Here is a 110,463-nt window from a genome sequence, read left to right as displayed (position 1 = left end):
CGACCAGCATCCCAAGAGGCGACGACTGTCGCATCTCTAACCGGCTCATGTGTCGCATCTCTAAAATGCCGCTACACACAAATGTCGCATAATCTATCTTATGGAACTTACGCGACGGCAAGATGGCTGTGGTTCTCCCCCAGTCCGCAAAAAGCAATGTTCGCAGATCAGGCAGCCACTCATCGGTGCCATCGGTAAGTTCGCACCTGCGCGGGTAAGCCAACATAGAGCAAATTTACCGGCAAATCCTGCCTGCTGGTAGGTTCTGGACGGTCGTAAGAAATATCGAGGCGCCAAGATGCCGGACTTGCTGGTTGAAACTTCCAGCAAGTCACTCGTGCCTTGACCCCGACCTCTGTGCCTCCATCGCCAGGCAAGGAGACTGCCAGGACGATCCCTACTCCAGGCCGAGCTTCTGCCTTCGCCTTGTCGCCCAGGCGGTGATCAGCTGGTCGGCGGTCAGGCCCATGAAGGCGACGCAGAGGCCGAGCACCAGGCCTTTGCCGGCATCGTTGAAGGTCAGCGCCCGGAAGATCTCCTGGCCGATGTCCTTGGTGCCGATGAAGGCGGCGATGATGACCATGAACAGCGCGAACATGATGGTCTGGTTGATGCCAAGCATGATCTCGGGGAAAGCGAGCGGCATGCGGATGTTCCACAAAAGCTGACGTCTCGTGCAGCCTGACGTGATGCCGGCCTCGACGATTTCGGATGGCACGTTGCGCAGTCCGAAGATGGTGTAGCGAACGATCGGGATCATCGCATAGATGATGATGGCCGAAATCGCAGCGACATCGCCGACCTTGAACAGCATGATGACAGGGATCAGGTAGATGAACGATGGGAAGGTCTGGAAGGTGTCGCACAACAGCCTGACGATGCCGGTGCGACGCTCGGTGCGCGATGCCCAGATGCCGATCGGCAGACCGATCAGGACACAGATCACGACGGCGACCGTCACCATATAGGCGGTGATCAGCGACCGCTCCCAATAGCCGGCGAAGGCGATGAACAGCACGAAGCCCGAAACTGTCAGCGCAAGGCGCAGGCCGCCGAGCGACCAGCCGGCTGCTGCGACAAGCGCCACCATCGCCGTCCATGGAATGCTCTGGAACAGGTCACGCACAGGGATCAGCACGTAGAGCAGCATCGCGTTGCGCAGATATTGTAGCGGTTCGTAGAAGGTCACCGTGACCCAGCCGACGAGCGCGTCCCAGAACGGTGCTGTGCTGAGCGTGAGGCTGGATGGCCAGGCTTGCGCATAGGGCGTGACGAGCGAAAGCACGAGCGAACCAAAGATGACCAAAGCCGCGGCGGACAGAAACGGGAAGCGCTGCAGGAATGTGGAATCGGCCACCACATGCGATGGCTCTTTATGGGCTGCCGCCCGGCTCAACTGGTCGAGCGTGATCGCCATCAGGACGATCGCCACGCCGCTTTCCAGTGCCTGTCCGATCTTGAGTGCCTGCAGCCGAAACAGCAGATCGTGGCCGAGGCCCCTGGCCCCGACGAAGGATGCAATCACCACCATCGCCAGGCACTGCATGATGACCTGGTTGACGCCAACCAGCAGCGCTTGCCTGGCTGCGGGAATTTCGACCATCCACAACGTCTGGAAGCGGTTGCAACCGGCCATTTTGCCGGCTTCGCGGATTTCTTCGGCAACCCCTTTCAGGCCAAGAATGGTAAGCCTTGCCATGGGCGGAATGGCGAAGATGACGGTGGCGATGGCGCCGGCCTTGTGACCGACGCCGATGAAGACGGCGATCGGGATCAGATAGGAAAAATGCGGCAGCGACTGCAACACGTTGAGCAGCGGCACGACCATCGCCTCGAACCAGGGCTTCTTGACCGCCATGATGCCGATCGCCAAGCCGATGAAACCGGCGATCGGTGCCGCGACAAGCACCACAGACAGCGTGATCATCGACAGTTCCCATTTGCCGAAGATCGCCATATAGGCAACGCAGCCCGCGGCCAGCGCGCCAAGCCGCCAATCCCTGAGATACCAGCCCAGTACGCCCGACAAGCCAGCGATCATGACCCACGGCATCGCGGGCACACCGATTTGCGGGAAACCGGCGACCAGCAGGCCTTCGACGAAGGCCAGCGGCCAGGTGATGAGTTCGGCAATCCAGCGCGTCAGGTCCTTGAACGAGAACAGCCCAAACATCGCGTCGTCTCGCATGTGCTCGACCAGCGTATTTGCCCAGTCGACGAATGGGACGGTCCAGGCCTTGGGCACCTGCACCGCCCATTCGGGAAGCAGCGAGGCGGCCAACATCAGGACGATGAAGGGCACCACGATGAGCAGCGGCTTGGACATGCCGGCAAGGGTCTTGGGTTGCTTCATCTCTTCTGGGCGGGTCAGCGTCGTTGTGGTCATGCGCACTGTTCCCTGCCGTAGAGCGCGTCGATCAGGCTGTCGCGGCTCAGCGTGCCGACCAATGTGCCACCGTCGTCGATGACATCGACGGGGCGCTCGGACAAAAGCACCTGGCGGGCGACGCTTGCCAAAAGCGCCTGCGCCTGGACGGCAGCCGCGTCAGGGGTGCGCGACGATGCGGGTGCCATGACGGCGCGCACAGACAACAGGCGGTCATGGGCGACGTTGCGGGTGAATTCGGCGACGTAAGGGGTCGCCGGACAGGTCACGAGTTCTTCCGCCGTGCCAAGTTGTTCAACGACACCATCCTTCATGATGGCGATCCTGTCGGCAACGCGGATCGCCTCGTCGAAGTCATGGGTGATGAAGACGATGGTCTTGTTGAGCACCTGCTGGAGGCGCAGGAACTCGTCCTGCATCTCGCGGCGGATCAACGGGTCGAGTGCCGAAAACGGCTCGTCGAGGAACCAGACGTCGGGACCCACGGCAAGCGAGCGGGCAATGCCGACACGCTGTTGCTGGCCGCCCGAGAGTTCGCGCGGATAGTAGCCCTCGCGCCCCTTCAAGCCGACGAGCTCGATCACTTCGCGTGCGCGCGCTTCGCGCTTGTGCCGGTCGGTGCCCCTGACCTGGAGCGGGAAGGCGACATTGTCGAGCACTGTGCGATGCGGCAGCAGGGCGAAGTGCTGGAACACCATGCCCATCTTGTGGCGCCTGAGATCGATCAGTTCGCGTTCGGATGCTGCAAGAATGTCCCGGCCTTCGAACATCACCTCGCCGGCCGTCGGCTCGATGAGACGGGCAAGGCAACGCAGCAAGGTTGACTTGCCGGAACCCGACAGGCCCATGACGACGAGAATTTCGCCGGGCATCACCTCGAAGGAGACGTCACGGACGGCTGGGATGTAGCCCTCGGCCCTGATGGTTTCGATCGAAGGGTTGCCGCCGTGGCGGTGCAGGAAGCTGGCCGGGTCGGAGCCATAGAGCTTCCAAAGATTGCGGCATGCGATTTTTGCTTCGGTCATGTCGAGTTTGCCTCTCGCCAAAGTGGCCGATGGGTGCGCGCGGCGAGGTGACGCCTGCATTGTGCAAGCGTCACGACACCACAACACGACTTTTCGACGCAGGACTTAGCTGGCCGAACCCAGCCAGGTCTTCCAACGCGCCTCGTTGTCAGCCAGCCATTTGTCGGCGGCCTGCTCGGGCTCCATGTTGTCGATGTCGGCCAGCTTGGCCTGGACAGCGATGTCCATGTTGGTGAAGTTGATCTTCTGCAGGATCGAATAGGCCTTGGGCCACTTGGTGGGGAATTCCTTCCAGGCGGCGATCTTCAGATAGCCGTCTTTCGGATTGCCGCAGTCGTAGCTCAATTCCTTGTTGGTGCCCCAGGACGGATCGTCCTTGCATTTGGGGTCGAAGGCCGGGAACTCGACGAACTTGCCGTCATAAAGCGCTTCGACGAAGTTCGGCGTCCAGTTGAACAGGACGATCGGTTCCTTGCGCTTGACGGCGGAATCGAGTTCCGCCCACAGTGCCGCGGACGAGCCGGCGTTGACGACTTCGAAGTTCATGCCAAGCGCCTCGACGCGTTCGGCGTCGTGCTTGAGCCAGTCGACCGGACCACCGAGAAACCGGCCCTTGGGCGCGGTCTCAGCCGTGGAGAACTTGTCGGCGCAGGCATTCAACGCCTCCCAAGCTGGCAATCCGGGGCAGACTTCTTCGACATAGGTGGGGTACCACCACTCTTCGCGCGTCTTGGCATCGTGGGTGGCGGCATCGACGACACAGCCCTCCTTGAGCACCTTTTGGAACGCAACGCCAAAGGCGCCTTCCCAAACTTCGTGCACCAGGCTGACGTCGCCTTCGCAAAGTGCTGTGTAGACGACCTGGCTGTCGGCGGAGACATATTCGACCTTGGCGCCGCCCTTTTCGAGCAGCTTGCCGACGATATGGGCGCCGACGATCTGGCTCGACCAGTTATGGGTCGGGATTTTGATGGCGTCTGTGGAATCGTCGGCGAAAGCCGTGCCAGCCGCGAAGGCCAGGATCGTGGCCATGGCTGCAGACTTCGTGAACTTGCTCATTGAAGCTCCCATTGTTTTGTGTTGCGATCGTTCCCGTGGAGTTTCGGATGTTGGCTCTATAGGCCTGTTCCTTTTCCGCTCCAGCCCCGCAAACATAGCGGTGAGAAGTGAACCGGTGTCGGGAGGGGTGTAAAAGTCGTGGTCTGACTTGTGAAAAGATGTTAATCGGGAATGGGAGGACAAGATGGTATGCGGGTTCAACATCACATCGTGATCGTGGAGGATGACCTGGTCACGCGGGCAAAACTTGCCGGCTACTTCCTGGCCGAGGGCTACAAGGTCAGCGAAGCGGGCGACGGCGAGCAGATGCGCACCATCATGGACCGGCATCCGGCCGACCTGCTGATGATCGACATCAATCTGCCTGGCGAGGATGGGCTCAAGCTTACCCGCGAGCAGCGCGAACGCTCCGACGTGGGCATCATTTTGGTCACCGGAAGAACCGATACAGTCGATCGCATCGTTGGTCTCGAAATCGGCGCCGACGACTACGTGACCAAGCCGGTCGAGCATCGCGAACTGCTCGCTCGCGTGAAAGGCCTGCTGCGCCGGGTCGGCAAGGGCCGGCAACCTGCCGTCACTGCAAGCTCACGCCATTTCTACGGCTGGACGCTCGAAGTGTCGCGCCGCACGTTGCAGGCGGCCGACGGTATTTTCGTCGAGCTGACAGGGGCCGAGTTCAAGCTTCTGTCGGTGTTGACCGCCAACCCCGGTCAGGTGCTGTCGCGCGAGCGCCTGCTGCACGAGATATCGCGGCGCGAATGGGACGCCAGCGACCGCACCGTCGATGTGCTGGTGCGACGACTACGCCAGAAGCTGAACGACAATCCGCGCGCTCCGCGCATCATCGTCACCGCCCATGGCGAAGGTTATTTCTTCGCACCCGATGCGAACCAGGCGGTTCGGGGAGCTGCCAGCTTCTAGTCTCCCCTGCCCTTGTGCCACCTCAGGCCGATTGCGCCGGGGCGCTCTCCAGCATCTTTTCCCATTGCCGCGTGCCCTCGGCAAAGGCTGCCTCGCACGCGTTGACCATGCGCCGCAGTTCGGCAAGGGACGCTGCGGCTGACGCGGTTTCGAGCGCCTCGGCAGACTTCAGCAAGCGCGGAAAGCCGAGTGAACCGGCAGAGCTCCGTGTCGCGTGGGCGAGGTCCCTGAGCGCTTCGCGATCGCTGGTTCTCAAGGCGTCATGCATCGCGCGAAAGCGCTTGGGCAGACTGTCATGGGCGATGCGATGCAGCCGCCGAACCGTCTCGGAGCCGAGTGCATCGAGATCAGCCTGGCAGGCCGCAATGTCCAGTGCCGCGACCGCTGCCTTGGTCGGACCTGCCCGATCGGCGAGTGTGGCAATCGCATCGAGCAGGTGCTCATGCACGATCGGTTTTGCAACGAAGGCATCGACGCCTGAATCGAGATAGCGGTCGACATCGGTCTTGAACACATGGGCCGACATCGCAACGACCGGCAGGCCGGGCGATGAAAGCTCGGCCCGTATCCGTTTCATCGTCTCGATCCCGTCGATGCCGGGCAGACTGACATCCATCACCACGACGTCTGGCTTGAAGTCGGCAATCGCTTCGAGGGCGAGATAGCCTGAGCTCACGGCCTTCACATGGTGACCTGCCTGGGACAGCAAGGTGGTGGAGACCAGCCGCGTCGCATCGTCGTCCTCGACCACCAGGATGTTGCGCGGCATCGTGGCAGGCGCGCGCGTACGGCGACGTTTTTCGGCAGCAAGGTTTGCGCCGACGGCTTTGTCCAGCGGCAATTCGAGCGTGAAAACGCTGCCCTTGCCCGGCTGCGGATCAACCACGAGATCGGCTCCCATCAGGCGGGCAAATTCGCGGCTGATGGCCAGGCCCAATCCGGTGCCACCAAACCGGCGGGTGATTGTCGCATCCATCTGGGTGAAGGCCTGGAAGATGTCCTCCTGACGTTCCGGCGAGATGCCGATGCCGGTGTCCGAAACCACAAGGCGCACGGTCTGCGCCCGCTTGGCGTCGGCTGCGAGCTTGGCCTCGACCAGCACCTGGCCGTGCTCGGTGAACTTGATTGCGTTGCTGACAAGGTTGAACAGGATCTGGCGTATCTTGCCGGCGTCGGCGGTAAAGGCGGGCGCAAGTTTCGGGTCGATTTCCAGCCTGAGATCGAGGCTCTTTTCCGTGGCCATGGGCCGCATGAAGGCGACCACCCCGGTGACAAGCTTCGATAGATCGAAGTCTATTTTTTCGATGGCGATATTGCCCGACTCGACCTTGGAGTAGTCGAGGATGGCGTTCAAAATGCCGAGCAGCGCTTCGCCGGAATTCGCCGCAACCGAAAGATGCTCGCGCTGTTTGGGACCGAGCCTGGTGTCGGCCAGCAGCCGCATCATGCCCAGCATGCCGGTCATCGGCGTTCGTATCTCGTGGCTCATGGTGGCGAGAAAGGCCGACTTGGCGCTGCTGGCCTGTTCGGCCCTGGTTCGCGCCTCGCCATGGTCGATCGCCTCCTGGCGCAGCCGCGTATTGACCTGCCTGATCTGCTCGGTCTGTTCTTCGACCAGTTGCTGCAGTTCTTCGCGGTGCCGCCTGAGTTCGTCGGTGATGCGCTCGCGCTCCTGCTCTAGCTCCAGCCGCCGCCGCGATTCATCACGGAACTGGTTGACCGCCACCGCCATGGTGCGCAGTTCGTCGTCGCCGGTGTCGGTGACCGTGACGTCGAGATCGCCAGCGGTCAGCCGCTGCATGGCGCGCGACAGTCCGCTCAAACGCCGGACAAGGTTGCGCTCGACATACAGCCAGACGATCGCACCCGAAACCAGAACGGCGCCGATCAAGGTGACGATGAGCACGATGACACCGATGCGAACCGCATCGTCGGCGCGGTTCGCTGTGGTTTTGGCGAACTCGTCGGAGCGATCGAGGATGTCCCTCGCAACCTGGTTCTGCGTCACGGCCAGGTCGCGATTGGCCTGGGCCATGGCGTCGAGATTGCCAGCCAGGTCGATGACGTGCTGGCGGCGGCCGAAGATCGATCCCGACACCGGCGCATCACCTGTGGCGGCTTCGATGGCGCCGAAGAACTCCATGCCCTGCTTGCGTCGCACCGGATCGTCGATGCTGAGGATGCGGCGCCGGATGACCTTCACATGATCCTGGAAGATGCCGCTGATCTCGCTGATCTCAGCCGTTGATTCAGCCCGGCTCAACCGGTTGATCAACAGGCTTACCTGCGCGCTGCGGTGGCGCAGTTCGTACATGCGCTCCATCAGATAGATGTCGTGCTCGATCAGCCTGTCTATGGCGCTGTAGGCATCTTCGCGGCGCTGCGGATCGCCGATCAGCCCGTAGAGATTGGCCGTCACCGCCGAGGCGCCGGCCGAGGCGTTGGAGATCAATGTTTCCGACAGCAGCAAGATTGATTGCGCGGCCGCGGCGGTGGCCTCGGCGCCGTCGCGATAGGCCTTGTCCTCTTCCAGCCGCTGACGGACCAGCTCGTTGTTCTGCTTGAGGTTGGCGAGCATCTTTTCGACCGAGCCGGCGAATTCCTCGACCAGCTTGGGATCGATCGACAGGCGCCTGACCTCGGCCAGCGACTTGACGATCTCCTGCGACAGCGTCGAAAGTTTCGTCTGTTCGGCCAGCAGCTCGTCGCGCGAGCGCACGGCGGCAAGTGCCGGGGCGGTGGCGACCAGCTTGGCACTCAGCTCGGCCGTGTGCTGGGTCGCGGCCACCGCAGGCAGCGCCTGGGCATTCACCACGGCCTGGGCGGCGGCGATGTTGCGCAGGATCAGCCAGCTGGCGATGCCGGACGACAGAGACAAACCAGTGATGCACAAGAAGGCGAGGAACAACCTTCCGCCGATGCCGAACCTATGAAGCATGGCTCATATAACCATGGTTTGCACTGCCAACGTAAGCTGTCTAGCGTAAGCGGATGAAATCCCAAGCACGTCGTCATCGCTGGAGCTTCCTTGCCGTTGGATTTCTGGCGCTTGGCGCGACCTATCCTGCCGGGGCGGAAGAAGGTCCGGTCAGCTGGAGGCTGAACGCCTGGGACCCGCCATTCGACTATTCCCGGCCGCCGACGGCAATCGACTACCAGCCGGTTGCCAAGGCCGCCAAACCCTGGCGGATTTGCGCTGCCTATCCGCATCTGAAGGACTCCTACTGGGTCAGCGTCAATTACGGCATGGTCGAACAGGCGCGTTCGGCAGGCGTGAAACTGACGGTCGTGGAAGCTGGCGGCTATCCCAATCTCGACCGGCAGATCGAACAGATCCGGACCTGCAGCGCCACTGCCGACGCGCTCATCGTTGGCACGGTTTCTTATGAAGGGCTGACGCCGACAATCAAGGAAATCGCCCGCCGCATCCCGGTCATTGCCACGGTCAATGACATCGACGACGTCGGAATCACGGCGAAGTCCGGCGTCTCCTGGGAAGAGATGGGTCAATCGATCGGCGCCTATCTCGCCCGCCTGCATCCGGCAGGGACCATGCCGGTCAAGGTGGCGTGGTTTCCCGGGCCCAAGGGTGCGGGCTGGGTCAAGTTCGTTGAAGCAGGATTTCAGCGGGCGCTGAAACAGAGCTCCGCCGAGATCGCCGCCGTCAAATGGGGCGACACCGGGCTCGAGATCCAGCTGCTGCTGATCGAGGAACTGCTCGAGACCCAGCCCGATATCGACTACATCGTCGGCAGCGCGCCGACCGCCGACGCCGCCGTCAGTATCCTCAGGGCGCAGGGCCGGGCGAACCACATCCAGATCCTGGCCGACTACTTCACCCATGGCACGTTCCGGGAAATCAACCGGGGCAAGGTTGTGGCGGCCCCCACGGACTCGCCGCCGCTGCAAGGCCGCATCGCCATCGACCAGGCAATCCGGGCGATCGAAGGCACGCTGCGCTATCGCCATGTCGGCCCGCCGCTGCAAGTGATCGACCGGACCAATATTCAGTCGCTCGACCTGGAGCGGAGCCTGGCACCTGCCTGGTTCAAGCCGACCTTCGAGGTCCAGTGAGGCGGCGTGCCGCCCTCCGGTCACAACTTTTCACATAACGCTTGCTGATTTTTACTTATCTCGGCGGACTGGTTCACAGCCGGCAAGTAGTCTGTCGCGATGATCTGCCTCGGGCAGGTTGCTGCATGGAGGCAGTGATGGCTGTGACGGACGCTTCATATCCCGGCGTGACCGCTGGTCCGCCGCGCCCGAGCCTGATCCTGCAGCCTGGGCTGCTTGTGCCGGGCATGGAGCGCTATCACGTGCCCGGCTTGGGTGCGGTACTGTTTGAGGTCGAGGCCGGCGACAAGGTCACCATCCGCAATGCCGAAGGCGGCCAGGCTTGCGAGCTTGTGGCGTTCGACAAGTCCGGCCGCGCCGATCCCGGCATTCTGGGGGCGCGCACCAATAGCGATGCGGCGGGGCTGAAGGCCCTGCTTTTGAGCGGCGACGACAGCCTGCGGGCCTTCCGCGTCGGCCTTGAACGCCGCAAGCTCGAGCTTGGCCGCACTGAGGCGGTGCGTGTCTTCGACGGCGCGACACCGGCCGGGGTGGAAGAGAGTTTTACCGTTGCCCGCGACGGCACACTGGTGGTTGCTGCCCCCGCAGCGCCGATGGCGATCGACAGCCATGACACGGCGACACCTCTGGTGGTGATGGTCAAGCGCGCGACGATCCGTCCCGCTGGCCGCTCCGACCTGCCCGATCCGCTCGCCGATCCGGTGCTCGATCTCAGGGTCAAGTCGAAGACGGCGGAGTCGTTTTTCGTCAAGGCAGGCGACTACATCCAGATCATCGACGTCGATGGCCGCCAATGCACCGACTTCCAGTGCTTTTCGGCCCGCAAGCTCGACAAGGGCCGCGATCTCGCACTCGATGTCACCGCCACCCGCTCGCTGATGGGCCATGCCTATCCGATGCCCGGGCTGCACGCGAAGTATTACGATCAGGATTTCGAGCCGCTGGTCGAGGTGATCCAGGACACCTGCGGCCGCCACGACGCCTTCGCGCTCGCCTGCTACGCCAAATATTACGACGACATCGGTTATCCCGGCCACATCAACTGCTCGGAGAATTTCAACGGCGCGCTCGCCGATAAGGGCGTCAGTGCCCGCGCCGGCTGGATGGCGGTCAATTTCTTCTTCAACACCGGCATCGACGCCCATGGCGTGATGTTTTCCGACGAGCCCTGGTCCAGGCCCGGTGACTATGTCCTTCTCAGGGCGCTGACCGACATCGTTTGCGTCTCGTCCGCCTGTCCCGACGACACCACCCCGGCCAATGGCTGGAACCTCAGCGACATCCACGTCCGGACCTATTCCAGCCAGCACAAATTCGCGCGCGCCATCGCCAGACGCACGACCCCGGAGGCCGAAGCCAAAATGACCCGTGAGACCGCCTTCCATTCAAGCTTTGCCAGGCACACCCGCAACTTCATCGAATACAAGGGCTTCTGGCTGCCGCAGGACTTCGCCAAGGAGGGCCCGATCGAGGAATATTGGGCCTGCCGCCAAAAGGCGGTGGTGATGGATCTCTCCGCACTGCGCAAGTTCGAGGTGACGGGACCGGATGCCGAAGCGCTGCTGCAATACACGCTGACCCGCGACGTCAAGAAGCTTGGTGTCGGCCAGGTCGTCTACACCGCCATGTGCTACGAGCATGGCGGCATGATCGACGACGGCACGCTGCTCAGGTTGGGCAAGGACAATTTCCGCTGGATCTGCGGCGACGACTATTCCGGCGTCTGGTTGCGCGAGGTTGCCGAAAAGCTCGGCCTCAAGGTGCTGGTGCGCTCGTCGACCGACCAGATGCACAACATCGCGGTGCAAGGTCCCAACAGCCGCGATCTCCTCAAGGAGATTATCTGGACCCCGCCGCACCAGCCGGCACTGTCGGAGCTGGAATGGTTCCGCTTCACCATCGGCCGCATCGGCGATGCGCAGGGCGTGCCGATCGTTGTCTCGCGCACGGGCTACACCGGCGAGCTCGGCTACGAGGTCTGGTGCCATCCGCGTGATGCCGAAGCCGTCTTCGACGCGGTCTGGGCCGCCGGCCAGCCGCATGGCTTGAAGCCGATGGGTTTTGCCGCACTCGACATGGTGCGCATCGAGGCCGGGCTGATCTTTGCCAATTACGAGTTTTCCGACCAGACCGACCCGTTCGAGGCCGGCATCGGCTTCACCGTGCCGCTCAAGACCAAGACCGACGATTTCATCGGCCGCGAAGCGCTGATCCGGCGCAAGGACAACCCGATCCACAAGCTGGTCGGGCTCGACATCGACGGTAACGTCGCCGTCGGCCATGGCGACTGCGTCCATATCGGCCGCGCCCAGATCGGCGTCGTCACCTCGTCGATGCGCTCGCCGGTGCTGGGCAAGAACATCGCCCTTGCCCGCATCGATGCGACGCATGCTAATGTCGGCACCGAGGTCGAGATCGGCAAGCTCGATGGCCAGCAAAAACGCCTGCCGGCGCGCATCGTTGCCTTCGCCCACTACGATCCGAAGAAGGAAAAGCCGAGGTCATAAGGGAGGACGGACCCAAAGGGCGAGTGGGCGTCGCAAACGCCCTCACCGCCTTTTGCATAGGACTTGAGTGACGAGATAGGCGATCGGGCCAGTCAGCTCTTCAAAATGACCTCGGTTTTTTCGAACTTCGTCACGTCGATCAGCCCCTTGTCCGAGATGCGCAATTCCGGAATCACGACGAGCGCCAGCAGCGAGTGCTGCATATAGGCGTTGTTGAGCTCGCAGCCGCATGCGCGCATCGCCTCGACCAGCCTGCCGGCCTTCACGGCGACCACTTCGGCCCGCTCGTCCGACATCAGGCCGGCGACCGGCAGCTCGACCAGCGCAAGCTCATTGCCCTCGCTGATCATCACAATACCCCCGCCGACCTCCTGCAGCCGGTTGGCGGCCTTGGCCATGTCGGCCTTGTTGGTGCCGACGACGATGATGTGATGGCTGTCATGCGCGACGGTGGAGGCCATGGCGCAATCCCTAGTGTAGCCGAAGCCCGAGACGAAGGCGTTGACCACCTCGCCCGTCGCCCGATGGCGTTCGACCAGCGCGATCTGGCAGACGTCGTTGGCGCGGTCCATGCCAACGATGCCATGCTCGACCGCTAGGTGCCGCACCAGCGCCTTGGTCGGCGCCTGGTTTTCGACAACGCCGATGACCCGCACCTTCACTTCGGAAGCCTCGGGCGCGGCAATGTCGAAATCCGACGCCCCGAGCTTCTTGCCCAGCTTCACTGTGTTCTTGGCGCTGTCGGGATATGCATAGGCCGGCAAATCGGCGGTAAGCATACCGTCCTTGGCCAACAGCTTGCCGCGCGCGAAGACCATCTCGATCGGCAGCGCGGCCAGGTCCGAGGTGATGACGAGGTCGGCGCGCCGGCCCGGCGCGATCGAACCCAGTTCGCGTTCCATGCCGAAATGCTGGGCGGTGTTCAGCGTCGCCATCTGGATCGCGGTGATAGGCTTAAGACCCTGCGCGATGGCGTGGCGGACCACCCTGTTCATATGCCCGTCATTGACAAGCGTACCGGAGTGGCTGTCGTCGGTGCAGAGAATGAAATTGCGCGGGTCGATGCCACGTTCGGTGATCGCCTTGACCTGTGCCGCGACATCGTACCAGGCCGAGCCCAAGCGCAGCATCGCGCGCATGCCTTGGCGGACACGGGCAATGGCGTCTTCGACTGTCGTGCCCTCATGGTCGTCGGCGGGACCGCCCGCGACATAGGCGTGGAAGGCACGGCCGAGATCGGGCGAGGCATAATGGCCGCCGACCGTCAGGCGCGCTGATTGCGTCGCAGCGATTTCGGCCACCATCTTTGGGTCGTTGGCCGCGACACCGGGAAAATTCATCATTTCGCCAAGGCCAATGATGTTCGGCCAGGCCAGCGCCTCCCTGACATCGTCGGCGCTGAGCTGCGCGCCTGCCGTCTCCAGTCCCGGCGCGCTCGGCACGCAACTCGGCACCTGCACCAGGACGTTGATCGGCAGGCTTTGCGCCTCCTCGTTCATCAGCCGCACGCCAAACAGGCCAAGCACATTGGCGATCTCGTGCGGATCGATGAACATGGTGGTGGTGCCGTGTGGGATGACGGCGCGGGCGAACTCGGTCACCGTGACCAGACCGCTTTCGACATGCATGTGGCCGTCGCACAGGCCCGGCACGAGATAGCGGCCTTCGGCGTCCACGACTGTGGTTTGCTCCCCGATCGCATGGCCGGCATCGGGTCCGACATAGGCGAAGCGCCCGGCCGAAATCGCGACATCCGTGTGCGGCACGATCTCGCCGGAATAGACGTTGACCCATTTGCCGTTGCGGATCACCAGATCGGCTGATGTCCGCCCCATCGCCACATCGACAAGTCGCGGAGCGGATTCAGACCAAGGCAGAAGCATGTGAAGTATGTCCTTTGAGTACGCAGCGTGTGGCGGGCGCCGGAGCGCCCGCCATGGGGGCTACTGGATCTGTGCGACGAGGGCAGCCGCCAGCAGTGCGACGAACCACATGATCGGCTTCACCTCGCCGGCCTTGCCGACGACCAGCTTGAGCAGCACATAGGCGATGATCGCCAGCGACAGGCCAAGCGTGATCGAGAATGTCAGCGGGATCAGCACGATGGCGAGAAAGGCCGGAATGGCCTCCTCGGCGTCCGACCAGCGGATCCGGCCCATCGGCTCCGACATGAACAGCCCGGTCAGGATGAGCACCGGTGCCGTGGCGATGGCCGGCACCAGCGACAGCAGCGGCGACAGGAACAGGAAAGGCAAAAACAGCAGGCCAGCGACGAGCGCGACGAGGCCCGAGCGTCCGCCCTGCGCGATGCCAGCGCCCGATTCCAGATAGACGGTTGCGGGGCTGGTGCCGAGCGGCGCGGAGATCAGTGCCGCGACGGCATCGACATGCATCGATTCCTTGATGTTGCGCGGCATGCCGTCTTCGTCCTTGAGGTTGGCGGCTTCCGCCAGCCCGAGGAAGGTCGACAGCGCTTCGACGAAATTGGTGAACAAGAACACGAAGATGAAGGGGATGTAGGCGACCTGCAGCGCGCCGAGCAGGTCAACCTGCCAGACGAAGCTGAAGTCGGGCGCAGCCGACAGGCCGCTCCAGTTGACCAGCGTCGTCACGTCGGGCGTATCAGGCGAAAACGCGCTGCCATTGCCCCACCAGCGGCCGATCGGGATCGAAATCAGCGTCGTCAGGATCATGCCGGCCATCATCGCGCCCGGCACGCGCCGGACGACAAGTCCCACCGTCGCGATGAACCCGGCAATGAAGGTCAGCGTGACGGGGTTGAAGGTCGTCAGGCCGACGATGGTGTCGGGGTTGGAGACGATGAACTTGGCATTGACCAGACCGATCAGGGCGATGAACAGGCCGATGCCGCATGCAATGCCATAGCGCAGGTCTGTCGGGATTGCCTCGATGACGGCACTTCTGAGATTGAGCACCGCCATGATCGTGAACAGCACGCCGGCCCACAACACGCAGCCCAGGGCGATTTCCAGCGGCACCTTGGCGCCGATCACCATGGTGTAGGCAAACAGCGCGTTGATGCCCATGCCCGGCGCGACGAGGATCGGGCTGCGTGCATAAAGCCCCATCGCGCAGCTGCCGATGAAGCTGACCAGCACGGTGGCCGTGACGCCCGCCGAAAACGGGATGCCGGCATGGGCAAGGATCGAGGGATTGACGACGATGACATAGGACGCGGCCAGGAACGTCGTCAGGCCGGCCAGGATCTCGGTCCGCATGGTGGAGCCGAGTTTGGTGAATTGGAAATGGCGGTCGAGGACGGAATGCAGCCAGGATGGCTGCACGCCCGCTCTCGCCGGAATCTGCGCTTGGTAGTTCATGTGTTCCTCCCCTTATTGTTTGGTTCCGACGCGGCCGATTTGCCAAAGCCGGGCAGCGTTCCTCACTCCGCTGCCACGGCCCTCCCCTGATCGAGGATCGGCGACGTCACCGTCAGGTTGACGCAGTCGATCACGCCCAAATCGGTGATGGCGTAGTCGGGAATCGCCGTGATCTGAAGCACGAACATGTACATGAACGGCCAGGGCAGATCGCATCCGAGACGGCGCGCCGCGTCGTCCAACCTGCCTTCGATGGCGGCCATCTCCTGCGGTTCGATGTCGGAGACGATGCCGCCGATGGGAAGGTGGAGAAATTCGAGGATTTCTCCGTCCTTCACCACCACCTGCCCGCCATTGTTGGCGATGAGATGGTTGATGGCGACCGTCATGTCTTCGGGACTGGTACCGACGCAGATGATGTTGTTGTCGTCGGGTGCGGTCGAGCTTGCCATGGCGCCTGCCTTGAGGCCGAAGCCCGAAGTGAAGGCCACCGGCCTATGCTGCGTCTTGCCATAGCGCTCGACAACCGTGACGTACTGGATGTTCTGGTCGAGATCGGCGAGCACCCGGCCATTGCGAACCGGAAGCGTCACCTCGCGCTTTGTGCGGACGAAAACCTTTTCGGGAGTGACTGCGATCGCCATGGCGCGCGCGGTGTTTCCCTCACCCTCGTAGGGAACGGCAATGTCGTTCACGGAGATCGGGGCGACCTTGATCGAGCGCAGCAGCGCTTCGCTGCGTGGCGGCGGCGACAGCTCGACCGCCATCTTGCCGTCTCGTGCCGCGACAGCGCCGTTGGCGATCACCGCTTCGATGCGGAATTCGCGCAGATCGTTGACGATCAGAATGTCCGCCGAGCGGCCGGGCGAAATCGATCCGACCTTCTCGTCGATCCTCAGCGCATCGGCGCCGTTGATCGTCGCCATCTGGATCGCCGCCATCGGCGAGATGCCCATCGCGATCGCCATGCGCACCATGTTGTCGAGATGGCCGCGGACGAGGATGTCGCTCGCAACAACGTCATCGGTACAGAAGCTGATGCGGCGCAGGGCCTTCACGCCCATCTCGGTGACGATGCGCAGATTGTCGGACAGGAAGTGCGAGATCGATGATTCGCGCACCACCACATGCATACCGGCGCGCAGCTTCTCCAGCATCTCCTCGGGCGAATAGCTTTCATGGTCGGCGCGCACGCGCGCCTGCTGGTAGCCGTTGAGTCGTGCGCCGCGCGTCATCGGGCAGCAGCCGAGCACCGGAAGCCGGCTCTTTTCGGCGATTTCGAGCGCAGCCAGCACATCGGGGTCTTCTTCCTGGATGAACTCGCGCACAGTCTCCCAGATGCCGACGCATTCCGGCCAGTGATGGGTCGCGGCATGGTCGGCCGGTCCGAAATAGTGGCCGACGGTCGAACGTGGCATGGTGTAGGGCGTCTTGCAGGGCGCGCCCCAGAACACCTTCAGCGGCGTCTGCTTGGCTTCATCGAGGAACTCACGCGCCGCCGTGGGACCGCCAACCACGATGATCTGGTCGAGCCCGGTGACGATCGAGGTCGTGCCGAGCGGCACCACGGCCTTGGCGAAGCTGGTGATCGACAGTTTGGAGCATTCGACATGAAGGTGGCCGTCGATCATGCCTGGGCAGAGATATTTGCCGGTGGCATCGACGATCTCGGTGTCGGGACCGATATGATCGGAGATATCGCCGACAGCGATGATGCGGTTGCCGTAGACGGCGATGTCGGCCTGGTAGATTTCCTCGGACACGACGTTGACCAGCCTGCCGCCACGAACGGCCAATGTCGCCTTGGCTTCCCGCCCCGACGCCGCACGTATGAATTCCCTGATATCAGTCAAACGAACCTCCCTGGTTGATGGGAGTATTTCGAGCCGACGTCGTTTACACAATTGGCCGAACCAGGCTATTTCTTGGACAGATCATCCAATGGATTGGACGAATATGGACCTCTCGGTCATCGATTGTTTCGTGAAGGTCGCAGATGCCCGCTCGATATCGGCGGCATCGCGGCTTCATCGGCTGCCCAAATCGACGCTGAGCCATCGCATCAGGCAGCTGGAAGACGAGTTCGGCATGGAGCTCTTCGTCCGGGAAGGCCACCATCTCCACGTCACCGATGCCGGCTCGGAGCTTCTCCGCCATGCCCGGCGGATCCAGGCAAGCTGCGAGGACGCAGCGACCGCGCTTGCGGAAATGCGCCAGGAGGTGGCCGGCACGCTGCGCGTCGGCTCGACCGGCGAGTTCGGCACGACCATCACCTCTGAACTGCTTTATGCCTTCCGCCAGCAATATCCGCAGGTCAATCTCGATGTCGTCTTCCTGACCTCCAGGCAGCCCTTCTCGGATGTCACGGAACAAGCCCTCGACGGCATCTTCCATTGGGGCGAGCCTTCCGATGTCGACTACATCAGCCGGCGCCTGTCGACGGCGTCTTATGGCCTCTACGCCAGCCCTGATTATCTCGCCCGCCACGGAACGCCTGAAACGACCGACGAACTGAGCGCGCATCGCGGGTTGATCTTCCGCCAGCCGACCCGGTCGCAATCCTGGTATCTGGCGCAGAACGGGCGAAACGAGGTCGACATCCTGCCGGCAGCCAATTGCACCGCCAATGACTATTGGACGCTCAAATATTTTGCCGTCGCCGGTGAAGGCCTGGCCTATCTGCCCGGTTTCTTCGTTGAGACCGAGTGCGAGAACGGCATCCTCGTTCCGGTCTTGCCGCAATGGCGGTCGCCGGAAACCGCGATCAACCTGATCTACTCGCGCCGTCGCCACGTCTCCCGCCGCTTCAAGGCGTTCGTCGAATTCTGCATCGAATTCTACCGTGGACGCGAAGGTCGACGCATTCCCCGCTATTACGTCGAGAAGGTTGGATAAAACGCGGCGAGATGAGGCGCGATCCGAGGCGGCCCCAACTCATGGTGGCGTGGAAAGCCGCGACGGGGTCGAGTGGGTGAGCTTTGCGGCCGGCGCCCTTTTTCGGCCGGCGTCCGCCAATGAGCGATCGCCCGCCGTGCTGATCAACCATACGCCGGCGAGGATCAGGGCGCTTCCAATGAGCTGGAGTGGCGAAATCGGTTCGCTGAAGAAGGTCCAGCTCGCCGCCAGAATGAGGATGTAGCTGAAGGCCGTCAGAGGAAACGCCTTGGAGAGTTCCAGCTCGGTCAGCACCTGCATCCAGATCACAAAACAAACGGCCTCGACCACGATGGCGGCGATCATCCATGGCGATGTCACTGTTTGCTGGAGCCATGTCCAACCGGTGCCACTGACCTGTCCCGCCGCCAGCTTGATGAATATCTGGGCAAGCGCGTTGAGCAGGGGAATTGCCAGCCACATGAGGCGGCCACTTTTCATGTCGACTGTCCCTTGGGGGCCTCGACGGCAAACAAGGGCGAGATGAGCCGCAGCAGCCATTGGACGGCAACGTTGCGGTGCTTGAAATACATCCTGTTGACGGTGAGCTGGCTGCCGAGCCTGAGCTTGTCCCCGTAATATGCCTGGCCGCTTTGAAAACGAGACATTCCCTGATCCAGGCAATAGCGCAGATTGTTGAACCAGCTCAGATAATAAAGGTTGTGTTTGCGCCCTTCGGTGGCGTCCATGCAGAAGAACTTGTCGATCAGCGTATTGTCATTGCGCACGAGGATGTTCGCCGCCAGCAATGTCTCCCCGGCATAATAGAAGAGGCAAAGTGATTTGCCCGGCATGTTGTCGAGGACGCCGGTGAAATAGCCTGGAGTCAGCTCTTCGAACTGCCATTCGCTGCGGTTTCTCGTTTCGTTGTAAAGGGTCATGACACGCGGCAGCAGGTCGGCGAAATCCGTGCGCATCTCGGTCCTGATGTTTTGGGACGATTTCAGCTTCCGGCGCATGTCCTTGCGCGTGCCTGCCGAGAGGCGCGCCAGGTAATCATCCATCGAAGAGAAATCGACATCGAGCCAGGCGGTGGGAAGGCCGGCGGTTGCCGCGTAGCCATGGCTTTCGAATACGCTCTGGAGCGCCGCGCCCTGGCTTTCGGGAAAGTCCTTTATGCCTCGCAACGAACAGCGCTGGCTGTCGGCATAGCGTTCAAATCCGGCCAGAAGTGCCGCCAGCAAGGTTGGCCTGCGTTCCACCGGCACGCCGGGGTGAAATCCGGGCACGCCGGCTTCGGTGCATGGCGATCCCAGACAGGCAAGTTTCAAGGTGAGGAAGCCCGGGAAATAGCGCCTTGTCAGCTGGACGGCCCGGCGCATAGCACCGTCGCCGACAGTCGTTTCGAGTTGATATTCGGTGAGGAAGATCGGCATCGCCGCGATCATCCGCCCGGCTTCATAAAGCGCCACGTAACGCCAGACAAAGCCCGCGATGCCAGCGTCCTCGACGGCCAGCAGGTAGTCATATCCCTCGACCTCACCCGGAAAACAGGCATCCCAGGCCTCCCTGCCGATGGCGCGTATCGACGTGGCGATGCATGTCTGCGGCGTCGCGTCAGCCGGTGTCATGGCGAGCAGGCCGGCAGGCGCCTTGTCAGAAACGAGCTGCAGCATCATTCGCCTCGAAATAATGCGCCGTATGTTCGGCAACCTGGCGGTGCTGACGATCGATATGGATCATATGATAGCTGTCATCGATCCAGACCAGCTTGTTCGGTGCGCCGATATGGTTGCTGATGAAGCGCGCATTTACCGGGCTGCTCAGATCATCTTCCGTCGCATGCAGGATGAGCGTGGGGGTGCGCATATGCGGCAGCTGCTTTTTCAGCGCCCTGCCCAGCCGGTTCATCTCGACCAATCCCTTGCCGGGAAAGCGCTCGATCACACCTTCGGCGGACATCGCCTCCATCATGCCGCGCAGCCGGCCGTCCTTGATGCCGAGGGACGGCGTTTCAGCGAAACTCAACCGGTCAAGGAACGGCACCCATGCCAGCCAGCCAATGTAGCGCGACAGCATGGAATGGTAGGCTGGAACGTTCCAGCCGTCATAGAGAAAGCACGGCGAGTAGATCGCCGCGGCCTTGATCGTACCGGGCCTTTGGTGCGCGGCGAGCAATCCCAGCTTGCCGCCGGCGCAGATGCCCGCGGCGAAAACTTCGTCGGTGCATTCCGACATTTGTCCGACTGCCCGGTGCACGGTTGCAAGCCAATCCTGCCATGACGTGGCGCACAGCGCCTGAACACCCCTGCCGTGTCCGGCCAGGAGCGGCGCATAGACAGTGTAGCCCCGGCGGTTGAGCTGTCGTCCCAACAGACGCATCTCCGCCGGCGCGCCGGTCATGCCATGGATGAGCACGATGCCCTTGCCGTTGGTGCCCTGGATGAAAAACTCGAGCGGATCAGCGAGTTGCATTCAGATCCTCCAGGTCCTGGTTCTCCTTGGCCATGAAACCGAGAGCGTGACAGGTGCTGATGACATGCACGCCTGCCTCATCTTGTTCGTTCTTGATCTGCTCGTGAAAATCCCGCAGCTTCGTCCAGTGGGTGCGCGGGCGATAGTGATGTTCGGCGTGATAGCCGTTGCCGAACCACAGCCAGTTGTAGAAGCGGTTGTGGCTGCTGACGCCCCAGGCAATCGGCGTTTCCGGGTCGCCGTGGAAATGTTCGTAATAGCCGTTGAGCGACGACAGGCAGTTGCCGAGATAATAGAACGGAACGAGGAAAAGCACGGCGCGCCAGTCATAAGCGAGCGCGACCGCGACCGTTCCGATAAAGGCGCAAAGCTCGAAGCGCCCCCATTTCGCATCGAACGGCCTAGTCCGTGCGATGGCATTGTGGATGTCGCCGAGATCGTCGCGAAAGAAGCTCAAAAACGTATAGCTCCAGACATTTTCCGGCTCGCCGTTTTTGCCATAGCGGTAGATCGACAAAAGGTCGGTCGTCTCGCCGGAGGCGTTGGGCCTGTCGCTGTTGCCTGAGTGGTGGCGCATGTGAATCCAGTGATAGTAGCTTTGCGAAAAGCCGATCGTGATCGACTCCAGCAGGGAGAAGGCATAGTTCAGCGGCCGCGCCGCAAAGTAGGGCGTGTGAATGAAGTTGTGGGAGATGCTGTTGATGTTCCACGAGATGGAAACCGCGTAGACGCATCCCAGCAACGCCGAGAGCCACAGCGGCCGGCTTGAGAAGCCGACAATGAGATAGGCATTGAAAAGAAGATGGGCGAAGGCGGCCAGAACAGGCACGGCATCCCGTCTCGTATGCGCAAAGAGTTTCATAGTCCTGTCGCTCCCACACAGACGACGCCGGCCGTGATCAGGCACACGCCGGCGGCATGACGGACGTTGATGTTTTCTTTGAAGAAGACCGCGCCAGCGATCACCATGGCGACATAGCTGAACGCCATGAGCGGAAACGCGATGGACAGCGGGACGTGTTCGAGCACGACCATCCATCCCAGCAATTCCACCAGCCAGAACGCCATGCCGGCCCACGTTATCGGCTTGAGCAGTGTCTGCGCGAAGGAGGCAGCGCCGTTCGCCGCCTGCTTGAAGCAAACCTCGCGCCCCATCTCGGTGAGAACGCAAAAACAGATAAGCGCCAGCATCGGCATGGTCAGCACGCCGCTCATTGCATCGCCTCCGACAGGGCTTCAAGCAGCCGGTGATTGACGGCGCTGTTGATGCTCGTTGTGCTCTGTGGATCAGGCGACCGGCGAGGCTGGTCGATCAGGGTTTCCAAATATTTGGAAACAACCGTCCACGCGCCGCCGGCATGGGTCGGAACCGAATAGTCGCCGATAACGTCGGCGCCGATGATGCGATGATGCTGGCTGATGGCGGCGATCAACGACAGCAGATAAGGCAGCCGCATGCTGCCCTGGTCCCAGTTCGTGACGGCATGGTCACGAACCAGAACATCCTTGTCGATCGTCAGGTAAACGTTGTCGGTTTTGATCCGCGACAACAGATACTCGACGAAATTTTCTTCGCCCGCCGCAGCGATGGTGTTCCACTGTATGGAGCCGGGCACCTGGCTGTGGCTCGAACCGGAACCATAATTCTTCTTCACCCGGCTTGGCGCGTGATCATAGGGATAGAGTTCGAGCACACCCTGGCTCAGGAGCGACAGGTTCGCGCCTTTCCATTCCGGCAGACGCAGATCGCTGCTGCAGACACCAACGGTGATGACCTTGTCGACCTGTGCGTTGTGCGCAGCGCGATTGATCCACGATCCGCAATGCACCCCGCCATTGAAATGGACCCAGTCGGGGTGATTGTCGAAGTGAATCACGGTGGCCGGCTTTTGTTCATTTTGCAGCGCCGCTTCCAGAAGAAGCGAGGTTACATGATGAAAGTCTCCCGACCCCATGAAACAGAGGCGTGCGCCCTGCCTTCCGCGCGGCATCTCCTTCGATAGCTTGGCGCGGAATGCCTCCATGTCGTGCTGCTTGCTCCACAGCCGGAGCGTCGGACCATCGTTTCCGGCCTGGATCTCCCGAGCGCCCGCTTTCAGGCACGAGCGAATGAAGTCCGGTTGCAACTCCAGCGCATCATCGAGATGAAGAAGAAGGAGTTGCATCGGTCTATCTCGATGCCGCCCGCACGAACAGCTGATCGAGCAACGTCAAGGCGAGATCGATTTCCTCGCGCGTGATCAACAGGTTGGGCGCAAGCGTGATGACGTTCTTGTGGTAGCCGCCGACATCCAGCACCAGGCCGTATTTGTTGGCGCCGACGCGAAGATCGCCCTTCATGCCTTCGTCGCACATCCAGTCCAATGTTGCCTTGTCGGGCGTGAAGCCGTCCTGCTGGCAAACCTCCAGGCGAAGCGCCAGGCCCAGGCCGTCGACGTCGCCGATGACCTTGTGACGGGCCTGCAACTGCTTGAGGCCGTCGAGGAAATAGGCGCCCTTGTCCATGATCGACGCGCCGAAATCCTCTTCTTCGAGCATCTTGAGCGCTTCGAGCGCGACCGCTGTTCCCATCGGGTTGCTGGCGAAGGTGGAATGGGTCGAGCCGGGGGGAAAGATACCCGGATTGATCATCTCTTCCCTGGCCCAGATGCCGGAAAGCGGATTGAGGCCGTTGGTGATCGCCTTGCCGAACACCAGGACGTCGGGGTTGACGCCAAAATGTTCGATCGCCCACATCTTGCCGGTGCGGTAGACGCCCATCTGGATTTCATCGACGACCAGAAGGATGCCGTGCTGATCCAGCACATGCTTCAATTCCTTGAAGAAGTTCATCGGCGGGATGACATAGCCGCCGGTGCCCTGGATCGCCTCGACATAGAAGGCCGCGAATTCGGCCTTGCCTGCCTTTGGGTCCCACACGCCATTGTATTCGCTCTCGAAAAGGCGGGCGAATTTCTGGACGCACTGATGGCCGTATTCTTCCTTGCTCATCCCCTTGGGGCCACGGAAGTGATAGGGAAATTCGACAAACTGCGCCCGGTCGGAGAAGTGGCCGTAGCGGCGGCGGTAGCGATAGCTCGACGTGATCGCTGACGCGCCGAGCGTGCGTCCGTGATAGCCGCCTTCAAAGGCGAACATCAGGCTTTTCCCGCCGGTATAGTTGCGCACCAGCTTCAGCGAATCCTCAACCGCCTGCGACCCGCCGACGTTGAAATGCACGCGCCCCTTCATGCCGAACTTCTTTTCGGCATCCTGCGCGATGCGTGTTGCGAGTTCGACCTTCTCGCGGTGCAGATATTGCGACGCCACTTGCGGCAAGGTGTCGAGCTGGCGATGCGCGGCGGCGTTGAGGCGCGGATTGCGGTAACCGAAATTGACCGCCGAATACCACATCTGAAGATCGAGGAACGGCGTTCCGTGGCTGTCGTAGAGATAGGAACCTTCGCAAGCTTCAAAGAAGCTCGGTTCGGCTGCGTAGTGGACCGTATCGCCGTGGGAGCAGTAGATGCTCTCCAGCCGGCGCAGTTCGCTTTCCGAGCGCGGCAGCGGGGAAACCAACTCAGACTCTTTGATTGCAAGATTTACGTTCATGAAGCCTCTCGTTTGCTGTCTTATGCGGTGGCATAGAGGGGGGCGTCGGCCACCCTGTCTTGAAAGTACGGAACGCTGCTGTTCAGGCTGGTGATGACATCGCCGAAATCCCGATAGCCAAGGAATGGGATGTTGCGGTCCGCGCAGTAGGTGGCCAGTTGCCCCTTGGCGAAGACCAGTTCGGGCTTGTCGGAAACACAGAAATCGGAGCGGCCGTCGCCGACATAGATGCGCTGGCCTTGCGTGGTCAGCGACCGGCATTTGCACACCCCGGCCGTCGCCACGCAGCGCTGGTCGGCATAGGGCGAAAACAGTCCGTAAGTCGCCTCGCCGCCATGGCCGCCAACAACCAGTCTGTTGGCGATGATCGGCAGGTGGTCGAGGCCGTGCTTGCTCAGGATGCGCTTGATGAAGTGATCGACGCCGTCGCTGACGATGGTGACCGGCGCGCCATGGGCGGCGCAGAAATCGACGAAGGCGGAAAAGAACGGGTCGATGGAGATGCCGTCAAGGACATCGTCAAGTTCCGCCGGCGTCGCCCGGATCAAGGAGATCTGGCGCCGCATGCATTCGCTCGATCCGATCTGACCGTCCTGCCACCATCGCTCGATGGCCTCCCATTGCGGATCGGCCAGCCGGGACAGGACAAAGTCGGTCGCATCTTCGACCGAGATGGTTCCGTCGAAATCGCAGTACACATGCATGGAGAATGCCCCCGAGGAATCGTCGAGGGGGTTCTAGCAACCGTGGCTGAGTGCAAAATTATGCGGCGATGAGGCGAAACTGAAATCGGAACATCGCGTCTTCGATCAACTACGCGATCTGGGCCCCAGGCAAGGTCACATCTACGCGCAAGCCCACCCCGGAGGACGGGACATTCAAGGCGATGCTTGCGGTGAGGCGCTCGACGATATCCGAAACGATGGCCAGCCCAAGCCCCGCCCCTTCCGCTTCAGGCGTATTCACGCGGTAGAAGCGCTGGAACACGGCCTCGTGGTGCTGCGCGGGGATGCCGGGTCCGCTGTCGCTGATGGAAAGCGTCCAATCGTGCTCGTCAGGGGAAATCGAAACCCTGATCTTGCCCCCTTCGGGCGTGTATTTGATCGCATTGTCGATCAGATTGCCGATCAGCAGACGAAGCAGCGGTTCATCGGCCTTGACCTCCGCCTGTTCATCGCCCTCAAGCGAGACGTCGTGTCGCTTGAGCGTGATGATCGCTCCCAACTCGGCGATGACCGAAGCGGTAACGTTGTAGAGATTGACCGCTTTCAGCTGGATCGGCTGATGGCTGATGCGCGCGGCGCGAAGCATCTGCTCGATCAGATGCATCGCCTTGTCATTGCTGGCAACCAGGTCGCCGAGAATTGCTTGCCGCTCCGGCTCTGAGTCGGCATTGCGCAGCATCTGCAGCAACAGCTTCAGTCCGGCATGCGGTGTTCGCAATTGATGCGCCGCATGATCGGCGAAACGCCGCTCCGCCGTCAGCGAATGGTCGAGCTTGTTCAAAAGCTGGTTGAGCGATCTGCCCAGTGGGGACAGGTCACGCGGCAAGGTGTCGATCGGGATGACGGAAAGATCTTCCGGCGAGCGGCTGCGTATCTGGCGCACGAGCCCGTGGATGGAACTCAAGCCATTGTTGATGCCGTACCATATGAGCAAGGCGATGACCGGGACGAGAATAAGCAATGGAAAGAACAGGTTGAGCATGATGTTCAATACAAGCGTATCGCGCAGCGCCCGTTTCTCCCCCACCTCCACGATGATGCCGGCATTCGGGATTGGAAGGGAATAGACGCGCCATGCCTCTTTTTCGTAGGTCATGTCGGAGAAGCCCGCCCGTTGCACGGGAACGCTCGCCGGGAAGGCCGTGCTGGAAAAAATGAGGATCTGACCGTCCTTCCACGTGCGGAACATGTGGGCTTCGGCGTAGTCGTCGGCGTCCTCGTTCATCGCCAGCTGATTGCCCATTGCCAGATCTATGTCGCTGATCTGCTTGGGCTTCTGATGGTCAGGGTTCTCTATCCGCCGCTCCAGCAACGTCCAAAGCACATTCGCATCGTTGATCAGCTGGGCATCATAGATGTTGTTGATTTCGCGTGTCGCACTGTGAAACGCGAACGCGCCGATGATGGCGATGGCGACGAGGATCGTCGGTGTTATCCGGAAGAAGAGCTTCCAGGTCAGCGTCGAACGGGTCATGGCTCGACCATATATCCAACGCCCCGGATGGATCGGATGAAATCGGCGCCGAGCTTCTTGCGCAGATTGTAGATGATCACTTCGGTCGTGTTGCTTTCGACAGTGGTGTCGGCGCTGTAAAGCGCATATTCGATGTTGCTCTTGGTGACGTATTTGCCCGCCCGCTCCATAAGCAGCTTGAGCAGCTGGAACTCCTTGGCCGTCATCGTGATCTGGCCATCGGCGCCACGCACTACCATGGCAGCCGGGTCTATCGATATGGCACCGCTTTTGAGAATGATGTCGGTGCGCCCGTCCCGCCGCCGCGTCAGCGCGCGCAGCCGCGCCAGCAATTCATCGAGATCGAACGGCTTCGCCAGATAGTCGTCGGCGCCGCTGTCGAGCCCTTCGACCTTTTGAAGCGGTGTATCGAGGGCCGTCAGAAGCAGGATTGGAACGGTGTTTTTGCTCCGCCGCGCCGAACGGACAACCTCTATCCCGCTGATTTTCGGCAGGTTCACGTCGAGCACGACAATGTCGAAGCTCAAATCTTCAAGCGCAGCTATGGCCGCCTCGCCATCCTGCACCCAATCGATGCCATAAGCGTGTTTTTCCAAAGCCTTCTTCAGCGAAGACCCGAGGATGACATCATCCTCGACCAGCAGCAGGCGCATGGCTTGCCTTACCTTTCTTTTGAAGTGCATTGGCGCAAAGCACCGCCGTCATGCCCCACAATGAACGGCATCTCGGTTTTTTTGCGGGCAGACCGACAAATTTTCAGGCCACAGGCTGCTCAGAAGCCGATCTGGAACGACCGCGTGAAGATGAAGCCTAGCGAATTCTGGTTGGGCGAACCCGTGGAGGTGACGACAGGACTATCAGCGGCATCGCCAACCAGGCGGTCGAACTTGTCGTAGACCTGCACGCTCATATTGTCGGTGAGTTGGTAGGTTGCGCCAAACACCAGGCCGACAGATTTGAAGCCGCCGCTGGGATCAAATGGCGCCAGGCTTCCGCTGCTGGCTTCCAACGGTGATATGCCGAAGCTGTTTCGCATGTAATTCGTATCGGCCAGCGATACGCGTGGACCTGCCGACAGAACGAGCTTGGGGCCGAGGGGCTGAAACACATCGGCGCCGAAGTCAGCGACAAATCCGTCGCTCGCGCGCAGGCCTTGTCGCGCTTCGACGCGCAGCCGGAACCGGTCGGCGACCGGCCAGTATTGCGCGAAAGCACCGGCGTCGACGCTCCAGCTGATGTCATGCGTTCCCGCAAGGGCGGGGTCGTCGGATGGCGAGCGATTGCCGCGAATGCCGGCAACCGGACCCAGCTCGATGCCGCCCAGCTCGACCAGCGAGAAGTCGATATTGTCGTCGGGGGCGCTGAGACCTGCCGGCTCGCCGACACGGCGAATGTCGAAAGAGGGAACGAAACTGAAACCGTCGCGCCTGGCGCCTTCATAAGACGGACCATATTCGGCACCGCCGCCAAGTGTCACGATCCACCCGGTCGCAGGCGTTGCGGCGCCGATTGTGGGCGCGTCGCTGGTGTTGCTCTGGGCCAGAGCCGGAGCGGTCAGCAACAGGCTGCAAAGCGCCCCTTTTGCAAAGGTCGAAAGGCGAATACCGGAGGGAACCGCCCGCGATCCGTGAGCCGGTTGTTGCATGCTGGATGTTTGTTTTCCGCGCCTTCGGCTGCAATAGATGGCTAACATCGGGGCTGTCTCGTTGAGCGGTATCGAGCATTATTTCAATGACGGAAACATACTCGTTCTTTTCGGTAACTGAATGCCATAATCAGCGCATGCAAAAACGGCAGCACCGCCATCAGAATTTCGTTCGCGACAGGCGCCCGAACTGAAGACTGACTTGGCACAAGAACTTGACGGTTGCCTTGCCAGAAACATACGGAATTGTAAGTATAACGCACTTACGTCGAGTTGTCGCCATTCCCGGCCCGACGCGGCTGTGCTGCGGCTCTTAGCCCTGGTTACTTCGTATTGCCCACGCGAATGACGCGTTTGCCGAAATTCTCGCCCCTCAGCAGGCCGATAAACGCCTGCGGGGCCTGTTCGAGCCCGTCGATGATTTCTTCGCGATAGAGAATCTTTCCGTCTTCGACCCAGGCTCCCATCTCCTTGGCGAACTCGGGATAGAGGTGGCCGAAATCGTTGAAGATGATGAAGCCGCGAATGGTGATCTGCTTGCGCAGAAGCTGGCCCAGCAGCCAGTTCATCCGATCCGGACCGTCGGGCAGGCTTGTGGCATTATACTGCGAGACAAGACCGCAGAGAGGAATGCGCGCGCCTCTGTTGAGCAATGGCAGCACCGCGTCGAAGACCTTGCCACCGACATTTTCGAAATAGACGTCGATGCCTTCGGGTGCTGCGGCTTTCAATTGTCGGGCAAAATCCTCGGATTTGTGGTCGATACAGGCGTCAAATCCAAGCGTTTCCACAGCGTAGGTGCATTTTTCAGCACCACCGGCAATGCCGACAACACGGCAGCCCAAAAGCTTGCCGATCTGACCCACAGTGGCCCCAACTGGACCGGTCGCTGCGGCGACCGCGATCGTTTCGCCCTTCTTGGGTGCCCCGATCTGCTTGAGCCCGGCCCAGGCGGTGAACCCGGGCATTCCCATGATGCCGAGCGCCCATGAGGGATGCTTGGGCGCACGCCCCAAAGGCACGACGCCAGTGCCATCCGACAGCGCATAGTCCTGCCAGCCATTGAAGCTGAGCACCCAGTCGCCTTTGTTGAAACCTTTCAGTTTCGATGCAACGACCTGGGCGACGGTGCCCCCGACCATGACGCCGCCGATCTCGACTGAGGCGGCGTAGGACGGAGCATCGCTCATGCGGCCGCGCATATAGGGATCCAGCGACAGGAACTCGGTGCGCAGCAGCATCTGGCCATCCTGCGGTTCAGGCACATCCTCCGACACCAGCTTCAGGGTGTTTTCGGTCGGCTCTCCCTTGGGACGTTCGGCGAGCAAGAAGCGGCGGTTCTTCGTGTCGGTCTGTGCCATGATGTTCTTCCTGTTTGTTATGGAAGTGAGCTAGTTTTCCTGGGTTCGCCGGTTCATTGCCGAGACGATCTGGGTCGTGAGACCTTGGTAGTCGCCGTCGAAATGATGATCGCCCGCGACCTTCAACTTCTCCACAGCGGCAAGGCTCGGGTCGTTGCAAGCGGACTCCGTTTCATCCGCGCCATAGACGCACAGCACACGATCCTGCGGCAATGCCGCAATGGCCTGCGCCACATCGCGGTCGCCGCCGAGACCCAGCCAGTTCTCCATCGTCACCTGGAAAGGCGTCGTCTTTTCGGTGCCGAGAAGGCCGATGAAATCGATACGGCTGCGAATCTCGTCAGGCAGGTGCGGCCAGGCAAAGGGCGTGACATCGGCGCCGAAGGAATAGCCGAGCAGCGCCACCGGCAGCTTGCCGGAGGGATCGGCGTCACGGATGATCGACGCCATGTCTTTTGCAACGCGATCAGGCTGACGCACCGACCAGAAATAGCGCAGCGAATCCACGCCGACAACCTGGATGCCTTGCGCCGCAAGCTGTTCGCCGACACTTTTGTCGATATCTCGCCAGCCACCGTCACCGGAATAAAAGAGCGCGAGGCGTGTCGGGGTCCCCACCGTCGGGATATCGACCATCGGCAGAGACTTGTCGCCGGCGTCAGTGGCAGCGATTTCGGCAACCGCATCGACGGCAAGCGACTGCCGCTCCTCCGCTGTCGCTGCGGTTTTTGTCTCAAGGCGGAAGCTGCCGGCTGAAGCGCTCGCGGCTGCTGCTGCCATCGTCGGCGCATCTGCCATGATCATCACCCCAGGAGAGGGCAAAGGCGCGTTGAGCGCGTAGCTGAAGCCGCCGCCGGCCACAGCCGCCGGCTCCGCGCCCTTGCATACCGGCACCGCGGTCTTCAGCGCTTCGGCGGGGTCGATCGACACGGCACCCGCCAAGGTCGCGGCCGGCGCGTCAGCAAGTGCGGCATAAGCAAGTGTTGCGCCTTCGCCGACGCCGAGAACCACGGGATGGAGATAATGATGGCTGTCGAGCAGGCGCTGGGCTTCCTTGGACAGGCCTTCAAGATCGGAACCGAGATAGATGCACTCGCCCGGGTCGGTGTCGAGAAGCGGCCGCCAGGCATCGAGATCGACCGACAGCACCGCGATATCGCGGCGCTCCAGGTCGCGGGCAAGCTTGGCAGCACGGCCATCGTGGTCGTCGGCCGCAGAAACCACGATCGCCAGTCCTTGCACCTTCCCCGCCGGCGGCTGCATGGGCACACTGTTCAACCGGCCGTAGCTGACGCTGATGGTCGGCGGCAGATAGCCGGCCTCACGCCGGATTTGCGGCCAGAACCACACAGCGGCGGCGGCACAGCCAAGGGCGGCAATGCCAGTAAGGATCAAACGCTTCTTCACGCGAAAACTCCGCTCGAGATGAACATCCGCCGCCTATTTGCGCTTGCCGACGAAAGGGCGGCCGCTGATCAAGGTGGTGACGTCGAGAAGTGCCCTGGGGGTATCAAGTGCCGGTGGGCAGATGAGATAGTTGGCGGTCCACACCGGATCGAACTTGTCCTTGAAGGCGCGCAGGCCGTCGAAGCGATAGAGGTTCTGGCCCTTGTGGTACATCAGCGAACCGAAACGGTTCCAGCGCGAGGCAACACGATGGTCGGTCAGCCCGGACAAGGGCGCGACCCCGAGATTGAACCAGCGATAGCCCTCGGCCTTCACCACCATCATGATCTTGGTGAACAGCGCGTCCATCATGACCTTGCAGTCGTCCTGCCGGTAGCGCATCAGATCGACCGCGACCTCGTTGCGCTCGCCGCTCCGCCACAAATTGGCGAAAGCAACGATACGACCGCCGCGCTTCAGCACGGCGACGTCGAATTGGCTTAGATACTCGGCATCGAAAAAGCCGAGCGAGAAGCGTTTTTCGCTGCCGGATTTCAGCCGCAGCCATTCGTCAGAGACCGCCCGCAACTGATCCATGATGCCAGGCACGTCCGCCTTCGCAATGATCTCGAAGGTCAGGCCGTCCTTCTCCGCGCGGCGCTCGGCATAACGCAGCGGCTGACGCTTGGCGCCTTCAAGCGTGAATTCGGCGAGATCGACGCGCGCCACCTCGCCAAGCTTCAAGGCGACCAGGCCCATGTCGAGGAACATCGGCAGGCGCTGCGGGCCGACTTCGTAGAACACTGTGCGCAAGCCCGAGCGGTCGGCCAGTTCGTGGAAGTCCCATGCCAGCGCGGTCACCGCTTCTTCGGTGCCAATGGGCTCGCCCATCGAGATCAGGCTGCCGCCCGAGCGCTGGTACATGACGAAGCCTTCGCCGTCGGCGGCGACAAGGAAACGCTTGTCGCCGAGCAGGGCAAGTGCTGCCGCCGTCGAGGGGGCTTCCGCGACCAGTGCCGGCACGCTTTCGGGCACTCTTCCCAGTGGCGCGAGCGTCAGCACGCGGCGGTTGATCAGCGTGTCGGCAAGCGCGACGAGAAGCAGTGTGACAAGGACCACGCTGGCGCGCAGCATGCGAGGGGCATCACCGTCGAAGGCGAACTCCCACCACAGCTGGCTGCTGTATTCGACATGGCGGAAGGCAAAAAAGCCGAGCCACAAGCAGGCGCAGATCGTCGTGCCGACACTGGCCAGCCAGCCCCAGGAGAGATGCAGGTCACTGCTGAGGGGGCGCCGGTAGAAGGAGTCGCGGAAGACAAACAGTGTCAACGTCATGAGCGACAGCACCAGTGCTTCTTCCCAGTCGAGACCCTTGGCCAGGGAAAAGAGGGCGCCGCTGATGAACAGCATCATCGCCGCAAGCCAGGCGCGCCGCAGCCTTTTGACAAGACCACGGGCAACGATCAGCAACGCCACCGCAACGAAGCTCGCGCCGAGATGGGACATTTCAACGAAGGGCAGCGGGATGAATTCGGACAGTGTGTCGATGCGGTCGGCGAGACTTGGCGTCAGCGCCGAAATCAGGATGACCATCGCGCCGAAGAAGGCGATGCCAGCCGAAAGCGGCGGAATCAGCGGCTCGAGCAGCAGCGAGGCGGCACCGACAGGACCGGCCAGGCGGTGACGGTGGCGGTGGATTTCGGAAACGACCAGGCCGAGCACCGCAACGGCAAAAGGCAGCAACGTGTAGACGATGCGGTAGACGACCAATCCAGCAAGCGCTTCGGAATTGTTGCCCAGACCGAGGCCGGCGATGATTGTCGCTTCAAAGGCGCCGACGCCGCCGGGCGCATGGCTGACGATGCCGAGGATGACGGCAACGACGTAGACGAGGATAAAGGCCGAGAAACTGCCCACACTGCCCGCCGGAAGCAGCACATAGAGGCAGGCGGCGGCGGCAGCCAGATCGATAAGCCCGGCTGCGATCTGTACCAGCGCGCCTTGCGAGGACGGCAGCCTGAGCGAAATCCGGCCGAACCCCAGGGTTCGCTCGCCACGCGACAGCCACACGACGAGTGCTGCGATGCCAAGCAGGACGGCGAGGCCGATGGCGAGATCCAGTTCGGGCCCGAGTGTTGCGAGCCATGGGATCTGGCCCGGTTCGGCGACCATCGCCAGCGCGGCCATGATGGCGAAGGCAAACCAGATCGCAAACCACGACGTGCCGACGATGCGGCCGATATCCGCAAGTTCGATGCCCTGGGCGGCATAGACGCGGTAGCGCAGCGCACCGCCCGTCAGCAGCGAAAAGCCGAGCGCGTTGGAGATCGCGTAGCCTGCGGCACCCGCCAGCACGGACACGCGACGCGGGATGCGGCCAGGGGCAATCGTTTCGACGGCGACGACGTCATAAAACGCGACGGCAGCGAAGCTGATGACCGTGAACAGGATCGCCAGCAGCAGCGGCCCTATGGGGAAGTTGCGCAGATCATCCTGAATTGCCGCAAACGATATCGCATTGATGTGCTGGCTCAGCACCCAAAATGCGAAGATCGCCACGGCGACGCCGGCAAGCGGCAGGGCGACGGCCGATCGGCGTTGCCAGGAGAACAGCTTGCCGCGTTCTGGCTGGATGTCGAGATATTCGTTGGTAGGCTTGTCCATGCGGTCGCCATTCAGTTCGCTGCGCAAAAGGCGTCGGCGAGGCGCGAAGAAGCGACGCGATAAGGGCAATTATGCGGCGGATTTCCTGCTGGAATCTATCGCCAAGCTTAACTTTTTGTCATGTTCCGATGGCGAGGTACTGGCGAATGCGTCGCAACCCCCACGATGTTTGCAATTTTATTCGTGTCGTGGAAGAATTTTCTAAAAATATTTCGAATTCATCTTTACAGTGGCAAAATCAAAATTCCGGGCCTGTTTATCTTCGCATGATTTCTCGAAAAAATATCGCGCGCCTCTTTTTTGAATACTTCTCTGCAACGTCGAATTATTTTTAGCACTCCTGTTATTCGAGTGCCAATAGGTGTACACAAGGAATGCGGTCCCCTACGCGCCGACTGCAGAAAGAATCTCGATGAAATTCCGGCCACTTCACGACCGCGTCGTTATCCGACGCGCCGAAGGCGATCTCAAATCCAAAGGCGGCATCATCATTCCCGACAATGCCAAGGAAAAGCCGCAGCAAGGCGAAGTGGTTGCCGTGGGCCCGGGCTCTCGCGACGAAAGCGGCAAGCTGATCCCGCTCGACGTCAAGGCCGGCGACACCGTGCTGTTCGGCAAATGGTCGGGCACCGAGGTCAAGATCGACGGCGCGGATCTCCTGATCATGAAGGAGACCGACATCATGGGCATCGTAGACAACAGCGAAGCGGCCAAAAAAGCAGCCTGATCCGGCCCTGCAGCCTCAAGAACGAACTGGACGAAAAATCATGTCTGCCAAGGAAATCAAATTCTCCACCGATGCCCGCGACCGCATGCTGCGTGGCGTCGAACTCCTCAACAACGCCGTCAAGGTGACGCTCGGCCCGAAAGGCCGCAATGTGATCATCGATCGCGCCTATGGCGCGCCGCGCATCACCAAGGACGGCGTCACCGTCGCCAAGGAGATCGAGCTTTCAGACAAGTTCGAGAACATGGGCGCGCAGATGGTGCGCGAAGTGGCCTCCAAGACCAACGATCTTGCCGGCGACGGCACCACCACCGCTACCGTGCTCGCCGCTTCCATCCTGCGTGAGGGCGCCAAGCTGGTCGCCGCCGGCATGAACCCGATGGATCTCAAGCGCGGCATCGACATTGCGGTCGCGGCCGTGGTCAAGGACATCCAGGCGCGCTCCAAGAAGGTCGAGTCGTCGGACGAGATCGCCCAGGTCGGCACGATCGCCGCCAATGGCGACGCCACCGTCGGCGACATGATCGCCAAGGCGATGGAAAAGGTCGGCAATGAAGGCGTCATCACCGTCGAGGAGGCCAAGACCGCCGAGACCGAACTCGACGTTGTTGAAGGTATGCAGTTCGACCGCGGCTATCTCAGCCCCTACTTTGTCACCAACACCGAAAAGATGCGCGCCGAGCTGGAAGACCCCTACATCCTCATCCACGAGAAGAGGCTCGGCAATCTCCAGGCGATGCTGCCGATCCTCGAAGCCGTGGTGCAAAGCGGCAAGCCGCTGCTCATCATCTCCGAAGACGTCGAAGGCGAGGCACTGGCAACGCTTGTCGTCAACAAGCTGCGTGGCGGCCTGAAGGTTGCCGCCGTCAAGGCGCCGGGCTTCGGTGACCGCCGCAAGGCGATGCTGGAAGACATCGCGGTCCTGACCGCCGGCCAGATGATCTCGGAGGATCTCGGCATCAAGCTCGAAAATGTCACCATCGACATGCTTGGCCGGGCAAAGCGCGTGCTCATCGACAAGGACACGACCACGATCATCGACGGCTCCGGCGACAAGGCCGCCATCGCGGCGCGTGTCGCGCAGCTGAAGATGCAGATCGAAGAAACCACCTCGGACTACGACAAGGAAAAACTGCAGGAACGCCTGGCGAAGCTCGCCGGCGGCGTTGCGGTCATCCGCGTCGGCGGCGCGACCGAGACCGAGGTCAAGGAAAAGAAGGACCGCATCGACGATGCGCTGAACGCCACCCGGGCTGCCGTTGAAGAAGGCATCGTTGCCGGCGGCGGCGTGGCGCTGCTGCGCGCCAAGACCGTACTGAAAACGCTTGTCGGCGCCAATGCCGACGTGACCGCCGGCATTTCGATCGTGCTCAAGGCGCTCGAGGCGCCGATCCGGCAGATCGCCGAGAACGCCGGTGTCGAAGGCTCCGTCGTCGTCGGCAAACTGGTGGACAGCGATGATGCCGATCTGGGCTTCAATGCGCAGACCGAAACCTATGTCGACATGATCAAGGCCGGCATCGTCGATCCGGCCAAGGTCGTGCGTACGGCCCTGCAGGACGCCGGCTCGATTGCGGCCCTTTTGATCACCGCCGAAGCCATGATCGCCGACATTCCGGCGAAGGAAGCATCCAACGGCAACCCCGCCGGCATGGGTTACTGAGCTACGCCTGAACCATCTGGCCGCCATGCGGCTGGATGGTCACTCCCCACCATCAACAAGGAGCGTTTCCATGGCCATGCACACCAACCAGAAGCAGTCCGTCGCCGCACGATGGGAGAACTATCAGCCGTCCAAATCCACGCTCGTGTGGACATGCGTCGGCACGGCCATCGCCACCATGATCATCGGCTTCAGCTGGGGCGGCTGGGTCACCGGCGGCACCTCGCGGACGCTTGCGACGACGGCCGGCGATGTGGCGCGCGGTCAACTCGCCTCGACAATATGCGTCGAGCGGTTCAATGCGGCACCCGATGCAGCGGCAAAGCTGACCGAATTGAAGGCCAAGTCCGTCGGCTACGACAGACAGAAGTTCGTCGAGGCCGGCGGCTGGGCAACCATGCCAGGAGAAACCGCTCCTGACCGGCGCGCCTCGACCGGCTGCGCCACCGCACTCGCGACCTAAGTCGTTCCAACCCGCGCCGGAACTGTCAGCTCCGGCGCGCGTGTCTTGATTTCCAGTGCCGCGTATGACCGTCGCGCCAACACGCCGACGGTCTGCTTTTCCTCTCCAACGACATGCTGCCGCCGCCTGGAAACACTCCGGCGGGCGTCTCGGCTTCAGCAGAGAAGGATTTCGACAATGATCAAATTCTCAAAGAAGAACGACCCATTGCCGGTAGACAGCAATGAAAACCGCTTCGACTTCATCCGCAGGGCGGCAGCCGAGAAACACAGAAAAATCAAGAGCGACGACGACCGCCACGATCAGCAGGCGCTCGAAGACGACGGGCCGGAACAAGCTTGAAGCCTTCGCGTCGGGTGTCGCGAGTCGTGACAGCGGCACCTGGCCGGTGGGGCTCGCAAATCCAGTCGAGCAGCGGCCGAACGCGATGATCATAGGCTACGTCGCGGTAATGCCTGCGGACGGAAAGGACATTCTAAGGCAGGCGCCTTTCGAGGGAATATCGATGGCCGCGACATGGCCATCGTGGAGATGCATGATTTCCTGCACCAGATTGAGCCCTAATCCGGCACCGCGACCATCCGGTCGCAAGCGGTTGAAAGGTTCAAAAATCTGCGCGCGTTCCTCGGCCGGAATGCCGTTGCCTTCGTCACAAACATCGATGAAGCCGGCGGAACCGACCCGAACCGTGATTGTACCGAGCCGCCCGCCATGGTCGATGGCGTTCTGCACGAGATTGGTGAGCGCCCTTTCGAGCGACGTCTGGTCGCCCATGATCAGGATTTCGTCCCGTTCAGGCTCAAACGACATCTCGTAACCGGCATCGAGTGCCAGCGGACCCAGGTCAAAAACAACCTGCTTGGCCATGCCAACCAGATTTACGGGCAAGAAATGGTTCGGCTTTTGATCAAGGCGCTGAAGATCGAGAAGTTGCCCGGCCAGAGTCGTGAGCCGAGCGGCATCTTCCAGCAAGCTTCTCTTGTCGGCTCCAGGCGGAAGCGCTGCCACGCGCGCATTCAATATGGCGATCGGCGTGCGCAGCTCATGTGCTGCCTGGGCGAGAAAATGCTGATGGCGCGCATATCCTGCATCGAGGCGTTGGAGGGCATCATTGACCGCGCTGACAAGCGGGCCGATTTCGGCTGGCACATCGTTCACCGGCAGTTGCACGCCGCGCTTGTCAAATTCGATGCGGGTCGCTTGCGCCACGGCTCGGTCCAAACCTGTTAGTGCCCGACGCACGACAAGCGGGGTGGCAATCAAGGTCGCGAGCCCCATCAGCATGATGGCCGGCAAGATCACCGACAAGAACCCACCAGACACGCCCATTGCAAGTCGACGAAAGGACATCCGCCCTTGCGTGCCTGTCAAAATTTGAACATCGCCAGCAGCGGTAGCAATCCACTTGATGACAGCATCGGGCTTTCCACGCATTCCAAGCTGCTGCCCCAGCCGTGCGTCGTTCAGCCGGTCGAGCATTCCGACGACGGGCGCAAATTCCTGAGGGATACTGCCCTCCGACAAACGATGCCCTTGCTTGTCGCGAATGACGAACCACAGGTCGGGAACCTCCTGATGCAGGCGAGCAAGCTCAGCCGTCGGCTGGAGGGCCAAGCCGCCAGCCGGTTCCCGCACCACCGCGTCCGCCAGGACATCGAGACTACCCCCCTCATAGTCATCGACGAGATAGCCGGTGCTCCAGAACGCCCCGACGATCAAAAGCAGGAACGCGGCGATCATGCCGGCCTGAAGCGTCACCATCCTGCTGACGAGCAGCCATTTCAGGGAACGCATCACGATGTCTCGCGCAAGAGATAGCCGACACCGCGAATGCCACTGATCGTGACACCTGCATCGGTGTCGGCGAGCTTGCGGCGTGCCCTGGAGATATGCGTATCGAGTGCGTTCGACTCGATATCGTCATTCATGCCAAAGACGGCTTCCATCAGCGTCTCGCGCAGCACCATGCGCCCCATCCGCCGCATCAATGCCTCAAGCACGAGCAGCTCCCGGCGCGGCATTCGCAGATGCGCGCCTTCCACATGGGCTTCACGATGGGTGAAATCGAAAGACAGACGGCCGATGGAAACGATGTCGGGTTGCAGATTGACCGGACGGCGCATGATCGCCCTGAGCCGCGCCAGCAACTCCTCAAAGGCAAACGGCTTGCCGAGATAATCGTCGGCGCCACTGTCGAGGCCGGCAACCCGGTCGATCAGGTCACCCTTTGCCGTCAGCACCAGCACCGGCACCTTGTTGCCGGCAGCACGCAGCGACTTGACCAGCGAAAGGCCGTCGCCATCGGGCAATCGACGGTCGAGTACGACCACGTCGTAAATGTCGCGATCAAGGGCAGCCTCCGCCTCTGACAGGCTTGCGACGTCGTCGACAACCATGTCGTGGCGGACCAGCCCGCTGCGCAGAACGCCGACCATGGCCGGCTCGTCTTCCACCAACAGCACGCGCATTCAGTCAGCTCCGTTGCTCGCTCGCATGGTTTAGCCGGGCGCTAGCGCGGCTGCATTGAGAAAACCTTGCAAGCAAGCTGTCGCGACAGGTTTTCGGATCATCCCGGCAACATCCTCCCGCATTTTTCGATCAACATTTGCGTGACAGGTTTTCTCAATCCGGGCGTGTGAGTTCTCAGCTCCTCAACCGGATAGGACGAAACCAATGCCCTTCAATTGCACCGGCCTCGCGGCCGAACGACGATTCACGCCTGCAGTTTGTGCTTCAACATCGGGTGGGCGGCATGTCGATTGCTGATATCCCCTCATTTTTTCTCGCATGGCTTCGCAATCCGCGCAGCATCGCAGCCGTGACCCCGTCAGGTGCCAAGGTTGCGGCGCTGATGACGCAGGACATCGACGCAGCAACCGGCCCGGTCATCGAATTGGGGCCAGGCACCGGGTCCTTCACCTATTCCCTTCTCAAGCGCGGCGTACGCGAGAAAGACCTGACGCTTGTCGAGTTCAGCGCGGATTTTGTGCGGCTCTTGAAGGAGCGTTTTCCGCGAGCCCGCGTCCTCAGGATGGATGCAATGCAGATGGGCGATGTAGGGCTGTTTGAAAGAGCCTCGGTTGGCGCAGTCGTAAGCGGCCTGGGCTTTCGCGCCATGCAGCCGCACCAGGTCATGTCGATCCTGAGCGGGGCTTTCAAATATATGCGGCCCGACGGCGCTTTCTATCAGATCACCTACGGCCCGCGCTGCCCGGTTCCGGAATCTGTCCTGGACCACCTGGGCCTCGATGCCGCGCGTATTGGCCGGACGCTGTGGAATATTCCGCCAGCATCTGTCTACCGGATTGCGAGATCCAATGGCTGCTCCTGAATTTACGATGGAGATGCCAGGCGCTGTCACCTTGCTGCTGAGCTTCGGGCTTGTCGGCATTGGCGGTCTTGCCATCGTCGAGAAATTCGTCCCGCTCTTTCCATCCTACATACTGCTGATGCTCTTGGGCCTGACTGTGCCGGACACTCCGGCACTTGCGCTCACCGTTGCAGCCACGACGCTGGGATCGGTGATCGGCGGGCTCGGCTGGTATGCAATCGGCCGGTTGCTTGGGCCGAAAAGGGCGCGCTCGGCAGTCGCACATTTTGGAGGATACGTGCTTTTACGGCTTCCCCTGTATGACCGGCTGACAAGTGCCTATCGCCGCAATCATTTCTGGGTGACGCTTTCCGGCCAGATCATTCCGGCGGTGCGGATTTATCTGGCCTTGCCAGCTGGTGCCCTCAAGCTCGACGCCAGAACCTTCCTGGCGGCGACATCGCTTGGCTGCCTGATGTGGAATGCGCCCTTCCTATGTCTTGGATACGCCTTGCGGGGCAGCGGCAGCGATCTGGCCCAGACAGGCTTTTGGACGGCCATCGCCATTATCACGGTCGAAGGCGCGGTGCTGTTGGCCGTTCGATTCCGGAAAACGCGATATGAAGGTGGAAGCCTCTGATACAGCCTCAGATCGCCTTGGTCAGGACGCCGTCGCCGACAAGCCGTTCCTTCAGCATGGCGATGAACATCAGCATCGGCCTGGACAACGGCGCGTCGCGCAGCGTGGCGATGCCGTAATCACTCCATAACGGCGGTGAGAACGGGCGCATGACGACGCGATCGGATGTCAGCAGGCTGCCGATCAGTGCTGGGATGATCGAAACGCCGATGCCCTCGGCGACGAGCGCGACGCTGGCCTCGACCGAATGGGCTTCGACCCGGCAGCGGACAGCGCCCTGGGCGCGCCGCAGCCGTTCCTCGATATCCTCGCGGCTCGATCTCAAACGGCCGAGCAGCACCAGATCGGAGCCGGACAGATCGTCGGCACTGATGGTTTCGCGCCCGGCCAGCGGATGACCGACCGGCAAGGCGCATAATTGTCCGCTCGAAACCAGTGGCATCGTCACCAGACCGCGATCCTCGGTCGGCAGCCGGACAAAGCCGAAATCGACGCTGCGGCCCATGACCGCGCGTTCGATCGTATCGTAGGGACCAGCCACCAGCTCGATGCTGACCTGGTCCTGGGTGGCGAGAAAGTCGGCGACAAGCTTCGGCAGGAGCGTGGTGGTCAGCGAATGCGGGAAACCCATCTTGATCAGCGTCCGGCCCGAACGCCCGGCGCTCAGTTCGTCTGTCCGTCGCTTCAGTCGTGCCAGCACGTCCGAAAGCTCGCCGACCTCCTGCAGCAGTGCGGTCGCCTCCGGCTTTGGAACCAGCCGGCCCTTTTCACGGCGGAAAAGCTCGAAGCCGATGTCTTCTTCCAGGCTGGTCAATTGGCGGCTGATCGCCGACTGCGACAAAGCGAGCACGCCCGATGCACCGATCGTCGAGCCGGTCTGCATCACCGCGCGAAACACTTCCAATTGCTTGAGATTCATCGAGCGTCCCTATTCGCCAAGGCAACGGAGCATAGTCGGCGCCCTTTTCGCATCGAGTAATGCACAAAACTCATAAGATTGCGCGCCTCCCACCCTCGCTGCTACGTCGCACGACAACAGGCCGTCGGCAATCGGCGCGGGAGGAGAGTATTCACGTGATGACCGGGCGCAGCCCTTTCAGGCAAGCCACGCAAGGAGCCCAAGCGCGATGACGACTTTCATCATCCGCCGCTTCAGCCAAAGCCTGTTTGTCGTATTCCTGACGTCGGTGCTGGTTTTCGTCGGCGTCTATGCCATCGGCAATCCGGTCGACATCCTGATCCCCGCCGACGCCAGCTTCGCCGAGCGTGAAGCTGCTATCCGCGCGCTCGGGCTCGACCGGTCGTTGATCGCGCAATACAGCACGTTCCTGGTCAACGCGCTGCACGGCGATTTCGGCCGCTCCTTCGTCTTCAACCAGCCCGCCATCAGCCTGATCTTCCAGCGGCTGCCGGCGACGCTGGAACTTTCTTTCGTCGCACTGACCATAGCACTCGTGCTTGGCATACCGCTTGGCCTGATCGCCGGGCTCAAGCCGCGTTCGGTCGCCGATGAAACCATCATGACCGGATCGATCCTTGGGTTCAGCCTGCCGAATTTCTGGCAAGGCATGATGCTGATCATGATCTTTTCGGTCTGGCTCGGCTGGCTGCCTTCGTCAGGGCGTGGCGAGACCGGCGAGATTTTCGGCATCACCACATCCCTGGCGACATGGGACGGGTTTGCCCACCTCATCTTGCCGGCGACCAACCTGGCGCTGTTCCAGCTGTCGCTTGTCATCCGGCTGACCCGCACCGGCGTGCGTGAAACGATGCCGCTCGACTTCATCAAGTTCGCCCGCGCCAAGGGCCTGTCCGAACGCCGCATCATCTCGGTCCACGTGATGAAGAACATCATGATCCCGATCGTCACAGTGGTCGGCATGGAGTTCGGCTCGCTGATCGCCTTTGCGGTGGTGACCGAGACGATCTTCGCCTGGCCCGGCATCGGCAAGCTTCTGATCGATTCCATCACCGTGCTCGACCGGCCCGTGGTCGTTGCCTACCTGCTGGTCGTCGTCACCATGTTCATCTTCATCAACCTCGCCGTCGACATCGTCTATTCGATACTCGATCCGCGCATCCGGCTGAGTGATACGCAATGACCGCGCTCAGCCACCGTTTTCAGGAAAGCCAGTCGTTTTGGGCGCGCTCGCTGCGCGGCATTCTCGGCAGTCCCAAGGCAACGATCGCGCTGGCGGTCTGCCTGATCCTGATCGCCACCGCCATCTTCGGGCCGTCGCTGGTGCCGCAGAACCCATATGATCTCGCGGCGATCGACTTCTTCGATGCGCGCCTGCCGCCGATGTCGGAAAGCATGTCAGGCACGACCTATTGGCTCGGCACCGACGGCCAGGGTCGCGACATGTTCTCGGCGATGGTCTACGGCCTGCGCACGTCGATGGGCGTCGGCCTGTTCTCCGGTGTCATCGCACTTGCTGTCGGCACGGCACTTGGCCTCACCGCGGCCTATTATGGCGGCCGCATCGACACGCTGATCATGCGCCTCGTCGACCTGATGCTCGGCTTCCCGACCATCCTGGTGGCGCTGATGCTGCTGGCGTTGCTCGGCCAGGGCGTGTGGAAGGTGGTGCTGGCGCTGGTCATCGTGCAGTGGGCGCAGTTCGCCCGCGCCGTGCGCGCAGCAGCCCTGATCGAGCGCGGCAAGGAATATGTCGAAGCTGCCGCATCGCTTGGCCTTTCCAAGCCGCGCATCCTGTTCGGCCACATGCTGCCCAATTGCCTGCCGCCGATCATCGTCATCGGAACGCTGCAGGTCGCCAACGCCATATCGGCCGAAGCGACATTGTCCTTCCTCGGCATCGGCCTGCCGATCACCGAACCGTCGCTAGGCCTGTTGATCGCCAATGGCTACCAGACGCTGCTGTCTGGCCAGTACTGGATCAGTGTCTATCCGGGCCTGTTGCTGCTCGCTCTGGTCTTCAGCATCAACATCGTCGGCGACCGCTTGCGTGAAGTGCTCAACCCCCGTCTTTCGGAGCGCTGAGATGACGCTGAAGGTCGAAAATCTCTGCACCTATTTCTTCACCCGGGCAGGCGTGGCCAAGGCGGTCGACGGTGTGTCGTTCGAAGTTGGCCGTGGCGAAATCCTCGGCCTGGTCGGCGAGTCCGGCTCCGGAAAATCGATCACCGGCTTCTCGATTTTGGGCCTTGTCGATCCGCCTGGACGTATCGCCAGCGGCAAGATCCTGTTCCACGGCGAAGATATTGTCGGCCGCTCACAAAGCGAGATGCGGACGCTGAGGGGAAAGAAGATCGCCATGATCTTCCAGGACCCGATGATGACGCTCAACCCGGTGCTGTCGATCGAGACCCAGATGGTCGAGACGGTGCGCGCCCATGACCGTGTGTCCAAGGCCGAGGCGCGCGCCCGCGCCGTCGAAGCGCTCGGCCTTGTCGGCATCCCCTCGCCCGACGAGCGGCTCGCCGCCTATCCGCACCAGTTCTCCGGTGGCATGCGCCAGCGCGTGGCCATCGCCATCGCACTGCTGCACCGGCCTGAACTCATCATCGCCGACGAGCCGACCACAGCGCTCGATGTCACCATCCAGTCGCAGATCCTGGCGGTGATCCAGGGGCTGAGCCGCGACTTCGGCATGTCGCTGATCTGGATCAGCCACGATCTCGGCGTCGTCGCCGGCCTCGCCCACAGGATCGCTGTGATGTACGCCGGCAAGATTGTCGAGACCGGCGAAACCGACACAGTGCTCGACAATCCGGTCCATCCCTACACGATCGGGCTGATGCGTTCGGTTCCGGCCAATCTCGAGCGCGGCGAACCGCTGACGCCCATTCCGGGCATGGCGCCGCCACCGCTCGGGCGGCCCGCAGGCTGCCCGTTCCGCCTGCGCTGCTTCGCCGCCACTTCAGCCTGCGAGAGCGAACCAGAAGAAACCGCAGCCGACGGCCACCGCTGGCGCTGCTTCCACCCGCAGATCGCGAGGGCAGCATGACGCCTCTTGTCGAAGCCACCACCATCTCCAAACGCTTCACGCGCGGGCTCGATTACGCTGAGCGGCTCGCCCGCTTCCTCGGCGCCAACATCGAGGAGCGCGTGGTTCATGCCGTCGATGGCGTTTCGCTGACGATCAATCCCGGCGAGGTCGTCGGGCTGGTTGGCGAATCCGGCTGCGGCAAGTCCACGCTCGGCCGCATCATGGCGGGCATACTGCCGCAGTCCGACGGCGTCATGAACTGGCAGGGCAAGGACATGTCGGCGCTGCCGCGCTCGGAAGCAAAGGCTGCGCGGCTCGCCTCGCAGATGATCTTCCAGGACCCGATGTCTTCGCTCAACCCGCGCAAGACGATCCTCGACATCATCGGCGAAGCGCCCGTCGCCCACGGTATGGTGGCGCGTAACGACGCTGCCGGGATGGTGACCGCACTGATGCAGCGTGTCGGCCTCGACCCATCCTACCTCAACCGCTACCCGCACCAGTTCTCGGGCGGGCAGCGCCAGCGCATCGGCATCGCGCGTGCGCTTGCGGTGAAGCCACGCTTCATCATCTGCGATGAATCGGTGTCGGCGCTCGATGTCTCGATCCAGGCGCAGATCCTCAATCTGTTCATGGAGCTCAAGCAGGAGCTCGGCCTCACCTACCTGTTCATCAGCCACGACCTTGGCGTGGTCAAACACATCTCCGACCGTGTCGCGATCATGTATCTCGGCCGCATCGTCGAAAGCGCGCCCGCCGACGCCTTTTTCGCCGCGCCCAACCATCCCTACACGATCGCGCTGCTGTCGGAGGTGCCGACGATCAAGCAGCGCAAGCGCCAGTTCAACCCGGTGAAAGGCGAGATCCCCTCGCCGCTTCATCCGCCTTCTGGCTGCCATTTCCACCCGCGCTGCCCGCACGCCTTCGACCGTTGCCGCGTCGAGCGGCCGGTCTTGCGCGAGATCGCCGCGGGCCACGTCAGCGCCTGCCATCTCAACGACATGTCGGGAAAGGCGGCTTCGTCCGCCTCACCCACAACCGCAATTGCATGAACAGAAAAGGGAACACAACCATGCAGATCATCCGTTCGACCTTCGCAGCTTTGCTTTTGGCCAGCAGCCTTTCCACGGCGGCGTTCGCTGCCGATCTCACCGTCGGCATTTCCGCCGAGCCTTCGGCGATCGACCCGCAATTCTCGCGCACCGGCAACAACCAGAACGCCGCCCAGCACATTTTCGGGCGCCTGGTCGAGCAGGACGAAAACCTGCAGATCAAGCCGAACCTGGCCGAATCCTGGAAGAATACCGATCCGCTGACCTGGGAAGTGAAGCTGCGCCAGGGCGTCAAGTTCCACGACGGCTCGCCGCTGACCGCCGAGGACGTGGTCTATTCGCTCGAACGCGTGTCGACGATCGAAAAAAGCCCGGCACCGTTCACCGCCAATGTCGGCTCCATCGCCAAGATGGAAATCGTCGATCCGACCACCATCCGCTTCACCACCAAGAAGCCGACGCCGCAGTTCATGGAACTCGCCGGCATGGTCTATATCGTTTCCAAGAAGGCCTCCGAAGGCAAAGGCATCGCCGACTTCAACAGCGGCGCTGCGACCATCGGCACCGGGCCCTACAAGTTTGTCGAATGGGTGCCGGGCGACCGCCTTGTGCTTCAGCGCAACGATGACTTCTGGGGCGACAAGCCGGAATTCGAAAAGGTCACCTTCCGCACAATCTCCAACAACGCCGCGCGCGTGGCAGCGCTTCGTTCCGGCGCTGTCGACCTGATCGACGCCGTGCCGCCGGCCGACGTCGCGGCACTGAAGAGCGTCAAGGGCATTGCGCTGCATTCGACGCCCTCGGCACGCATCGTCTACCTCGCGCTCGATACGGCGCGCGACGACAGCCCCTTCGTCACCGACAAGGCAGGCGCCAAGCTGGCACCGAACCCGCTCAAGGACGCGCGCGTGCGCCAGGCGATGTCGAAGATGGTCGATCGCCAGCTTCTGATCGACCGCATCCTGTCGGGTGCAGGTGCGGCCGCCGGCCAGCTCGTGCCTGAAGGCATCGGCGGCTACTCGGCCAATCTCAAGCCGGAAGCAATCGATCTCGCCGGCGCCAAGGCTCTGCTGGCGGAGGCGGGTTATCCCGACGGCTTCGGCATCACCGTGCACTCGTCCAACGACCGTTTCGCCGGCGATTCCGATGTCGGCCAGGCGCTCGGCCAGCTGTTCGCGCGTGGGGGTCTCAAGGTCAACGGCGTCGTCACGCAGCCCTACAGCGTCTATGTCGCGGCGGCCGGCAAGCAGGAATTCTCGGCCTTCGTCTTCTCCTTCGGCACCACGACCCCGTCTTCGGCACCTGGCATGACCAACGTGCTGATGACGTTCGACAAGGAAGCTGGCACCGGCTCGTTCAACCGGGCGCGTTATTCCAACCCCGCCTACGACGCCAAGATGAAGGAAGCCTTGGCAGAATTCGACGTCGACAAGCGCAACGCCCTGCTCGCCGAAGCTGCCGACATCGCCTTCGGGGACGTCGCCATCATGCCGCTCTACTGGCCGGTGGTCACCTGGGCGAGCCGCGACGGCATCGCCTTCACCCCCTCCAAGGGCGAAGACACGCTCGCCACCTATGCCCATACGGCGAAGTAAGGCAGTCATGACAGCAGTAGCCGAAACGATGGATGTCGCGTCCTTGCCCGCACCCGAGCCGGTGAGCCCCGGCGTCGTGGTCCACCGCGATGTGATGGTGGCGATGCGCGACGGTGTCCGGCTCGCCGCCGACATCTATCGTCCGGCAAATGATGGCGGGGTGGCTGATGCCGCCCTGCCGGTCATCCTGGAACGTACTGCCTACGGCAAGGGTGAACGCTCGCGCTCGGAAATCGAACTCGGCATGGCAAGGCCGATGACGCGGGCCGAAGTCGCCGCCCACTTCGTTGGCCACGGCTATGTCGTGATCTATCAGGATTGCCGCGGCCGCTACGGCTCGGAAGGCGAGTTCACAAAGTACCTTGCCGAAGGCCCCGACGGCTACGATACGCTTGCCTGGATCGTCGAACAGCCCTGGTCGAACGGCAAAGTCGGCACGATGGGGCTTTCTTACGCAGCACACACCCAGATGGCGCTGGCCTGCCTCAACCCACCCGGGCTCGCTGCCATGGTGCTGGATTCCGGTGGCTTCTCCAACGCCTTTACCTGCGGTATTCGCCAGGGCGGCGCGTTTGAATTGAAGCAGGCGACCTGGGCCTACAACAATGCCCGCGAGAGCATCACCGCCAAGCAGGACCCGAACCTGCTGCGCGCGCTGGAAGCCGAGGACGTCAGGAGCTGGTTCAATGCCATGCCCTGGTCCGAGGGGCGTTCGCCGGTGCGATGGGTGCCCGAATACGAGGACTATCTGCTCGAGCAGTGGCGTCACGGCACCTTCGACGACTACTGGAAGCAGCCCGGCATCTATGCCGCCGAAAGCTACGATACATTCCCGAACGTCCCGGTGGCGCTGCTGTCGAGCTGGTACGATGCCTATGTGAAAACCACCTTCGAGAACTACGAAGGACTGGCGCGCGACCGGGACCGACCGATGGCGCTGCTCATGGGCCCCAATCTGCACGGCAACCGCAACGCCAGCTTCGCCGGCGATGTCGAGTTCGGCGCCGCCGCACCCTTGGGCGGCAATGTCACCGAAAGCTGGCTGGAATTCCGCCGCCGCTGGTTCGACCGCTGGATGAAGAACGCCGACAATGGCGTCGAGAACGAGCCGCGCGCACGTTTGTTCCTGATGGGCGGCGGCTCGGGCCGCAAGACCGCCGAGGGCCGCCTCAACCATGGCGGACGCTGGATCGCCGCGCCCGATTGGCCGCTGCCGGCCTCTGAGGAAACCGTGCTGCACATGCACGAAGATGGCAGCCTGTTGGCCAACGCCCCTGCCCCTGGCGCTGACCCGTTCGTTTATGACTTCGATCCGAAGAACCCGGTGCCGACCATCGGTGGCGCGCTGACCAGCGGCCAGCCGGTGTTCGAGGGCGGCGGCTTCGACCAGCGCGAACAGGCGCGGTTCTTCGGCTGCGACGACACCAACCTGCCGCTTTCGGCGCGGCTCGACGTGCTGTCCTTCGAGACCGAGCCCTTTGCCTCAGACATTGCTGTCGTCGGCCCGGTGACCGTCGAGCTGTTTGCGTCCACCGATGGTCCCGACACCGACTTCACCGCCAAGCTGATCGACGTCTATCCGCCGAGCGAGGATTATCCGACCGGCTTCGCCATGATCCTGACGGACGGCATTTTCCGCTGCCGCTACCGCGATGGCTTCGATGCGCCGAAACCCTGCGTGCCCGGCGAGGTGATGAGCATCACCATCGAGCCCTTCGCCACGGCCAATCTGTTCAAGAAGGGCCACAGGCTTCGGCTCGACATTTCCTCGAGCAATTTTCCGAAGTTCGACGTCAATCCCAACACCGGTGCTCCGGAAGGACGTGGCCGCGCCAAGCGCGTCGCCCGCAACATGGTCTATTGCGACCAGGCGCGGGCCTCGCGCATCAGGTTGAGGACCCTTCCGGCAGCTGCGCTGCAAGGGCTGGTCGAAACTTAGGATTGGCGGGCGCAGCGCGCACCGTCAAAAGCGGACATCAGCCTTCGCCCAGATGCGTACCCACCACGACCTTCGTTGACTTGGGCTGCCTTGTGGCCGGCCCAAGCGCTTTCATGCGAACCCCCGGTCCTTCATGACCGGACGAGAGCAAAAGCACCCCGCCTTGCGTCAGCGCATCGACAAGCAGAGTCTCGGTCGTGCGGTGCAGGGCGTGGCGATGGCATTCGAAGTCCTTGATCGTGCTGCGCGACACGCCAGCGAGTGCTGCCAGCTGTTCCTGCGTCCAGTTGAGCAGGCCGCGCGCGGCCCTGCATTGCTCAGGAAGTAAATTCATCGAATGAAGCCTTGCCGGATCACATGGGAGTCAACCATAATGGGCGAGATCAAGCAATAGTTCCCACCATCCAGATGAGTGCCCACGAAGAATGACAGACGGAACATCATTGATATGGATGATCGTCTTGCCTTTCGTGGGCAGTGCCATTGCCGCCCTGTTGCCCACCAATGCACGTAATGCCGAAGCCTGGCTGGCCGGTGCCGTCACGCTTGTCACGTTGTTCCTTGCATCGGCCAGCTATCCCGCAGTCGCTTCTGGCGACGCCATTCGCAGCACAATAGAGTGGGTCCCCACGCTCGGGCTGAACCTGTCCTTGCGCATGGACGGATTCGCCTGGCTGTTTGCCATGATGATCAGCGGCATTGGCTTTCTCGTAGTGCTGTATGCCCGCTACTACATGTCGCCCGAGGATCCGGTTCCCAGGTTCTTTTCGTTCTTCCTCGCTTTCATGGGCGCGATGCTCGGCGTCGTGCTGTCGGGCAACCTCATCCTGCTGGTGGTGTTCTGGGAGCTGACCGGCGTCTTTTCGTTCCTGCTGATCGGCTATTGGCACCACAACGCCAATGCGCGCGATGGCGCGCGCATGGCTTTGACCATCACCGGCATCGGTGGCCTCGGACTGCTCGCCGGCGTGCTGCTCATCGGCCACATCGTCGGCAGCTACGATCTCGACCGCGTGCTCGCCTCGGGCGACCTCATCCGCTCGCACGATCTTTACGTGCCGGCACTTGTGCTCATCCTGCTTGGCACCTTGACCAAGAGCGCGCAGTTCCCGTTCCATTTCTGGCTGCCAAACGCCATGGCGGCCCCGACACCTGTGTCGGCCTACCTGCATTCGGCGACAATGGTGAAGGCCGGCGTGTTCCTGATGGCGCGGCTGTGGCCAGTGCTGTCGGGTTCCACCGAATGGTTCTGGATCCTCGGCTTCTGCGGAATGATGTCGCTTGCGCTGGGGGCTTATTTCGCCATCTTCCAGCAGGACATCAAAGGCCTGCTCGCTTATTCGACGATCAGCCACCTTGGCCTGATCACGCTGCTGCTCTCCCTGGGCAGCCCACTCGGTGCAGTCGCCGCCATCTTCCACATGGTCAACCACGCCACCTTCAAGGCGTCCCTATTCATGGCCGCCGGCATCATCGATCACGAATGCGGCACGCGCGACATCCGCCGGCTGAGCGGGCTGTTCCGGTTCATGCCGATCACAGCCACTCTGGCCATGGTGGCAAGTGCCGCCATGGCCGGCGTTCCTCTGCTCAACGGCTTCCTGTCCAAGGAGATGTTCTTCGCCGAGGCGATCGAAACTCATGCGATCTCCATTCTCGACACAGCCGCACCTTACGTCGCCGTGCTGGCCAGCGCCTTCGCAGTCACCTATTCCCTGCGCTTCATCCATGGCGTGTTCTTCGGGCCCGCGCCCACGGACTTGCCCAACGTGCCGCACGAACCGCCATTCCTGATGCGGTTCCCGATCATGCTCTTGGTGCTGGCCTGCCTTTTGGTCGGAACCATCCCGAGCCTGACCATCGGACCGTTCCTGCACACGGCCGTCACCTCGGTGCTCGGCGCGCGCACCCCGGAATACAGCCTGGCCATCTGGCACGGCTTCAACGTGCCCTTGATGATGAGTGTCATCGCGCTGATTGCCGGCGTCATCCTCTATCTGTTCCTCAAGGACTACCTGTCGCGCTGCGAAGAGGGACCGCCGTTCTTCCGCCGTCTCAAGGGACAGCGCATCTTCGAGCGTGCCATGGTCACCGTGTCCTGGCGCTGGGCGCGCTTTGTCGACTACCGCCTCGGTGCGCGCCGGCTGCAGCCGCAGCTGCGCCTGCTGGTGACAGTGGCTTTCGTTGCGGCCCTGTGGCCGCTCTACAGCCTGGGCTTCACGCCTGGCCAATTCACCTTGACGGGTGCCGATCCGGTGTTTGCCGGTGTCTGGGTACTCGGCATCGTCTGCGCCCTCGGTGCGGCCTATCAGGCAAAGTTCCATCGGCTTGCCGCCCTGATCCTCCTGTCGGGTGCTGGGCTTGTCACCTGCATCACCTTCGTGTGGCTTTCAGCACCTGACCTCGCTGTCACCCAGCTTCTTGTCGAGATCGTAACCACGGTTCTCATCCTGCTTGGCCTGCGCTGGCTGCCCCAGCGCGTCAAGGACGGTCCCGCCATCGCGATTTTCGTCCCGGGAGCACGCCGCCGCCGCTTCCGCGATCTTGCCATTGCGGTTTGTGTCGGCCTCGGCATGACGCTGATTGCCTATGCGGTGATGACGCGCACGCCGCCGCCCACCATCGCCGACTATTTCCTGGAAAAGGCCTATAGCGAAGGCGGCGGACGCAATGTCGTCAACGTCATCCTGGTCGATTTCCGCGCGTTCGACACATTCGGCGAAATCACCGTGCTCGGCATCGTGGCGCTGACGGTGTTTGCCTTGCTGCGTCGCTTCCGCCCAGCCTCCGACAGCGTCGACTCGCCCGAACAGCAGCGCATCCAGACGGCCTTCGACGAGGCCCAGCCCGATCGCGAGACCGGCGAGACGATCATCGACTATCTGATGATCCCAGCCGTGATCATGCAGTGGCTGTTTCCTGTCATCATCATGTTCGCCGCCTATCTGTTCTTCCGGGGGCACGATCTGCCCGGTGGGGGCTTTGCCGCCGGCATCGCCATGGCAGCGGCCTTCATCCTTCAATACATGGCGGCCGGAACCAAATGGGTCGAAGACCGGCTCAGGGTTCTTCCGGTCAGGTGGATCGGCCTTGGCCTGCTTCTGGCGGCATTCACCGGCGCTGGTTCCTGGCTGTTCGGCTATCCCTTCCTGACCTCGCATTCGCGCTATGTCGACCTGCCGCTGATCGGCGAGATACCGGTGGCCAGCGCCATATTCTTCGATCTCGGCGTGTTCTCGCTGGTGGTCGGCGCAACCGTGCTCATGCTGATCGCCCTTGCCCACCAGTCGATCCGCCGGCATCGCGTCGCCCGCACCATGGCTGCCGCAGAGGAGGAGAACGCCTGATGGAACTGATCCTCGCCATTGGAATTGGCGTCTTTGTCGGCTCGGGCGTGTGGCTTTTGCTGAGGCCGCGCACCTATCAGGTCATCATCGGGCTCTCGCTCATCGCTTATGGCGTCAACCTCTTCATCTTTTCGATGGGCAGGCTACAGATCAACGCAGCGCCCGTGCTGGCGTCCGGCACCGTCAATCCTACCGACTATACCGATCCGATCCCGCAAGCTTTGGTCTTGACCGCCATCGTCATCGGCTTTGCCACCACGGCCCTGTTTCTGGTCCTGCTTTTGGTTTCGCGCGGCCTCACCGGCAGCGACCATGTCGACGGACGGGAGCCCAACTGATGGCGTGGGCGAACCATCTTGTGATCGCACCGATCCTGCTGCCGCTGGTCACAGGCGCCTTCCTGCTTTTGTTCGACGAGCGCCGCCGTGCCCTCAAGGCAATGGTCAGCCTCTTTGCGACGCTGGCCTTGCTGGTCATTGCCGCCATCCTCGTGACCCAGGCCGCTACGACTGCCAACACAGTCTATCTGCTCGGCAACTGGAAAGCGCCTTTCGGCATCGTTCTGGTGCTCGACCGGCTGTCGGCGCTGATGCTGGTGCTGACATCGGCCCTGGCGATAGCGGCGCTGATCTTTTCGCTCGCCCGCTGGCACAAGAGCGGTCCGCATTTCCATACGCTGTTTCAGTTCCTGCTGATGGGATTGAACGGCGCTTTCCTGACCGGCGACCTGTTCAATCTCTTCGTTTTCTTCGAGGTGTTCCTGGCCGCATCCTACGGCCTGATCCTGCATGGATCGGGATCGCTCAGGGTCAAGGCGGGCCTGCACTACGTCGTGATCAATCTTGCCGGCGCGTCGCTGTTTTTGATCGGCGTCAGCCTGATCTACGGCGTCACCGGCACGCTCAACATGGCCGACCTTGCCGTCCGCATTCCCATGGTCAGCGCCGACGATCGCATGCTGCTGGAAGCCGGTGCTGCGATCCTGGGCATCGCTTTTCTGATTAAAGCCGGCATGTGGCCGCTCGGCTTCTGGCTGCCCACCGCCTATAGCGCTGCCGCCGCCCCGGTGGCGGCGATCTTTGCCATGCTGAGCAAGGTCGGCATCTACATCCTGCTGCGGCTGTCGTTGCTGTTGTTCGGTGTCGATGCGGGTGCGTCCGCCGGTTTCGGCGAGCCGTGGCTGCTTTATGGCGGCATGGTCACCATAGCCTACGGCGCCATCGGCGTTTTGGCCTCGCAGGCCATGGGGCGCCTCGCCGGCTCCTATGTGCTGGTGTCGTCCGGCACGCTGCTGGCAGCCATCGGCATGTCCAATGTCTCGGTCACCTCCGGCGCGCTGTTTTACATGGTCAGCTCCACGCTGACGATCGCGGCCTTCTTCCTGCTCATCGAGCTGGTCGAACGCGCCCAGGACCCGGCCGCCGACGTTCTCGCCGTCACCATGGAGGCCTATGGCGACGACATGGACGAGGAAGAGGAGGAAGACGAAATCGGCGTCGCCATTCCAGCGACCCTCGTCATCCTGGGCATCTGCTTTACGGGCACGGCGCTGCTTTTGGCCGGCCTGCCTCCGCTTTCCGGCTTCATCGCCAAATTCGCCATGCTGACCGCCCTGTTCAACCCCGAAGGGCTTGGCACAAGCAGCGGTGGAATTTCGGCGACCACATGGGTTTTCGTCGCCCTGCTCATCCTGTCGGGCCTTGCTGCGATGATCGCCATGACGCGTGCCGGCATCCGTACCTTCTGGGCACCGATCGAAGGCACGGTGCCGCGCGTGCTGGTCATGGAATTCGCGCCTGTCGCCTTCCTGCTCATCCTGTGCCTTGGCCTCAGCGTCCAGGGGGGCAAGGTGATGGACTATATGGATGCAACCGCGCGGTCCCTGCACGACCCGCGTGGCTACATCTCCGATGTCATGTCGGCATCCAGCCTGCCCGGCCCCAAGACCGTGGAGGCCAAATGAGACGCTGGCTGCCCTACCCTGTTCTAACAGCTTCGCTGCTGGTCATGTGGCTGCTGCTCAACAAATTCTCCCTCGGCCACCTGGTCCTGGGCAGCGCCATCGCCCTTGGCGCTTCAAAGGCCATGGCGGCCCTTCAGCCGGCCAAGCCAAGGATCAGGCGCTGGGACAAGATCCCGCAGCTGGTGTGGGTGGTGTTCATCGACATCTGCCGTTCCAACATTGCTGTCGCCGGCATCATCCTCAAGGGACGGCGGCCGAACTCGGGTTTCGTCACCATCCCGCTTGAGCTGCGCGACCGCACCGGCCTTGCCGTGCTCGCCTGCATTGTCACCAGCACGCCCGGCACCGCATGGCTCGAATACCATTCCGCCAATGGCCGGCTGCTGATCCACGTGCTCGACCTGGTCGACGAGCAGGAGTGGATCGACACGATCAAGCAGCGTTACGAGAGCCTGCTGATGGAGATTTTCGAATGAGCAGCGTCATTTTCATCCTGGCCGTCACGCTGTCGCAGATTCTACTTGTCGCTGCTATGGCCTGCGCGGTGTGGCGCCTGGTTCGCGGCCCCCGCGCCCAGGATCGGGTGCTCGGCCTCGACGCGCTTTATGTGGCGGCCATGCTGTTGCTGCTGACATTCGGCATCCGCACCGGCTCGACGACCTATTTCGAAGCAGCCCTGGTGATTGCGCTTCTGGGCTTTGTCTCCACGGTGGCTCTGGCCAAATTCCTCATGCGCGGCGAGGTGATCGAATGAGCCACGCGGCTGATCTGCCGGCCTGGGTAGCCCTGATCGTTGCCTTTTTCCTGGTCTTGGGATCGGGGCTGACATTGTTGGGGGCAATCGGGCTCGTGCGTTTTCAAAGCTTCTATGAGCGCGTCCATGCACCCACGCTTGGAACGACATGGGGTGCTGGCGCGATCCTGATCGCCTCGATCATCTGTTTTTCGGTTCTACAGTCCCGGCCCGTCCTGCATGAAGTGCTGATCACCATCCTTGTGGTGGTGACCACGCCGGTCACCTTGATGCTTCTGGCGCGCGCGGCCCTTTACCGCGACCGCACCGAAGGCACGCCGGGCGTTCCGCAGTTCGAGGCGGCAGCGGAACCTGGAGACGAGCACTCCAGGTCCTCAGACTAATTGGGCGATCGCGTTCTTAAGCTGCCACGGCGTCGGCGATTGCCTTGCCGCAGGTGACGGTGTCGGCCTTGCCGCCAAGGTCGCGGGTGCGCAGAGCCTCATTGGCGAGAACCTGCTCGATCGCCCTGACGATGGCGTCGGCGGCATCGCGATGTCCGAGATGCTCGAGCATCATCGCACCGGTCCAGATCTGCCCGACCGGATTGGCGACGCCCTTGCCGGCGATGTCGGGGGCCGAACCATGCACCGGCTCAAACAGCGAGGGAAATTTCCGCTCAGGATTGATATTGCCGGACGGGGCGATGCCGATCGTGCCGGTGCAGGCGGGGCCGAGGTCGGAGAGAATGTCGCCGAACAGATTGGAGGCGACGACAACGTCGAAGCGGTCCGGGTTGAGCACGAACTGGGCCGCGAGAATGTCGATGTGGTACTTGTCCCAGCGCACGTCGGGATAGTTCTTCGCCATCTCCTCCACCCGCTCGTCCCAATAGGGCATGGTGATCGAGATGCCGTTCGACTTGGTCGCCGAGGTCAGGTGCTTGGCGTCGCGCCGCTTGGCCAGTTCGAAGGCGTAGCGCAGGATTCGGTCGACGCCGATGCGGCTCATCACCGTTTCCTGGATGACCACCTCGCGTTCGGTGCCGGGGAACATCCTGCCGCCGATGGATGAGTATTCGCCTTCGGTGTTTTCACGAACGATGTAGAAGTCGATGTCGCCTGGCTTGCGGCCCGCAAGCGGCGAAGACACGCCGGGCATCAGCCTGACCGGGCGCAGGTTGACATACTGGTCGAACTCGCGCCGGAACTGCAGCAGCGAGCCCCATAGCGAGACGTGGTCCGGCACAGTATCCGGCCAGCCGACGGCGCCGAAGAAGATGGCGTCGTGCCCGCCGATCTGGGCTTTCCAGTCTTCCGGCAGCATGGCGCCGTGCTTGAGGTAGTAGTCGCATGAGGCGAAATCGAAGCTGTCAAAACCGATGTCGATCTTGAACTTCGACGCAGCCGCCTGAATCACGCGCAGCCCCTCGGGCACCACTTCCTTGCCGATGCCGTCACCGGCGATGACCGCGATTTTCAATGTCTTGTCGCTCATTTTATGTCGCCTAATGCAGGATCTGACTGAGGAACAGCTTGGTGCGCTCGTGGCGCGGATGATCGAAGAACTCGGCCGGGGTGTTCTCCTCGACGATCTGGCCCTGGTCCATGAAGATGACCCGGTTGGCGACTTTGCGGGCAAAGCCCATCTCGTGGGTCACGCACAGCATGGTCATGCCCTCTTCGGCGAGACCGACCATGGTTTCGAGCACTTCCTTGATCATTTCAGGGTCGAGCGCCGAGGTCGGCTCGTCAAACAGCATGATGCGCGGGTTCATGCACAAAGAGCGCGCGATCGCCACGCGCTGCTGCTGGCCGCCTGAGAGCTGGCCGGGATATTTGTTGGCCTGCTCGGGGATCTTGACCCGGCGCAGGAAGTGCATCGCCTGCTCCTCGGCCTGCTTCTTCGGCGTCTTGCGCACCCAGATCGGCGCCAGCGTGCAGTTTTCCAGGATGGTCAGATGCGGAAACAGGTTGAAGTGCTGGAACACCATGCCGACCTCGCGGCGGACCTCGTCGATCTTCTTGAGATCGTTGGTCAGTTCCTTGCCATCGACGATGATCTTGCCCTTCTGGTGCTCTTCCAGCCGGTTGATGCAGCGGATCATCGTCGACTTGCCCGAGCCCGACGGGCCGCAAATGACGATGCGCTCGCCGCGCATGACACGCAGGTTGATGTCCTTGAGCACATTGAACTCGCCATACCACTTATGCATGCCGACAATGTCGATCGCCACATCGGTATCGGAGATGTGCATCTTGGCCCGATCGACCTCGAGGTCGTCAGCCCTCACCGTATTTTCCGCAGCCATTTAGCCTCCTCGATATTCTCCAGGCTCACTCCGGCGCAGCATGGTCGCGCCGAAGTGAGCGGTCTTTCGCGAACGACAGTCCGCCGTCAGTAGGCTGGCTGTCCGGCAGCGATCCAATCGGCAGCGTCGTTCAGCGTGCGTTCGAACGCCTGCACCATGTCGTCGATCTGGCTTTCCGTGATGATCAGCGGCGGGCAGAAGGCGAGCGTGTCCAGGATGTTGCGAACGATCAGGCCGTGGTGATGAGCCCTGGCGAAGACATAGGCGCCGACCTTGCCCGGCTCGGCAAAACGAGCCTTGGTCGCCTTGTCTGCGACCAGTTCGACACCGGCGATGAGACCGACGCCGCGGACTTCGCCGACCAGCGGGTGCGAGGCTAGCGCGCCAAGCCGCTTCTGCAGGATGCGGCCCATCTCGGCGGCATTCTGGACCAGTCCGCGTTCCTCGATGATTGCGAGGTTTTCCAGGGCAACGGCGGTGGCGACAGGATGACCGGTCGCGGTGTAGCCATGGCCGAAGGTGCCGATCTTGCCGCTGTTGTCGGCCACTGCCTTGTAGATGGTGTCCGAGATCATGACGGCCGCCAGCGGCTGGTAGGACGAGGTGATCTGCTTGGACAAGGTCATCAGGTCCGGCTTGATGCCGTAATAATCCGAGCCGAAGGTCGTGCCCAACCTGCCGAAGCCGGTGATCACTTCGTCGGCCACGACAAGGATGTCGTTGCGGCGGCAGATTTCCTGGACCTTCTGCCAGTAACCCTCAGGGGCGGGAATGACACCGCCGGCGGCCATCAGCGGCTCGCCGATGAAGGCAGCGATGGTGTCCGCGCCTTCTTCCGCGATCACCGCTTCAAGCTCGGCGGCCAAGCGGTCGACGAACTGTGCCTCGCTCTCGCCCGGCTGGCCGAAGCGATAGAAATGCGGGCAGGTCAGATGACGGACAGGGATCGCCGGCAGGTCGAAATCACGGTGATTGTTCGGCAGACCGGTGAGGCTTGCGGCAGCGACGGTAACGCCATGGTAGCCCTGGGTGCGCGCCAGGAACTTCTTCTTGGCCGGACGTCCGAGTGCGTTGTTGTAGTACCAGACCAGCTTGATTATGGTGTCGTTGGCTTCCGATCCGGAGTTGGTGAAGAAGACATGCGACAGCCCTTCGGGCGCCATCTCGGCTAGCTTTTCGGCCAGCTCGATCGAGGGCATGTGCGATTTGTGGGCGAAGGTGTGGTAGTAGGGCAGCTTGTTGAGCTGCTTGGTCGCGGCGTCGACCAGACGCTTTTCGCCGAAGCCGACAGCGACGCTCCAAAGGCCAGCGAGGCCTTCGAGATAGCGATTTCCCTGATCGTCGAAGACATAGACGCCCTCGCCGCGATCGATGACGATCGGGCCGGTTTCGGCGTGGCGAACCGCATTCGTGTAGGGGTGCAGCTGGTGGGCAATGTCGCGGGCGGCAGTGGAATTCGGTCTGGACATGAAATTTACCTCTGTTGTTTCGGTCGCGGCGGCTCCTCGCCGCAGGACGCACGTCGGGGTCGTCGCCCGGCGTGCTGCCGGGCGATCGGGTGGTAAAACTTTTGCGGGGTCGCCCTTTGGGCGTTCAGCTGGGCGGAGGGCTCATGCGCGTTCGTCTTCGGTATGCGCCAATATTCCAAAGCAGCCGATGATATCCTGCAACAACGCCGCCCTTGCGCTGACACCGTCATGCGCCGCTATCGCATGAAGCGCCCGTTCATGCGGCGGGATCGCCTCCTTGAGACGCCCCGGCTCGGCCTTCGCCATCCTGACCGACGGCCCCATGCGCAGCCACAGCGGTTCGATCATGTCGAAGAGGATCGGCGAGTTGCTCATCCGGGCAATTTCGAGATGGAACCTGGCATTGGCGCGGAGAAAATGGCTGGCATCGTTGTTGTTCGCAGCCTTTGCGAGCGCGTTGAAATGGGCCGTCAGCGGCACCATGGTTTCAGGCGTCGAGTGCTCGGCGGCACGCTCGGCGGAAAGCCCCTCCAGTGCAACGCGAATGTCACGAATTTCGGCCAGTTCCGACGGCGTCAGATTGGGAACATAAAAGGTCCGCTCCAGCCTGAGCGCACCGATGCTCTCCAGCTTTTGCAAGGCGTCTCGCACCGGCACCGGACTTGTTCCCAGCGTTGCCGACAGCTTGCGCAAGACAAGACGGTCGCCCGGCCGGAACTCCCCGGTAATGAGCTTTTCCTTGAGCTGCCGGTAGATCTGCTCGTTCAGCGTATCCTGAACGAGCGATTTATAGACTTGCTTGCGTTCATCAAGCATTGGGCGTTCCTGCCGAAGACATAAGCCTATTACCTGCGTTCATTGGAGAATTCCTGCTCAAGCCGGCGCGAATGCAAGGACAGGATATAGCAGAACACGAAGAAGGCGAAACCGACAGCCAGATAAGCTTCACGATAAAAGCCCATCCATGTGCCATCGGCGATGGCACCACGTGCCCCGCCCAGAACGTCGATCAGGCCGATGATGCTGATCAGCGTAGTGTCCTTGATCGATTCGATGAAGGTGTTGATGATTGCCGGCAAAGCAATGCGGAACGCCTGCGGCAGAACGATGAGGCGCGACACCAATCCATCGTGCAGGCCAAGACTTTGGGCCGCTTCGGTCTGGCCCCTTGGCACCGCCTCAAGGCCCGAGCGGATCGCCTCGGCAAGATAGGCGGCCTGAAACATGATGAGGGCGATCTGGGCGCGCAGGATGGTGTCGATCATGTTGCCGCCGGGAAGCAGCAGCGGCAGCATTGTCGAGGCGACGAACAGCACGGCAAGCAAAGGCAGGCCGCGCACCACCTCGACATAAGCATCGCAGAAATGCTTCACCGGGGCACTTCTGGAGCGTCGGCCCAGGGCAAGCAGCACCGATAAAGGAAGCGCAAGCACGATGCCGAAGGCCGACAGGCCGACGGTCAGCGGCAGGCCGCCCCAGCGACTGGTCGAAACGGGTTGCAGACCGAAGATGCCGCCGGCCATCAGGATGAGGCTGGTGACCAGCACGGCAATCCAGGCGTAGACCAGCGCCGGCCTCCAAAACTGCCTGAAGCCGCTGGCAATGAGCACGGCAAGGACCAGAGCAACCGCAAGAGCGGGGCGCCAGTATTCACCCGCCGGATAGCTGCCAAACAGGATGATGTGGTAGCGCTCGGTCAGCATCGCCCAGCAGGCACCGCCGGCCGCGCGGCATTCGTCCGGTGTCGCCGTGCCGAAGGTCGCGTCGAGCACCGCCCAGCGCAAGAAGCTGAGCAGCGCATAGCCAAGCAGGAACACGCCGAGCACGGTGATGATCGCATGCGGCCAGGGCTTGAAATACGGGCTCAGGCGCGCCTTCAGCGTGGGGCGACGTCGGCGCGCGACAGTGGCGATGGCAATTTCACTCATAGCTTCACCAGTTGCGCGCGCTTTTCGAGCCGGCGGATCAGGACCGAGGTCACCAGGGAGAGCGACAGGTAGATCAGGAGATAGATGGTCACGGTTTCGATGGCGCGGCCGGTCTGGTTGAGCGCGGTGTTGCCGACCGAAACCAGATCCGGATAGCCGATGAGCACGGCCAGCGTCGTGTTCTTGATCAGGTTGAGATACTGGTTGGCGAGCGGCGGCAACATCAGCCGCAGCGCCTGCGGCGCCAGCACCAGCCACAGCGTCAGGAAGGCGCCAAGGCCAAGGGACGCGGCGGCTTCGGACTGGCCTTTCGGCAAGGCGGCGAGGCTGCCGCGCACGATCTCGGCGATGAAGCCGGATGTGTAAAAGGCAAGGCCGAACAGCATCGCCAGATATTCCGGCGTCACGCTCCAGCCGCCACGGAAATTGAAACCAACAAGCGCTGGCCTATCGAGCGTCACGATGCTGGCCGCCCAAAAGCACAAGCCGACAAAGGCCGCCCCACAGCCCGCCAGGGCCAGCTTTCCCATGCGGGGGAACAGGCCGGTCTCGCTCTTGGAACGCAGCGAAAGCCGCCAGGCAAAGCACGTTGCGAGAACCAGCAGCACCGCCGCGACCAGCAGGAGCAGCCCGCCAGCGAAGACCGGCAGCGGCACGTAGAGACCACGGCTGGAAAGAAACAGGCCATCCAGCGGATTCCAGGCCTGTCGCGGCCCAGGCAAGGCACGCACGACGGTGGCGCAAACCACAAGCACCAGCAACAATGGAACGTTGCGGGTGAATTCCACATAGACTTTGGCGAAGCGGGTCAGCAGCGGATGACCGATCCGCGCGGTCAGGCCGACGATCAGGCCAAATATGGTTGCCAGCACGATGCTCGCCAGCGCGAGCCTGATGGTGTTGAGCAGGCCGGCGACTAGTGCCCTGAGATAGGTGTCGCCGGAACTGTAGGAAATTATCGACTCACCGATGGGGAACGACGTCGCCTCGCGCAGGAAGCCGAAGTCGATGGTAATGCCTTTGGCTGCGAGATTGGCGGAGAAGTTGTATGACAGCCACGCCACGACGGCGGTGGCTGCCACAACAAACGTCACACCATGGAGACGTTCCCGGCTGATCATCTCAACGGCGCCGCAAACATGAGGCCGCCCTTGGTCCACAGGTCATTGAGACCCCGGTCGAGCTTCATCGGCGAGCCCTTGCCGAGATTGCGCTCGAAGCTCTCGCCGTAATTGCCGACCGCCGAAACAACTTGCACCACCCAGTCTTCCGACAGGCCGAGATCCTTGCCGTTGCCGGGCTTGACGCCGAGCAGCTGCTGGACTTCCGGATCCTTCGAGGACGAAACCAGGTCCTTCACATTGGCCTGGGTGATTTCCAGGCGCTCGCTCTCGATCAGGGCCGACATCACCCAACGCGCGGTGAGGAAGAGTTCCTGGTCGTCGCCGTAGACGGAGGGAGCATAGGGCTCAAGCGTCAGGAATTTCGGGAAGATGACGTAGTCGTCGACATTGCCATGGGCGACGCGGGAACCGGCGAGATTGCCATAATTGCCGCCGAAGGCATCGCAGCGCCCGCCGAAGAACGCGGCGTCAAGCTGCTCCCAGGTGCCAAGCACGAGCGGGGTGTATTTGAGGCCGCGCGACTTGAAGAAATTCTCGGTGTTCACCTCGAAGGTCGAGCCCTGAAGAATGCAGACCGTGGCATCGGCCAGCTGGTCGGGGCTTTCGACGCCCAGCGACTTGGGCACCATGAAGGTGTAGCCGTCGAAATAATTGGGGAAGGTGAAGCGGGCGTTCTGGCCGCCTTCGCGGTTGAGCGTGGTCGTCGTGTCGTGGGCGAGAACGTCGATTTCGCCGGAGGCGAGCAGGACGAAACGCTCGGAATAGGACGTCTGCCGGTAGGTAACCTTGCTGGCGTCGCCAAGGATTGCCGCAGCCATCGCCTTGCAGAAATCGACGTCGATGCCGGCGAGCTCGCCATTGGCGCCTGGCGCCGAGAAGCCTGGAACGGCCTGGCCGACGCCGCAGGTCAGATTGCCCTTCTGCTTGATGGCGTCGAGCACCTTGCCCGCTTGCGCCTGCACTGGAGCGAGCAGCACCCCCGCCATGGCAATTGCGGCAAGCCCGCCCAAGGCACCGCCTTGCATCCTCCGGATAAACGTCATCTCATTCCCTCTCTTATATTGTTTGACGATGATGATTTCTCGCGGCGGGGCGCCCATCGCCCGGCCAGAAGCCTAGGTGGCCTGACGGGGGTTCTGTGTCAGGCAGATATATTTGAGGTTCAGGAACTCCTCGATTCCGTATTTCGAGCCCTCGCGCCCGACGCCGGATTCCTTGATGCCACCGAAAGGGGCGACCTCATTTGAGATGAGCCCTTCATTGACCCCGACCATTCCCGTTTCGAGCGCTTCGGCCACGCGCCACATGCGATCGAGATCACGGGTGAACACATAGGCAGCGAGCCCCGCTGATGTGGCGTTTGCCGCGGCAATGACCGCATCCTCATCGGTGAAGCGGAACACCGGAGCCACCGGCCCAAAGGTCTCTTCCTGCGTGAACAGCATCGTGTCGTCGACATTGGTCAGGATCGTCGGCTCGAAGAACGTGCCGCCGAGTTGGTGCGGCTTGCCGCCGGTGACGAGCTTGCAGCCCTTGGCCAGCGCATCGGCGATATGGCTTTCGACCTTGACCAACGCGGCAGCGTTGATCAGCGGCCCCTGCTCGACGTCGTCGGCAAAGCCATTGCCGACCTTCAACGCCTCGACCGCCTTTTTGAAGCGCGCGACAAAGGCGTCATGGACGGCGTCCTCGACATAGATGCGGTTGGCGCAAATGCAGGTCTGGCCGGTGTTGCGGAACTTTGACGCCATGACGTTGTGAACGGCAACATCGAGATCGGCATCGGCAAAGACGATGAAGGGCGCGTTGCCGCCCAGTTCCATCGACACCTTCTTCACCGTTGCTCCCGCCTGCCCCATCAACAGCTTACCGACGCGTGTCGAGCCGGTGAAGCTCAGCTTGCGGACGATCGGATTTGCCGTCATCTCGCCGCCGATCGCCTGGGCGTTGCCGGTGACGATATTGAGGACGCCTGCCGGAATTCCCGCACGCGATGCAAGTTCGGCAAGCGCCAAAGCCGAAAACGGCGTGAATTCCGACGGCTTGACCACCACCGTGCAACCTGCGGCCAAGGCCGGCGCGCATTTGCGGGTGATCATCGCACTGGGGAAGTTCCATGGAGTGACCGCCGCGACAACGCCGACCGGCTGCTTCAGCACCATGATGCGCGACTGCGCCCTGGGGGACGGAATGATATCACCATAGACGCGCTTGGCCTCTTCGCCGAACCACTCGACGAAGGACGCCGCATAACGGATTTCGCCACGGCTTTCGCCGAGCGGCTTGCCCTGCTCCGCGGTCATGATCCGCGCCAGGTCCTCGACATTTTCGATGATGAGTTCGAACCAGCGGCGCATGATCGCGGAACGTTCGCGTGCGGCAAGTGCCGCCCAGTCCTTGCGCACCCGGTCGGCACTGTTGATCGCGCGAGAGGTCTCCGCCGCCCCCATGTCGGGGATGGTGCCCAACGCCGCGCCGGTGGCCGGATCGGTCACGACAATCGTGGCCTTGCTGTCGGCGTCAATCCATTGGCCGTCGACATAAGCCTGCTGCCGCAACAGCGACGGATCCGTCAGCCGTCCGATCAGGGCGTGGTTTGAACTCTGATGCAAGGTCATGCGCGAATTGGTCCCGAACTGCTAAACATATGAAATCTGACGTTTGATATATCAAACTCCAAACTTCATAATGTCAAGCCGGGTTCACGCTGGGCCAATGGTTGGTTTGAGTCTGGCTGAGGGGCTGCTTCAGCTCCGCGACCGAGCCGTTGTTTGGCGCGCCTGTCGGCGCGCGGCCAGGCCAGGGGCGATCTCGGCCCGCAGGCGTGCGTTCAACACACAGCAACGGCAGGGGCTCGCTGTGAGCGCGCGCTACCTCATGGGCTTGGAGCTGACCAGGTGCTGTTCGGGCGTGCGCGCCTGGCGGATTTTGAAACGCCCCGGAAACACAGCAGGAGCCGGCGCGCCACTGCCGGCTCTATCCCGCCATGTCGTTTTCAGCGTTGAGGTCGCGCGCCAGGGAATGCCACGACCTTGGACCCTTGATCGACCGTATGTTCGGCCTTCAAGGTGGCATCGATGAGCAGGTTCAAGGCTGCAAGCAGTTTACACGTCAAGTCGTCGTCGCCGGGCAGGTATTTGCAAGCCTGCTCGAGATGACGCCGCGCCATCGCGAAATCCGATCGCATTCGACCCTCCTAACGCCTCCTCAGCCCCAGCATGCTTTGCGATGATTGTGAAACCGCCAACAAAACCGCTCGTATTTTAGCAAGATGTCATAGAGCAGGACCGCAATCTGCCGCCAGCTCTTCGCCCGCGCGGCGGCCGCTCAAGCCTGCGTATCGGCGCGAGCGCAACGATCAAAAGTGGCCTTCGACGAGACCCGCAAAAGGGCCTCGTCGCATCGTCGAAGCGACCGGATACGGTCGAGCGCCACGGCATGAGTGGCTAGACGGGCCGATCAGACGTGGCCGGCGACGTTCTTTGCGCTGTAAGGCGCCTCCATCTCGGCAACATCGGCGTCTGTCAGCTTGATATCCAGCGCGGCGAGCGCATCGTCGAACTGATGCAGCTTGGAGATGCCGACGATGGGGGCGGAAATACCCGGTCGGGACGCGACCCAGGCATAGGCGACCTGCGCCATCGGCCTGCCATGACGCTCGGCGACCTTGCGAACGGCATCGATCACCGCATCATCCTGGAGGCGCGAGCGATCATAAAGCGCATTGGCCGTGCCGTCGGTCTTGGCGCGCAGGGTCGCCGCTTCATCTTCCTTGCGGCGGCCGGCCAAAAGGCCGCGCGCCAGCGGGCTCCATGGAATGACGCCCACGCCTTCGGAGCGGCAGAGCGGCAGCATCTCGCGCTCTTCCTCGCGGTAGATCAGGTTGAAGTGGGGCTGCATCGAGACGAACTGCGCCCAGCCATGCTGGCGCTGCAGGCCGATCGCCTTCATGAACTGCCAGGCATGCATCGACGATGCCCCGAGATAACGAACCTTGCCGGCCCGCACCACATCGTTGAGCGCGTCGAGCGTTTCCTCGAGCGGGGTGTCGTAGTCGAAGCGGTGCAGCTGGTAGAGGTCGATATAGTCCGTGCCCAAACGCTTCAGGCTGCCGTCGACGGCTTCGAACACATGCTTGCGCGACAGACCCCGGTCATTGGGATCGGAGCTCATCGGATTGTAGAGCTTGGTTGCCAGCACCAGCTTGTGGCGTGGAACCAAAGGCTTCAGCACCTTGGCCACGACCTCTTCGCTGGCCCCGTTCGAATACATGTCCGCCATGTCGAAGAAGTTGATGCCGTGCTCGACGGCCTTGGCGATAACAGGGGTCGAGGCCTCCTCATCAAGCACCCAGGGCGCCCATTTTGACGAGCCGAATGTCATGCAGCCGAGAGCGATCCGCGAAATCTTGAGGCCTGAACGGCCCAGATTGACATATTCCATTAGTACACCTCTTGCGTCTTCGATCTGGCTAATCTTCGCATTTGTTGCCACCACGGACTCAGAAAGTCCATAAAATTTCGCAGATACGCAGTTTTTACGAAATTCCAAATTTTTCACACAGCCGCAAATTGCTGTCTTGCGCAAAACGACTCTCGTGTTATCGTTGAGTGTATCAATCGAGTAGAACACGTGTTTGCAATCGACGCGTCCAGTATCGACAAGTCCCTGCCCGTCCCTGTCGGGACGCAGCTTCATGGCTTGCTCAACTATTCGCTGTCGTTTGGCGATATTCCGCACGGCACGAAACTGCAGTCCGTTCGCCAGCTCGCAGCCGAACTCGGCATCGCGCCGATGACTGTCGCGCATGTCTATCAGCAGCTTCGTGACGCCGGTCTGATCGAGATGCGGCAGGGGCTTGGTGCCTTCGTCGCCCACAAGACCTACAACATCGTCGCTGACAACGCGCCGGCTGCGGCATTGCGGATCGACATCGAGGTTTTGCTGGGCAAGGCCGAGCGTCTCGGTGTGCCGACCACGACGCTGGTTTCGATGATCAACGCGCAGTCGCAGTTGCGCAAGCCGAAGACGGGCCTCAACGTCGTTTTCGTCGCCATCTTCGAAGGCCCTGGATACGACTATATCGAGCAGATCCGCCCGGTCTTTGCCTCAGGCGACACCATCTCGCTGCTGACGCTCGATGGGTTGCGGGGCGACGAGGCGTCGCGGCAAGCCTGTCTGGATGCCGACCTCGTCCTGACCTTCCTCAACCGCGAGGCAGAGGTCCGGGAAATCGTGCCCGACGCCAATATTCTGGCGCTGCGCTTTCTTCCTTCCGGACAGACCCGGCAGGCTCTGGCGGTGCTCGATCCGCGATCGCGCGTGGCGGCGATCGCACAGCTACAGGACTACATCGCCGTCATGCGGCCAAGCGTGCGCGAATACGCACCGCACGTCTCCGAAATCAAGGTGACCTGGTCGGCAGCACCCGACATTCGCGAGATCATCGCCGGCTCCGATGCGGTCGTCTACGCCACCGGCGCCGACCACATCGCCGAAATGGTGCGGCCCGGCATCCCATGTTTCGAATACCGGCATGCGCCCGATCCGGCGTCGGTCGAAAACCTGCTCGTTCCTTATCTGAGCGAGCTCAGGCAGGCGAAAATTGCCGGAAACGAGCCTGGCTCCAGCGAGCCGGCCGCAGGCAAATGAGCTGAATCCAGACACTCAAAACAAGAAGGTTGGGGAATGAAAACGTTTTTATCGACTGTAAGCGCCGTCGGCCTGGCACTGGCGGTATTTTCAGCTGGCTCCATGGCAGCGCAAGCCGCCGGAACTCTCGTCGTTGGGACCGACGTCGACGCCGGCACGCTTGATCCGCGCCTCGCCCGCGATTCCACCGCCTACCGCGTTGCCGATCTTGTCTATGCCGGCCTGGTGCACATCACCCCCAAGCTGGAACCGGTGCCCGACCTGGCTGAAAGCTGGGAGACGCCGGACCCGCTGACGTTCATCTTCAAACTCAGGCCCGGCCTGAAATTTTCCGACGGTTCGCCGCTGACGGCCGATGACGTGGTCTTCACCTACTCGACCTTGCTCAATCCCGAATTCAGCTCGCCTATCCGTGCGCTCTTCACCCCAGTCAAGGCGGTCACCGCTGTCGACGCGCAGACAGTGAAGTTCGAGCTTGCCGCCCCTTACGCGCCGCTGCTGACCTATCTCGATGTCGGCATCATCTCGAAGAAGGCTGCCGAAAGCGGACAGGACATCTCGACCAAGCCGGTTGGTGCTGGCCCAATGAAGCTCGCCGCGTGGAACCGTGGCAGCGACATCGTCCTGGAAGCCAATGCCGACTACTGGCGCGGCGCCCCGACAATCGACAAGGTCACGCTCAAGGTGATCGGCGACAACTCGGCGCGCGCCCAGGCCTTTGAAGCCGGCGACCTCGACGTCATCCAATCGCCGCTTTCGCCACAGGACATCACGCGCCTTGCCGCAGACGAGCGTTTTGCCAACGTCAAGATGGCCGGGCTCGGGGTCACTTACCTCAACTTCAATGCGAAGGACCCGCTGCTCGCCGATCCGAAGATGCGGCAGGCCCTGTCGATGCTTGTCGACCAGCGGACAATCGTCAACGACATCTATCAGGGCGTCGACCAGGTTGCTTCATCGCTGATCCTGCCCTCGTCCTGGGCCTATTCGGCTGACATCAAGCAGCCGACATTCGACGTCGAAGGTGCGGTGAAGCTTCTCAACGAGCTCGGCTGGAAGGACACCAATGGCGACGGCATCCTGGACAAGGACGGCAAGCCGCTGACGATCACGCTTGCCACGCACAGCGAGGACCCCAACCGGGTGCAGGCGCTCGAGTTCATGCAGGCCGTGTTCCAGCAGGCAGGCGTGGAAGCAAAGGCGCAGATCTCCGACTGGCCGAGCTTCTCCACCAATTATGTCCAGCAAGGCAAGCATCAGATCGCCCTGCTCGGCTGGCTGAACATCGTCGATCCCGATCGCCTGATGTACGCCCAGTTCACCACTGGCGGCCCGACCAATTGGGGTGGCTATTCCAACCCGGAAGTCGACACCTTGCTCAACGAGGGGCGTTCGACGCTTGATCAGGCCAAGCGCACCGAAGTCTACCAGAAGGCCGCGACCATCCTGGCCAAGGACCTGCCCTACTTCGTCATCTCCGATCAGGGCTACCAGATGTTCTACCAGAAGGACCTGCCGACTGACGTCCAGGCGACCCCGCGCGGTTATCTGCGCGGCCTGATCGGTCTCAACGACTAAGCCGATGACGTCGGCCAACATCGCCCAGGCGCGTTGGCCGACCGCTTCTTACGGCACGTTCTGCGAAATCCGTGCGGCGCGAGGCACTGCACGGGACGGAGAACGGCTGCCTCGCGCCGTATGCGAACTGACAGCAATGGTCGTCGCCTGATGGCCGGACAAACCGCCTTCAAATGGCTTCGGACAAAGGGACCGACCACATGATCGCTTACATCATTCGCCGGCTGCTGCTGCTGATCCCGCTGGCCATCGGCATGGTGGTGGTGACCTTTGCGCTGCTGCTGATCATTCCTGGCGATCCAGCCTCCGTGCTGCTCGGGCAGGAAGCAACGCCGGAAGCCATCGCCACGCTTCGCGCCAATCTGGGGCTGGACGATCCCTGGTACATCAGGCTGTGGGACTATTTCGCGGCCCTTTTGCATGGCGACATGGGCCAGTCGATTTTCCAGAACCAGCCGGTCTCCACCATCATCGCCGGACGCCTGGCCGCAACCATCGAACTGGCCGTGGTCTCGCTGGTGCTGGCGACCATCCTAGGCCTGGTGCTCGGCGTCATCTCCGCGATCTGGCAAGGATCGATCGTCGACACCGCAACGATGCTGCTTGCCCAGCTCGGCGTTTCGATGCCGGTCTATTGGCTCGGTCTGCTGCTGATGTTGCTGTTCGCCGTCAATCTTGGCTGGCTGCCGGCCATCGGCCGAGGCGAGCCGCTGCTCGATGCGCTGGCCGCAGCTCTGTCGGGACGACCAGAGGTGCTGCTCAACTCACTGTCGCATATCGCGCTGCCCGCATTCGCGCTGGCGGTCAATTCCGCCGCCATCATCTCCAGGCTTGTCCGGGCGTCGATGCTCGAGATCCTGCGCGAGGACTTCATCCGCACCGCCTACGCCAAGGGCCTGCGCAAGCCGCGCGTTATTGTCCGCCACGCGCTGCGCAACGCGCTGCTGCCTGTGCTCAGCGTCATTGGCCTGCGCTTCGGTGCGCTGCTCGGCGGTGCCGTGCTGACCGAAACGATCTTCGCCTGGCCGGGACTGGGACAGCTGACCATCGCGGCGATCTCGCAGCGCGACCTGCCGCTCATCCAGGGCATCGTGCTGACCTTCGCGATCATTTTCGCTCTGGTCAATCTGATCGTCGACCTCCTTTACGCGGCTGTCGATCCGCGCATTCGACTGGGATAATCCGATGCAGCTACCCAAAGCCCTTCGCAACACGTCCCTGGTCGTCGGCGCGGCAATCACCTTGACCATCGTCCTGCTGGCGATTTTTGCGCCCGCCATCGCGACCCATGGCGTCGAACAGATGGACATGCGCAACCGCTTCGCGGGGCCTTCGTTCCAGCATCTGCTCGGCACCGACAATTTCGGGCGCGACTTGTGGTCCCGTCTGATCTGGGGCGCGCGCGTCTCGCTCACCATCGCCATCATCGCTGTCGTCTGCTCGGTCATCATCGGCACGATCGTCGGGCTGGTCGCCGGCTATTTCGGCGGCTGGGTCGATCTCGTCCTGATGCGTATCACCGACATCTTCCTGGGCGTACCGGCCATCGTTTTGGCCTTGGCCATCGTCGCCATCCTCGGGCCAGGCGTCATGAATGTCGCGCTCGCTCTGATCGTGGTTGCCTGGACCGAATATGCGCGCGTCGTGCGTGCCACGACATTGGTGCTGCGCGAACAGAACTACGTGCAGGCGGCGCGCGCGCTCGGTGCGCGGCCTTCCCGCATCCTGTTCAAGGAAATCCTGCCGAACGCGCTCGGCCCGATCATCGTGCTGGCCTCGCTCGGCCTGGGCACCGCCATCATCGCGGAATCCGCCCTGAGCTTCCTCGGCTTCGGCCTGCCGCCCCCCACGCCGACCTGGGGATGGACGCTCGCCTACGGCACGAAGTTCATTCGCGACGAACCCTGGCTGTCCATCATTTCGGGCGCGACCATCATGATCACCGTGCTCGGATTCAATCTGCTCGGCGACGGCCTCAGGGACGTCCTCGACCCCCGCCAGCTCTCCCGCGGCGGCGGCAAATCCTGACCCACCCTCTCAAAGCCTACATTTAAGGAAAACTACAATGGTCAAACAAATCAATGCGCTGACGCCCAAATTCACCACCCATGCCGATGGCAGCAACGCCGTGCTGTTCATCAACGAACTGGTGGGTGAACAGGATGGCCCGACCATTGGTCTGTCAGCCTCGATCCACGGTAACGAAAACGCCGGTTCGCAGGCCATGCTCGAACTGTTCCGGGTGCTGATGGACACGCCGCTCAAGGGCCGCATCCTGATGCTGCCGGTGGCGAACCCGCGCGCCATGGCGCTCAATCGCCGCTTCACGCCGCTTGACGAACTCAACCTCAATCGCGAGTTCCCCGGCAATGCCAGCGGCACCTACACCCAGCAGCTGGCCAAGGCGATCAGCGAGCATTTCCTGGAAAAGATCGACCTGCATATCGATCTGCATTCCGGCACCGACCGCCCGACCGTCGACTATGTCTACATCCTGAATGACGAGCCGCTGTCGCGCGCTTTTGGTTCGAAGGTTCTCTATCGCCCGACGGCTTCGAAGGAAGGGACTTCCTTTGACGGCACCACCAAGGCGGTGACTGTCGACAAGCGCGGCATTTCATCTGTCGTGGTCGAACTGGGCGGCGGCATCGTCGACCAGACGCCTTATGTCCAGCGCACCGTCGACGGCGTGCTCAACATGCTGCGTCACCGCGGCGTCATTCCAGGCGATGTCAAGCCGCAGCCCAAGCAGATCGTCGTCAATGAAATCGCTGGCATCCGACCGACCCAGGGTGGCTGGCTCGAGCCCTTGTGCCCGGCACTTGGCGAGACGATCAAGAAGGGCGATCTGCTCGGCCGCGTCGTCAGCCCCTATTCGTTCCAGACGCTGGAAGAGATCCCTGCCCCTTACGACAACGGGATCATGATCCTCTCGCACCTGTCGCGCAATCTGGTCGAGTCCGGCGACTACGGCTTCATGGTCGGCAATCTGGAAAGCGCCACCGACTGACGGGTGAAGGTCCGGCAAGCGGGGAGCGCACCTCGCGCGCTTCCCGCTCACCAACAAGGAACCAAGCAAGATGAGCCACACGTCAGCCGTCAGTTCTCAGCCAGTGCCCGTCAGGTCCGATAAGCCTATCCTGACGGTCAGCGATCTGGAGATCCGCATTCGAACCGGCCAGGGTTCGTTCGCAGTGGTGTCCGACATGGCTTTGTCGGTCGCGCCGGGCGAAACTGTCTGCATCGTGGGCGAGTCCGGTTGCGGCAAATCGATGACGGCGCTGTCGTTGCTGCGCCTGCTTCCGGAAGCCGCAAGCGTCACTGGCGGCAGGATTGAGATCGACGGAGTGGACCTTCTCGGCCTCGACCAGCGAACCGTCGAGGACTATCGCGGCGAAAAGATCGCGATGATCTTTCAAGAGCCGCTGACGGCACTCAACCCTGTCTTGACCATCGGCGAGCAGATCGCCGAAGCGGTGCGCCAGCATCGCAAGCTTGGCCGTCGCGCCGCGTTCGAGCGCGCCGTCGAGGCGCTGCGCCTGGTGCAGATGCCCGATCCGCAGCGTCGCGCCAGGCAGTATCCGCATGAACTTTCGGGCGGCATGCGCCAGCGCGCCATGATCGCCCTTGCGCTGGTCTGCGAGCCGCGCATCCTCGTCGCCGACGAGCCAACCACCGCGCTGGACGTGACCATCCAGGCACAGATACTCGGGCTCATTTCCGACTTGCAGAAACGTCTTGGCACCGCCCTGGTGATGATCACCCATGACCTCGGCGTCGTCGCCGAGATCGCCGATCGCGTCGTGGTGATGTATGCCGGGCGCCGGATCGAGGAAGCGTCGGTCAATGATCTCTTCGACAATCCCATGCACCCCTATACGCTGGGCCTGCTCGGCGCCATTCCGCGCTCGCATGCCGGGGCCAGGGTTGGCGAGCGGCTGGTCGACATATCAGGCACAGTTCCCCCGCTCTGGGACCTTCCCAAGGGCTGCGCCTTTGCGCCGCGTTGCCCAAAGGCTGCGCCGCGCTGCCATCAGGAACGACCGGAATTCGAAGAAAAGCAGCCCGGTCACTTTGCCGCCTGCTGGGAGGTCACTCATGCAAACGGCTGATGCATCCGAACCGCTGCTGGCGGTCAAGGACCTGCAGGTTCACTTCGCGATCCGCAAGGGCGTGTTCAATCGCGTGGTCGGCGCCGTGCGTGCTGTCGATGGCGTAAGCTTTTCGCTGCGGCGCGGCGAAACGCTGAGCCTTGTTGGCGAATCCGGCTGCGGCAAGTCCACCACCGGGCTCGCTTTGCTCGGCTTGCTCAAGCCTAGCGGCGGCCAGGTCGAGTTCGACGGCCAGATCGTTCGTGATTTCCGTGGTTCAGCGCTCAAATCCTACCGCAAGCGCGTGCAGATCATCTTCCAGGATCCGTTCTCGTCGCTCAATCCGCGCCACCGCGTGCGCGACATCATCCGCGCACCGCTCGACATCCACCAGGTAGGCACGCGGGCCGAACGCGACACACGCGTCGCCGAGCTCATGGAGCGCGTCGGGTTGCGTCCCGATCAGGCCGGCAATTTCGCGCACCAGTTCTCCGGGGGCCAGCGCCAGCGTATCGGCATCGCGCGCGCCCTTGCGCTGAACCCCGATATCATCGTCTGCGACGAGCCGGTTTCAGCACTCGACGTGTCAGTGCAGGCGCAGATCCTCAACTTGCTATCGGACCTGCAGCGCGATCTCGGCGTTGCCTTCCTCTTCATCTCCCATGACCTCGGCGTCGTCGAATATCTCTCCCACCGCGTCGCCGTCATGTATCTCGGCAAGATCGTGGAGATCGCCGACAAGGAAGCGATCTTCGCCAACCCTTCACACCCCTACACCGAACTTCTCATCGGTTCGGCACCGTCGCTCGATCCACGCAACCGCCATCAGTTCAAGGCGTCCAACGACGACATTCCAAGCGCCACGAACAAGCCGTCCGGCTGCTCGTTTCACACGCGCTGCCCGCTTGCGACTGACCTCTGCCGCACGACCGATCCGGAACTGAGCCTGCGCGACGACGGCCGTTTGCTGGCCTGCCACCACCGCTAGACGCCATTAACCTGCTGAAATGATCCCATGACCCAGAGCTACATATTCACCGGCGGCAAGGTTCTCGATGCCGCCAAGGGCGTCCTGATCGAGGGGCTTTCCGTGCTCGTGCGCGACGGCAGAATTGTCGAGGTCGCCCCGTCCATCGCAGCTCCCGCCGACGCGGTCGAGGTCGCGCTTGGCGGCAGGACGCTGATGCCTGGTCTTGTCGACTGCCATGTCCATGTGGTGGCGGAATCCCTCGACCTCTGGTCAAACGCCATCGCACCGTCGTCACTCGCAGCGCTACGCTCGGCGCGGGTGATGAACGAGGCGCTGATGCGCGGTTTCACCACCCTGCGCGACCTTGGCGGCGCCGACCACGGACTGGTTCGCGCCGTGGAAGACGGGCTGATCGATGGCCCCAGGCTTGTGATCTGCGGCAAGGGCCTGTCGACAACCGGCGGTCACTGCGACTTGCGCCCGCGCACTGACGACCGCCCTGGCATCATGTCGGATCGCCTTGGGTCGATGGGTATTCTGGTCGACGGCGTCGATGACGTTCGCCGGGTGTCGCGCGAAATGATCAAGGGCGGCGCGCGCTTCATCAAGGTCATGGCCAATGGCGGCGTGTCCTCGCCGAACGATCCGATCCACTCGCTGCAGTTCTCGCGAGATGAACTGGCCGCGATCCTCGAGGAGGCGGAGAACGCCGGCCTTTATGTCTCGGCGCATGTCTATACCGATGCGGCCATCCGCCGTGTCGTCAAGCTCGGTGTCCATTCGCTCGAGCATTGCAACCTGATCACCCCCGAGACCGCCAGGCTTGCGGCCGACAAAGGCTGCATCGCCGTGCCGACGCTGGTTGCCTATGACGCGCTGGCGCTCGACGGCGAGGAACTTGGCCTGGGCGAGGCCGAATTCGCCAAGATCGAAGTGGTGCGCCAAGGCGGCTTGCGCTCGCTTGAGATCATGCGTGACGCCGGACTGCCCATGGCCTTCGGCTCCGACCTGCTCGGCCAGTTGCGCAAATATCATTGCATGGAATTCGAGCTGCTCGCCAAGGTGCTGACGCCTGCCGAGATCATCCGCTCAGCGACGATTGTTGGCGCTCAGCTTTGCCGGCTGGACGTCGGCGTGATCGCACCGGGTGCCTTTGCCGATCTGCTCGTCGTCGACGGCGATCCGCTGACCGACATCGCGCTGCTTCAAGATGACGGCGCGCATCTGAGCGCCATCATGGCCAATGGCCGGTTCGTCAAGAACCGCCTTCTTTAGTTTCAACCCGGCCGCAGTGCCCGCCACCAGATTGTGAGACATGTCATGCAGTTGGGAAAAGAACTGGCCGCGATCACGGCAGGGATAGACCGGCTCTACCGCAACACGCCGCGAAGCGACGGCTTCCTCGACCGCGAGGGTCTTGTTCCGGTCGCTGTCGCCGATGTCGAGCCGGCGGCCCTTCGCAGCTATGACGAGGCGGTTCAGGCCCTGGACGACCTGAATGCCCGTTTGCCGCAAGAGGCCGAGAGCGCGCTGCGGCAGAGCTACCTCGGCGAAATGATCGACTCGCTGCATGCGCTGCTGACCACGTTTCAGGAGAAGGAGATTTCCTTCGCCGACCGCGTCCGCCGCCAGATCGGTGTCGAGACACAGATGGTGAGCCAGTCGGTCCTGGACGGCTATGCCGTCACGATCAGGGAAAGGCTGGATGAGCTCGGCTATCGCGGTTCCTCGCTGACCGAGGACGTTCACCGCTGGGAACAGGACAATCGTGTCGCCCCAAGCGCTGTTCTGGACGTCCTGCGCGGCTATGGCGAGGAGGCGCGCCGGCGCACCAGCGCGCTGATGTACGACATGAGCCAGGAATGGCTCGAACCGGTGGCGGTCGAGAACGTTCCGTTTTCGGCCTATTGCGATTACCCGGGACGGCAGCTTTTGCTCAATCTGGACTTTCCCTACACGCCTTACGCACTGAAGCATCTGGCGTGCCACGAGGCGTTCCCCGGGCATCTGGTGCATCTTGCCTTGCGCCAGCGCTACGTCACTGAGGGCAGCATGCCGCTCGACGGCGCGCAGGTTGTCACGAGTTCGGCAAGCAGTGCGCTTTTCGAAGGCATCGCCGACAATGGCCTGTTCTTCCTCGACTGGGTCGACACACCAGCCGATGAACTCGCTGTCGCTCTGCAACGGCTGCGTAGCGCATTGCGCTGTAACGCGGCCTGGATGATGCACGCCCAGGACATGCGGCTTGAAGACATCGCGCCCATCATCGCCGAAGCTGGGTTTCAGAGCCTAGAGACAGTGAAGGGACGCCTCTCCTTCCTGAACCACAATCTGCGGGCACCTTTTGTCTATGCCTACTGGTGTGGCGAAGTGGCGGTGCACGATGTGTGGAAGACGGTCGAGCGCGAGCGCCACGCCGAGTTCTGGCACTATCTCTACGCCAACATGCACACGCCGACGACGCTTCGCACCTTCTGGGATCAATAGCTGTAAGCCGCGCCTACTGCTTGCGCGGCCAGCTGTCGGCGAGGCGATAGCCAGCCGGCCACGGATCGTCGGGGTCAAGCATCAGCTGATGCGTGCCGGTGATCCAGGCGCGGCCGGAAATCTCGGGAATGATCGCCGGACGCCCGCCGACAGTCGTTTCGCCAAGGATGCGGCAGTCGAACGTCGAATCGATGATCGAGTGCCCGCTGAAACGTTGGCCGACCTTGATCAGGCCGCGCGCGTGCAGTACCGCCATGCGCGCCGAGCAGCCAGTGCCGGTCGGCGAGCGGTCGAGCTTGGCCGGCTGGATCACCACCGTATTGCGGCCATGCAGCACGCCGTCGCGCTCCTCGATCGGCAGCGTCAGCTGGCAAAAGGAGATGTGATCCCATTCCGGATTTTCCGGATGCGAAAAGCCCAATTGTTCGTTGGCCGCGCGGGTGATCCTGATGCCGGTTTCGGCAAGCTCGCGCGCTTCGTCCGGGGTCACCGAAAAGCCCAGTGCACGGGCGTCGGCGATGACAAAACTGTCGCCGCCATAAGCGGTGTCGACGGTCAGCGTGCCGAGGCCATCGACTTCGAGCTTGGCATCGAGCTTGTCGGCAAAGGACGGCACGTTGGTGACCGCGATCCGCTCGGCCTTGCCATTGCGGCAGGTGGCCACGACATCGACCAATCCACCCGGGGCTTCGAGCACAAATCGCGTTTCCGGCTCCTGCATCGGCACGATGCCGCTGTCGAGCAGAACCGTCGCAACGCAGATCGAGTTGGAGCCGGACATCGGCGGGGTGTCCTCCGGTTCCATGATGATGAAGCCCACGGCAGCGCGCGGATCCTTCGGCGGCACCAGCAGGTTGACATGCCGGAAGACGCCGCCGCGCGGCTCGTTGAGCACGAAATTGCGCAAGCCCTGGTCCTGCGCGATGAAGCGGCGCTGCTCCCACAGCGTCTTGCCCGGCGGTGGCGCCACGCCGCCGACGATGACGTCGCCGACCTCGCCTTCGGCGTGGCAGGAAACGATATGGATCACCTTGCTTGTGCGCATGCTTGCCCTCCTTCCAGGTTGCTCCATACGGGCACTGGATGACCGGTTTCGCAAGGGCTGTCTTGCGTTGCAAATGCCCGTGGCTCTCACCGGCGTCTTTTCTTGATTGCAATACTCAACAATGTTAGAGGCGCGCCTCACTTGTAGCCATCGGGGAAAATCATGGTTGAAACGACGGGGCGGTTCGAGACCGAAAACGGCGCCAAATATCTCACCCAGCTGTGCAAGCATTTCGCTCACAAGATAGAGGTCACCTACGCCGATCGCCATGGCGAATGCCACTTTCCGTTCGGCAATGCCGTGCTCGATGCCGACGACACCGCCCTGACGATCCAGGTGGTTGCGCCCGATGCCGAGCAGTTGGCGCGCGTGAAATCGGTGATCGACGATCACCTCGCCCGCTTTGCTTTCCGAGAGCCCGACCGTTCCATCGCCTGGAGCGCATGAGGCCTCCACAAGGTGCGGCTCAGCGGCAATAAAGTGTCCGTGAACGCCGGCCCAAGTCTTGTTTTACACAGGCAGCTTCTGGTATGCGCAAAACAAGAGTATTTGACGAAGGTTTTATGCAGCCGGCGTCATCAGGCAAAGATGGAGACAAAACATGAAGTATGTTCGGGTCCTGGCCAATCTTGTGGCCGCCCTTGCGATAGCAACGGCACCTGCGGTCGCGGCTGAAATTGCCACCGCGACCGGTCCGAAAACCATCGACAAGGTGCCTGCCAGGATCGCCGTCTACGACATCGCCGCCATCGACACGCTGAACCGCCTCGGCATCCAGCCCGCCGGCGTGCCCAACAAGCTGTTCGTGCCTGAACTCGCCGATGTCGCCAAGGGCGCCACTGTCGTTGGCACGCTGTTTGAGCCCGACCTCGAGGCATTGAATGCGCTGGCGCCGGACCTGGTGATCGTCGGCGGACGTTCGTCGGCAAAGGCCGAAGCGACGGCGCGCGTGGCCCCCACCATCGACATGACGATGACTGGTGACGACCTTGTCGCCCAGGCCAAGGAGCGGCTGACGGCCTATGGCGCGCTCTTCGCCAAGACTGACGAAGCCGCGGCCGCCGCCAAGGAACTGGATGCCGCCGTCGAAGCCGCCCGGCAGGCCGTGAAAGGCAAGGGCAAGGCCCTGATCCTGATGACCAACGGCCCCAAGATCACCGCCTATGGCCCCGGCTCGCGCTTCGGCTGGCTGCACAAGACGCTCGACCTCGAGCCCGCCGTGGCCGACGTTGAAGCGGCAACCCATGGCGAGGCGATCTCGTTTGAATTCATCAGCAAGGCCAATCCCGATTGGCTTATTGTGCTCGACCGCGCAGCAGCAATCGGTTCCGGCGAGCAAGGCGCGAAGGCCACCCTCGACAACGAACTGGTGGCGCAGACCACGGCCTGGAAAAAGGGCCAGGTGATCTTCCTGCCCTCGCCCGACTTCTACATCGCCGCTGGCGGCGTCCAGTCCACCCATCGGGTGCTCAAGGCAATCGAAGAAGCCTTCGCCAAGGCGCCGTGATGGCACTGGCAATGCCCAACGCCAGGCTGGTGGTCGCCACCAGCCTGGCCGGGCTTTTCGCGCTCAGTCTCGGTGTCGGCGTCGACGATTTTTCGCTCGACAAGGTCTTCGCCGATGCCGGTGCGCTTGAGCTGCTGCTGGTCAGTCGCCTGCCCCGGACGCTGGCTGCGGTTTTGACCGGCGCGGGGCTGGCGATTGCCGGCCTCGTCCTGCAGATCCTCGCGCGCAACCGCTTTGTCGAACCGACGATGACCGGAACCGGCCAAAGTGCGGCACTTGGCATCCTGGCGGTGACGATGCTGTTTCCGTCGGCGTCGATCGGCGTCAAGACCCTTGCCGCCAGCGTCACGGCCCTTGCCGGCACCTCCGTTTTCCTGTCCATCGCCCACAGGCTGCCGCCGACGCAGCCTTTCCTCATTCCGCTTTTCGGTCTTGTCTATGGCGGCGTCATCGGTGCTGCCGTGACCTTCGTCGCCTGGCAGGCGGACCTGCTGCAATATGTCGATATCTGGACCAATGGCGAGTTCTCCGGCGTGCTGCGCGGGCGCTACGAACTTTTGTGGATCCTCGCCGCGATGGTGGCGCTTGCCTGGTGGATCGCCGACCGGCTGACCATCGTGTCGATGGGGCGCGAGGTCAGCGTCGGGCTTGGCCTCAACTACCAGCGCATCGTCCAACTTGGGCTGGTCATGGTCGCGGTGATCTCGTCATTGGCCGTGGTTGTTGTCGGCATGATCCCGTTTGTCGGCCTGGTGGTGCCCAATCTGGTCTCCAGGTTGATGGGCGACAACCTGAGGAGCGCCCTGCCCTGGGTCGCCATTTCAGGAGCGGCACTGGTGCTCGCTTGCGACATCGTTGGCCGCCTCATCCGCTACCCCTACGAAATCCCCGTCGGCACCGTGCTCGGCGTCGTCGGTTCGGGGTTGTTCCTGTGGATCCTGTTTGGGCGGACGGCACGTGCCTGACAAGCGGCTATGGATACTGGGCGCGCTGGCTTTTGCAGCGGCGGTCGCCTTCATGACCGTCGGGTTGCGCGGCAACATCGCCTTTGCGCTTGAGCTGCGCGTGGTGCGACTGCTCACGCTGGTGCAGGTCGGCGTGGCGATTGCCGTCTCGACGGTGGTGTTCCAGACGGTGACGGCAAACCGGGTGCTGACACCGCAGATCATGGGGCTCGACGCGCTCTATTTGTTCGGCCAGATGGCGCTTGTCGTGGCGCTTGGCAGCGTCGGCTTCGTCGCGCTCGACCCGCGTGTCAAATTCGCCGGCGAGGCCTGCCTGATGATGGTCATGGCCTTGCTGCTGTTTATGCCCATGCTCCGGCGTCGCTTCGATGTCGGGCTGCTGCTTTTGACCGGCGTCGTGCTCGGCGTGCTGTTTCGCAGCCTCGCCTCGCTGATCGCGCGCCTCATCGACCCCAATGAATTCGCCGTGGTCCAGGCCTCGAGCTTCGCCGATTTCAACACCGTGCGCCCCGACCTGATGGTCATCGGCCTCGTCGTCACGGCGATCGCCACTGTGATCACCTGGCGCAAGCGCCATCTGCTCGATGTGCTGGCACTCGGTTCCGACAACGCCATCGGGCTCGGCGTCAACTGGACCCGGGCGCTGACCGGCCTCTTGCTGCTTGTCGCGGCACTGGTAGCGGTCTCGACGGCGCTGGTCGGTCCCGTCACCTTCTTTGGATTGCTGGTGGTGGCGCTCGCCGAACGCATCATCAACAGCCGGCGCCATCACCTTTTGCTGCCGGCGGCGATGCTGACCGCTGTTATCGTGCTGCTGGGCGGCCAAATGTTGCTCCAGCACGTGCTGGGTGGGGAGTCTACGCTGGGCGTCGTCATCGAATTCATAGGCGGACTGGTGTTCCTGGGCATGCTGATCACAACGAGCAAGCGATGATCGAGATCAAGAATGTTTCGCTCCGACATGGCGACACACAAATCCTGAGCGATGTCTCGCTGACCATGCCCAAGGGCGGGGTGACGGCACTTGTCGGGCCCAACGGTGCCGGCAAGTCGAGCCTGTTGTCGCTGATCGCGCGGCTGCAGCCGTTGCAGAGCGGCGCGATATCGGTCGACGGCCTGCCGGTGGACACCACGCCCAGCCGTCGCCTCGCCCAGACGCTGGCGATCCTGCGCCAGGACCCGGCCGTGGCGAGCCGGCTCAAGGTGCGCGAACTCGTCGGCTTCGGCCGTTTTCCGCATCAAAATGGCCGCATCGATGCCAATGACAACACCTTGATCGATGCAGCGCTGCGGCAGTTCGATTTGGAAGCTTTGGCGGACCGCTTCCTCGACAAGCTTTCCGGCGGCCAGCGCCAGCGCGCCATGGTTGCCATGGCCTTCTGCCAGGGCACCGACTACATGCTGCTCGACGAGCCGCTGAACAATCTCGACATGCTGTTTGCCCGCCAGTTGATGCGCGACCTGCGCGCGGCGGCCGACAACGACAGGCGCACTGTCATCGTTGTCCTGCACGACATCAATCATGCCGCCGTCTATGCCGACCGGATCGTGGCGATGAAGGCGGGGCGGATCGTCGCCGACGGATCGCCGGCCGAAGTGCTGCAACCAAACGTGCTGGCCGAAGTCTTCGGCTACGACATGAACGTCATCGACGTCGACGGCGCCCCGCTGGTTCTGCATCATCGCTAGGGATACAGTAACAACGCGTTACGTCTTGAAGCGCGCCGCTTCTTCCGAACCGCGTGTGGCGTCGCCCGCGCTGTAGGAATGCGCGCCGGCTCCGGCGAGCTTGCCGCCATCGACAATCAGATATTCCTCGCGGATCGGCCGTCCCTCGAACCAGCATTCCAGGATTTCGCGGGTGCCGGCGGCATAGCGCGCCTGGGCGGAAAGCGATGATCCCGAAATATGCGGCGTCATGCCGTGATGCGGCATCGATCGCCATGGATGGTCCTTGGGGGCTGGCTGCGGGAACCAGACGTCGCCGGCATAACCTGCGAGCTGGCCGCTCTCCAGCGCAAGCGCGACCGCGTCGCGATTGCAGATCTTGCCGCGCGCCGTGTTCACCAGATAAGCGCCGCGTTTCATCCTGGCGATCATCGTCGCGTCGAAGAGGTTTTCGGTCTCGGGATGCAGTGGCGCGTTGATCGTCACCACATCGCAAATGGGCACCATCTCCGCTACCGTTTTGTGAAAGGTGACGCCCAGTTCCTTCTCGACCGTCTCGGGCAGGCGATGGCGGTCGGTGTAGTGCAGCTTGACGTCGAACGGCTTCAGCCGCCGCAGCACAGCACTGCCGATCCGGCCAGCGCCCACGGTTCCGATCTGCATGCCTTCGATATCGTAGGAACGCGCGACGCAGTCGGCGATGTTCCAGCCACCCTTCATAACCCAGCCGTAAGACGGGATATAGTTGCGCACGAGCCCCAGGATCATCATCACCACATGCTCGGCGACGCTGATCGAGTTGCAAAAAGTCACCTCGGCAACGGTGATGCCGCGCTCCATCGCCGCCTGCAGGTCGACATGGTCGGAGCCAATGCCGGCGGTGATCGCAAGCTTCAGGCTTTTGGCCTTGGCGATCCGCTCCTCGGTCAGGTAGGCCGGCCAGAACGGCTGCGAGATGACGATCTCGGCATCGGCGAGTTCGCGTTCAAAAACGCTGCCCGGGCCATCCTTGTCGGATGTCACGACCAGCCTGTGGCCGCCGCCTTCGAGAAACTTCCGTAGGCCCAATTCGCCCGACACGCTGCCGAGCAGCACGCCTGGTTCAAAGTCGATGGCCTTGGGCGTGGGCAGCGTCTGGCCACCGGGATAGCGGTCGAGTCTCGGCAGGCCGTCCCGCGCATAGCCTGTGGGATAACCGTCGACCGGATCGTCATAAAGGACGCAAACGACCTTTGCCATTTCCTATCTCCCTTCGTCTGACAAGGACGAGGAAGACCTCGATGCTCGCGATAAACGACGCCGGGCAGGACGAGCCAGTGGAGTAAGGACCAGCAGGCGCGTTGCCTGGCGCTTCCTCGTTTGGAAAGTTGCGCACTATGGCGAACTAGATGGCGGAGCTGGACGCGGTTTCAAGCCCTGATGGAGGTCGCCCTGGCGCGACCTCTTGGGCTGATGCTCCATCAATATGCCCGCTCATACGTGCCTTGCAGAACGCGCGTCATTTCCGCCTGATCAAGGCTCGCGCCGAAGATCGGCGTTCCCGTGACAAAGTTTCGGCTTGCGGCAAGTTCGCCGGCATCAACCGGATCGAAGCCGAGACGGTCGATGAACGCCGCCACTATGTCACGAGCTTGCGCGTCGTCACCCGCAACGGCGAGCGCGCGCCGGTCTGGATCGCCGAATGCTCGCGCCTCTTCCTCGATCTCATGGTAGCCCATGTGATTGAAGCTGCGCACGATCAAGGCTTGCGGCAGGTAATCCTGGATCACTTCGCTGCTTGCGCGATCACCTTCGAACTCGGCCATGGTGCCGTCGGTCGGCGCCCAGTAGTTCATGGCATCGACAACGATCTTGCCGGCAAACAGTTCGGGCCGAAGATTGCGGTATTTCGACAATGGCAGCGCCAGGATGACGATGTCGCTGCCGGCGATCACCGCTTCCGCCGTCTCCGCCCTGGCACCGGGCACCATGATCTCGACCAGCAGGCCGATCTCTTCAGGCGACCTGGATGTCGCGATCCTGACCTCGTACCCCGCCGCGATGGCGCGGCGGGCGAGTGCTGTGCCGACACGGCCAGCACCAAGGATGCCGATGGTCTTCACGTCAGCGGCTTTCATGCTGTCTCTCCTAGATCTTGGTAGCGCCGAGTTCGGCGTCGACAAGCGGTTTGACGCGCGTGCCGAGCAGCTCGATCGAACGCAGGAACTCTTTTTGCGGCAACTGCCCAACGTCCATCTGGAAGAACTGGCGCACGTGGCCGATGCTCTTGTGCAACGCGACGATACGCTCGGCGATCTCTTCGGGGGCGCCAACAAACAGCGCACCACCGCCGCTGGCTTCCTTGTCGTAGTGATGACGGGGCGGCGGGGCGAAGCCACGGACCTTGCCGATCGACTCCATCACCGCATGCCAGTGGGTCCAGAAGCGTTCCTTCGCTCCAGTAGCGTCATCGCCGACGAAGCCGGGGCTTGCGACCGAAACCTTGATCCGCGCCTCCGGGATGTTCGCCTGTGCTGCGGCACGCCGGTAGAGATCGGCGAGCGGCGCAAAACGCGAAGCCTGGCCGCCGATGATGGCATAAGAGATCGGCAGGCCGAGCAGGCCCGCACGCACTGATGAATGCGGGTTACCCCCGGTCGCCAGCCAGATCGGCAGCGAACCGCTCTCCGGACGCGGCACGACCAGCGCCTCGTTCAGCGCCGGGCGGAACTTGCCGCTCCAGGTGATGGATTCGCTCTCGTTGATCTTGAGCAGCAGGTCGAGTTTTTCGGCATAAAGCTCGTCATAATCGTTGAGGCTGTGGCCGAAGAGCGGAAAGGATTCCGTCGACGAACCGCGCCCGGCGGTGATCTCGGCACGGCCGTTGGACAGGGCGTCCAGCGTCGCGAACTGCTGGTAGACGCGCACGGGATCGTCGGTGCTGAGAACCGTCACAGCACTTCCGAGCTTGATGTTTTTCGTCGTCGAGGCAGCAGCGCCCAGCACCACAGTCGCGGCGGATGCCGGCATCTCATAGGTGTGATGTTCGCCGATGCCGAAATAGTCCAGCCCGACTTCGTCGGCCAGCTGGATGGCTTCCAGCAGGTTGCGCGTGGCTTGCGCCGTCGAGCCGAGCTTGCCGGTGACAGGATCCTTCTGGACGTCGCCAAAGCTGTAAACGCCAAGTTCCATATTCGCTTCTCCTTCACTGGCGACGCGCCTTGTGGAGCCATGCCGCCATCAGTATATATTCGTAACCTGGCCTAATATTGTTACTGTCCGAATGGACGCAAGGAGGCACATCCATGTTACCTGAACCAAGCGGCTTGCTTGATATGTGCAGGCCCGTCCGCCAGATCCTGGCGCGGGTCGGCGACAAGTGGAGTGTGCTGATCGTCATGGCGCTGCGCGACGGCCCGCGCCGCTTCAACGAGATCAAGCGCGCCATCGGCACGATCTCGCAGCGCATGCTGACACTGACCCTGAAAGGCATGGAGCGCGACGGCCTGATCAAGCGGACAGTCTTCCCGACCAAGCCGCCGCGCGTCGACTATGAGCTGACCGAGCTGGGGCATTCCCTGCGCCGGCCGGTGGAAGAATTGGGCCATTGGGCGATCGAGCACGAGGTGCTTATCGCCAAAGCGCAGCAGGTGTTCGACCGCGACGCCGCCTGACCGGGCCTCAGACCAGGCCGAGATGCCCTGCCAGCTCTCGTGCGGCAGCGGCGCCGGCCCGGTTGGCGCCGATTGTCGAGGCGGAAGGGCCGTAGCCGACAAGATGGATGCGCGGGTCCCTGGCAACTCGGGTCGCGAGGCGACCGTCCATGACGATGCCGCCATTGTCCTCGCGGATTTGCAGCGGTGCCAGATGATCGAGCGAGCTGCGAAAGCCGGTGCACCACAAGATGACGTCGGCCTTTTGTTCGGTGCCATCAGCCCAGCGGACGCCGTCTTCGGTGATCTCGCTGAACATCGGCAGCCTGTTGAGGATACCGCGTTCGCGCGCGGCCTTGAGCGCGGGCGTCCATGGAATGCCGGTCACAGAGACGACCGAACCCGGCACAAGCCCGCGCCGGACCCTGTCTTCGACGATGGCAACGGCGGCGCGGCCGTCCTCAGGGGTGAACGGTGTTTCGCGAAACTGCGGCTCGCGGCGCGTCACCCAGGTGGTGGATGTCACGCGCGAGATCTCGTCGAGCAATTGCAGCGCCGAAACGCCGCTGCCGACCACGACGACGTGCTGGCCGGCGAATTCACCTGATGTGCGGTAGTCGCGGGTGTGCAATTGCCGGCCCTTGAACCGGTCGGCGCCGGGATAGGCCGGGACATAGGGCGTTTCCCAGGTGCCGGTGGCATTGATGATGCCTCGGGCCGAGAAGGTCTCCCTGTCGGTCTCGATGCGAAACCGCTCGTTGCGCTGGCACACGACCTGGACCGTCACCGGCCGATAGACCGGCAATTCGAATTTCTCTTCATAGGCGGCAAAATAGCGGGGAACCGCGACGGAGGCCTTCACCTCGGTGAGGCCAGGATCGATGACATCGGCAAACTGCATGCCCGGCAGGTCATGGACGCGGTTGACAGTGCTCAGCGTCAGCGACGGCCAGCGATATTGCCATGCCCCGCCCGCTTCGGGCGACTTGTCGAGGATCACATAACCCTTGCCGGGCGCGATGCCGAGTTTGTTCAGATGATAGGCCGAGGAAAGCCCGGCCTGCCCGGCGCCGATGACGACGATGTCGGTCTTGAGGATGGCGCCGATATAGCGCCCTTCCGGGCGTTCATCCGTCTTCAACGCAGCAGGTACAGAATCTTCATTAGCCATTCCCGAACCTGAAATATGGAGCTTTGGATTTCAAGCCGGGCCACGTCTGCGAAAAGTGACCTAGCGGAATTGACAACAGGTGTGAGATATGCGGAAATTGGTCTGACCATTGTACCAATTGGATATCGACTTGAACGAACCCAGCCTTCCCCCGATCCAGGCGACCGCCCGCGACGACGCGGTGCTCAACGCGCTCGCCGACTTCGTCATGCAGGAAGAGCTGCAGCCGGGCGATCGGTTGCCGACGGAGCGCGTGCTGTCGGAACGTTTGAAGGTCAGCCGCACCACGGTGCGCGAGGCGCTGACGCGCTGGGAAGGCCTTGGCCTGGTCGAGCGCCTGCAAGGCAGCGGCACCTTTCTCAAGGCGGCGGTGTCGCGCGACATGCTGCATCTGCCCCTGACATTCGCCTCCGGCAACGACTTCGAAAGCCTGATGCACACGCTGGAAATCCGTCGCGGGCTGGAGGCGGAAGCCGCCGCCCTGTGCGCCCTACGTGCCGGTCCGACCGAACTTGCTCTCATCCGCCAGAAGCTCGAGGCGATGGAAGAAGCCTTCCACAGCCGCGCCGGCATGTCGTCGGACGAGGACTGGGATTTCCACCAGGCGATCTATCGCGTTTCGGGCAACCCGCTGTTCGAACAGATCATCTCGGCAATGCACGAGCTGTTCCACCGCTTCTGGGAGCACCCGCTTGGCGTGCGCGATTTCGGTCACGCCAGCTTTCCCTACCACCGCACGGTCTACGAACGGATTGCTGCGCGTGACGCCGAGGGTGCACGCACCGAAGCCTTGAAACTGATCGCCACCGTCGAGGCCGACTTGAGGCGCGGCGACGCCAATCTCAAACGCGCAGGCAACAAATGAGCAACGATTTCGAGCGCGATTTCATTGCCGAGGCGGCAACTTTGCTCGCCCATGACGAGCCCTTTCCCGGTGGCGCGGTGGTACCCCCGATCTACCAGACCTCGCTGTTCACCTTCGACAGCTATGCCGACATGGCCGATGTCTTCGCCGGCCGCAGCACCAAGCCGATCTATTCGCGCGGCAACAATCCGACCGTCATGGAGTTCGAAAGCAAGATCGCGGCCCTCGAAGGGGCCGAAGCGGCACGCGGCTTTTCCAGCGGCATGGCAGCGATCAGCTCGACGGTGCTGGCTTTCGTCGGTACAGGCCAGCGCATCGTTGCTGTGCGCAACTGTTATGGCGATGCCTACCGCCTGTTCGAGCGGCTGTTGCCGCATCTCGGCATCAAGGTCGACTATGTCGACGGCTCCGATCCCGATGCCGTTGCCGCGGCACTTCCAGGCGCGGCGATGCTTTATCTGGAAAGCCCGACCTCGATGATGTTCGAGCTCCAGGACCTCGAACTTCTGACCGCCATGGCGCGCGCGCAAGGCATCGTCAGCGTCATCGACAATTCCTGGGCGACGCCGCTGTTCCAGAAGCCGATCCTGCATGGCGTCGACCTCGTCATGCATTCGGCGTCCAAATATCTCGGCGGCCACAGCGACACTGTCGCCGGTGTCGTTGCCGGTTCAGCCGAACATATCCGCCGCATCAACGAGCGCACCTATCCTTATCTCGGCGCCAAGCTTTCGCCCTTCGAGGCCTGGCTTTTGTTGCGCGGCCTGCGCACCTTGCCGCTGCGCCTGCCGCACCACATGAAGAGCGCGCTAACCATCGCCGAGCGGCTGAAGGGCCACGCCCATGTCGAGCGCGTCAACCACCCCGCCTTTTCCAACCATCCGGGCAAGAAGACGCTCGCGGGTTATTCGGGCCTGTTCTCCTTCGAGGTAACCGAAGACATCGACGTGCCGGCCTTTACCGATGCGCTGAAATTGTTCCGCATCGGCGTCAGCTGGGGCGGGCATGAAAGCCTCGTGGTGCCCGCGCTCGCTTCGCTGCAGCAAACGCCGGATGCCAATTCCATCGGCCGGTTCGGGGTCAGCCCGCGAACCATCAGGCTGAATGTCGGGCTGGAAAATGTGGAGGATCTCTGGGCCGACGTCAGTCGGGCCTTTGAGGGTGCAAAAAGAAAATAGCTTCAAATCCAAGAATGGGAGTGACTGGAATGAAGAAATACAGCCTGTTGTTGGCGACGGCGCTTGGCCTCGCCCTTTCTGCCGGATCGGCACTGGCCGACTCGACAATCAAGATGGTCGAGGTCATCACCAGCCCGCCACGCACCGAATTCCTGAAGAAGCAGATCGCCCAGTTCGAAGCGGCCAATCCGGGCGTCAAGGTCGAGCTCGTCTCGCTGCCCTGGGGCCAGGCCTTCGAAAAATTCCTGACCATGGTGCAGGCCGGCGACACGCCTGATGTCGTCGAAATGCCGGAGCGCTGGCTCGCCCTTTACGGCGCGAACAACCAGCTCGAAGACCTCGGCCCCTACATGGCGAAGTGGAAAGACGCCGCCACGCTGGGCGAACGCGCCAAGGAGTTCGGCTCGGTCGTCGGCGGCAAGCAGTACACGATCCCCTACGGCTATTATCTGAAGGCGATGTTCTGGAACAAGAAGCTGTTCAAGCAAGCCGGCATCGACCATGCGCCGGCGACGCTCGACGAATTCGTCGACTCCGCCAAGAAGATCTCGGCCATTCCCGGCAAATATGGCTACTGCCTGCGCGGCGGGCCGGGCGCGATCTTCGGCATGAACATGTTCATGAACATCGCCAACGGCAAGGGCGGCTATTTCAACCCTGACGGCACCGCGATCATCAACGAGCCGGGCTCGGTCAAGGGCCTCCAGATGCTCGCCGATATCTACAAGAACGGCTATGCGCCGAAGGACGCCGTCAGCTGGGGCTTCAACGAAACCGTCACCGGTTTCTACTCCGGCACCTGCGCCATGCTCGACCAGGATCCGGACGCGCTGATCGGCATCGCCGAAAAGATGAAGGCGGACGACTTCGCGGTGGCGCCGGTTCCGGCCGGGCCCAGCGGCAAGTCGTTCCCGACGCTCGGCTATTCCGGCTGGTCGATGTTTGCCAATTCCAAAGTCAAGGACGACAGCTGGAAGCTGATGGAGACGCTGCTGTCGCCTCAGGGCAACCTCGAATGGGCCAAGATGGTTGGCGTGCTGCCGATCCACAATGGCGCTGACCAGGACGCCTATTTCAAGACCGAGCAGTTCAAGGGCTGGTTCGACGAGTTGAACGGCGGCGACAAATACGAGTTCGTGACGCCGCCAACCCATCTCGAAAACCTCGGCAACTTCGTCGACCAGATCGCCATCAAGGGCTTCCAGGAAGTGCTGCTCGCCAAGCGGCCGGCCAAGGAAGTGGCCGACGAATGGGCGGCATACCTGACCAAGGAACAGCAGGACTGGATGGCCAAGAACAAGAAGTAAGCGGCCTTGGCGGAGCAGCGATGTTCCGCCGACCACGCCCTTTTAGGGCTCCCTTGCTGCCCCCTCGCTCGACCGCGCAACGGTCATCCGGCATCGCCGCCAAGCCTCTTCTCCCCTTGCGGCGCGAGGCCGGGCAAGCGAGGGGGCGATTTTTTCGCCATGTCGAAAGTAGGTCGCCATGACCACAGCCGTCACCGAATTGAGAACACCCGGGAAGGCGCGGCGCGGACGCTCATCGCTGCCGGGCCTGGAACCCTGGCTCTATCTCAGCCCGGCGCTGATCCTGCTGGTCGCGGTGCTTCTGGTGCCTTTGATCGTCGGCATCAGCTACTCGTTCCGCAAATTTTCGGCGTTCAAGTCCGAGTTCGTCGGCCTTGGCCAGTATCAGGCGATGCTGCATGACCCGCTGCTCGGCCAGGCGCTGGTCAATACGCTGTGGTGGACTGTTGGCAGCCTGTTTTTCCAGTTTTTCCTCGGGCTTGGATTGGCGCTGTTGCTCGACCGTCCCTTTGTCGGCCGCAAGTTCGTTCAGGCTGTGGTGTTCCTGCCCTGGGCGGTACCGTCCTTCCTGTCGGGCCTGACCTGGGCCTGGCTGTTCAACCCCATCGTCGGGCCGTTGCCGCACTGGCTTTATGCGCTCGGCCTGCAGGCGGAGCCGACAAGCATCCTCTCCGACCCGGCCACCGCCATGTGGGGGCCGATCATCGCCAATGTCTGGTTCGGCATCCCCTTCTTCGCCATCACGCTGCTTGCCGCGCTCAAGTCGATCCCGTCCGAACTGCATGAGGCGGCCGCCATCGACGGCGCCTCGCCGTGGCAGCGCTTTTCCAAGGTGACGCTGCCTTTCCTTGCACCCACCATCGCCATCACGGTGATGCTGCGCACGATCTGGATCGCGACCTTCGCCGATTTGATCTTCGTCATGACCACCGGCGGCCCGGCCGGCGCCACCAACACGGTTGCCACCTACATCTATGTCAGCGCCTTCAAATCGCTCGACAAGGGCTACGCCTCGGCGGTCGCGGTGCTGCTGCTTGTGCTGCTCATCCTCTATGCTGTCGTGCTCATCGGCATCCGCCGCTCGCTTGCGAGGAATTCGTGATGATTGCCGGACGCTCCACTTCCTCGCGCGTTCTCGGTAGCATCGGCCTCTATGGTGCGATCAGCGCCTATGTGATCTTCGCGCTTTTTCCGATCTACTGGACGCTGAAAATCTCGGTCACGCCGGAGTCGCTGCTCTACTCGGAAGGCATCACCTGGTGGCCATCCGCCACGACCTTCGAGAACTATGTCACCGTGCTCAAGGCAACCGACTTCCCGCGCTATTTCTTCAACTCCGTACTGGTTTCGGTGACCACCGCCCTTTTGGTGACCGTCATCGCTTCCGGCGCCGGCTATGCGATGTCGCGCTTTTCGTTTCGCGGCAAGACCACGGTGGCGATCGCGCTGCTGCTGACCCAGACCTTTCCGCTGGTGATGGTCATTCCGCCGATCTATCGCATCATGGGCGAGCTTGGCCTCACCAACAGCCTGACCGGCCTGATCATCATCTACACCGCCTTCAACACAGCTTTTGCCACCTTCCTGATGCAATCCTTCTTCGACGGCATCCCGAAGGACCTTGAGGAGGCGGCGATGATCGACGGCTGCACGCGTTTTGAGGCGCTGCGCCGCGTCATCATTCCGCTGACGCTGCCCGGCATGGGCGCAACCCTCGGCTTCGTCTTCACCGCCGCCTGGAGCGAGCTTTTGTTCGCGCTGATGCTGATCTCCAGCGAAGGCCAGAAGACCTTCGCCGTCGGCCTGCTGACTTTCATCGGCAAGTTCGCCGTCGACTGGGGACAGATGATGGCGGCCTCTATCCTGGCGCTGATCCCCGTCTGCATCTTCTTCGCATTCCTGCAACGTTATCTCGTGACCGGCCTGACCGCCGGCGCCGTCAAAGGATAGGACCATGGCCTCGGTATCGCTCGACAAGGTCCAGAAGAACTACGGCACCCTCAACGTGCTTGAGGCGGTCGACCTGGAGATCGCGGATGGCGAGTTCGTGGTGCTGGTCGGCCCCTCCGGCTGCGGCAAGTCCACGCTGCTCAGGATGATCGCCGGGCTAGAGGAGATCTCGGCCGGCGAGATCCGCATCGGCGAACGCGTCGTCAACGATGTCGCCCCCAAGGACCGCGACATCGCCATGGTGTTCCAGTCCTACGCGCTCTATCCGCACATGGATGTCGCCGCCAATATGGGCTTCAGCCTGGCACTGCGGAAAACCGAAAAGCAGGCGATCGACACCCGCGTCGGCGGTGCTGCCAACCGCCTCGGTCTCAACACGCTGCTCGCCCGCCTGCCGCGCCAACTCTCCGGCGGCCAGCGCCAGCGCGTCGCCATGGGCCGTGCCATCGTGCGCGATCCCAAGGTCTTCCTGTTCGACGAACCGCTGTCCAATCTCGACGCCAAGTTGCGCGTTCACATGCGTACCGAGATCAAGGCGCTGCACCAGCAGCTCAAGACCACGTCGGTCTATGTCACCCATGACCAGACCGAGGCGATGACCATGGCCGACAGGATCGTCGTCATGCATGACGGCGTCGTCCAGCAGGTTGGCGCACCGCTCGATCTCTACGATCATCCGGTCAACACCTTCGTTGCCGGTTTCATCGGTTCACCGGGCATGAATTTCCTGCCGGCGACGGTCAAACGAACTGGCGATGTCGTCGCTGCAACCCTGGCTGACGGGCAGAAGCTGCCCGTGCTGGCGAGCCTGCCAGTGAGCGACGGCGACACGGTGACTATCGGGCTGCGCCCCGAGCACCTGCACGTCGCACCCGATGGCGACATATCGGCCGAAGTCTCGGTCGTCGAGCCGCTTGGGGTTTCGACGCAGTTCTATGCCCGGCTTGCCGGCCAGCAGATTTGCGTCTTTGCCATGGGCCGGGTCGCGGTCAAGCCGGGCGACATTGTCCGCCTGTCGGCAACGGCATCCGACCTGCATCTGTTCGACCCCGAAACCGGACGGCGGATCAACTAGATAGATCTGGTTCAGAGTTCTCTAACACCTCTGCGGTATGCGTCTGATCGAATGCAACCTGTGTTGCGTAGATCAGATCGACAAACAGAGATGAGTGAAGTCCGTCCCTTTACAGTTTCGGATGTTCCGGTGGTGGCGGAGATGTTTCAGCGCATCCTTCGCAAGACCAGGCAACCGGCGACAAGCTCTCTCGAAGCCTATTTGCAGGAGCTCTTTCTCGAAGCGCCCGACGCCCAGCCGGATATCACGTCGCTGATCCACAAGCGCGACGACGGAAGCGTTTCGGGATTTGTCGGCGTGCTGCCGCTCGCGCTCGAATTCGACGGCAAGCCTTTGCGCGGCGCCCTGTGCGGAACGATGATGGTCGACCGGCACAAGGAGGATCCTTTTGCCGGCGCGCGCCTGTTGCGCGCCTTTTTTGCCGGCCCGCAGGATATTTCGCTGACCGAAACAGCCAACGATGTCTCGACCGCCATGTGGCGCAAGATGGGCACGACAGTGCTGCCGGATTACAGCCTCGAATGGATCCGCGTCATTCGTCCGGCGGGCTTCATGGTGGAACTCGCCGCGGCCGGCATTAGTGCCGCGCGCGTCTTTTCCCCCTTGGCTCGGCCGATCGATGCCCTGATCCGCCGGCGCGCCACCGATGGCGAAGCGCACTGGTCGCATTTCACGCCGGCTCCGAAAAGCAACCTTGTCGATGCTGACCTGGCTGAAGACGAGATGGTCGACCTCATGCCCAAACTCACCGCGCATTACGCGCTGCGCCCGACGTGGCAGCGCGACACGCTCGCGCGCAGCATCGTTCATGCGCGACGCAAGGCCAATTACGGCCAAGATGTGCGCCGTGTCGTGCGCACGGGCAGCGGCCATCCGGTCGGGCTCTATGTCTACTACGGCGACAGCGGGCGCATCGGCCGCGCCATCCAGACGATGGCTCTGCCCGGCCAGGAGGGCGCTGTCATCGACAACATGATCGCCCACGCTGCATCGAACGGGCTTGTGGCGCTGCGCGGCCGCACGCAGCCGGCCTTGCTCAATGCGATGCTCGGACGACGATTTGCCTTCGTCCACGCCTCGTCAAGCATCGTGCATGCGCGTGATCCCGCGCTGGTCCAGCCATTTCTCCAAGGCAAGGCCTTCTTCAACGGATTTGCCGGCGAGTCATGGTGCAGATTGATGGGGGATGCGTTTGACTGACGATCCAGCCGGGGTTGCCACCTGATGTGCGGGATAGCTGGCTACTATGGGCCTGCGGTCGGCACGGATGGTGCACGCGCGCTGCTTCGAGGCATGACGGGCGCGCTGCGGCATCGCGGCCCTGACGATGCGGGTCTTTATGTCGGCAAGGCTGCCGGTCTTGGGCACAGGCGCCTTTCGGTCGTCGGCATCGCTGACGGACATCAGCCGATGGCGAGCGGCGATGGGCGTGTCCACATCAGCTACAATGGCGAGATCTTCAACTACCTCGAGTTGCGCGACGCGATGAAGCAGCGCGGGCGCGTTTTCAAGACGTCGTCCGACACCGAAGTCATTCTCCAACTCTACGAGGAGATGGGACCGGAGTGTGTCTCGCTCCTCAATGGCGATTTCGCCTTCGCGATCTGGGACGAGCGCCGCAACCGCATGATGCTGGCCCGCGACCGGATGGGTGTGCGGCCGCTCTTCCATACATGGCACAACGGCACCTTGTTCTTTGCCTCCGAGGTGAAGGCATTGTTGCAGGTGCCGGGCGTCGTCGCACGGATCGATCCCGTCGCGCTGGACCAGATTTTCACCTTGTGGGCGCCGATCGCGCCCCGCACGGCGTTCGCAGGCATATCGCAACTGCCACCCGCTCACATGATGCTGATCGAGGGCGGCCAGGCGACAAGCAGGCCCTACTGGCATCTTGAGTTCCCAGACCATGACGACCCAGGCGACGACCGCTCTGAGGCAATGCTTGCCGAGGAATTGCTGGCGCTTCTCGATGACGCAACACGCATCCGGCTGCGTGCCGATGTTCCTGTTGGTTCATACCTGTCGGGCGGCATAGACTCCTCGTTGATCGCGGCCATGGCTGCGAAAAAGGTTCCGCAGAGCTTGCGCACCTTTTCCGTCACTTTCACCGATGCCGACTACGACGAGAGCGCCTATCAGGCTCAAATGGTCGACATGCTCGGCACGGCCCACACCTCGGTCGCCTACCGCGCCAGCGACACGGCCAGCCTGTTTCCGGAGATCGTCAACAGCACCGAGCAGCCTATCCTGCGCACCGCGCCGGCGCCGCTCTATCGCTTGGCCCACCATGTTCGCGAGCAGGGCATCAAGGTGGTGCTGACAGGCGAAGGTGCTGACGAAATCCTTGCCGGCTACGATCTTTTCGCCGAAGCCCGCGTGCGGCGTTTCTGCGGTCGCCAGCCCCATTCGCGCATCAGGCCGCATCTGTTCCGCAAGCTTTATCCCTATCTGCCGGCCCTGCGGCAGCAGACGCCGGAATATCTCGCCGCGTTCTTCGGTGCCGGCATCGATGCCACCGATGATCCGCTGTTTTCGCACCGGCCGAGGCTGCGCAGCACGGCGGCGACCAAGATGTTTTTCTCCGACGATCTGCGCGCGACCCTGGGCGGCTACGATGCCGCCGAAGAGCTGGCTTCAAGCCTGCCGGCTGCGTTCATCAGGTGGCACCCGCTGCATCAGGCGCAATACATCGAAACGACGCAGCTTTTGCCCGGCTACATCCTGTCCAGCCAGGGCGACCGGATGGCGATGGCGCATGGCGTCGAGACCCGCTTCCCGTTCCTCGATCACAGGCTGGTGGAATTCTCCGCACGCATTCCGCCAAGGTTCAAGCTGAGGGGCCTTTCGGGCAAACACCTGCTGAAGATGGCAGCACGCGGTCTCGTGCCCGAGACCATCATCAAGCGCCCCAAGCAACCCTATCGGGCACCCGAGAGCGTGTCCTTCGCCGGAGCCGGCGGCTACGTCAGCGAACGCCTGTCGTCCGCCGCACTTGCCGATGCCGGCCTGTTCAACCCACGCTCGACCGGCAAGCTGGTCGAAAAATGCCTGAACAAGCAAGCCGCCGGCTTTCGCGACAACGCGGCATTCGTCGGCGTGCTGTCGACGCAGCTCTGGGTCGACCGCTTTGCCGGCAAACAGTCTGCGGTTTCGGAAGACGCCGCCATCCTGACGTGAACCCCTGGAACAACACCATGACTGAACCCACCAATGCCGAAATCCGCAGCTTCATCATCGACAATTTTCTGTTTGGCGACGAAAGCACCCCGCTCACCGACGACATGTCGCTTATCGACAACGATCTGATCGACTCGACTGGCATTCTCGAGCTCGTCGCATTCCTGGAGCAGCGTTTCGCCGTCCCGGTCGCCGATGCCGACATTGTTCCAGCCAATCTCGATTCCATCGCCAGGATCAGCGCCTTTGTCGGAGGCCGTCTCGGCCAGGCCGCGACCGTGCAGTCGGCATAAGGCTCGGGATAGGCCATTCGCCATGCGCGTTGAGGAATTCCTGCGCGAAAGCGCGCGCAAGTACCCCGCCAAGACAGCACTTGTCGCGGGCGCGCGCAGGTTGAGCTACGCCGTGCTCGACGATCTGTCGGATCGTCTGGCCTCGGCGCTGCACATCAATGGCATCGTACGTGACGACCGCGTGCTGGTGTTCATGGACAACTGTCCTGAAGCGGTGATCTCGATCTTTGCCGTGCTCAAGGCCGGCGCGGTCGTGGTACCCGTCAATTCTTCCGTGAAGGCTGAGCGCCTGAGCTATCTGATGCGCAACTGTCGCGCGCGCGGAATTCTGACGCTGGCGCGGCTTCAGGGCGTCGCTACCGAGGCCGCGAGCGGCGCGCCGGATCTCGGTTTGATCGTGGTGTCTGGGGCCGAGGAAGCCGCCTTGGGAGAGGCGCTGTCTTTCGAGGCCTGCCTTGAAAAGGCGCCTGCTCCACCCGCTCATGGTGGCATCGATATCGACCTGGCGATGCTGATCTACACGTCCGGCTCCACCGGAGAGCCCAAGGGCGTCATGATGAGCCATCGCAATGTCGAGGCGGCGGCTTCATCGATCGCGACCTATCTGGCTTCAGGCCCCAGCGACATCGTCCTCAGCGCCTTGCCACTGGCTTTCAACTACGGTTTCTACCAGCTGATCGTGACGGTTCGCAGCGGCGGCACGCTTGTTCTCGAAAAGTCCTTTGCCTATCCCTACGCCGTGCTTGAGGTGATGCGCGCTGAGCGGGCGACAATTCTGCCGCTGGTACCGACCATGGCCGCGATGCTGTTGCAGATGAAGGACCTCGGGCCGGCAACGCTGCCTGACTTGCGTACCATTACGAGCGCCGCCGCTCCCTTGCCGCCCGACCATATCGGCCGGCTGCAAGCCTTGTTTCCGGCCGCCCGAATTTTTTCGATGTACGGCCAGACCGAATGTGCCCGCTGCACCTATATGCCGCCTGAGGAGCTTTCCAGGCGGCCTGAATCGGTCGGCATCGCCATTCCAGGTACAGAACTGTTCATCGTCGACGAAGACGGCGTTGTCACTGAGCCGGGAATGGCAGGCGAACTCGTGGTTCGTGGCCCGCATGTGATGCAGGGCTATTGGGAGAACGAGCAAGCCACCGCTCGCGCGCTTCGGCCTAGCCGTCACGCCTGGGGGAAGGTGCTGTACACCGGCGACCTATTCAGGCGCGATGAGGAAGGGTTTTTCTACTTCATCGCCCGCAAGGACGACATCATCAAGTCGCGCGGCGAAAAAGTGCCTCCGAGACAGGTGGAGGCGGTGCTTCACGATTGCCCGGGTGTCGCGGAGGCCCTGGTTGTCGGCATCGCCGATCCGGTCCTGGGCCAGGCGATCCATGCCGTGGTGGTGCCTTCGAACCCTGCCCTGACACAGCGCGACGTGCTGCGCTTTTGCAGCCAGCGGCTCGAAGATTTCATGGTCCCGAAGACGGTGGAATTCCGCGCCAGCCTGCCCAAGACCGACAGTGGAAAGCCGAGCCGACGTCTGGCGGCGGCGATGATGGAGACCAAATGATGCGTGTTGCGAATGATCGAGAGACAAGCGGACCGTTCTCGATGGCCGCGCTCGATATCGACTGCGCGGCCGAAGCCAACAGGATCGCCACAGCCATGCGCGAACAGCTGCGCCACGGCCTGAGGCGGCGCGGTTATGTGCTTGGCCTGTCGGGTGGGATCGATTCCAGTGTCTGCGCCGCCCTCGCTGTCCGGGCGCTTGGCGCAGCGAACGTGTTTTGCATTTTCATGCCCGAGCACGATTCCGATCCTGAAAGCCTGCGGCTCGGCCGCGCGGTGGCGGCGACATACGGCATCGAGGCCGTCGTTGAGGATATCGGCCCGACGCTTGAGGCCATGCGCTGTTATGAGCGCCGCGATGCCTGCATCCGCGAGGTGGTGCCTGATTTCGGCCCCGGCTGGACATCCAAGATCGTCTTTGGCAACGCGCTGACGACGGGTGGCTACAATATTTCCTCGCTCGTCGTGCGCTCGCCCGACGGCAAGACCGAAAAGCACCGCCTGCAGGCCCCCGCCTATCTCGGCATCGTCGCGGCCACGAACATGAAGCAGCGCACGCGCAAGCAGATGGAATATTACCACGCCGACCGCCTGAACTACGCGGTGATCGGCACGCCCAACCGGTTGGAATACGATCAGGGTTTCTTCGTCAAGAATGGCGATGGCGCTGCCGACATCAAGCCGATCGCGCATCTCTACAAGTCCCAGGTCTATCAGTTGGCCGCCCATCTCGGCGTGCCCTTGGAAATTAGGCAAAGGCCGCCGACGACCGACACCTATTCGCTCCCGCAGACGCAAGAGGAGTTCTATTTCGCCGTACCCTACGCCCAGATGGACCTGTGCCTCTATGGCCTCAACAATGGATGGAGCACTGCTCACACCGCAAGGGCAGTTTCAATGACCGATGAGCAGGTAACCTCGATCTGGCAGGACATCGCCGCCAAGCGAAAGGCGGCGCGCTATCTTCATCAGCAACCGCTTCTGGTCGAAGCGTGACCAACGCTGCTGGCTCCGCTTACGATCATGGCGGCAGCTTTCGGCGGCTTCATCACATTCCAGCTTATCGAGCGGCCTTTGGCCGGTAACTGGTCTACCTACGCAAGGATTTGGGGCTTTCGCCATGGTTGCGGAGGGCACCCTAAATGAAGACGCCGGGATGATAGCTGTGTGCCTACGCCATAAGGTGGCCTGCCTACTTCCTTTGGATGCGCAGGGCATCTCGTGCCGTACTCGCCAGGATGCCAACAATGCGCACAAGCATCGCTGGTCATGCCGAAAGGACAATGCGGGAGGCGTATCCAGCGGGTAATGGTGCCGTGCCTGCGCTTGCGGCGTTGCACCTCCACGTTGCTTACATGTTGTGCAATGATCTGCTAGCTTTGGGGGCTAGGGACATCGCTGTGCCGGGCGGACGCGTGATGTTCCTGCGTAGAGGAGGATACCACATGTGCGACTTGGTCGATCACGATGTGCTGGGCCCCAAGCAATACGCAATTCTTTTGGAAGTTTATGAATCTGCTCGCCGGATAGAAGCCAAGCTTCCGCGCACGCACATTGCGAGCATCGCAGCCCGGCGGCTGATTGCGGCATTCGACGGCAAGGCCGACGGTGTCGGCATCGACCTGCGGCATGTCACGCCGCAAGGTACCGCGTAAGCGCAAAGTCGCATTTCCGGCCTGCCTGCGCCCGCGCACGACCCGAAAATCGAAAGCGATTTTCGGGGAGAATTTCGTGCGCCAGTCCAGGTGCAACGGCGTCCGTCGCGCGTCCTGCCGGTCGCCGCGCTGGAGCCGATACTCACGTTCCGGTTGTGTGTTGTGGCTTGCCCTGGCAATTGCCAAGGGAGGAGGCGCGATAGGAGAGCCGCTGGGCGGTGGGGCTGGGGTGGCGACTCCCCTATCCTGTCGCGTGCAATAACACGATCAGACCGCGTGATGAGCAAGCGCGCCTCCACGCAGGCAAGGGGAGTTTCCGGCTTGTAGACCCAAACGGTCAATGGCGCATTGGTGGTAGAGGGGGGCCGCCGATAAGCCCCATGGACATCCACTTGCGCATGATATCAGATGACATGCTGGATACTAAGTATCTACGGGGTGAATTTGCCTGGCATAAGCCCGTCAGGCTGTAAGCATGCTATGAAATACGGGGACTCAATTCACGACAAATCCAAAATGTCGGAGCGTTGCAGCATCCATGTCACGCGTTCATAGTAAAATCTATGTCTGATCACACATTGCTGAAATTCATGCAGTCGTCCCCAATAGGGGTGACTATTGCAGTCGAAGACAGGATAGCAGAATTCCTGGAGGTGACTCCAAGGATTTACCCAGCCAGCTCCGTTGTAAGCCACCAGGGTGACAGCAATACACGGCTTTTCATCATTGCGTCTGGATGGTCTTGCGTCTCCCGTCACCTTTCGAACGGCAGCCGGCAGATCATCGACACGCCGCTCAGGGGGGACATCCTCGGCTTCCCCCAATTTGATGGCGGCGGCATCAATTCGCTCAGCTGCGTGTCCGAAGTGGCGCTGTATGAGATACCGGGGCAGAGCTTCAGGAAAGCGCTCGACCAGAATGCGACGTTGAGCGTGCTTTTTGCGCGGATGGCCGCGCGGCAGCATGCGATCACCGTCGAGCGGCTGACCAGCGTCTGCCGGCGTAGCGCCCTGGAACGAACGGCCCACTACCTGCTCGAATTGGGCGAAAGGCTGGGGTCGGGAGACCACGATTACGACTGCCCGCTGACACAGCACGATCTCGCCGATGCGCTCGGCCTCACGCAGATCCATGTCAACCGGACATTGCGCGAGTTGCGCGAAAGGGACCTGGTTTCCTTCCGGGCTGGCTCCGTCGAGTTCCTCAATCGCCCCAAGCTGGTGAAGCTGGCTGGCTTCGACAGGGCCTACCTTCAGTACAATTGGCCCGCCGTTTTGCAGAAAACCGCCAGTTCACGGCAGCCGCCTGCGTCGCGACCCGCGGCCCTCTGACGGCGCCTCTCCAGCACATCGGCCGGGTACACGCAAATGCCTAAATTGGATGATCTCCACCACCTTAGGTTATATTAACCTATGTTAATGAAAAAAGAACTAGTTGAGTTATCGTAACACGTTGTTCGGTCATTTGGGTGAAGGCTGACAATCTGAAACAGAACCGAAAGACGCTATAGGTAAATACAAGCGTCTATAGATGTATGAAAGGCAAAAAGCGAACTAAATCGGGTCTCATGGGGTGTGCGGATCGCTAACAAATGTGATCTTTGTGCAGAAAGGGCGGGTATTTCTATGGATTCCATCTTTGGAGAGCATGGGAAGAGTTCAACTTTACCCAGTGCTAGGAGCAGTGTGGACGTGTCGCGGCCAGGTGTTGACGTTGATCAACACCCGCACGATCGTCTTCTTATCATCGACAACCGTGCGCTTGATCGCGAATGTCTTGCCAGGGCCTTGGTCTATCATGACCTTGGCATGGAGGTTTCCGCGCTGGCGTCGGTCGAAGAGTGGCGAAAGCAAAAGGACCTGCATCCTTCGCTGGCAGCTATCCTTCTCAATCTCGGCGGGAAGAGAATAACCGACGCCAATGTCGCCGGCGAGATTTCTCGGCTTACCGCCGAATTCAAGTCGGTTCCGGTCGTTATTCTGGCCGATACCGACGAACTCAAGCAGATCATGAAAGCGCTGGAGTGCGGCGCGCGCGGCTATATCCCGACGACCGTCGGGGTCGACGTTTGCGTGGAAGCGCTCGGTCTTGCGATTGCCGGTGGCATCTTCATTCCGGCAAGCAGCCTGCTTGCCATGCGCCACCTTATCGACTCGAGCGGCCAGGAGGCGCGTCCGCTGGCCGGAATGTTCACGCTTCGCCAGGTCGAAGTGGTGCAGGCGTTGCGCCGCGGCAAGGCCAACAAGATCATCGCCTATGAACTCAAGCTGCGCGAGAGCACGGTGAAGGTGCATATTCGCAACATCATGAAAAAGCTGAAGGCCACCAACCGTACCGAGGTTGCCTACAAGCTCAACGACCTGTTTCCCGGCGACGTATAGCCCCCGAACGGCGCCGATGTAACCACCCCGCAAGGCAACGACAGCCTTGCGGGCAAACCTTCCTGAAAACGCAGACCGGCAGCGCAGCCTATAAGGCTGCGCTTGCCCGCGCCTACTCCGATTTGGGGCAGGCATGGGAGACCGTGTCTTCACTTCATGGCGGACAGCATCCGGCAGCCTGACTGCCTACCCCCATTGGACGATGAGCGGTCGTCTTATTGGGGACGCTCTGTCTGCCAGCGAAAATGTACACTTCCAGACATCGACGCATGTAACCCGGATGGCCGCGATGACCGAGCATTTCCGACGTTTCGAAAAATCAGACAGGCTGCGGCATCGCGCCCACCAGCTGATACCGGGCGGCAGCCACACCTATGCCAAGGGCGACGACCAGTACCCGTTGCTGGCACCCGGCTTCATCGAGCGCGGCCTGGGCTGCCATGTCTGGGATGTCGACGGCAACAAATACATCGAATACGGCATGGGCAACCGCGCGGTTGGGCTTGGCCACGCCTATCCCACTGTGCTGCACGCCGTCGAAAAAGCGCTTGCCGACGGTAGCAATTATACACGCCCGGCACGCATCGAAGTCGACTGCGCGGAAGCATTCCTCGATCTCTTTCCCGCAGCCGACATGGTGAAATTCTGCAAGGACGGATCGGATGCGACCTCTGGCGCCGTCCGACTGGCTCGCGCCTATACCGGCCGCGATCTGGTCGCCTGCTGCGCCGACCAACCGTTCTTTTCGACCGACGACTGGTTCATCGGCACGACCGCAATGAATGCCGGCATACCGCAAGCCGTGCGGCAGCTCACCGTCACCTTTCGCTACAACGACATCGCAAGCGTCAAACACCTGTTTGCGAGCAACAAAGGCAAGATCGCGGCACTCGTTCTCGAAGCCGCCCGGACGGAAGAACCACAGGGCAATTACCTGAACGAGGTTCATCGGCTGTGCCGCGAAAACGGAGCGCTGCTGATCCTGGACGAAATGATCACCGGCTTCCGCTGGAACGCCGGTGGCGCGCAGGCCGAATATGGCATCGAGCCCGACCTGTCATGTTTCGGCAAAGCCATGGCAAACGGGTTCTCGGTCTCGGCGCTTGCCGGAAAACGCGAATATATGCGCCTCGGCGGGCTGGATCACACCGACCGTCCGCGCGTGTTTTTGCTGTCGACAACGCACGGAGCTGAAACGCACGCGCTCGCCGCGGCCATCGCGACGCTGAGGGTCTACCAGAACGAACCGGTGATCGAGCACCTTTACCGGCAGGGCCGTATCCTCAGGGACGGCTTCGAGGACGCTGCGCGACGGCATGGCCTGAGCGATTTCGTCAAGGTCGTTGGCCGTCCAAGCTGCCTTGCCTACCAGACGCTCGACCAGCAAGGGCAGCCGTCGCAGGCGTTTCGTTCGCTGTTTTTGCAAGAGACGATCAGACGCGGCGTACTCATGCCGTCTTTGGTGCTCGGCTACATGCATGATGAGGTGGCAATTGCCGAGACCGTCGAGGCGGTCGACGGCGCGCTGGCGGTCTACGCCAGGGCGATGGAAGACGGCGTTGAAAGGCACCTTGTGGGCCGGCCGTCGCAGCAGGTGTTCAGGGCGTTCAACCAGCCGCAGGAAAACGATCTCAATCGCGTCATTGCCCGCCTGGCGTAAGCAACGTCTGGGCCGGTGCATCGAACGCACGCATTTTCGACAGTGAAAACGAGGGACGAGATGAAAGTTCTGGTAACAGGCCATCAAGGCTACATCGGCTCGGTCATGGTGCCGATGCTGCTCAAGGCAGGCCACACAGTCACCGGCTATGACAGCGACCTGTACCAGCGCTGTACCTATGCTCCAGGTGGTAGCCCTGCCCCGGTGCCGTCGATCCGCAAGGACATCCGCGACGTCGAAGCCGGCGATCTCGAGGGTTTCGATGCCGTCATCCACCTCGCAGCACTTTCGAATGATCCGCTCGGCAATCTCGACCCGGACCTGACCTACGACATCAACCATAGGGCCAGCGTTCGGTTCGCGCAGGCCGCCAAGGCTGCCGGCGTCAGCCGCTTTCTCTATGCCTCGTCATGCAGCAATTACGGCCTGGCTGGCGATGGCCTTGTCGATGAAACCGGCGAGCTCAATCCGGTCACGCCTTACGGCTGGTCGAAGGTGATGTCGGAGCGCGACATTTCCAAACTGGCGGGCGCCAGCTTCTCGCCGACCTATTTCCGTCCCGCGACAGCCTACGGGCTTTCGCCGCGGCTGCGTTTCGACATCGTGCTCAACAATCTTGTCGCCTGGGCCGTCACCGAGGGCGTCATCCTGCTCAAATCCGACGGCAGCCCGTGGCGGCCGATCGTGCATATCGAGGATATTTCCCGCGCCTTCATCGCGGGCCTCGAAGCGCCGCGCGAGGCCGTCCACAACGAAGCATTCAATGTCGGCCAGACCAGGCACAATTACCGTATCCGCGACATCGCGGCGATTGTCGCCGAGGTGGTGCCCGGTTGCCGGCTGGAGTTCGCCGCCGATGCAGGGCCGGACAAGCGCTCCTACCAAGTCAGTTTCGAAAAGATCGCGCGCGTGCTGCCGGCCTTCAAGCCGCAGTGGGACGCGCGGAGGGGGGCGGAGCAGCTCTTCGCCGCCTATACGAGCGCGGATCTGACGCTCGAAGAGTTCGAAGGCCCGCGCTTCCAGCGTATCGGGCACATCAAGCATCTCATCGCCAACGGACTGATAGACAATAACATGCGGCTACTGACGATGGCGGATACGCCAGCCGGGTCGATAGCCGCTGAGTAGATCGGTTCGGCCATGGAGCATCCAGGTTCCACCGTCTCCGGCTTGTCCACCGACAAGATTGGCGAGACAATCTACGCACTTGCCGAAAGGCTTTATCCGATCTGCCGGAGCATCACCGGAGACGGCGTGCGCGAGACGCTGGCGATCCTGGCCGAGACTGTGCCGCTTGACGTGCACGAGGTCGCGACCGGCACGCCGGCTTTCGACTGGACCATCCCCAGGGAATGGAACATTCGCGGCGCGACGATCAAGGGCATGGATGGTGCCACTGTCGTCGACTTCGCCGACCACAACCTGCACGTGTTGAACTACAGCATGCCGTTTTGCGGAACGGTCTCGCTGGAGGAGCTGAAGCGTCATGTCTACACGCTTCCCGACCAGCCGGACCTGATCCCTTACCGCACGTCCTACTACGCGGAGAACTGGGGCTTCTGCATGTCCCACAACAGCCTGGCCGAGCTGCCCGACGGAGACTACCAGGTGGAGATCGATGCCGAGTTCAAGGACGGCAGCCTCAGCTATGGCGAATATCTGCATCGCGGAGAAAGCGAGCGCGAATTCCTGCTGTCCGCCCATATCTGCCATCCGTCGCTCGCCAATGACAACTGCTCGGGTCTGGCACTGCTTGCCTGTCTTGCGAGCCAACTCCGCGCGCGCAAGACGCGCTACAGCTACCGCTTCCTGTTTGCGCCGGGCACCATCGGTTCGCTTGCCTGGCTGTCGCGCAACGAAGACGTGACGCAACGCATCGACCATGGGCTGGTCGTCTCCTGCGTCGGTGATGGCGGCGGGCCAACCTACAAGCGCAGCCGCCGTGGCAACGCCTACATCGATCGGGCGATGTCGCATGTGCTCGGTCATCGCGAAAAGGCAGCGACCCTGCTCGACTTTTCACCTTACGGCTATGACGAGCGGCAGTTTTGCTCGCCCGGCTTCAACCTGCCCGTGGGCCTGTTCCAGCGCAGCGCCTTTGGCACCTTTCCCGAGTACCACACCTCGGCCGACAATCTCGATTTCATCAAGCCAGGCCATCTGGCCGAATCCTGGCGCATCATCATGGACGTTATCGAGATCGTCGAAGGCGACTGGACGCCGGTCAGCCTGAACCAGAAGGGCGAGCCCCAACTCGGACGCCGAGGCCTTTACGCGGCCCTTGGCGGCGACAAGTCGACCGGGCTGAGTTCGATGAGCCTGCTTTGGGTGCTGAACCTCGCCGACGGTCAACACTCGTTGCTCGGCATGGCCGAGCGGTCGGGCCTGTCGTTCAAGGAGATCGCGGGCGCGGCCCAGCTGCTGCGCATCCATGGCCTTCTGGCAGAGATCTAGCCGTACAGGCGACCTGTCAGCATTGGCCAGTTGCGATCACGCTCGGACATCGCGGTAGGCGCCCAAGGCCATTGGATGCCGAAGGCCGGGTCGTCATATCTGACGCCCACCGAAGCCAGCGGCATGTAAAACTCCGAGATCATGTAGGACACCACCGCATCGTCGGTGAGCGTTTGAAAACCGTGGGCGAAGCCGGTTGGAACATAGACCTGCCGCCTGTTCGCCGGGGTCAACTCAAAGCCCACCCATTTGAAACGGGTGGATGATGTGGGTCGCATGTCGACGATGACGTCGTAAATAGCCCCCTGGATGCAGGAAATCAGCTTCACCTCGGCGTGCGGCGCAATCTGGAAATGCATGCCGCGCAGCGTGCCTTTTTGCACGGAATGCGACTGGCTGTTTTGAACGAAGCGCGTGGCAAGGCCCCTTTCACCGAACTCTCTTTCGCAAAAGGTCCGCATGAAGCTTCCACGCTCGTCGGTGATCGGCTCTGGCTCGACAAGCCATGCACCATGCAGTTCGGTCTCGACAAATCGCACGGCTTTGCTTGCCTTTCGCGGGAGTTCTGATGCGAGATTCTTTTCTTCGGCGGTGAAACACGGAAGCGCCTCCTAAGAGGTATGCCCCATCACCCGATGGATCGATGGCATGAGGCGGTGCGTACCCATTCGGGACGAGGCTTAGCCCTTCCTGCTTCAGGCACCGCCTTTTGACGCCGCGTTCTACGGCTCGACCGCCCGATCGGATGACACCTCCCATCGTAAGGGCAAATCGAAGCGGCCAAGCAGTGCCCGTATTCTGTCGATGGGCAAACTGAAAGTGCAGCTCCAGTTGACGCGGCTCGCACGATCTTGGGGAGCGTATCTATGAACATACAAAAACTTGACGCCGTCAGGGATGTAACAGCGAGACATCCTTATTTGGCACCGGGCTGCCGTCTCTGCGGCGCCCGTCTCAGCCACACCTTCGTCGACCTCGGAATGTCGCCGCCCTGCGAGAGTTATCTCCGGGCGGATGAGGTCGACCAGATGGAAGCCTATTTTCCGCTCAAGGTCCTCGTCTGCGACACCTGCTATCTGGTGCAGCTCAAGGAATATATGAGCCCCGAGTCGATCTTCAGCGAATACGCCTACTTCTCATCCTACTCGACAAGTTGGGTGGCCCACGCCAAGCAATATTGCGAGGCGATCACCGCGCGTCTCAAGCTCGGCAAAGACAGCCTCGCCGTCGAGCTCGCCAGCAATGACGGCTATCTGCTGCAGCACTTCCTGCCGCTTGGCGTACCCGTACTCGGGGTGGAGCCGGCCGCCAATGTGGCGCGCGCCGCCGTCGAAAAAGGCATCCCGACCCAGGTCGACTTTTTCGGCGAGCGCCTGGCCACCGAGATGGTGGCTGACGGTGCCGCAGACTTGATCATCGGCAACAATGTCCTGGCCCAGGTGCCCGATCTCAACGACTTCGTCGCCGGCATGAAGATCCTGCTCAAGCCGGAAGGCACCATCACGCTGGAGTTCCCGCATGTCGAGCGGCTGATCGCCGAAAACCAGTTCGACACGATCTACCACGAGCATTTTTCCTACTTCTCGGCTGTGACTATCGACATGATGGCGGCACGCCACGGGCTCAAGCTTGTCGATGTCGAGGAGCTTTCGACCCACGGCGGATCGCTGCGCGTCTATCTCGCGCATGAAGACAGCATCCAGCCGGTATCGGTTCGCGTCGGCGAGATCATCGCCCGCGAGCGGCTGCACGGCCTGACCAACATGTCGACCTATGCCTCCTTCGGGCATAAGGCCGCCATGGCCAAGCGTGACCTTTTGGCATTCCTGATTTCGGCCAAGAATGAAGGCAAGCGCATCTGCGGCTACGGCGCGCCCGGCAAGGGCAATACATTGCTCAACTACTGCGGCATCGGGCCGGATTTCCTCGACTTCACCGTCGACCGCAATCCCTACAAGCATGGGCGCTTCACCCCAGGCATGCATATCCCGATCCGCCCGGTCGCGGCCATCGACGACGCCAAGCCCGATTACATCTTGATCCTGCCGTGGAACCTCAAGGACGAGATCATCCGGCAAATGTCGCATGTCTCGGCCTGGGGCGCGAAATTCGTCGTTCCCATCCCCTATGTCACCATCATCGATCCCGCGGAGCTATGAAGATGAAGGTCGTCCTGTTTTGTGGCGGGCGCGGAACCCGCATCCGGGAATATTCCGAGGGCATTCCAAAGCCGATGATACCGCTCGGCCAGCAGCCAATCATGCGCCACGTCATGCAGTGGTACAGCGACTATGGGCACGACGAATTCGTGCTGTGTCTGGGCTACAAGGCCAATGTCATCAAGGATTTTTTCCTGAATTCGCGGCCCCAGACATTTGCCGACTGCGTCGTCTCAGGCGGCGGCAAGGACATCCAGCTGCTCGACGAGAGCACCAAGGACTGGCGCGTCACGCTGCTCGATACCGGCATCTGGCGCAACATCGGCGAGCGCCTGTGGGCGGCAAAGGACCAGGTGAAGAACGACAAGATGTTCCTCGCCAACTACGCCGACGGGCTGACCGATGTCGACCTCAACGACATGATCGCCAAGTTCGAAGCCAGCAACATGTATGGCTGCTTCCTCGCCGTGCGAGCGCCCCTCACCTACCACCTGGCCGATATCGACGAGACCGGCCGCGTGCGCTCGTTCAAGACGACCGACACGTCCGAAATCTGGATCAATGGCGGCTATTTCATCTTCCGGCCCGAGATCTTCGACTACATGGAAGAAGGCGAGGAATTGGTGCTCGAGCCATTTAGCCGGCTCATCGCCGACAACAAGCTGATGGCCTATAAGCACCAGGGCTTCTGGCGCTCGATGGATACCTTGCGCGACTGGCAATCCCTGGAAGATATGGTCGAGCATGGCGACATGCCGTGGAACGCCGCCATACGAGCCGAGCGCGCCAGGCGGAACGTCATCAAGGCCGCCTCATGAAGAGTCTGAGCCTCGCGCGAAGCGGCGAGCAGCTTTCGGTTCTGTGCCTTGGCGCGCATGCCGACGATATCGAAATCGGCGCGGGCGGCACGCTCCTGAGCCTGGTCGCCGCCGGCGTGCAACTCAGCGTGCACTGGTGCGTGTTGAGCGCTGCCGGCCAGCGTGCCCCGGAGGCGGAGGGGTCGGCCCGGGCTTTCCTGAAGGAAGCAAGGGAACAGCGTATCGAGGTCGCCGGGTTCGAAGACAGCTATTTTCCCGAGCAGCGGCGGGCGATCAAGCAATGGCTCATCGACTTGAGGGCGCGCACTGCTCCCGACGTCGTGTTTACCCACACCCGCAAGGACGCCCACCAGGACCACCGCGAGGTCAACCAGCTGACCTGGAACATCTTTCGCGATCATCTTGTGCTCGAATACGAAATTCCGAAGTGGGACGGCGATCTTGGCCAGCCCAATTTTTACGTGCCGCTGACAAGTGCTGTGATGGAGCGCAAGATTTCCCTGCTGCACGAGCATTTCGGAACGCAGCGCTCGAAGGACTGGTTCGACAAGGAGACCTTTCAAGGCCTCGCCCGCCTGCGCGGCATGGAGTGTCGGGCGCCCGAGTTCTACGCCGAGGGCTTCGTCTTGAGGAAGGCGCGCCTGCTGTAGCGATCAACCGCCTGCGCGCCAGAAGTCTGTTCAACAAAGAACAATTCAGACAACCTCGAATTTCCACAGAAAACCGAGAAGGTTTACTGTGTTGCGGCTGGATTCTATGGTCTACTTGTAACGGTTTCTATAATCGTCTAACAATTGCCATCTAGTGTATGAGTGCGTTTTCTACCCTGTGCGCTTTTTGTGAGCACGGCATGCATTTTTAGGTCAAGTTTTACCGCAGGGGAATGAGGGGCTGCTCGCATGAGCAATGTTACGTCGCCTCACGGCGAAGAACTGCAAGATTTTGCCTTTTTGAATGTCAAGCTAGGAACAGTCGACGGAGGGGAACACGGACTCCTGGTGATGAAATCGGACCAGCTTGTAGCTGTTCTGACGCAGGTCGATGAAGAACAATACGCGGTAAAGAGCGGCTGGTTTCTGGAAACAGGCTACGGTCGCCTGGGCGGTTGCCATCGAATGTTTGAAACGCTGCAGGAAGCGACAAGCTGGATCGCCGGACATTTTCCCGCTGAAAAGCGAGTGGCAGTAGAAAGCTGAGAGGCATTCCAGCTGGTAAGAGCATGATCCCGAACCGAGTAGCGAAATGTCGGGACCGGTGTTGTCGGGAGAAGGTCGCGCTCTAGAGCATTTCAGGTTTTGACGGAAGCATATCCGGCATTGCGGAAGTAGTTGGCGCATTCGGCGGGTTCGATCGAGGGGACGAGGGTGCCGATGTGTCGCCATGTCTCCTCGATGGTTCGCTTCTGCGCCTGTCGCATCCAGTGCTTTATCTTGGCGA

Annotated in this window: 99 protein-coding genes and 1 pseudogene; 57 read left to right on the top strand and 43 right to left on the bottom strand. The window is 62.0% G+C overall.

Annotated features, from left to right (window positions below):
• Nucleotides 1-397: 397 nt before the first annotated feature.
• The 3 genes from AC1RTB_RS25205 to AC1RTB_RS25195 form a co-directional block, all read right to left on the bottom strand.
• Entirely contained in the window at nucleotides 398-2,386 is a 1,989-nt protein-coding gene (locus AC1RTB_RS25205; RefSeq protein WP_492879046.1) for an ABC transporter permease, read from the bottom strand.
• The gene (locus tag AC1RTB_RS25200) at nucleotides 2,383-3,411 is read right to left on the bottom strand and encodes a quaternary amine ABC transporter ATP-binding protein (protein ID WP_492879047.1); all 1,029 of its coding nucleotides are present in this window, start codon (nucleotides 3,409-3,411) and stop codon (nucleotides 2,383-2,385) included. Before AC1RTB_RS25200 ends, AC1RTB_RS25205 begins: the two co-directional genes overlap by 4 nt.
• A gap of 105 nt (nucleotides 3,412-3,516) precedes the next feature.
• Complete coding sequence (locus AC1RTB_RS25195) at nucleotides 3,517-4,470, bottom strand: ABC transporter substrate-binding protein (protein WP_492879050.1); 954 nt, start codon at nucleotides 4,468-4,470, stop codon at nucleotides 3,517-3,519.
• Between the two features lie 189 nt (nucleotides 4,471-4,659).
• Here AC1RTB_RS25195 and torR point away from each other — a divergent pair, with 189 nt between their 5' ends.
• Nucleotides 4,660-5,394: a two-component system response regulator TorR gene (gene torR, locus AC1RTB_RS25190; protein WP_492879052.1), complete on the top strand. Its 735-nt coding sequence runs from the start codon at nucleotides 4,660-4,662 to the stop codon at nucleotides 5,392-5,394.
• 22 nt (nucleotides 5,395-5,416) lie between these two features.
• Here the strand turns inward: torR and torS are convergent, their stop codons facing one another.
• The gene (torS, locus tag AC1RTB_RS25185) at nucleotides 5,417-8,332 is read right to left on the bottom strand and encodes a TMAO reductase system sensor histidine kinase/response regulator TorS (RefSeq protein WP_492879053.1); all 2,916 of its coding nucleotides are present in this window, start codon (nucleotides 8,330-8,332) and stop codon (nucleotides 5,417-5,419) included.
• 53 nt (nucleotides 8,333-8,385) lie between these two features.
• On the opposite strand from torS, the gene torT reads away from it, so the two are divergent.
• Nucleotides 8,386-9,468: a TMAO reductase system periplasmic protein TorT gene (gene torT / locus AC1RTB_RS25180; protein ID WP_492879054.1), complete on the top strand. Its 1,083-nt coding sequence runs from the start codon at nucleotides 8,386-8,388 to the stop codon at nucleotides 9,466-9,468.
• A gap of 137 nt (nucleotides 9,469-9,605) precedes the next feature.
• Nucleotides 9,606-11,975 carry a trimethylamine N-oxide demethylase gene (locus AC1RTB_RS25175; RefSeq protein ID WP_492879055.1) on the top strand — a complete coding sequence of 790 codons (2,370 nt, stop codon included), beginning with the start codon at nucleotides 9,606-9,608 and terminating at the stop codon, nucleotides 11,973-11,975.
• Nucleotides 11,976-12,067: 92 nt separating this feature from the next.
• Here the strand turns inward: AC1RTB_RS25175 and ade are convergent, their stop codons facing one another.
• The 3 genes from ade to AC1RTB_RS25160 all read right to left on the bottom strand — a co-directional run bounded on the left by ade (nucleotide 12,068) and on the right by AC1RTB_RS25160 (nucleotide 17,169).
• Complete coding sequence (gene ade / locus AC1RTB_RS25170) at nucleotides 12,068-13,858, bottom strand: adenine deaminase (protein ID WP_492879056.1); 1,791 nt, start codon at nucleotides 13,856-13,858, stop codon at nucleotides 12,068-12,070.
• A 60-nt stretch (nucleotides 13,859-13,918) separates the two neighbouring features.
• Nucleotides 13,919-15,316 carry an NCS2 family permease gene (locus AC1RTB_RS25165; RefSeq protein ID WP_492879058.1) on the bottom strand — a complete coding sequence of 466 codons (1,398 nt, stop codon included), beginning with the start codon at nucleotides 15,314-15,316 and terminating at the stop codon, nucleotides 13,919-13,921.
• A 62-nt stretch (nucleotides 15,317-15,378) separates the two neighbouring features.
• Entirely contained in the window at nucleotides 15,379-17,169 is a 1,791-nt protein-coding gene (locus AC1RTB_RS25160) for an adenine deaminase (protein ID WP_492879060.1), read from the bottom strand.
• Between the two features lie 103 nt (nucleotides 17,170-17,272).
• On the opposite strand from AC1RTB_RS25160, the gene AC1RTB_RS25155 reads away from it, so the two are divergent.
• Nucleotides 17,273-18,211: a LysR family transcriptional regulator gene (locus tag AC1RTB_RS25155; protein ID WP_492879591.1), complete on the top strand. Its 939-nt coding sequence runs from the start codon at nucleotides 17,273-17,275 to the stop codon at nucleotides 18,209-18,211.
• A 39-nt stretch (nucleotides 18,212-18,250) separates the two neighbouring features.
• Here AC1RTB_RS25155 and AC1RTB_RS25150 read toward each other — a convergent pair whose 3' ends face one another.
• The 14 genes from AC1RTB_RS25150 to mprF all read right to left on the bottom strand — a co-directional run bounded on the left by AC1RTB_RS25150 (nucleotide 18,251) and on the right by mprF (nucleotide 33,511).
• Entirely contained in the window at nucleotides 18,251-18,691 is a 441-nt protein-coding gene (locus AC1RTB_RS25150; protein ID WP_492879062.1) for an EamA family transporter, read from the bottom strand.
• Nucleotides 18,688-19,866 carry a peptidogalycan biosysnthesis protein gene (locus AC1RTB_RS25145; RefSeq protein ID WP_492879064.1) on the bottom strand — a complete coding sequence of 393 codons (1,179 nt, stop codon included), beginning with the start codon at nucleotides 19,864-19,866 and terminating at the stop codon, nucleotides 18,688-18,690. Before AC1RTB_RS25145 ends, AC1RTB_RS25150 begins: the two co-directional genes overlap by 4 nt.
• A complete protein-coding gene (locus AC1RTB_RS25140) occupies nucleotides 19,847-20,665 on the bottom strand; it encodes an alpha/beta hydrolase (protein WP_492879066.1) in 819 nt (272 codons plus the stop codon). The genes AC1RTB_RS25145 and AC1RTB_RS25140 overlap by 20 nt, the downstream gene beginning before the upstream one ends.
• Nucleotides 20,652-21,527: a fatty acid desaturase family protein gene (locus AC1RTB_RS25135; RefSeq protein ID WP_492879068.1), complete on the bottom strand. Its 876-nt coding sequence runs from the start codon at nucleotides 21,525-21,527 to the stop codon at nucleotides 20,652-20,654. The genes AC1RTB_RS25140 and AC1RTB_RS25135 overlap by 14 nt, the downstream gene beginning before the upstream one ends.
• The gene (locus tag AC1RTB_RS25130; protein WP_492879070.1) at nucleotides 21,524-21,880 is read right to left on the bottom strand and encodes a DMT family transporter; all 357 of its coding nucleotides are present in this window, start codon (nucleotides 21,878-21,880) and stop codon (nucleotides 21,524-21,526) included. The genes AC1RTB_RS25135 and AC1RTB_RS25130 overlap by 4 nt, the downstream gene beginning before the upstream one ends.
• Nucleotides 21,877-22,830, bottom strand: a complete 954-nt coding sequence (locus AC1RTB_RS25125; RefSeq protein WP_492879072.1) for an arginase family protein — start codon at nucleotides 22,828-22,830, stop codon at nucleotides 21,877-21,879. The genes AC1RTB_RS25130 and AC1RTB_RS25125 overlap by 4 nt, the downstream gene beginning before the upstream one ends.
• A gap of 4 nt (nucleotides 22,831-22,834) precedes the next feature.
• Nucleotides 22,835-24,256: an aspartate aminotransferase family protein gene (locus AC1RTB_RS25120; RefSeq protein WP_492879074.1), complete on the bottom strand. Its 1,422-nt coding sequence runs from the start codon at nucleotides 24,254-24,256 to the stop codon at nucleotides 22,835-22,837.
• Between the two features lie 20 nt (nucleotides 24,257-24,276).
• Nucleotides 24,277-24,960: an MtnX-like HAD-IB family phosphatase gene (locus AC1RTB_RS25115; RefSeq protein ID WP_492879076.1), complete on the bottom strand. Its 684-nt coding sequence runs from the start codon at nucleotides 24,958-24,960 to the stop codon at nucleotides 24,277-24,279.
• Nucleotides 24,961-25,069: 109 nt separating this feature from the next.
• Nucleotides 25,070-26,455: a sensor histidine kinase gene (locus tag AC1RTB_RS25110; RefSeq protein WP_492879078.1), complete on the bottom strand. Its 1,386-nt coding sequence runs from the start codon at nucleotides 26,453-26,455 to the stop codon at nucleotides 25,070-25,072.
• Nucleotides 26,452-27,108: a response regulator gene (locus AC1RTB_RS25105; protein ID WP_492879080.1), complete on the bottom strand. Its 657-nt coding sequence runs from the start codon at nucleotides 27,106-27,108 to the stop codon at nucleotides 26,452-26,454. Before AC1RTB_RS25105 ends, AC1RTB_RS25110 begins: the two co-directional genes overlap by 4 nt.
• Before the next feature lie 119 nt (nucleotides 27,109-27,227).
• Nucleotides 27,228-28,100 carry a MipA/OmpV family protein gene (locus AC1RTB_RS25100; protein ID WP_492879082.1) on the bottom strand — a complete coding sequence of 291 codons (873 nt, stop codon included), beginning with the start codon at nucleotides 28,098-28,100 and terminating at the stop codon, nucleotides 27,228-27,230.
• A gap of 323 nt (nucleotides 28,101-28,423) precedes the next feature.
• A complete protein-coding gene (gene curA, locus AC1RTB_RS25095; RefSeq protein ID WP_492879084.1) occupies nucleotides 28,424-29,461 on the bottom strand; it encodes an NADPH-dependent curcumin/dihydrocurcumin reductase in 1,038 nt (345 codons plus the stop codon).
• A gap of 30 nt (nucleotides 29,462-29,491) precedes the next feature.
• Nucleotides 29,492-30,868, bottom strand: coding sequence for an AcvB/VirJ family lysyl-phosphatidylglycerol hydrolase (locus AC1RTB_RS25090; RefSeq protein WP_492879086.1), 1,377 nt, complete (start codon nucleotides 30,866-30,868; stop codon nucleotides 29,492-29,494).
• A 33-nt stretch (nucleotides 30,869-30,901) separates the two neighbouring features.
• The gene (gene mprF, locus AC1RTB_RS25085; RefSeq protein ID WP_492879087.1) at nucleotides 30,902-33,511 is read right to left on the bottom strand and encodes a bifunctional lysylphosphatidylglycerol flippase/synthetase MprF; all 2,610 of its coding nucleotides are present in this window, start codon (nucleotides 33,509-33,511) and stop codon (nucleotides 30,902-30,904) included.
• Nucleotides 33,512-33,923: 412 nt separating this feature from the next.
• On the opposite strand from mprF, the gene AC1RTB_RS25080 reads away from it, so the two are divergent.
• The 3 genes from AC1RTB_RS25080 to AC1RTB_RS25070 all read left to right on the top strand — a co-directional run bounded on the left by AC1RTB_RS25080 (nucleotide 33,924) and on the right by AC1RTB_RS25070 (nucleotide 36,364).
• Nucleotides 33,924-34,238: a co-chaperone GroES gene (locus AC1RTB_RS25080; protein ID WP_492879089.1), complete on the top strand. Its 315-nt coding sequence runs from the start codon at nucleotides 33,924-33,926 to the stop codon at nucleotides 34,236-34,238.
• Between the two features lie 40 nt (nucleotides 34,239-34,278).
• The gene (groL, locus tag AC1RTB_RS25075) at nucleotides 34,279-35,901 is read left to right on the top strand and encodes a chaperonin GroEL (RefSeq protein ID WP_492879091.1); all 1,623 of its coding nucleotides are present in this window, start codon (nucleotides 34,279-34,281) and stop codon (nucleotides 35,899-35,901) included.
• Nucleotides 35,902-35,971: 70 nt separating this feature from the next.
• Nucleotides 35,972-36,364, top strand: coding sequence for a hypothetical protein (locus AC1RTB_RS25070; RefSeq protein ID WP_492879093.1), 393 nt, complete (start codon nucleotides 35,972-35,974; stop codon nucleotides 36,362-36,364).
• Nucleotides 36,365-36,553: 189 nt separating this feature from the next.
• Here the strand turns inward: AC1RTB_RS25070 and AC1RTB_RS25065 are convergent, their stop codons facing one another.
• From AC1RTB_RS25065 to AC1RTB_RS25055, 3 genes are read right to left on the bottom strand one after another with little or no spacing between them, the layout of a single operon-like run.
• The gene (locus tag AC1RTB_RS25065; protein WP_492879095.1) at nucleotides 36,554-36,799 is read right to left on the bottom strand and encodes a hypothetical protein; all 246 of its coding nucleotides are present in this window, start codon (nucleotides 36,797-36,799) and stop codon (nucleotides 36,554-36,556) included.
• Nucleotides 36,800-36,802: 3 nt separating this feature from the next.
• Nucleotides 36,803-38,158 carry a sensor histidine kinase gene (locus AC1RTB_RS25060; protein ID WP_492879097.1) on the bottom strand — a complete coding sequence of 452 codons (1,356 nt, stop codon included), beginning with the start codon at nucleotides 38,156-38,158 and terminating at the stop codon, nucleotides 36,803-36,805.
• Nucleotides 38,158-38,832: a response regulator transcription factor gene (locus AC1RTB_RS25055; protein ID WP_492879099.1), complete on the bottom strand. Its 675-nt coding sequence runs from the start codon at nucleotides 38,830-38,832 to the stop codon at nucleotides 38,158-38,160. Before AC1RTB_RS25055 ends, AC1RTB_RS25060 begins: the two co-directional genes overlap by 1 nt.
• Nucleotides 38,833-38,969: 137 nt before the next feature.
• Here AC1RTB_RS25055 and AC1RTB_RS25050 point away from each other — a divergent pair, with 137 nt between their 5' ends.
• Both AC1RTB_RS25050 and AC1RTB_RS25045 read left to right on the top strand, forming a co-directional pair.
• Nucleotides 38,970-39,695 (top strand): class I SAM-dependent methyltransferase, encoded by a 726-nt coding sequence (locus tag AC1RTB_RS25050; protein WP_492879101.1) that lies wholly within the window; start codon nucleotides 38,970-38,972, stop codon nucleotides 39,693-39,695.
• A complete protein-coding gene (locus AC1RTB_RS25045) occupies nucleotides 39,682-40,314 on the top strand; it encodes a DedA family protein (protein WP_492879103.1) in 633 nt (210 codons plus the stop codon). Before AC1RTB_RS25050 ends, AC1RTB_RS25045 begins: the two co-directional genes overlap by 14 nt.
• 7 nt (nucleotides 40,315-40,321) lie before the next feature.
• On the opposite strand, the gene AC1RTB_RS25040 is transcribed toward AC1RTB_RS25045, so the two are convergent.
• Nucleotides 40,322-41,233, bottom strand: a complete 912-nt coding sequence (locus tag AC1RTB_RS25040; protein WP_492879105.1) for a LysR family transcriptional regulator — start codon at nucleotides 41,231-41,233, stop codon at nucleotides 40,322-40,324.
• Nucleotides 41,234-41,441: 208 nt separating this feature from the next.
• Here AC1RTB_RS25040 and AC1RTB_RS25035 point away from each other — a divergent pair, with 208 nt between their 5' ends.
• The 6 genes from AC1RTB_RS25035 to AC1RTB_RS25010 are packed head-to-tail and all read left to right on the top strand — an operon-like array spanning nucleotide 41,442 to nucleotide 48,853.
• Entirely contained in the window at nucleotides 41,442-42,416 is a 975-nt protein-coding gene (locus AC1RTB_RS25035; RefSeq protein WP_492879107.1) for an ABC transporter permease, read from the top strand.
• A complete protein-coding gene (locus tag AC1RTB_RS25030) occupies nucleotides 42,413-43,318 on the top strand; it encodes an ABC transporter permease (protein WP_492879109.1) in 906 nt (301 codons plus the stop codon). Before AC1RTB_RS25035 ends, AC1RTB_RS25030 begins: the two co-directional genes overlap by 4 nt.
• Nucleotide 43,319: 1 nt before the next feature.
• Nucleotides 43,320-44,285: an ABC transporter ATP-binding protein gene (locus AC1RTB_RS25025; protein WP_492879111.1), complete on the top strand. Its 966-nt coding sequence runs from the start codon at nucleotides 43,320-43,322 to the stop codon at nucleotides 44,283-44,285.
• The gene (locus AC1RTB_RS25020; protein ID WP_492879113.1) at nucleotides 44,282-45,319 is read left to right on the top strand and encodes an ABC transporter ATP-binding protein; all 1,038 of its coding nucleotides are present in this window, start codon (nucleotides 44,282-44,284) and stop codon (nucleotides 45,317-45,319) included. The genes AC1RTB_RS25025 and AC1RTB_RS25020 overlap by 4 nt, the downstream gene beginning before the upstream one ends.
• Nucleotides 45,320-45,339: 20 nt before the next feature.
• On the top strand, nucleotides 45,340-46,914 hold the full coding sequence (locus AC1RTB_RS25015; protein WP_492879115.1) for an ABC transporter substrate-binding protein: 1,575 nt from the start codon (nucleotides 45,340-45,342) through the stop codon (nucleotides 46,912-46,914).
• A gap of 7 nt (nucleotides 46,915-46,921) precedes the next feature.
• A complete protein-coding gene (locus tag AC1RTB_RS25010; protein ID WP_492879117.1) occupies nucleotides 46,922-48,853 on the top strand; it encodes a CocE/NonD family hydrolase in 1,932 nt (643 codons plus the stop codon).
• A gap of 37 nt (nucleotides 48,854-48,890) precedes the next feature.
• Here the strand turns inward: AC1RTB_RS25010 and AC1RTB_RS25005 are convergent, their stop codons facing one another.
• A complete protein-coding gene (locus AC1RTB_RS25005; RefSeq protein WP_492879119.1) occupies nucleotides 48,891-49,187 on the bottom strand; it encodes a helix-turn-helix domain-containing protein in 297 nt (98 codons plus the stop codon).
• Nucleotides 49,188-49,278: 91 nt separating this feature from the next.
• Here AC1RTB_RS25005 and AC1RTB_RS25000 point away from each other — a divergent pair, with 91 nt between their 5' ends.
• The 6 genes from AC1RTB_RS25000 to mnhG are packed head-to-tail and all read left to right on the top strand — an operon-like array spanning nucleotide 49,279 to nucleotide 55,300.
• Nucleotides 49,279-52,200 carry a monovalent cation/H+ antiporter subunit A gene (locus AC1RTB_RS25000; RefSeq protein WP_492879121.1) on the top strand — a complete coding sequence of 974 codons (2,922 nt, stop codon included), beginning with the start codon at nucleotides 49,279-49,281 and terminating at the stop codon, nucleotides 52,198-52,200.
• Nucleotides 52,200-52,538: a Na+/H+ antiporter subunit C gene (locus tag AC1RTB_RS24995; RefSeq protein ID WP_492879123.1), complete on the top strand. Its 339-nt coding sequence runs from the start codon at nucleotides 52,200-52,202 to the stop codon at nucleotides 52,536-52,538. The genes AC1RTB_RS25000 and AC1RTB_RS24995 overlap by 1 nt, the downstream gene beginning before the upstream one ends.
• Nucleotides 52,538-54,163: a monovalent cation/H+ antiporter subunit D gene (locus AC1RTB_RS24990; protein WP_492879124.1), complete on the top strand. Its 1,626-nt coding sequence runs from the start codon at nucleotides 52,538-52,540 to the stop codon at nucleotides 54,161-54,163. The genes AC1RTB_RS24995 and AC1RTB_RS24990 overlap by 1 nt, the downstream gene beginning before the upstream one ends.
• Nucleotides 54,160-54,639, top strand: coding sequence for a Na+/H+ antiporter subunit E (locus AC1RTB_RS24985; protein WP_492879126.1), 480 nt, complete (start codon nucleotides 54,160-54,162; stop codon nucleotides 54,637-54,639). The genes AC1RTB_RS24990 and AC1RTB_RS24985 overlap by 4 nt, the downstream gene beginning before the upstream one ends.
• Nucleotides 54,636-54,917 carry a K+/H+ antiporter subunit F gene (locus tag AC1RTB_RS24980; RefSeq protein WP_492879128.1) on the top strand — a complete coding sequence of 94 codons (282 nt, stop codon included), beginning with the start codon at nucleotides 54,636-54,638 and terminating at the stop codon, nucleotides 54,915-54,917. Before AC1RTB_RS24985 ends, AC1RTB_RS24980 begins: the two co-directional genes overlap by 4 nt.
• On the top strand, nucleotides 54,914-55,300 hold the full coding sequence (gene mnhG, locus AC1RTB_RS24975) for a monovalent cation/H(+) antiporter subunit G (protein WP_492879129.1): 387 nt from the start codon (nucleotides 54,914-54,916) through the stop codon (nucleotides 55,298-55,300). Before AC1RTB_RS24980 ends, mnhG begins: the two co-directional genes overlap by 4 nt.
• Before the next feature lie 16 nt (nucleotides 55,301-55,316).
• Here the strand turns inward: mnhG and AC1RTB_RS24970 are convergent, their stop codons facing one another.
• The 10 genes from AC1RTB_RS24970 to AC1RTB_RS24925 all read right to left on the bottom strand — a co-directional run bounded on the left by AC1RTB_RS24970 (nucleotide 55,317) and on the right by AC1RTB_RS24925 (nucleotide 66,171).
• Nucleotides 55,317-56,393 (bottom strand): tartrate dehydrogenase, encoded by a 1,077-nt coding sequence (locus AC1RTB_RS24970; protein ID WP_492879131.1) that lies wholly within the window; start codon nucleotides 56,391-56,393, stop codon nucleotides 55,317-55,319.
• Nucleotides 56,394-56,403: 10 nt separating this feature from the next.
• Nucleotides 56,404-57,207: an amino acid ABC transporter ATP-binding protein gene (locus tag AC1RTB_RS24965; RefSeq protein ID WP_492879133.1), complete on the bottom strand. Its 804-nt coding sequence runs from the start codon at nucleotides 57,205-57,207 to the stop codon at nucleotides 56,404-56,406.
• Between the two features lie 86 nt (nucleotides 57,208-57,293).
• Entirely contained in the window at nucleotides 57,294-58,676 is a 1,383-nt protein-coding gene (locus AC1RTB_RS24960) for an aspartate aminotransferase family protein (protein ID WP_492879134.1), read from the bottom strand.
• 141 nt (nucleotides 58,677-58,817) lie between these two features.
• A complete protein-coding gene (locus AC1RTB_RS24955; protein ID WP_492879135.1) occupies nucleotides 58,818-59,492 on the bottom strand; it encodes a GntR family transcriptional regulator in 675 nt (224 codons plus the stop codon).
• Between the two features lie 29 nt (nucleotides 59,493-59,521).
• The gene (locus AC1RTB_RS24950; RefSeq protein WP_492879137.1) at nucleotides 59,522-60,604 is read right to left on the bottom strand and encodes an amino acid ABC transporter permease; all 1,083 of its coding nucleotides are present in this window, start codon (nucleotides 60,602-60,604) and stop codon (nucleotides 59,522-59,524) included.
• Nucleotides 60,601-61,698, bottom strand: coding sequence for an ABC transporter permease subunit (locus AC1RTB_RS24945; RefSeq protein WP_492879139.1), 1,098 nt, complete (start codon nucleotides 61,696-61,698; stop codon nucleotides 60,601-60,603). The genes AC1RTB_RS24950 and AC1RTB_RS24945 overlap by 4 nt, the downstream gene beginning before the upstream one ends.
• Nucleotides 61,699-61,721: 23 nt before the next feature.
• A complete protein-coding gene (locus AC1RTB_RS24940; protein ID WP_492879141.1) occupies nucleotides 61,722-62,771 on the bottom strand; it encodes a transporter substrate-binding domain-containing protein in 1,050 nt (349 codons plus the stop codon).
• Between the two features lie 72 nt (nucleotides 62,772-62,843).
• The gene (locus AC1RTB_RS24935) at nucleotides 62,844-64,346 is read right to left on the bottom strand and encodes an NAD-dependent succinate-semialdehyde dehydrogenase (RefSeq protein WP_492879143.1); all 1,503 of its coding nucleotides are present in this window, start codon (nucleotides 64,344-64,346) and stop codon (nucleotides 62,844-62,846) included.
• Nucleotides 64,347-64,723: 377 nt separating this feature from the next.
• Nucleotides 64,724-64,915 carry a hypothetical protein gene (locus AC1RTB_RS24930; RefSeq protein ID WP_492879144.1) on the bottom strand — a complete coding sequence of 64 codons (192 nt, stop codon included), beginning with the start codon at nucleotides 64,913-64,915 and terminating at the stop codon, nucleotides 64,724-64,726.
• A 272-nt stretch (nucleotides 64,916-65,187) separates the two neighbouring features.
• Nucleotides 65,188-66,171 (bottom strand): aldo/keto reductase, encoded by a 984-nt coding sequence (locus tag AC1RTB_RS24925; protein ID WP_492879145.1) that lies wholly within the window; start codon nucleotides 66,169-66,171, stop codon nucleotides 65,188-65,190.
• A 189-nt stretch (nucleotides 66,172-66,360) separates the two neighbouring features.
• Between AC1RTB_RS24925 and AC1RTB_RS24920 the strand changes: the two genes are divergently transcribed.
• The 9 genes from AC1RTB_RS24920 (at nucleotide 66,361) to AC1RTB_RS24880 (ending at nucleotide 76,506) form a co-directional block, all read left to right on the top strand.
• Entirely contained in the window at nucleotides 66,361-67,380 is a 1,020-nt protein-coding gene (locus tag AC1RTB_RS24920; protein WP_492879146.1) for a GntR family transcriptional regulator, read from the top strand.
• 36 nt (nucleotides 67,381-67,416) lie between these two features.
• The gene (locus AC1RTB_RS24915) at nucleotides 67,417-68,958 is read left to right on the top strand and encodes an ABC transporter substrate-binding protein (RefSeq protein ID WP_492879147.1); all 1,542 of its coding nucleotides are present in this window, start codon (nucleotides 67,417-67,419) and stop codon (nucleotides 68,956-68,958) included.
• Nucleotides 68,959-69,158: 200 nt separating this feature from the next.
• Complete coding sequence (locus AC1RTB_RS24910) at nucleotides 69,159-70,139, top strand: ABC transporter permease (protein ID WP_492879148.1); 981 nt, start codon at nucleotides 69,159-69,161, stop codon at nucleotides 70,137-70,139.
• A 4-nt stretch (nucleotides 70,140-70,143) separates the two neighbouring features.
• Nucleotides 70,144-70,986 carry an ABC transporter permease gene (locus tag AC1RTB_RS24905; RefSeq protein WP_109574017.1) on the top strand — a complete coding sequence of 281 codons (843 nt, stop codon included), beginning with the start codon at nucleotides 70,144-70,146 and terminating at the stop codon, nucleotides 70,984-70,986.
• A gap of 37 nt (nucleotides 70,987-71,023) precedes the next feature.
• Nucleotides 71,024-71,968 carry a succinylglutamate desuccinylase/aspartoacylase family protein gene (locus AC1RTB_RS24900; RefSeq protein ID WP_492879150.1) on the top strand — a complete coding sequence of 315 codons (945 nt, stop codon included), beginning with the start codon at nucleotides 71,024-71,026 and terminating at the stop codon, nucleotides 71,966-71,968.
• 70 nt (nucleotides 71,969-72,038) lie between these two features.
• Nucleotides 72,039-73,070 carry an ABC transporter ATP-binding protein gene (locus AC1RTB_RS24895; RefSeq protein WP_492879152.1) on the top strand — a complete coding sequence of 344 codons (1,032 nt, stop codon included), beginning with the start codon at nucleotides 72,039-72,041 and terminating at the stop codon, nucleotides 73,068-73,070.
• On the top strand, nucleotides 73,057-74,037 hold the full coding sequence (locus tag AC1RTB_RS24890; RefSeq protein WP_492879154.1) for an ABC transporter ATP-binding protein: 981 nt from the start codon (nucleotides 73,057-73,059) through the stop codon (nucleotides 74,035-74,037). The genes AC1RTB_RS24895 and AC1RTB_RS24890 overlap by 14 nt, the downstream gene beginning before the upstream one ends.
• Nucleotides 74,038-74,064: 27 nt before the next feature.
• Nucleotides 74,065-75,294, top strand: coding sequence for a metal-dependent hydrolase family protein (locus tag AC1RTB_RS24885; RefSeq protein WP_492879156.1), 1,230 nt, complete (start codon nucleotides 74,065-74,067; stop codon nucleotides 75,292-75,294).
• Nucleotides 75,295-75,339: 45 nt separating this feature from the next.
• Entirely contained in the window at nucleotides 75,340-76,506 is a 1,167-nt protein-coding gene (locus AC1RTB_RS24880) for a hypothetical protein (protein WP_492879157.1), read from the top strand.
• Nucleotides 76,507-76,519: 13 nt separating this feature from the next.
• Here AC1RTB_RS24880 and AC1RTB_RS24875 read toward each other — a convergent pair whose 3' ends face one another.
• Nucleotides 76,520-77,551 (bottom strand): trans-3-hydroxy-L-proline dehydratase, encoded by a 1,032-nt coding sequence (locus AC1RTB_RS24875; RefSeq protein ID WP_492879159.1) that lies wholly within the window; start codon nucleotides 77,549-77,551, stop codon nucleotides 76,520-76,522.
• 162 nt (nucleotides 77,552-77,713) lie between these two features.
• On the opposite strand from AC1RTB_RS24875, the gene AC1RTB_RS24870 reads away from it, so the two are divergent.
• The 5 genes from AC1RTB_RS24870 (at nucleotide 77,714) to AC1RTB_RS24850 (ending at nucleotide 81,712) form a co-directional block, all read left to right on the top strand.
• Nucleotides 77,714-77,998 carry a DUF2218 domain-containing protein gene (locus AC1RTB_RS24870; protein WP_492879160.1) on the top strand — a complete coding sequence of 95 codons (285 nt, stop codon included), beginning with the start codon at nucleotides 77,714-77,716 and terminating at the stop codon, nucleotides 77,996-77,998.
• Between the two features lie 154 nt (nucleotides 77,999-78,152).
• A complete protein-coding gene (locus tag AC1RTB_RS24865; RefSeq protein WP_492879162.1) occupies nucleotides 78,153-79,058 on the top strand; it encodes a siderophore ABC transporter substrate-binding protein in 906 nt (301 codons plus the stop codon).
• Nucleotides 79,058-80,023: an ABC transporter permease gene (locus AC1RTB_RS24860; RefSeq protein WP_492879164.1), complete on the top strand. Its 966-nt coding sequence runs from the start codon at nucleotides 79,058-79,060 to the stop codon at nucleotides 80,021-80,023. Before AC1RTB_RS24865 ends, AC1RTB_RS24860 begins: the two co-directional genes overlap by 1 nt.
• A complete protein-coding gene (locus AC1RTB_RS24855; protein ID WP_492879165.1) occupies nucleotides 80,016-80,957 on the top strand; it encodes an iron chelate uptake ABC transporter family permease subunit in 942 nt (313 codons plus the stop codon). The genes AC1RTB_RS24860 and AC1RTB_RS24855 overlap by 8 nt, the downstream gene beginning before the upstream one ends.
• Nucleotides 80,954-81,712 (top strand): iron ABC transporter ATP-binding protein, encoded by a 759-nt coding sequence (locus tag AC1RTB_RS24850; RefSeq protein WP_492879167.1) that lies wholly within the window; start codon nucleotides 80,954-80,956, stop codon nucleotides 81,710-81,712. Before AC1RTB_RS24855 ends, AC1RTB_RS24850 begins: the two co-directional genes overlap by 4 nt.
• An 18-nt stretch (nucleotides 81,713-81,730) precedes the next feature.
• Here the strand turns inward: AC1RTB_RS24850 and AC1RTB_RS24845 are convergent, their stop codons facing one another.
• From AC1RTB_RS24845 to AC1RTB_RS24835, 3 genes are all read right to left on the bottom strand, one after another.
• Entirely contained in the window at nucleotides 81,731-82,930 is a 1,200-nt protein-coding gene (locus AC1RTB_RS24845; protein ID WP_492879168.1) for an NAD-dependent formate dehydrogenase, read from the bottom strand.
• Nucleotides 82,931-83,151: 221 nt separating this feature from the next.
• On the bottom strand, nucleotides 83,152-83,808 hold the full coding sequence (locus tag AC1RTB_RS24840; protein ID WP_492879170.1) for an NADPH-dependent F420 reductase: 657 nt from the start codon (nucleotides 83,806-83,808) through the stop codon (nucleotides 83,152-83,154).
• Between the two features lie 10 nt (nucleotides 83,809-83,818).
• Nucleotides 83,819-84,862: an LLM class flavin-dependent oxidoreductase gene (locus AC1RTB_RS24835; RefSeq protein ID WP_492879172.1), complete on the bottom strand. Its 1,044-nt coding sequence runs from the start codon at nucleotides 84,860-84,862 to the stop codon at nucleotides 83,819-83,821.
• 113 nt (nucleotides 84,863-84,975) lie between these two features.
• Here AC1RTB_RS24835 and AC1RTB_RS24830 point away from each other — a divergent pair, with 113 nt between their 5' ends.
• Nucleotides 84,976-85,344: a winged helix-turn-helix transcriptional regulator gene (locus AC1RTB_RS24830; RefSeq protein ID WP_492879174.1), complete on the top strand. Its 369-nt coding sequence runs from the start codon at nucleotides 84,976-84,978 to the stop codon at nucleotides 85,342-85,344.
• 7 nt (nucleotides 85,345-85,351) lie between these two features.
• Here AC1RTB_RS24830 and AC1RTB_RS24825 read toward each other — a convergent pair whose 3' ends face one another.
• Entirely contained in the window at nucleotides 85,352-86,494 is a 1,143-nt protein-coding gene (locus AC1RTB_RS24825) for an NAD(P)-binding domain-containing protein (protein ID WP_492879176.1), read from the bottom strand.
• A 130-nt stretch (nucleotides 86,495-86,624) separates the two neighbouring features.
• Between AC1RTB_RS24825 and AC1RTB_RS24820 the strand changes: the two genes are divergently transcribed.
• The 17 genes from AC1RTB_RS24820 (at nucleotide 86,625) to AC1RTB_RS24740 (ending at nucleotide 106,049) form a co-directional block, all read left to right on the top strand.
• Nucleotides 86,625-87,359, top strand: coding sequence for a FadR/GntR family transcriptional regulator (locus AC1RTB_RS24820; RefSeq protein WP_492879178.1), 735 nt, complete (start codon nucleotides 86,625-86,627; stop codon nucleotides 87,357-87,359).
• On the top strand, nucleotides 87,356-88,537 hold the full coding sequence (locus AC1RTB_RS24815) for a PLP-dependent transferase (protein WP_492879180.1): 1,182 nt from the start codon (nucleotides 87,356-87,358) through the stop codon (nucleotides 88,535-88,537). Before AC1RTB_RS24820 ends, AC1RTB_RS24815 begins: the two co-directional genes overlap by 4 nt.
• 29 nt (nucleotides 88,538-88,566) lie before the next feature.
• On the top strand, nucleotides 88,567-89,844 hold the full coding sequence (locus tag AC1RTB_RS24810) for an ABC transporter substrate-binding protein (RefSeq protein WP_492879181.1): 1,278 nt from the start codon (nucleotides 88,567-88,569) through the stop codon (nucleotides 89,842-89,844).
• Nucleotides 89,845-90,022: 178 nt separating this feature from the next.
• The gene (locus AC1RTB_RS24805) at nucleotides 90,023-90,946 is read left to right on the top strand and encodes a carbohydrate ABC transporter permease (protein ID WP_492879183.1); all 924 of its coding nucleotides are present in this window, start codon (nucleotides 90,023-90,025) and stop codon (nucleotides 90,944-90,946) included.
• On the top strand, nucleotides 90,946-91,794 hold the full coding sequence (locus AC1RTB_RS24800) for a carbohydrate ABC transporter permease (RefSeq protein WP_492879185.1): 849 nt from the start codon (nucleotides 90,946-90,948) through the stop codon (nucleotides 91,792-91,794). The genes AC1RTB_RS24805 and AC1RTB_RS24800 overlap by 1 nt, the downstream gene beginning before the upstream one ends.
• Nucleotides 91,795-91,798: 4 nt before the next feature.
• Nucleotides 91,799-92,869, top strand: a complete 1,071-nt coding sequence (locus tag AC1RTB_RS24795) for an ABC transporter ATP-binding protein (RefSeq protein ID WP_492879186.1) — start codon at nucleotides 91,799-91,801, stop codon at nucleotides 92,867-92,869.
• A 90-nt stretch (nucleotides 92,870-92,959) separates the two neighbouring features.
• Nucleotides 92,960-94,069 carry a hypothetical protein gene (locus AC1RTB_RS24790; protein WP_492879188.1) on the top strand — a complete coding sequence of 370 codons (1,110 nt, stop codon included), beginning with the start codon at nucleotides 92,960-92,962 and terminating at the stop codon, nucleotides 94,067-94,069.
• Between the two features lie 24 nt (nucleotides 94,070-94,093).
• Nucleotides 94,094-96,046, top strand: coding sequence for an asparagine synthase (glutamine-hydrolyzing) (gene asnB / locus AC1RTB_RS24785; protein ID WP_492879190.1), 1,953 nt, complete (start codon nucleotides 94,094-94,096; stop codon nucleotides 96,044-96,046).
• 17 nt (nucleotides 96,047-96,063) lie between these two features.
• The gene (locus AC1RTB_RS24780) at nucleotides 96,064-96,339 is read left to right on the top strand and encodes an acyl carrier protein (protein WP_492879192.1); all 276 of its coding nucleotides are present in this window, start codon (nucleotides 96,064-96,066) and stop codon (nucleotides 96,337-96,339) included.
• A 22-nt stretch (nucleotides 96,340-96,361) separates the two neighbouring features.
• A complete protein-coding gene (locus AC1RTB_RS24775; protein ID WP_492879194.1) occupies nucleotides 96,362-97,900 on the top strand; it encodes a class I adenylate-forming enzyme family protein in 1,539 nt (512 codons plus the stop codon).
• Entirely contained in the window at nucleotides 97,900-98,895 is a 996-nt protein-coding gene (gene nadE / locus AC1RTB_RS24770) for an NAD(+) synthase (RefSeq protein WP_492879196.1), read from the top strand. The genes AC1RTB_RS24775 and nadE overlap by 1 nt, the downstream gene beginning before the upstream one ends.
• A gap of 251 nt (nucleotides 98,896-99,146) precedes the next feature.
• Nucleotides 99,147-99,554, top strand: a complete 408-nt coding sequence (locus tag AC1RTB_RS24765; RefSeq protein ID WP_492879198.1) for a hypothetical protein — start codon at nucleotides 99,147-99,149, stop codon at nucleotides 99,552-99,554.
• A 578-nt stretch (nucleotides 99,555-100,132) separates the two neighbouring features.
• A complete protein-coding gene (locus AC1RTB_RS24760; protein WP_492879200.1) occupies nucleotides 100,133-100,885 on the top strand; it encodes a Crp/Fnr family transcriptional regulator in 753 nt (250 codons plus the stop codon).
• Between the two features lie 294 nt (nucleotides 100,886-101,179).
• Nucleotides 101,180-101,935, top strand: a complete 756-nt coding sequence (locus tag AC1RTB_RS24755; RefSeq protein WP_492879202.1) for a response regulator transcription factor — start codon at nucleotides 101,180-101,182, stop codon at nucleotides 101,933-101,935.
• Between the two features lie 289 nt (nucleotides 101,936-102,224).
• Nucleotides 102,225-103,595, top strand: a complete 1,371-nt coding sequence (locus tag AC1RTB_RS24750; protein WP_492879204.1) for a glutamate-1-semialdehyde 2,1-aminomutase — start codon at nucleotides 102,225-102,227, stop codon at nucleotides 103,593-103,595.
• Nucleotides 103,596-103,655: 60 nt separating this feature from the next.
• Nucleotides 103,656-104,723 (top strand): NAD-dependent epimerase/dehydratase family protein, encoded by a 1,068-nt coding sequence (locus tag AC1RTB_RS24745; protein ID WP_492879206.1) that lies wholly within the window; start codon nucleotides 103,656-103,658, stop codon nucleotides 104,721-104,723.
• A gap of 12 nt (nucleotides 104,724-104,735) precedes the next feature.
• Nucleotides 104,736-106,049 carry a DUF4910 domain-containing protein gene (locus AC1RTB_RS24740; protein ID WP_492879208.1) on the top strand — a complete coding sequence of 438 codons (1,314 nt, stop codon included), beginning with the start codon at nucleotides 104,736-104,738 and terminating at the stop codon, nucleotides 106,047-106,049.
• Here the strand turns inward: AC1RTB_RS24740 and rfbC are convergent.
• On the bottom strand, nucleotides 106,046-106,588 hold the full coding sequence (gene rfbC / locus AC1RTB_RS24735; protein ID WP_492879210.1) for a dTDP-4-dehydrorhamnose 3,5-epimerase: 543 nt from the start codon (nucleotides 106,586-106,588) through the stop codon (nucleotides 106,046-106,048). The two genes, AC1RTB_RS24740 and rfbC, sit on opposite strands and share 4 nt — an antisense overlap.
• A 327-nt stretch (nucleotides 106,589-106,915) precedes the next feature.
• Here rfbC and AC1RTB_RS24730 point away from each other — a divergent pair, with 327 nt between their 5' ends.
• The 4 genes from AC1RTB_RS24730 (at nucleotide 106,916) to AC1RTB_RS24715 (ending at nucleotide 110,222) form a co-directional block, all read left to right on the top strand.
• Complete coding sequence (locus tag AC1RTB_RS24730) at nucleotides 106,916-108,208, top strand: methyltransferase domain-containing protein (protein WP_492879211.1); 1,293 nt, start codon at nucleotides 106,916-106,918, stop codon at nucleotides 108,206-108,208.
• A 2-nt stretch (nucleotides 108,209-108,210) separates the two neighbouring features.
• Nucleotides 108,211-109,026: a sugar phosphate nucleotidyltransferase gene (locus AC1RTB_RS24725; protein ID WP_492879213.1), complete on the top strand. Its 816-nt coding sequence runs from the start codon at nucleotides 108,211-108,213 to the stop codon at nucleotides 109,024-109,026.
• A complete protein-coding gene (locus AC1RTB_RS24720; protein ID WP_492879214.1) occupies nucleotides 109,023-109,676 on the top strand; it encodes a PIG-L deacetylase family protein in 654 nt (217 codons plus the stop codon). Before AC1RTB_RS24725 ends, AC1RTB_RS24720 begins: the two co-directional genes overlap by 4 nt.
• 249 nt (nucleotides 109,677-109,925) lie before the next feature.
• Entirely contained in the window at nucleotides 109,926-110,222 is a 297-nt protein-coding gene (locus tag AC1RTB_RS24715; protein ID WP_492879216.1) for a hypothetical protein, read from the top strand.
• Between the two features lie 92 nt (nucleotides 110,223-110,314).
• Here the strand turns inward: AC1RTB_RS24715 and AC1RTB_RS24710 are convergent.
• A pseudogene (locus AC1RTB_RS24710) lies at nucleotides 110,315-110,463 on the bottom strand (IS630 family transposase); the annotation flags it as partial.

The organism is Aminobacter sp. GW821-FHT11F06 (genome assembly GCF_058808215.1).
The sequence above is the reverse complement of the archived record's forward strand: the minus strand, read 5'-3'. Positions and strand labels throughout refer to the sequence as shown.

Excerpts from the sequence above, each read along its gene's own strand:
- AC1RTB_RS25205 (WP_492879046.1), bottom strand. The coding sequence starts at position 2,386 with ATGACCACAACGACGCTGACCCGCCCAGAAGAGATGAAGCAACCCAAG.
- AC1RTB_RS25200 (WP_492879047.1), bottom strand. The coding sequence starts at position 3,411 with ATGACCGAAGCAAAAATCGCATGCCGCAATCTTTGGAAGCTCTATGGC.
- AC1RTB_RS25195 (WP_492879050.1), bottom strand. The coding sequence starts at position 4,470 with ATGAGCAAGTTCACGAAGTCTGCAGCCATGGCCACGATCCTGGCCTTC.
- torR (WP_492879052.1), top strand. The coding sequence starts at position 4,660 with ATGCGGGTTCAACATCACATCGTGATCGTGGAGGATGACCTGGTCACG.
- torS (WP_492879053.1), bottom strand. The coding sequence starts at position 8,332 with ATGCTTCATAGGTTCGGCATCGGCGGAAGGTTGTTCCTCGCCTTCTTG.
- torT (WP_492879054.1), top strand. The coding sequence starts at position 8,386 with ATGAAATCCCAAGCACGTCGTCATCGCTGGAGCTTCCTTGCCGTTGGA.
- AC1RTB_RS25175 (WP_492879055.1), top strand. The coding sequence starts at position 9,606 with ATGGCTGTGACGGACGCTTCATATCCCGGCGTGACCGCTGGTCCGCCG.
- ade (WP_492879056.1), bottom strand. The coding sequence starts at position 13,858 with ATGCTTCTGCCTTGGTCTGAATCCGCTCCGCGACTTGTCGATGTGGCG.
- AC1RTB_RS25165 (WP_492879058.1), bottom strand. The coding sequence starts at position 15,316 with ATGAACTACCAAGCGCAGATTCCGGCGAGAGCGGGCGTGCAGCCATCC.
- AC1RTB_RS25155 (WP_492879591.1), top strand. The coding sequence starts at position 17,273 with ATGGACCTCTCGGTCATCGATTGTTTCGTGAAGGTCGCAGATGCCCGC.
- AC1RTB_RS25150 (WP_492879062.1), bottom strand. The coding sequence starts at position 18,691 with ATGAAAAGTGGCCGCCTCATGTGGCTGGCAATTCCCCTGCTCAACGCG.
- AC1RTB_RS25145 (WP_492879064.1), bottom strand. The coding sequence starts at position 19,866 with ATGCTGCAGCTCGTTTCTGACAAGGCGCCTGCCGGCCTGCTCGCCATG.
- AC1RTB_RS25140 (WP_492879066.1), bottom strand. The coding sequence starts at position 20,665 with ATGCAACTCGCTGATCCGCTCGAGTTTTTCATCCAGGGCACCAACGGC.
- AC1RTB_RS25135 (WP_492879068.1), bottom strand. The coding sequence starts at position 21,527 with ATGAAACTCTTTGCGCATACGAGACGGGATGCCGTGCCTGTTCTGGCC.
- AC1RTB_RS25130 (WP_492879070.1), bottom strand. The coding sequence starts at position 21,880 with ATGAGCGGCGTGCTGACCATGCCGATGCTGGCGCTTATCTGTTTTTGC.
- AC1RTB_RS25125 (WP_492879072.1), bottom strand. The coding sequence starts at position 22,830 with ATGCAACTCCTTCTTCTTCATCTCGATGATGCGCTGGAGTTGCAACCG.
- AC1RTB_RS25120 (WP_492879074.1), bottom strand. The coding sequence starts at position 24,256 with ATGAACGTAAATCTTGCAATCAAAGAGTCTGAGTTGGTTTCCCCGCTG.
- AC1RTB_RS25115 (WP_492879076.1), bottom strand. The coding sequence starts at position 24,960 with ATGCATGTGTACTGCGATTTCGACGGAACCATCTCGGTCGAAGATGCG.
- AC1RTB_RS25110 (WP_492879078.1), bottom strand. The coding sequence starts at position 26,455 with ATGACCCGTTCGACGCTGACCTGGAAGCTCTTCTTCCGGATAACACCG.
- AC1RTB_RS25105 (WP_492879080.1), bottom strand. The coding sequence starts at position 27,108 with ATGCGCCTGCTGCTGGTCGAGGATGATGTCATCCTCGGGTCTTCGCTG.
- AC1RTB_RS25100 (WP_492879082.1), bottom strand. The coding sequence starts at position 28,100 with ATGCAACAACCGGCTCACGGATCGCGGGCGGTTCCCTCCGGTATTCGC.
- curA (WP_492879084.1), bottom strand. The coding sequence starts at position 29,461 with ATGGCACAGACCGACACGAAGAACCGCCGCTTCTTGCTCGCCGAACGT.
- mprF (WP_492879087.1), bottom strand. The coding sequence starts at position 33,511 with ATGGACAAGCCTACCAACGAATATCTCGACATCCAGCCAGAACGCGGC.
- AC1RTB_RS25080 (WP_492879089.1), top strand. The coding sequence starts at position 33,924 with ATGAAATTCCGGCCACTTCACGACCGCGTCGTTATCCGACGCGCCGAA.
- groL (WP_492879091.1), top strand. The coding sequence starts at position 34,279 with ATGTCTGCCAAGGAAATCAAATTCTCCACCGATGCCCGCGACCGCATG.
- AC1RTB_RS25070 (WP_492879093.1), top strand. The coding sequence starts at position 35,972 with ATGGCCATGCACACCAACCAGAAGCAGTCCGTCGCCGCACGATGGGAG.
- AC1RTB_RS25065 (WP_492879095.1), bottom strand. The coding sequence starts at position 36,799 with ATGATCATCGCGTTCGGCCGCTGCTCGACTGGATTTGCGAGCCCCACC.
- AC1RTB_RS25060 (WP_492879097.1), bottom strand. The coding sequence starts at position 38,158 with ATGCGTTCCCTGAAATGGCTGCTCGTCAGCAGGATGGTGACGCTTCAG.
- AC1RTB_RS25055 (WP_492879099.1), bottom strand. The coding sequence starts at position 38,832 with ATGCGCGTGCTGTTGGTGGAAGACGAGCCGGCCATGGTCGGCGTTCTG.
- AC1RTB_RS25045 (WP_492879103.1), top strand. The coding sequence starts at position 39,682 with ATGGCTGCTCCTGAATTTACGATGGAGATGCCAGGCGCTGTCACCTTG.
- AC1RTB_RS25040 (WP_492879105.1), bottom strand. The coding sequence starts at position 41,233 with ATGAATCTCAAGCAATTGGAAGTGTTTCGCGCGGTGATGCAGACCGGC.
- AC1RTB_RS25035 (WP_492879107.1), top strand. The coding sequence starts at position 41,442 with ATGACGACTTTCATCATCCGCCGCTTCAGCCAAAGCCTGTTTGTCGTA.
- AC1RTB_RS25030 (WP_492879109.1), top strand. The coding sequence starts at position 42,413 with ATGACCGCGCTCAGCCACCGTTTTCAGGAAAGCCAGTCGTTTTGGGCG.
- AC1RTB_RS25025 (WP_492879111.1), top strand. The coding sequence starts at position 43,320 with ATGACGCTGAAGGTCGAAAATCTCTGCACCTATTTCTTCACCCGGGCA.
- AC1RTB_RS25020 (WP_492879113.1), top strand. The coding sequence starts at position 44,282 with ATGACGCCTCTTGTCGAAGCCACCACCATCTCCAAACGCTTCACGCGC.
- AC1RTB_RS25015 (WP_492879115.1), top strand. The coding sequence starts at position 45,340 with ATGCAGATCATCCGTTCGACCTTCGCAGCTTTGCTTTTGGCCAGCAGC.
- AC1RTB_RS25010 (WP_492879117.1), top strand. The coding sequence starts at position 46,922 with ATGACAGCAGTAGCCGAAACGATGGATGTCGCGTCCTTGCCCGCACCC.
- AC1RTB_RS25005 (WP_492879119.1), bottom strand. The coding sequence starts at position 49,187 with ATGAATTTACTTCCTGAGCAATGCAGGGCCGCGCGCGGCCTGCTCAAC.
- AC1RTB_RS25000 (WP_492879121.1), top strand. The coding sequence starts at position 49,279 with ATGACAGACGGAACATCATTGATATGGATGATCGTCTTGCCTTTCGTG.
- AC1RTB_RS24995 (WP_492879123.1), top strand. The coding sequence starts at position 52,200 with ATGGAACTGATCCTCGCCATTGGAATTGGCGTCTTTGTCGGCTCGGGC.
- AC1RTB_RS24990 (WP_492879124.1), top strand. The coding sequence starts at position 52,538 with ATGGCGTGGGCGAACCATCTTGTGATCGCACCGATCCTGCTGCCGCTG.
- AC1RTB_RS24985 (WP_492879126.1), top strand. The coding sequence starts at position 54,160 with ATGAGACGCTGGCTGCCCTACCCTGTTCTAACAGCTTCGCTGCTGGTC.
- AC1RTB_RS24980 (WP_492879128.1), top strand. The coding sequence starts at position 54,636 with ATGAGCAGCGTCATTTTCATCCTGGCCGTCACGCTGTCGCAGATTCTA.
- mnhG (WP_492879129.1), top strand. The coding sequence starts at position 54,914 with ATGAGCCACGCGGCTGATCTGCCGGCCTGGGTAGCCCTGATCGTTGCC.
- AC1RTB_RS24970 (WP_492879131.1), bottom strand. The coding sequence starts at position 56,393 with ATGAGCGACAAGACATTGAAAATCGCGGTCATCGCCGGTGACGGCATC.
- AC1RTB_RS24965 (WP_492879133.1), bottom strand. The coding sequence starts at position 57,207 with ATGGCTGCGGAAAATACGGTGAGGGCTGACGACCTCGAGGTCGATCGG.
- AC1RTB_RS24960 (WP_492879134.1), bottom strand. The coding sequence starts at position 58,676 with ATGTCCAGACCGAATTCCACTGCCGCCCGCGACATTGCCCACCAGCTG.
- AC1RTB_RS24955 (WP_492879135.1), bottom strand. The coding sequence starts at position 59,492 with ATGCTTGATGAACGCAAGCAAGTCTATAAATCGCTCGTTCAGGATACG.
- AC1RTB_RS24950 (WP_492879137.1), bottom strand. The coding sequence starts at position 60,604 with ATGAGTGAAATTGCCATCGCCACTGTCGCGCGCCGACGTCGCCCCACG.
- AC1RTB_RS24940 (WP_492879141.1), bottom strand. The coding sequence starts at position 62,771 with ATGACGTTTATCCGGAGGATGCAAGGCGGTGCCTTGGGCGGGCTTGCC.
- AC1RTB_RS24935 (WP_492879143.1), bottom strand. The coding sequence starts at position 64,346 with ATGACCTTGCATCAGAGTTCAAACCACGCCCTGATCGGACGGCTGACG.
- AC1RTB_RS24930 (WP_492879144.1), bottom strand. The coding sequence starts at position 64,915 with ATGCGATCGGATTTCGCGATGGCGCGGCGTCATCTCGAGCAGGCTTGC.
- AC1RTB_RS24925 (WP_492879145.1), bottom strand. The coding sequence starts at position 66,171 with ATGGAATATGTCAATCTGGGCCGTTCAGGCCTCAAGATTTCGCGGATC.
- AC1RTB_RS24915 (WP_492879147.1), top strand. The coding sequence starts at position 67,417 with ATGAAAACGTTTTTATCGACTGTAAGCGCCGTCGGCCTGGCACTGGCG.
- AC1RTB_RS24910 (WP_492879148.1), top strand. The coding sequence starts at position 69,159 with ATGATCGCTTACATCATTCGCCGGCTGCTGCTGCTGATCCCGCTGGCC.
- AC1RTB_RS24905 (WP_109574017.1), top strand. The coding sequence starts at position 70,144 with ATGCAGCTACCCAAAGCCCTTCGCAACACGTCCCTGGTCGTCGGCGCG.
- AC1RTB_RS24900 (WP_492879150.1), top strand. The coding sequence starts at position 71,024 with ATGGTCAAACAAATCAATGCGCTGACGCCCAAATTCACCACCCATGCC.
- AC1RTB_RS24895 (WP_492879152.1), top strand. The coding sequence starts at position 72,039 with ATGAGCCACACGTCAGCCGTCAGTTCTCAGCCAGTGCCCGTCAGGTCC.
- AC1RTB_RS24890 (WP_492879154.1), top strand. The coding sequence starts at position 73,057 with ATGCAAACGGCTGATGCATCCGAACCGCTGCTGGCGGTCAAGGACCTG.
- AC1RTB_RS24885 (WP_492879156.1), top strand. The coding sequence starts at position 74,065 with ATGACCCAGAGCTACATATTCACCGGCGGCAAGGTTCTCGATGCCGCC.
- AC1RTB_RS24880 (WP_492879157.1), top strand. The coding sequence starts at position 75,340 with ATGCAGTTGGGAAAAGAACTGGCCGCGATCACGGCAGGGATAGACCGG.
- AC1RTB_RS24875 (WP_492879159.1), bottom strand. The coding sequence starts at position 77,551 with ATGCGCACAAGCAAGGTGATCCATATCGTTTCCTGCCACGCCGAAGGC.
- AC1RTB_RS24870 (WP_492879160.1), top strand. The coding sequence starts at position 77,714 with ATGGTTGAAACGACGGGGCGGTTCGAGACCGAAAACGGCGCCAAATAT.
- AC1RTB_RS24865 (WP_492879162.1), top strand. The coding sequence starts at position 78,153 with ATGAAGTATGTTCGGGTCCTGGCCAATCTTGTGGCCGCCCTTGCGATA.
- AC1RTB_RS24860 (WP_492879164.1), top strand. The coding sequence starts at position 79,058 with ATGGCACTGGCAATGCCCAACGCCAGGCTGGTGGTCGCCACCAGCCTG.
- AC1RTB_RS24850 (WP_492879167.1), top strand. The coding sequence starts at position 80,954 with ATGATCGAGATCAAGAATGTTTCGCTCCGACATGGCGACACACAAATC.
- AC1RTB_RS24845 (WP_492879168.1), bottom strand. The coding sequence starts at position 82,930 with ATGGCAAAGGTCGTTTGCGTCCTTTATGACGATCCGGTCGACGGTTAT.
- AC1RTB_RS24840 (WP_492879170.1), bottom strand. The coding sequence starts at position 83,808 with ATGAAAGCCGCTGACGTGAAGACCATCGGCATCCTTGGTGCTGGCCGT.
- AC1RTB_RS24835 (WP_492879172.1), bottom strand. The coding sequence starts at position 84,862 with ATGGAACTTGGCGTTTACAGCTTTGGCGACGTCCAGAAGGATCCTGTC.
- AC1RTB_RS24830 (WP_492879174.1), top strand. The coding sequence starts at position 84,976 with ATGTTACCTGAACCAAGCGGCTTGCTTGATATGTGCAGGCCCGTCCGC.
- AC1RTB_RS24825 (WP_492879176.1), bottom strand. The coding sequence starts at position 86,494 with ATGGCTAATGAAGATTCTGTACCTGCTGCGTTGAAGACGGATGAACGC.
- AC1RTB_RS24815 (WP_492879180.1), top strand. The coding sequence starts at position 87,356 with ATGAGCAACGATTTCGAGCGCGATTTCATTGCCGAGGCGGCAACTTTG.
- AC1RTB_RS24810 (WP_492879181.1), top strand. The coding sequence starts at position 88,567 with ATGAAGAAATACAGCCTGTTGTTGGCGACGGCGCTTGGCCTCGCCCTT.
- AC1RTB_RS24805 (WP_492879183.1), top strand. The coding sequence starts at position 90,023 with ATGACCACAGCCGTCACCGAATTGAGAACACCCGGGAAGGCGCGGCGC.
- AC1RTB_RS24800 (WP_492879185.1), top strand. The coding sequence starts at position 90,946 with ATGATTGCCGGACGCTCCACTTCCTCGCGCGTTCTCGGTAGCATCGGC.
- AC1RTB_RS24795 (WP_492879186.1), top strand. The coding sequence starts at position 91,799 with ATGGCCTCGGTATCGCTCGACAAGGTCCAGAAGAACTACGGCACCCTC.
- AC1RTB_RS24790 (WP_492879188.1), top strand. The coding sequence starts at position 92,960 with ATGAGTGAAGTCCGTCCCTTTACAGTTTCGGATGTTCCGGTGGTGGCG.
- asnB (WP_492879190.1), top strand. The coding sequence starts at position 94,094 with ATGTGCGGGATAGCTGGCTACTATGGGCCTGCGGTCGGCACGGATGGT.
- AC1RTB_RS24780 (WP_492879192.1), top strand. The coding sequence starts at position 96,064 with ATGACTGAACCCACCAATGCCGAAATCCGCAGCTTCATCATCGACAAT.
- AC1RTB_RS24775 (WP_492879194.1), top strand. The coding sequence starts at position 96,362 with ATGCGCGTTGAGGAATTCCTGCGCGAAAGCGCGCGCAAGTACCCCGCC.
- nadE (WP_492879196.1), top strand. The coding sequence starts at position 97,900 with ATGCGTGTTGCGAATGATCGAGAGACAAGCGGACCGTTCTCGATGGCC.
- AC1RTB_RS24765 (WP_492879198.1), top strand. The coding sequence starts at position 99,147 with ATGCGCACAAGCATCGCTGGTCATGCCGAAAGGACAATGCGGGAGGCG.
- AC1RTB_RS24755 (WP_492879202.1), top strand. The coding sequence starts at position 101,180 with ATGGATTCCATCTTTGGAGAGCATGGGAAGAGTTCAACTTTACCCAGT.
- AC1RTB_RS24750 (WP_492879204.1), top strand. The coding sequence starts at position 102,225 with ATGACCGAGCATTTCCGACGTTTCGAAAAATCAGACAGGCTGCGGCAT.
- AC1RTB_RS24745 (WP_492879206.1), top strand. The coding sequence starts at position 103,656 with ATGAAAGTTCTGGTAACAGGCCATCAAGGCTACATCGGCTCGGTCATG.
- AC1RTB_RS24740 (WP_492879208.1), top strand. The coding sequence starts at position 104,736 with ATGGAGCATCCAGGTTCCACCGTCTCCGGCTTGTCCACCGACAAGATT.
- AC1RTB_RS24730 (WP_492879211.1), top strand. The coding sequence starts at position 106,916 with ATGAACATACAAAAACTTGACGCCGTCAGGGATGTAACAGCGAGACAT.
- AC1RTB_RS24725 (WP_492879213.1), top strand. The coding sequence starts at position 108,211 with ATGAAGGTCGTCCTGTTTTGTGGCGGGCGCGGAACCCGCATCCGGGAA.
- AC1RTB_RS24720 (WP_492879214.1), top strand. The coding sequence starts at position 109,023 with ATGAAGAGTCTGAGCCTCGCGCGAAGCGGCGAGCAGCTTTCGGTTCTG.
- AC1RTB_RS24715 (WP_492879216.1), top strand. The coding sequence starts at position 109,926 with ATGAGCAATGTTACGTCGCCTCACGGCGAAGAACTGCAAGATTTTGCC.